The sequence below is a fragment of the Pseudomonas sp. GW823-FHT02C02 genome, from assembly GCF_058797635.1.
Window position 1 is genome coordinate 113,913 of record NZ_JBXAJV010000003.1, and the last position, 113,664, is coordinate 227,576.

102 protein-coding genes and 1 pseudogene (2 of these 103 running past the window's edge) are annotated in these 113,664 nt (G+C 60.0%); 51 read left to right on the forward strand and 52 right to left on the reverse strand.

All coding sequences use genetic code 11. The features are described 5' to 3' along the window. The 19 genes from tssF to AC1ROI_RS06025 all read left to right on the forward strand — a co-directional run. A protein-coding gene (gene tssF / locus AC1ROI_RS05935; protein ID WP_010465276.1) for a type VI secretion system baseplate subunit TssF crosses the window boundary here: on the forward strand, positions 1 to 1,618 show its 3' portion. Its footprint begins 170 nt before the window's first position; the window shows 1,618 of its 1,788 coding nt (coding positions 171-1,788); the start codon falls outside the window, past its left edge; its stop codon occupies positions 1,616 to 1,618. Next, complete coding sequence (gene tssG / locus AC1ROI_RS05940; RefSeq protein ID WP_010465275.1) at positions 1,582 to 2,589, forward strand: type VI secretion system baseplate subunit TssG; 1,008 nt, start codon at positions 1,582 to 1,584, stop codon at positions 2,587 to 2,589. Before tssF ends, tssG begins: the two co-directional genes overlap by 37 nt. Positions 2,590 to 2,602: 13 nt before the next feature. After that, on the forward strand, positions 2,603 to 5,251 hold the full coding sequence (gene tssH, locus AC1ROI_RS05945; RefSeq protein ID WP_083375450.1) for a type VI secretion system ATPase TssH: 2,649 nt from the start codon (positions 2,603 to 2,605) through the stop codon (positions 5,249 to 5,251). Positions 5,252 to 5,261: 10 nt separating this feature from the next. Further along, positions 5,262 to 6,779 (forward strand): sigma-54 interaction domain-containing protein, encoded by a 1,518-nt coding sequence (locus tag AC1ROI_RS05950; protein WP_102594558.1) that lies wholly within the window; start codon positions 5,262 to 5,264, stop codon positions 6,777 to 6,779. Positions 6,780 to 7,085: 306 nt separating this feature from the next. Next, positions 7,086 to 7,226 carry a hypothetical protein gene (locus AC1ROI_RS05955; RefSeq protein ID WP_007894589.1) on the forward strand — a complete coding sequence of 47 codons (141 nt, stop codon included), beginning with the start codon at positions 7,086 to 7,088 and terminating at the stop codon, positions 7,224 to 7,226. A 17-nt stretch (positions 7,227 to 7,243) separates the two neighbouring features. After that, the gene (tagH, locus tag AC1ROI_RS05960) at positions 7,244 to 8,440 is read left to right on the forward strand and encodes a type VI secretion system-associated FHA domain protein TagH (RefSeq protein WP_077748562.1); all 1,197 of its coding nucleotides are present in this window, start codon (positions 7,244 to 7,246) and stop codon (positions 8,438 to 8,440) included. Positions 8,441 to 8,445: 5 nt separating this feature from the next. Next, complete coding sequence (gene tssJ / locus AC1ROI_RS05965; protein ID WP_010465266.1) at positions 8,446 to 8,946, forward strand: type VI secretion system lipoprotein TssJ; 501 nt, start codon at positions 8,446 to 8,448, stop codon at positions 8,944 to 8,946. A 2-nt stretch (positions 8,947 to 8,948) separates the two neighbouring features. Beyond that, positions 8,949 to 10,280 (forward strand): type VI secretion system baseplate subunit TssK, encoded by a 1,332-nt coding sequence (gene tssK, locus AC1ROI_RS05970; protein WP_010465264.1) that lies wholly within the window; start codon positions 8,949 to 8,951, stop codon positions 10,278 to 10,280. Positions 10,281 to 10,285: 5 nt separating this feature from the next. Beyond that, positions 10,286 to 11,161 (forward strand): type IVB secretion system protein IcmH/DotU, encoded by an 876-nt coding sequence (gene icmH / locus AC1ROI_RS05975; RefSeq protein WP_010465262.1) that lies wholly within the window; start codon positions 10,286 to 10,288, stop codon positions 11,159 to 11,161. Between the two features lie 13 nt (positions 11,162 to 11,174). After that, positions 11,175 to 14,714, forward strand: coding sequence for a type VI secretion system membrane subunit TssM (gene tssM, locus AC1ROI_RS05980; RefSeq protein ID WP_083375451.1), 3,540 nt, complete (start codon positions 11,175 to 11,177; stop codon positions 14,712 to 14,714). Next, positions 14,714 to 15,442 (forward strand): PP2C family protein-serine/threonine phosphatase, encoded by a 729-nt coding sequence (locus AC1ROI_RS05985; protein ID WP_010465258.1) that lies wholly within the window; start codon positions 14,714 to 14,716, stop codon positions 15,440 to 15,442. The genes tssM and AC1ROI_RS05985 overlap by 1 nt, the downstream gene beginning before the upstream one ends. Then, complete coding sequence (locus tag AC1ROI_RS05990) at positions 15,439 to 16,440, forward strand: serine/threonine-protein kinase (RefSeq protein ID WP_077748566.1); 1,002 nt, start codon at positions 15,439 to 15,441, stop codon at positions 16,438 to 16,440. Before AC1ROI_RS05985 ends, AC1ROI_RS05990 begins: the two co-directional genes overlap by 4 nt. 28 nt (positions 16,441 to 16,468) lie before the next feature. Continuing rightward, a complete protein-coding gene (locus AC1ROI_RS05995; protein WP_102594557.1) occupies positions 16,469 to 18,505 on the forward strand; it encodes a type VI secretion system Vgr family protein in 2,037 nt (678 codons plus the stop codon). Positions 18,506 to 18,545: 40 nt separating this feature from the next. Then, the gene (locus AC1ROI_RS06000) at positions 18,546 to 20,936 is read left to right on the forward strand and encodes a M23 family metallopeptidase (RefSeq protein WP_146012940.1); all 2,391 of its coding nucleotides are present in this window, start codon (positions 18,546 to 18,548) and stop codon (positions 20,934 to 20,936) included. Next, positions 20,923 to 21,489, forward strand: a complete 567-nt coding sequence (locus AC1ROI_RS06005; protein ID WP_146012939.1) for a hypothetical protein — start codon at positions 20,923 to 20,925, stop codon at positions 21,487 to 21,489. The genes AC1ROI_RS06000 and AC1ROI_RS06005 overlap by 14 nt, the downstream gene beginning before the upstream one ends. A gap of 48 nt (positions 21,490 to 21,537) precedes the next feature. Beyond that, a complete protein-coding gene (locus AC1ROI_RS06010; protein WP_177426691.1) occupies positions 21,538 to 22,677 on the forward strand; it encodes a lysozyme inhibitor LprI family protein in 1,140 nt (379 codons plus the stop codon). A 47-nt stretch (positions 22,678 to 22,724) separates the two neighbouring features. Next, positions 22,725 to 23,585, forward strand: coding sequence for a lysozyme inhibitor LprI family protein (locus AC1ROI_RS06015; RefSeq protein WP_256580140.1), 861 nt, complete (start codon positions 22,725 to 22,727; stop codon positions 23,583 to 23,585). 84 nt (positions 23,586 to 23,669) lie between these two features. Then, positions 23,670 to 24,269, forward strand: a complete 600-nt coding sequence (locus AC1ROI_RS06020; RefSeq protein WP_256580141.1) for a hypothetical protein — start codon at positions 23,670 to 23,672, stop codon at positions 24,267 to 24,269. Next, the gene (locus AC1ROI_RS06025; RefSeq protein WP_306163353.1) at positions 24,266 to 24,766 is read left to right on the forward strand and encodes a hypothetical protein; all 501 of its coding nucleotides are present in this window, start codon (positions 24,266 to 24,268) and stop codon (positions 24,764 to 24,766) included. The genes AC1ROI_RS06020 and AC1ROI_RS06025 overlap by 4 nt, the downstream gene beginning before the upstream one ends. Positions 24,767 to 24,822: 56 nt before the next feature. Here AC1ROI_RS06025 and AC1ROI_RS06030 read toward each other — a convergent pair whose 3' ends face one another. Further along, entirely contained in the window at positions 24,823 to 25,206 is a 384-nt protein-coding gene (locus tag AC1ROI_RS06030) for a DUF6124 family protein (protein ID WP_102599722.1), read from the reverse strand. 502 nt (positions 25,207 to 25,708) lie between these two features. Between AC1ROI_RS06030 and AC1ROI_RS06035 the strand changes: the two genes are divergently transcribed. Both AC1ROI_RS06035 and AC1ROI_RS06040 read left to right on the forward strand, forming a co-directional pair. Then, a complete protein-coding gene (locus AC1ROI_RS06035; protein ID WP_102594931.1) occupies positions 25,709 to 26,095 on the forward strand; it encodes a helicase in 387 nt (128 codons plus the stop codon). Positions 26,096 to 26,246: 151 nt separating this feature from the next. Then, entirely contained in the window at positions 26,247 to 27,599 is a 1,353-nt protein-coding gene (locus tag AC1ROI_RS06040) for an NHL repeat-containing protein (protein ID WP_102594930.1), read from the forward strand. 96 nt (positions 27,600 to 27,695) lie between these two features. Here the strand turns inward: AC1ROI_RS06040 and AC1ROI_RS06045 are convergent, their stop codons facing one another. The 6 genes from AC1ROI_RS06045 to exbB form a co-directional block, all read right to left on the reverse strand. After that, positions 27,696 to 29,096 carry an aminoacyl-tRNA deacylase and HDOD domain-containing protein gene (locus tag AC1ROI_RS06045; protein ID WP_077748573.1) on the reverse strand — a complete coding sequence of 467 codons (1,401 nt, stop codon included), beginning with the start codon at positions 29,094 to 29,096 and terminating at the stop codon, positions 27,696 to 27,698. A gap of 78 nt (positions 29,097 to 29,174) precedes the next feature. Next, a complete protein-coding gene (gene recG, locus AC1ROI_RS06050; protein ID WP_010465238.1) occupies positions 29,175 to 31,250 on the reverse strand; it encodes an ATP-dependent DNA helicase RecG in 2,076 nt (691 codons plus the stop codon). Positions 31,251 to 31,259: 9 nt separating this feature from the next. Beyond that, complete coding sequence (locus AC1ROI_RS06055) at positions 31,260 to 32,189, reverse strand: hydrogen peroxide-inducible genes activator (RefSeq protein WP_010465236.1); 930 nt, start codon at positions 32,187 to 32,189, stop codon at positions 31,260 to 31,262. A 286-nt stretch (positions 32,190 to 32,475) separates the two neighbouring features. Beyond that, entirely contained in the window at positions 32,476 to 33,231 is a 756-nt protein-coding gene (locus AC1ROI_RS06060) for an energy transducer TonB family protein (protein WP_010465234.1), read from the reverse strand. Further along, positions 33,228 to 33,656 carry a TonB system transport protein ExbD gene (exbD, locus tag AC1ROI_RS06065; protein WP_010465232.1) on the reverse strand — a complete coding sequence of 143 codons (429 nt, stop codon included), beginning with the start codon at positions 33,654 to 33,656 and terminating at the stop codon, positions 33,228 to 33,230. Before exbD ends, AC1ROI_RS06060 begins: the two co-directional genes overlap by 4 nt. Before the next feature lie 6 nt (positions 33,657 to 33,662). After that, on the reverse strand, positions 33,663 to 34,631 hold the full coding sequence (gene exbB / locus AC1ROI_RS06070; protein WP_102594929.1) for a tonB-system energizer ExbB: 969 nt from the start codon (positions 34,629 to 34,631) through the stop codon (positions 33,663 to 33,665). Positions 34,632 to 34,820: 189 nt separating this feature from the next. Between exbB and AC1ROI_RS06075 the strand changes: the two genes are divergently transcribed. After that, complete coding sequence (locus AC1ROI_RS06075) at positions 34,821 to 35,678, forward strand: SDR family oxidoreductase (protein ID WP_077748576.1); 858 nt, start codon at positions 34,821 to 34,823, stop codon at positions 35,676 to 35,678. 142 nt (positions 35,679 to 35,820) lie between these two features. On the opposite strand, the gene AC1ROI_RS06080 is transcribed toward AC1ROI_RS06075, so the two are convergent. The 6 genes from AC1ROI_RS06080 to AC1ROI_RS06105 all read right to left on the reverse strand — a co-directional run bounded on the left by AC1ROI_RS06080 (position 35,821) and on the right by AC1ROI_RS06105 (position 41,115). Next, a complete protein-coding gene (locus tag AC1ROI_RS06080; RefSeq protein ID WP_102594928.1) occupies positions 35,821 to 36,561 on the reverse strand; it encodes a hypothetical protein in 741 nt (246 codons plus the stop codon). A gap of 58 nt (positions 36,562 to 36,619) precedes the next feature. Further along, positions 36,620 to 37,000, reverse strand: a complete 381-nt coding sequence (locus AC1ROI_RS06085; protein WP_003229509.1) for a RidA family protein — start codon at positions 36,998 to 37,000, stop codon at positions 36,620 to 36,622. A gap of 24 nt (positions 37,001 to 37,024) precedes the next feature. Continuing rightward, complete coding sequence (gene spoT, locus AC1ROI_RS06090; RefSeq protein ID WP_010465218.1) at positions 37,025 to 39,130, reverse strand: bifunctional GTP diphosphokinase/guanosine-3',5'-bis pyrophosphate 3'-pyrophosphohydrolase; 2,106 nt, start codon at positions 39,128 to 39,130, stop codon at positions 37,025 to 37,027. Between the two features lie 57 nt (positions 39,131 to 39,187). Beyond that, positions 39,188 to 39,451: a DNA-directed RNA polymerase subunit omega gene (gene rpoZ / locus AC1ROI_RS06095; RefSeq protein ID WP_007894670.1), complete on the reverse strand. Its 264-nt coding sequence runs from the start codon at positions 39,449 to 39,451 to the stop codon at positions 39,188 to 39,190. Positions 39,452 to 39,618: 167 nt separating this feature from the next. Then, the gene (gene gmk / locus AC1ROI_RS06100; protein ID WP_010465215.1) at positions 39,619 to 40,239 is read right to left on the reverse strand and encodes a guanylate kinase; all 621 of its coding nucleotides are present in this window, start codon (positions 40,237 to 40,239) and stop codon (positions 39,619 to 39,621) included. A gap of 12 nt (positions 40,240 to 40,251) precedes the next feature. After that, positions 40,252 to 41,115 carry a YicC/YloC family endoribonuclease gene (locus tag AC1ROI_RS06105; RefSeq protein WP_077748577.1) on the reverse strand — a complete coding sequence of 288 codons (864 nt, stop codon included), beginning with the start codon at positions 41,113 to 41,115 and terminating at the stop codon, positions 40,252 to 40,254. Positions 41,116 to 41,395: 280 nt separating this feature from the next. Between AC1ROI_RS06105 and rph the strand changes: the two genes are divergently transcribed. Both rph and AC1ROI_RS06115 read left to right on the forward strand, forming a co-directional pair. Further along, on the forward strand, positions 41,396 to 42,118 hold the full coding sequence (rph, locus tag AC1ROI_RS06110; protein WP_010465211.1) for a ribonuclease PH: 723 nt from the start codon (positions 41,396 to 41,398) through the stop codon (positions 42,116 to 42,118). Between the two features lie 27 nt (positions 42,119 to 42,145). Then, the gene (locus AC1ROI_RS06115; protein ID WP_102594927.1) at positions 42,146 to 42,514 is read left to right on the forward strand and encodes a DUF4870 domain-containing protein; all 369 of its coding nucleotides are present in this window, start codon (positions 42,146 to 42,148) and stop codon (positions 42,512 to 42,514) included. Between the two features lie 165 nt (positions 42,515 to 42,679). Here AC1ROI_RS06115 and crc read toward each other — a convergent pair whose 3' ends face one another. Beyond that, positions 42,680 to 43,459 (reverse strand): catabolite repression control protein Crc, encoded by a 780-nt coding sequence (crc, locus tag AC1ROI_RS06120; RefSeq protein WP_007934608.1) that lies wholly within the window; start codon positions 43,457 to 43,459, stop codon positions 42,680 to 42,682. Positions 43,460 to 43,541: 82 nt separating this feature from the next. Here crc and pyrE point away from each other — a divergent pair, with 82 nt between their 5' ends. Next, on the forward strand, positions 43,542 to 44,186 hold the full coding sequence (gene pyrE, locus AC1ROI_RS06125) for an orotate phosphoribosyltransferase (protein WP_010465206.1): 645 nt from the start codon (positions 43,542 to 43,544) through the stop codon (positions 44,184 to 44,186). Between the two features lie 166 nt (positions 44,187 to 44,352). On the opposite strand, the gene argB is transcribed toward pyrE, so the two are convergent. The 4 genes and pseudogenes from argB to coaBC form a co-directional block, all read right to left on the reverse strand. Then, positions 44,353 to 45,258: an acetylglutamate kinase gene (gene argB / locus AC1ROI_RS06130; RefSeq protein ID WP_010465204.1), complete on the reverse strand. Its 906-nt coding sequence runs from the start codon at positions 45,256 to 45,258 to the stop codon at positions 44,353 to 44,355. Positions 45,259 to 45,283: 25 nt separating this feature from the next. Continuing rightward, positions 45,284 to 46,687: pseudogene (locus tag AC1ROI_RS06135) on the reverse strand (phosphomannomutase/phosphoglucomutase); the annotation flags it as partial. A gap of 301 nt (positions 46,688 to 46,988) precedes the next feature. Further along, entirely contained in the window at positions 46,989 to 47,444 is a 456-nt protein-coding gene (dut, locus tag AC1ROI_RS06140; protein WP_010465200.1) for a dUTP diphosphatase, read from the reverse strand. 5 nt (positions 47,445 to 47,449) lie between these two features. Then, positions 47,450 to 48,658, reverse strand: coding sequence for a bifunctional phosphopantothenoylcysteine decarboxylase/phosphopantothenate--cysteine ligase CoaBC (coaBC, locus tag AC1ROI_RS06145; RefSeq protein WP_077748581.1), 1,209 nt, complete (start codon positions 48,656 to 48,658; stop codon positions 47,450 to 47,452). Between the two features lie 136 nt (positions 48,659 to 48,794). On the opposite strand from coaBC, the gene radC reads away from it, so the two are divergent. Continuing rightward, positions 48,795 to 49,469, forward strand: a complete 675-nt coding sequence (gene radC, locus AC1ROI_RS06150) for a RadC family protein (protein WP_102594926.1) — start codon at positions 48,795 to 48,797, stop codon at positions 49,467 to 49,469. 142 nt (positions 49,470 to 49,611) lie between these two features. Here radC and AC1ROI_RS06155 read toward each other — a convergent pair whose 3' ends face one another. Further along, positions 49,612 to 51,198, reverse strand: coding sequence for an ABC transporter substrate-binding protein (locus tag AC1ROI_RS06155; protein ID WP_102594925.1), 1,587 nt, complete (start codon positions 51,196 to 51,198; stop codon positions 49,612 to 49,614). A 445-nt stretch (positions 51,199 to 51,643) separates the two neighbouring features. Here AC1ROI_RS06155 and rpmB point away from each other — a divergent pair, with 445 nt between their 5' ends. Both rpmB and rpmG read left to right on the forward strand, forming a co-directional pair. Next, the gene (gene rpmB, locus AC1ROI_RS06160; protein WP_007894701.1) at positions 51,644 to 51,877 is read left to right on the forward strand and encodes a 50S ribosomal protein L28; all 234 of its coding nucleotides are present in this window, start codon (positions 51,644 to 51,646) and stop codon (positions 51,875 to 51,877) included. A gap of 11 nt (positions 51,878 to 51,888) precedes the next feature. Then, on the forward strand, positions 51,889 to 52,044 hold the full coding sequence (gene rpmG / locus AC1ROI_RS06165; protein WP_008150173.1) for a 50S ribosomal protein L33: 156 nt from the start codon (positions 51,889 to 51,891) through the stop codon (positions 52,042 to 52,044). 166 nt (positions 52,045 to 52,210) lie between these two features. Here the strand turns inward: rpmG and AC1ROI_RS06170 are convergent, their stop codons facing one another. After that, entirely contained in the window at positions 52,211 to 52,573 is a 363-nt protein-coding gene (locus AC1ROI_RS06170) for a cupin domain-containing protein (RefSeq protein WP_010465187.1), read from the reverse strand. A 238-nt stretch (positions 52,574 to 52,811) separates the two neighbouring features. Here AC1ROI_RS06170 and AC1ROI_RS06175 point away from each other — a divergent pair, with 238 nt between their 5' ends. Together AC1ROI_RS06175 and AC1ROI_RS06180 are read left to right on the forward strand one after the other, a co-directional pair. Beyond that, a complete protein-coding gene (locus tag AC1ROI_RS06175; RefSeq protein ID WP_077748583.1) occupies positions 52,812 to 54,305 on the forward strand; it encodes an aldehyde dehydrogenase in 1,494 nt (497 codons plus the stop codon). A 155-nt stretch (positions 54,306 to 54,460) separates the two neighbouring features. Continuing rightward, positions 54,461 to 55,606 (forward strand): MFS transporter, encoded by a 1,146-nt coding sequence (locus AC1ROI_RS06180; protein WP_010465183.1) that lies wholly within the window; start codon positions 54,461 to 54,463, stop codon positions 55,604 to 55,606. 167 nt (positions 55,607 to 55,773) lie between these two features. Here AC1ROI_RS06180 and AC1ROI_RS06185 read toward each other — a convergent pair whose 3' ends face one another. Both AC1ROI_RS06185 and AC1ROI_RS06190 read right to left on the reverse strand, forming a co-directional pair. Then, the gene (locus AC1ROI_RS06185; protein WP_042932478.1) at positions 55,774 to 57,342 is read right to left on the reverse strand and encodes a phospholipase D family protein; all 1,569 of its coding nucleotides are present in this window, start codon (positions 57,340 to 57,342) and stop codon (positions 55,774 to 55,776) included. 60 nt (positions 57,343 to 57,402) lie between these two features. Continuing rightward, on the reverse strand, positions 57,403 to 58,836 hold the full coding sequence (locus tag AC1ROI_RS06190; protein WP_010465180.1) for an aminotransferase-like domain-containing protein: 1,434 nt from the start codon (positions 58,834 to 58,836) through the stop codon (positions 57,403 to 57,405). Between the two features lie 179 nt (positions 58,837 to 59,015). Here AC1ROI_RS06190 and AC1ROI_RS06195 point away from each other — a divergent pair, with 179 nt between their 5' ends. After that, positions 59,016 to 59,261 (forward strand): DUF1127 domain-containing protein, encoded by a 246-nt coding sequence (locus AC1ROI_RS06195; protein ID WP_010465178.1) that lies wholly within the window; start codon positions 59,016 to 59,018, stop codon positions 59,259 to 59,261. A 136-nt stretch (positions 59,262 to 59,397) separates the two neighbouring features. Here the strand turns inward: AC1ROI_RS06195 and AC1ROI_RS06200 are convergent, their stop codons facing one another. After that, positions 59,398 to 60,690, reverse strand: a complete 1,293-nt coding sequence (locus tag AC1ROI_RS06200; protein ID WP_102594924.1) for an NAD(P)/FAD-dependent oxidoreductase — start codon at positions 60,688 to 60,690, stop codon at positions 59,398 to 59,400. Between the two features lie 147 nt (positions 60,691 to 60,837). Here AC1ROI_RS06200 and AC1ROI_RS06205 point away from each other — a divergent pair, with 147 nt between their 5' ends. Continuing rightward, complete coding sequence (locus AC1ROI_RS06205; RefSeq protein WP_007947437.1) at positions 60,838 to 61,191, forward strand: YkgJ family cysteine cluster protein; 354 nt, start codon at positions 60,838 to 60,840, stop codon at positions 61,189 to 61,191. Between the two features lie 139 nt (positions 61,192 to 61,330). Here AC1ROI_RS06205 and AC1ROI_RS06210 read toward each other — a convergent pair whose 3' ends face one another. Continuing rightward, complete coding sequence (locus tag AC1ROI_RS06210; RefSeq protein WP_010465173.1) at positions 61,331 to 61,819, reverse strand: Lrp/AsnC ligand binding domain-containing protein; 489 nt, start codon at positions 61,817 to 61,819, stop codon at positions 61,331 to 61,333. A gap of 157 nt (positions 61,820 to 61,976) precedes the next feature. On the opposite strand from AC1ROI_RS06210, the gene dadA reads away from it, so the two are divergent. From dadA to AC1ROI_RS06240, 6 genes are all read left to right on the forward strand, one after another. Then, complete coding sequence (gene dadA, locus AC1ROI_RS06215) at positions 61,977 to 63,281, forward strand: D-amino acid dehydrogenase (protein WP_010465171.1); 1,305 nt, start codon at positions 61,977 to 61,979, stop codon at positions 63,279 to 63,281. Next, positions 63,253 to 63,606 (forward strand): RidA family protein, encoded by a 354-nt coding sequence (locus AC1ROI_RS06220; RefSeq protein WP_102594923.1) that lies wholly within the window; start codon positions 63,253 to 63,255, stop codon positions 63,604 to 63,606. The genes dadA and AC1ROI_RS06220 overlap by 29 nt, the downstream gene beginning before the upstream one ends. A gap of 104 nt (positions 63,607 to 63,710) precedes the next feature. After that, positions 63,711 to 64,784, forward strand: a complete 1,074-nt coding sequence (gene alr / locus AC1ROI_RS06225) for an alanine racemase (protein ID WP_102594922.1) — start codon at positions 63,711 to 63,713, stop codon at positions 64,782 to 64,784. Positions 64,785 to 64,910: 126 nt separating this feature from the next. Next, positions 64,911 to 65,459 (forward strand): cupin domain-containing protein, encoded by a 549-nt coding sequence (locus AC1ROI_RS06230; RefSeq protein WP_007947433.1) that lies wholly within the window; start codon positions 64,911 to 64,913, stop codon positions 65,457 to 65,459. Between the two features lie 182 nt (positions 65,460 to 65,641). Continuing rightward, on the forward strand, positions 65,642 to 66,052 hold the full coding sequence (locus AC1ROI_RS06235) for a c-type cytochrome (protein ID WP_077748586.1): 411 nt from the start codon (positions 65,642 to 65,644) through the stop codon (positions 66,050 to 66,052). A 138-nt stretch (positions 66,053 to 66,190) separates the two neighbouring features. After that, complete coding sequence (locus AC1ROI_RS06240) at positions 66,191 to 68,113, forward strand: acetyl-CoA hydrolase/transferase C-terminal domain-containing protein (RefSeq protein WP_042932481.1); 1,923 nt, start codon at positions 66,191 to 66,193, stop codon at positions 68,111 to 68,113. 127 nt (positions 68,114 to 68,240) lie between these two features. Here the strand turns inward: AC1ROI_RS06240 and AC1ROI_RS06245 are convergent, their stop codons facing one another. Then, entirely contained in the window at positions 68,241 to 68,813 is a 573-nt protein-coding gene (locus AC1ROI_RS06245) for a xanthine phosphoribosyltransferase (protein WP_010465159.1), read from the reverse strand. An 84-nt stretch (positions 68,814 to 68,897) separates the two neighbouring features. Then, positions 68,898 to 70,907 carry a DNA helicase Rep gene (gene rep / locus AC1ROI_RS06250; RefSeq protein ID WP_010465157.1) on the reverse strand — a complete coding sequence of 670 codons (2,010 nt, stop codon included), beginning with the start codon at positions 70,905 to 70,907 and terminating at the stop codon, positions 68,898 to 68,900. Between the two features lie 262 nt (positions 70,908 to 71,169). Here rep and AC1ROI_RS06255 point away from each other — a divergent pair, with 262 nt between their 5' ends. Further along, entirely contained in the window at positions 71,170 to 72,843 is a 1,674-nt protein-coding gene (locus AC1ROI_RS06255; RefSeq protein WP_010465155.1) for a putative bifunctional diguanylate cyclase/phosphodiesterase, read from the forward strand. Positions 72,844 to 72,951: 108 nt separating this feature from the next. Here AC1ROI_RS06255 and AC1ROI_RS06260 read toward each other — a convergent pair whose 3' ends face one another. Continuing rightward, positions 72,952 to 74,346, reverse strand: coding sequence for a NorM family multidrug efflux MATE transporter (locus AC1ROI_RS06260; RefSeq protein WP_042932982.1), 1,395 nt, complete (start codon positions 74,344 to 74,346; stop codon positions 72,952 to 72,954). Positions 74,347 to 74,505: 159 nt separating this feature from the next. Between AC1ROI_RS06260 and AC1ROI_RS06265 the strand changes: the two genes are divergently transcribed. Together AC1ROI_RS06265 and AC1ROI_RS06270 are read left to right on the forward strand one after the other, a co-directional pair. Further along, the gene (locus AC1ROI_RS06265; protein WP_010465151.1) at positions 74,506 to 75,426 is read left to right on the forward strand and encodes a LysR substrate-binding domain-containing protein; all 921 of its coding nucleotides are present in this window, start codon (positions 74,506 to 74,508) and stop codon (positions 75,424 to 75,426) included. Between the two features lie 184 nt (positions 75,427 to 75,610). After that, a complete protein-coding gene (locus AC1ROI_RS06270) occupies positions 75,611 to 77,587 on the forward strand; it encodes a methyl-accepting chemotaxis protein (protein WP_102595406.1) in 1,977 nt (658 codons plus the stop codon). A 138-nt stretch (positions 77,588 to 77,725) separates the two neighbouring features. Here AC1ROI_RS06270 and AC1ROI_RS06275 read toward each other — a convergent pair whose 3' ends face one another. Genes AC1ROI_RS06275 through AC1ROI_RS06325 form a run of 11 tightly spaced genes read right to left on the reverse strand, consistent with a single transcriptional unit; the run spans position 77,726 to position 94,136 of the window. Further along, positions 77,726 to 79,153: a vWA domain-containing protein gene (locus tag AC1ROI_RS06275; RefSeq protein WP_102595405.1), complete on the reverse strand. Its 1,428-nt coding sequence runs from the start codon at positions 79,151 to 79,153 to the stop codon at positions 77,726 to 77,728. A 57-nt stretch (positions 79,154 to 79,210) separates the two neighbouring features. After that, positions 79,211 to 79,717, reverse strand: a complete 507-nt coding sequence (locus tag AC1ROI_RS06280) for a hypothetical protein (protein ID WP_010465145.1) — start codon at positions 79,715 to 79,717, stop codon at positions 79,211 to 79,213. A gap of 4 nt (positions 79,718 to 79,721) precedes the next feature. Beyond that, a complete protein-coding gene (locus AC1ROI_RS06285) occupies positions 79,722 to 80,453 on the reverse strand; it encodes a hypothetical protein (protein ID WP_083375470.1) in 732 nt (243 codons plus the stop codon). A 45-nt stretch (positions 80,454 to 80,498) separates the two neighbouring features. Beyond that, positions 80,499 to 82,043, reverse strand: a complete 1,545-nt coding sequence (locus tag AC1ROI_RS06290) for an SUMF1/EgtB/PvdO family nonheme iron enzyme (RefSeq protein ID WP_102595404.1) — start codon at positions 82,041 to 82,043, stop codon at positions 80,499 to 80,501. Next, positions 82,033 to 83,256 (reverse strand): ABC transporter permease, encoded by a 1,224-nt coding sequence (locus tag AC1ROI_RS06295; RefSeq protein WP_010465139.1) that lies wholly within the window; start codon positions 83,254 to 83,256, stop codon positions 82,033 to 82,035. Before AC1ROI_RS06295 ends, AC1ROI_RS06290 begins: the two co-directional genes overlap by 11 nt. Further along, positions 83,240 to 83,941, reverse strand: a complete 702-nt coding sequence (locus AC1ROI_RS06300) for an ABC transporter ATP-binding protein (protein WP_010465137.1) — start codon at positions 83,939 to 83,941, stop codon at positions 83,240 to 83,242. Before AC1ROI_RS06300 ends, AC1ROI_RS06295 begins: the two co-directional genes overlap by 17 nt. Positions 83,942 to 83,951: 10 nt before the next feature. Further along, complete coding sequence (locus AC1ROI_RS06305) at positions 83,952 to 85,943, reverse strand: vWA domain-containing protein (RefSeq protein WP_010465135.1); 1,992 nt, start codon at positions 85,941 to 85,943, stop codon at positions 83,952 to 83,954. Further along, a complete protein-coding gene (locus AC1ROI_RS06310) occupies positions 85,943 to 86,959 on the reverse strand; it encodes a hypothetical protein (RefSeq protein WP_083375472.1) in 1,017 nt (338 codons plus the stop codon). Before AC1ROI_RS06310 ends, AC1ROI_RS06305 begins: the two co-directional genes overlap by 1 nt. A 3-nt stretch (positions 86,960 to 86,962) precedes the next feature. Further along, entirely contained in the window at positions 86,963 to 89,674 is a 2,712-nt protein-coding gene (locus AC1ROI_RS06315) for a putative virulence factor (protein WP_102595403.1), read from the reverse strand. After that, positions 89,671 to 92,736 carry a virulence factor SrfB gene (locus tag AC1ROI_RS06320; protein ID WP_102595402.1) on the reverse strand — a complete coding sequence of 1,022 codons (3,066 nt, stop codon included), beginning with the start codon at positions 92,734 to 92,736 and terminating at the stop codon, positions 89,671 to 89,673. Before AC1ROI_RS06320 ends, AC1ROI_RS06315 begins: the two co-directional genes overlap by 4 nt. Positions 92,737 to 92,753: 17 nt before the next feature. Next, the gene (locus AC1ROI_RS06325) at positions 92,754 to 94,136 is read right to left on the reverse strand and encodes an SrfA family protein (RefSeq protein ID WP_102595401.1); all 1,383 of its coding nucleotides are present in this window, start codon (positions 94,134 to 94,136) and stop codon (positions 92,754 to 92,756) included. Between the two features lie 266 nt (positions 94,137 to 94,402). Between AC1ROI_RS06325 and AC1ROI_RS06330 the strand changes: the two genes are divergently transcribed. Next, positions 94,403 to 95,614, forward strand: a complete 1,212-nt coding sequence (locus AC1ROI_RS06330; protein WP_077748592.1) for an aldose 1-epimerase family protein — start codon at positions 94,403 to 94,405, stop codon at positions 95,612 to 95,614. 52 nt (positions 95,615 to 95,666) lie between these two features. On the opposite strand, the gene AC1ROI_RS06335 is transcribed toward AC1ROI_RS06330, so the two are convergent. From AC1ROI_RS06335 to AC1ROI_RS06345, 3 genes are read right to left on the reverse strand one after another with little or no spacing between them, the layout of a single operon-like run. Continuing rightward, complete coding sequence (locus AC1ROI_RS06335) at positions 95,667 to 95,969, reverse strand: hypothetical protein (RefSeq protein ID WP_010465122.1); 303 nt, start codon at positions 95,967 to 95,969, stop codon at positions 95,667 to 95,669. 50 nt (positions 95,970 to 96,019) lie between these two features. Next, positions 96,020 to 96,532 carry a hypothetical protein gene (locus tag AC1ROI_RS06340; RefSeq protein ID WP_102595400.1) on the reverse strand — a complete coding sequence of 171 codons (513 nt, stop codon included), beginning with the start codon at positions 96,530 to 96,532 and terminating at the stop codon, positions 96,020 to 96,022. Between the two features lie 57 nt (positions 96,533 to 96,589). Next, positions 96,590 to 98,083: a YifB family Mg chelatase-like AAA ATPase gene (locus tag AC1ROI_RS06345; RefSeq protein ID WP_102595399.1), complete on the reverse strand. Its 1,494-nt coding sequence runs from the start codon at positions 98,081 to 98,083 to the stop codon at positions 96,590 to 96,592. A gap of 294 nt (positions 98,084 to 98,377) precedes the next feature. Here AC1ROI_RS06345 and AC1ROI_RS06350 point away from each other — a divergent pair, with 294 nt between their 5' ends. Continuing rightward, a complete protein-coding gene (locus tag AC1ROI_RS06350) occupies positions 98,378 to 98,656 on the forward strand; it encodes a HigA family addiction module antitoxin (RefSeq protein WP_042932484.1) in 279 nt (92 codons plus the stop codon). Here the strand turns inward: AC1ROI_RS06350 and AC1ROI_RS06355 are convergent. Then, a complete protein-coding gene (locus tag AC1ROI_RS06355) occupies positions 98,653 to 99,180 on the reverse strand; it encodes a BRO-N domain-containing protein (RefSeq protein WP_102595398.1) in 528 nt (175 codons plus the stop codon). The genes AC1ROI_RS06350 and AC1ROI_RS06355 overlap by 4 nt on opposite strands. Before the next feature lie 420 nt (positions 99,181 to 99,600). After that, positions 99,601 to 99,861 (reverse strand): accessory factor UbiK family protein, encoded by a 261-nt coding sequence (locus AC1ROI_RS06360; RefSeq protein ID WP_010465113.1) that lies wholly within the window; start codon positions 99,859 to 99,861, stop codon positions 99,601 to 99,603. A gap of 417 nt (positions 99,862 to 100,278) precedes the next feature. On the opposite strand from AC1ROI_RS06360, the gene glnK reads away from it, so the two are divergent. From glnK to sutA, 4 genes are all read left to right on the forward strand, one after another. Next, positions 100,279 to 100,617: a P-II family nitrogen regulator gene (gene glnK, locus AC1ROI_RS06365; protein ID WP_002555808.1), complete on the forward strand. Its 339-nt coding sequence runs from the start codon at positions 100,279 to 100,281 to the stop codon at positions 100,615 to 100,617. A gap of 37 nt (positions 100,618 to 100,654) precedes the next feature. After that, positions 100,655 to 101,992, forward strand: coding sequence for an ammonium transporter (locus tag AC1ROI_RS06370; RefSeq protein ID WP_010465110.1), 1,338 nt, complete (start codon positions 100,655 to 100,657; stop codon positions 101,990 to 101,992). A 214-nt stretch (positions 101,993 to 102,206) separates the two neighbouring features. Then, positions 102,207 to 102,632: a secondary thiamine-phosphate synthase enzyme YjbQ gene (locus AC1ROI_RS06375; protein WP_008030499.1), complete on the forward strand. Its 426-nt coding sequence runs from the start codon at positions 102,207 to 102,209 to the stop codon at positions 102,630 to 102,632. A 101-nt stretch (positions 102,633 to 102,733) separates the two neighbouring features. After that, a complete protein-coding gene (sutA, locus tag AC1ROI_RS06380; protein ID WP_010465107.1) occupies positions 102,734 to 103,057 on the forward strand; it encodes a dormancy-specific transcriptional regulator SutA in 324 nt (107 codons plus the stop codon). Between the two features lie 195 nt (positions 103,058 to 103,252). On the opposite strand, the gene AC1ROI_RS06385 is transcribed toward sutA, so the two are convergent. From AC1ROI_RS06385 to lptM, 6 genes are read right to left on the reverse strand one after another with little or no spacing between them, the layout of a single operon-like run. Beyond that, positions 103,253 to 103,963, reverse strand: a complete 711-nt coding sequence (locus tag AC1ROI_RS06385) for an HAD family hydrolase (RefSeq protein ID WP_102595294.1) — start codon at positions 103,961 to 103,963, stop codon at positions 103,253 to 103,255. Next, on the reverse strand, positions 103,960 to 104,859 hold the full coding sequence (gene xerC / locus AC1ROI_RS06390) for a tyrosine recombinase XerC (protein WP_010465103.1): 900 nt from the start codon (positions 104,857 to 104,859) through the stop codon (positions 103,960 to 103,962). The genes AC1ROI_RS06385 and xerC overlap by 4 nt, the downstream gene beginning before the upstream one ends. Before the next feature lie 2 nt (positions 104,860 to 104,861). Next, complete coding sequence (locus tag AC1ROI_RS06395; protein WP_010465101.1) at positions 104,862 to 105,587, reverse strand: DUF484 family protein; 726 nt, start codon at positions 105,585 to 105,587, stop codon at positions 104,862 to 104,864. A 13-nt stretch (positions 105,588 to 105,600) separates the two neighbouring features. Further along, positions 105,601 to 106,431: a diaminopimelate epimerase gene (gene dapF / locus AC1ROI_RS06400; protein ID WP_010465099.1), complete on the reverse strand. Its 831-nt coding sequence runs from the start codon at positions 106,429 to 106,431 to the stop codon at positions 105,601 to 105,603. A 4-nt stretch (positions 106,432 to 106,435) separates the two neighbouring features. Continuing rightward, positions 106,436 to 107,683, reverse strand: coding sequence for a diaminopimelate decarboxylase (gene lysA / locus AC1ROI_RS06405; RefSeq protein WP_010465097.1), 1,248 nt, complete (start codon positions 107,681 to 107,683; stop codon positions 106,436 to 106,438). Positions 107,684 to 107,692: 9 nt separating this feature from the next. Beyond that, complete coding sequence (lptM, locus tag AC1ROI_RS06410) at positions 107,693 to 107,866, reverse strand: LPS translocon maturation chaperone LptM (protein WP_010465096.1); 174 nt, start codon at positions 107,864 to 107,866, stop codon at positions 107,693 to 107,695. A gap of 314 nt (positions 107,867 to 108,180) precedes the next feature. Between lptM and cyaY the strand changes: the two genes are divergently transcribed. The 3 genes from cyaY (at position 108,181) to rnk (ending at position 109,423) form a co-directional block, all read left to right on the forward strand. Continuing rightward, positions 108,181 to 108,513: an iron donor protein CyaY gene (cyaY, locus tag AC1ROI_RS06415; RefSeq protein ID WP_010465094.1), complete on the forward strand. Its 333-nt coding sequence runs from the start codon at positions 108,181 to 108,183 to the stop codon at positions 108,511 to 108,513. 4 nt (positions 108,514 to 108,517) lie between these two features. Then, a complete protein-coding gene (locus tag AC1ROI_RS06420) occupies positions 108,518 to 108,736 on the forward strand; it encodes a DUF1289 domain-containing protein (protein WP_010465092.1) in 219 nt (72 codons plus the stop codon). A gap of 276 nt (positions 108,737 to 109,012) precedes the next feature. Continuing rightward, positions 109,013 to 109,423, forward strand: a complete 411-nt coding sequence (gene rnk / locus AC1ROI_RS06425; RefSeq protein WP_010465090.1) for a nucleoside diphosphate kinase regulator — start codon at positions 109,013 to 109,015, stop codon at positions 109,421 to 109,423. Positions 109,424 to 109,428: 5 nt separating this feature from the next. Here the strand turns inward: rnk and AC1ROI_RS06430 are convergent, their stop codons facing one another. The 3 genes from AC1ROI_RS06430 to AC1ROI_RS06440 all read right to left on the reverse strand — a co-directional run bounded on the left by AC1ROI_RS06430 (position 109,429) and on the right by AC1ROI_RS06440 (position 113,230). After that, positions 109,429 to 112,272, reverse strand: a complete 2,844-nt coding sequence (locus AC1ROI_RS06430; RefSeq protein ID WP_102595295.1) for a class I adenylate cyclase — start codon at positions 112,270 to 112,272, stop codon at positions 109,429 to 109,431. A 192-nt stretch (positions 112,273 to 112,464) separates the two neighbouring features. Next, positions 112,465 to 112,710 (reverse strand): TIGR02647 family protein, encoded by a 246-nt coding sequence (locus AC1ROI_RS06435; RefSeq protein WP_010465085.1) that lies wholly within the window; start codon positions 112,708 to 112,710, stop codon positions 112,465 to 112,467. A 235-nt stretch (positions 112,711 to 112,945) separates the two neighbouring features. Then, the gene (locus AC1ROI_RS06440; protein ID WP_010465083.1) at positions 112,946 to 113,230 is read right to left on the reverse strand and encodes a hypothetical protein; all 285 of its coding nucleotides are present in this window, start codon (positions 113,228 to 113,230) and stop codon (positions 112,946 to 112,948) included. A 125-nt stretch (positions 113,231 to 113,355) separates the two neighbouring features. On the opposite strand from AC1ROI_RS06440, the gene AC1ROI_RS06445 reads away from it, so the two are divergent. Continuing rightward, positions 113,356 to 113,664 carry the 5' end (the start) of a glutathione S-transferase family protein gene (locus AC1ROI_RS06445; RefSeq protein WP_010465081.1) on the forward strand. The gene runs 351 nt beyond the window's last position, so only the first 309 of its 660 coding nucleotides appear in the window; it begins with the start codon at positions 113,356 to 113,358; its stop codon lies off the right edge, out of view.

Sequence of the window (113,664 nt, forward strand, 5' to 3'; positions counted from 1 at the left end):
GAAGCTCGATGACGAACTGCCAGAACTCAGCCATTCCCTGATGCACTTGCTGTGGCCGAACTACATGCGGCCGTTGCCGGCGTTCAGCATTTTGCAGTTCGATCCGTTGAAGCGTTCGGGTCCCGCGTTGATGGTCGAGCGCGACACGCCAGTCGAGAGTGTGCCAATCGACGACGTGCGTTGCCGTTTCCGCACGTGCTACCCGACCGAAGTCTTGCCGCTGGATCTGGCTGCGCTGAATTACTCGGTGAAGGGCGACGGCTCGCTGTTGAGCCTGCGTCTGGAGATGAGCGCTGACGGTCATCTCGGTGAATTGGAGCTGAGCCGCCTGCGCCTGCACTTCGCCGGCGAGCGTTACATCAGCCAGATGCTCTACCTCAGCCTGCTGCGCAATCTGGAAGGCATCGAGCTGATCCCGCTGGACGGCGCCGGCAAGCCCATCAACGGCGTCAACGGCATGCCGATGGCGTTCAAGATGCCCGGCGACCGCGTGCAGCCGGTGGGTTTCGCCGAAGAAGAAGCGTTGATCCCGTATCCGCTGAATACCTTCCGTGGCTATCGCTACTTGCAGGAATACTTCGCTTTCCAGGACAAATTCCTGTTCGTCGACGTCAACGGCCTGGACATGCTCAAGGCATTGCCGGAAGACACGCTCAAGCAAATGCGCGGCCTCGAGTTGCGCTTCGACATTCGCAAGAGCGGCATCATGCGCATGCGCCCGACGCTGGACAACGTGAAGCTCTACTGCACGCCGATCGTCAACCTGTTCAAGCACGACGCGCTGCCGATCCGCCTCGACGGCAAGCAAGACGAATACCTGCTGCTGCCCGCCGAATTCGATTTGCAGAACTGCGGCGTGTTCTCGGTGGAAACGGTCACGGGATGGAAGCCCGGCGGCCTCGGTTATCAGGAATACGTGCCGTTCGAATCGTTCGAGCACGACCCGAGCTTCGACGTGCCCAACAGCCGTCCGCATTACAGCATCCGCCAGCGTTCGTCGCTGTTGCACGACGGCCTCGACACCTACCTGAGCTTCGGCATCCGCCACACCGAAGCCCACGAAACCCTGTCGATCGAGCTGATGTGCACCAACCAGAATCTGCCCAAAAAGCTCAAGCTCGGCGACATCAGCATGGCCTGCGAAGACACGCCGGAGTTCCTGAGCTTCCGCAACATCACCCCGGCCACACCCAGTTACGCGCCGCCGCTGAACCGCGACTTTCTCTGGAAGCTGATCAGCAACATGTCGCTCAACTACCTGTCGCTGGCCGACGTCAACGCGTTGAAGGTGATTCTGGAAACCTACGACCTGCCGCGCTACTACGACCAACACGCTGAAAAAGTCAGCAAACGCCTGCTCGGCGGGCTCAAGTCGATCAAGCACAAACACGTCGACCGGTTGCACCGAGGGTTACCGGTTCGCGGGTTGCGCACCGAACTGACCATCGACCCGGAAGGGTATATCGGCGAGGGCGACCTGTTCGTTTTCGCCTCGGTTCTTAACGAGTTTTTCGCGCTTTACGCCAGTCTCAATTCGTACCACGAGCTGCGAGTAAAAAGCACACAGGGAGAGGTGTACCAATGGACACCACGTATGGGCCTTCAGCCGCTTCTTTAAGCGGGCTGACCCGAGGAATACGCGAGTACTCGCTGTTTCAGGCCGTGCTGCTGGTGGTTGACCGGCTGCGCGAGGCCCACCCGCACCTGAGCCAGGACGATCTGTACGATCAGCTCGAATTCCAGGCCAACCCGAGCCTGGGTTTCCCTGGCAGCGACGTCGATCGCGTGGAGTTTTTCCACGAGCACGGGCAGATGCGCGCGCGCCTGCGTTTCAACCTGATCGGCCTGGTCGGTTCCGGCTCGCCACTGCCGGCGTTCTACGGTGAACAGGCCCTGGGCGACAGCGAAGACGGCAACCCGACCCGCAACTTCCTCGACCTGTTCCACCATCGCCTGCAACGGCTGATGCTGCCGATTTGGCGCAAGTACCGCTACCGCGCCAGTTTCGAGAGCGGCGCGCTCGATCCGTTTTCCTCCCAGCTTTTTGCCCTGATCGGCCTTGGCGGCGAAGAGATCCGCAAGGCCCAGGAACTGAACTGGAAGCGTCTGCTGCCTTACCTCGGCCTGCTCAGTTTGCGGGCGCACTCGGCGGCGTTGATCGAAGCGGTGCTGCGTTACTACTTCAAGCACGCTGAACTGACCATCGAGCAGTGCATCGAGCGTCGCGTGGAGATTCTCGACGAGCAGCGCAATCGTTTGGGCCGCGCCAACAGCCTGCTTGGCGAAGACCTGGTGCTGGGCGAGCACGTGCGCGACCGCAGCGGAAAATTCCGCATCCACATCCGCGAGCTCGACTGGCAGCGCTTCCACGAATTCCTGCCGATCGGTTTCGGCTACCAGCCGCTGTGCGCGCTGGTGCGGTTCACCCTGCGTGACCCGCTCGATTACGACATTCGCCTGGTGCTGCGCCAGGAAGAAATCCGCGAACTGCGCATCGGTGAGCAAAACGCCTGTCGCCTGGGATGGACCAGTTGGCTGGGCCGCGAAAAAGCGGACGGCGTGGTTACCCTGGGCAGCAAAATTCATTAAGGACAGATGACCCATGATCAACGTAGACCTGCAACAACTTATCCAGGCGCTAGACGCCGAAACCCGTCGTGACCTGGAAAGTTCGGCCGAACGTTGCGTCGCCCGTGGCGGCAGCAAAATCCTCGTCGAAGACTTGCTGCTCGGCCTGCTGGAGCGCCCGCAAGGCCTGCTCGCACGCGCGCTGCAAGACGCCGAAGTGGATGCCGGCGAACTGAGCGCCGCGTTGCAATCGCGGGTCGAGCACAGCGCCTCGCGCAACCCGGTGTTCGCCCCGGAACTGGTGCAGTGGCTGCAAGATGCGTTGCTGGTGGCCAACCTTGAACTGGGCCAGAGCCAGGTCGAGCAAGCCGCGTTGATCCTCGCGCTGCTGCGCAACCCGATGCGCTACGCCGGCAGCCGCTACCAGTCGTTGCTGGCCAAGCTGAACATCGAGCGCCTGAAAGAATTCGCCCTGTCGCAGAAAGAACAACCGGCCACCGGCAAGCCTGCCGTGCCGGGCGAATCGCTGCTGGAGCGCTTCACGCACAACCTCACTCAACAAGCCCGCGACGGCAAACTCGACCCGGTGCTGTGCCGCGATGGCGCGATTCGCCAAATGGTCGACATCCTCGCCCGCCGTCGCAAAAACAACCCGATCGTGGTCGGTGAAGCCGGTGTCGGTAAAACCGCCATCGTCGAAGGCCTGGCCTCGCGCATTGCTGCCGGTGAAGTCCCGCAAGTGCTCAAAGGTGTCGAGTTGCTGTCGTTGGACATGGGCCTGTTGCAGGCCGGCGCCAGCGTCAAAGGTGAATTTGAACGTCGCCTCAAAGGCGTGATCGACGAAGTCAAAGCCTCGCCGAAACCGATCATTCTGTTCATCGACGAAGCGCACACGCTGATCGGCGCGGGCGGCAATGCCGGCGGTTCCGACGCAGCCAACCTGCTCAAGCCAGCCCTGGCCCGCGGCGAATTGCGCACCATCGCCGCCACCACCTGGGCGGAGTACAAAAAATACTTCGAAAAAGACCCGGCCCTGGCCCGTCGCTTCCAGCCGGTGCAACTGCACGAACCGACCGTCAGCGAAGCGGTGACCATCCTCCGTGGCCTGGCTCAGGTGTACGAGAAGAGCCACGGCATCTACCTGCGCGATGACGCGGTGGTGGCGGCGGCGGAATTGTCGGCACGTTACCTCGCGGGCCGTCAGCTGCCGGACAAAGCCGTCGACGTCCTCGACACCGCTTGCGCCCGTGTGCGCATCAGCCTCGCCGCCGCCCCGGAAAGCCTCGAACGCCTGCGTGGTGAACTGGCTGAAGGTGGCCGTCAGCGTCAGGCCCTGCGCCGTGATGCCGAGGCCGGTTTGCTGATCGATCACGAAGCGCTGGACGCGTTGGAAGATCGCCTGGCCACCGCCGAAGAGGAAATGGTCGCACTGGAAACCCTGTGGACCGAACAGAAAGAATTGGCCGAACGCTTGCTGGATCTGCGTCAGCAACTGGCCAAGGCCCGTGAAGCAGCAGCCGTCGAGCCAACCGTCACGGTTGAAGAAGACGCCGAAGGCACCGTGATCGAAACGCTGCCGGTGGACGAGGCGCACAGCGTTGAAACCCTGGAAGCCGCACTCAATGAAACGCACAAAGCCCTGACCGAGCTGCAGGTCAAAGAACGTCTGGTGAGCTTCGAAGTGTGCCCGCGTCTGGTCGCCGAAGTGATCAGCGCCTGGACCGGCGTGCCATTGGCTCAACTGGCCCGCGAGCACAACGCCAAAGTCGCGAGCTTCGCCACCGATTTGCGCACCCGCATTCGTGGTCAGGAACAAGCCGTTCACGCGCTGGACCGCTCGATGCGCGCCACCGCTGCCGGCCTGAACAAACCGGATGCGCCGGTTGGCGTGTTCCTGCTGGTCGGCCCGAGCGGCGTCGGCAAGACCGAAACCGCGCTGGCCCTGGCCGACTTGCTGTACGGCGGTGATCGTTTCATCACCACCATCAACATGTCCGAGTTCCAGGAGAAACACACGGTCTCGCGCCTGATCGGCGCACCGCCGGGCTACGTCGGTTATGGCGAGGGCGGCATGCTCACCGAAGCCGTGCGCCAGAAACCGTACTCGGTCGTGTTGCTCGATGAAGTCGAGAAGGCCGACCCGGACGTGCTGAACCTGTTCTACCAAATCTTCGACAAAGGCGTGGCCAACGACGGCGAAGGGCGCGAGATCGACTTCCGCAACACGTTGATCCTGATGACCTCGAACCTGGGCAGCGACCGCATCAGCGAACTCTGCGAAAACGGCGCACGGCCGAGTGCCGAAGTGCTTGAAGAAACCATCCGCCCGGTGCTCAGCAAACACTTCAAGCCGGCGCTGCTGGCGCGGATGCGCGTGGTGCCTTACTACCCGGTCGGTGGCCCGGTGCTGCGCGAGCTGATCGAGATCAAACTCGATCGTCTGGGCGAACGCCTGAACCGTCGCCAGCTGGATTTCACCTACTCGCAAGACCTCGTCGATCACCTGGCCGAACGTTGCACCCAAAGCGACAGCGGTGCGCGTTTGATCGACCACTTGCTCGACTTGCACGTTCTGCCGCTGGTGGCCGACCGTTTGCTCGATGCGATGGCCACCGGTGAAAGCCTCAAGCGTGTCCACGCGACGCTCGACGGTGGCGCCAGCGTGACGTGCGAGTTCGCCTGAGGTGGGTGTGATGTTCACTCAAGTGCCGCAACCGCTGGTGTATGCCGAAGCCTTGCTGGCGCAATTCGCCAGCCTGTCGCGCGCAGCGGACGGTGCTGCGCTGCTGGGTGACTTCGTGCGCGGGCTGGCCGAGCTCAGTGGTTGCGAATTGACGCAGCTGTACTTGCTGGACGCGACTCACACGTGCCTGGGGATGAACGCCGAGTGCCTCAACGGCATCCTGCAACCCCGGGAAGCGGCGAGCCTGCCGGCGGATTACAACGGTGAACAACTGCTGCAATTCGCCCTGTGCCAGAACCGCGTAGTGAGCCTCAGCGAGTTGAGCGGCAGCCTGCACGAAACCAGCTTTTTGCCGCCACAGGCCACGCCTTGGCAGTCGCTGTTGTGCGTGCCGCTGGTCAATCAGCAGAAAGCTGTCGAAGGCTTGCTGCTGTGCGCCAGTCGCCGGCACGTCGACCTGCAAGGCTTTGCCGATTCCCTCGCTCAACTGGGTTCGTTCGTGCTGGGCCAACTGCATCTGTTGCAGCGTTTGCGCCAGCCGGCGGGTGAGGCGAGACCGTTGAAGGCCAGCGTCCCGAGCGCCAGCGGTTATGGCCTGATCGGCAAGAGCAAGGCCATGCGCGAGACGTATTCGCTGATCAGCAAAGTCCTGCACAGCCCGTACACCGTGCTGCTGCGCGGCGAAACCGGTACCGGCAAGGAAGTGGTCGCACGCGCCATCCACGACTGTGGCCCGCGCCGTTCCCAGGCGTTCATCGTGCAGAACTGCGCGGCGTTCCCCGAGAACCTGTTGGAAAGCGAACTGTTCGGCTACCGCAAAGGCGCGTTCACCGGCGCGGACCGCGACCGTGCCGGGCTGTTCGACGCGGCCAATGGCGGCACCTTGTTGCTCGATGAAATCGGTGACATGCCGCTGTCCCTGCAAGCCAAGCTGTTGCGGGTTTTGCAGGAAGGCGAGATTCGTCCGCTGGGTTCCAACGACACCCATAAGATTGACGTGCGCATCATTGCCGCGACGCACCGGGATTTGTCGGTGCTGGTCAGCGAAGGCAAATTCCGCGAGGACTTGTACTACCGCCTCGCGCAATTCCCGATCGAGCTCCCGGCACTGCGCCAGCGCGAAGGCGACATCCTCGACCTGGCCCGGCATTTCGCCGACAAGGCGTGCTCGTTCTTGCAGCGCGATGCGGTGCGTTGGTCCGATGCGGCGCTGGATCACCTGTCCGGCTATGCGTTCCCCGGCAACGTGCGCGAACTCAAAGGCCTGGTCGAACGCGCGGTGTTGCTGTGCGAGGGCGGTGAGTTGCTGGCCGAGCATTTCTCCCTGCGCATGGAGGCCATGCCCGAAGACAACAGCCTGAACCTGCGCGAACGCCTGGAGCAGGTCGAACGCAGCCTGTTGCTCGATTGCCTGCGCAAAAACGACGGCAACCAGACCCTCGCCGCCCGCGAACTCGGCCTGCCACGCCGCACGCTGCTTTATCGCCTTGGGCGCCTGAATATCAATTTGGGTGATTTCGATGGTTAACCCCATTTTCTACCCACCAATAACTCTGGCTGGAATGCTTGCTTTGGCCAGCACATTCCCTGTGGCGAGGGAGCGTGCTCCCGCTGGGCTGGGCAGGAGCCCCAAAACCATGCGCCGCGGTGTCTCAGTCAAACCGCATTCGTTGATTTACGACTGCTGCGCAGCCGAGCGGGAGCACGCTCCCTCGCCACAGGGGATCGGCTCTAACCACCGGATTAGAGCCCCACAACCCATTTCATCTGCTTTCGATAGCGCCGCCCAACCGGGTCGGCGCTTTGTGCTTTGTCTACCCATGGAGACCCTCTGATGCCTGTTCGTCACTGGCAAGCCGTCCTGCTGACCCTCGTCGTTCTATGCGGCCTCGGCGGCTGTAGCGGCAATTACAAATACAACGACAACACCTATCGCCCATTGGGTGATCCGCAGGCGGTCAATCGCGGCAAGTGACCGCAAGGAGTATCACCATGGAACTGGTTTTCGAAATGCTGAACACCAAGCAATTCGTGCCCACGGATTTGTGCCAGAAGACCTTCAAACAGGCCGGTGGCGTGATTGGCCGGGGCGAGGACTGCGACTGGATCATCCCTGACCGCAAGCGTCACCTGTCCAACCACCACGCGTTGATCAGCTACCGCGAAGGCACGTTTTTCCTGACCGATACCAGCAGCAACGGTATCCAGGACAGCGAGAGCGGCGCGCGCCTGCGCAAGGGCGAAGCGATGCGCATCGAGCACGGCAGCGTGTACGTGCTGGGTGATTTCGAGATCCGTGCGCGACTGGTCCGCGATCCGGCGACCTTCGACGTCGAAGTCGGCCGTCCGCAAGCGGCCGGCAGCATCATTCCGGACGATGCGTTCCTCGACCTCGACCCGCTGAACGCTCTCGATCAGCAAGAGCGCGTGTATTCGGAAATCGACGAACTGATCTCCCCGAGCACGACCATTGAGGACACCCGTCAGCGCGCCGACTACGCCCGCATCGACATGGAAAGCCTGATGGTCCCGGAGCTGATCAACGCCCCGGCAGAGCCAGCCCCTGCTCCACCGCCCAAAGCGGTCGAGCGTCAGAGCGAAGGTTTCTGGGAGCACTTCGGCGCCGCGCTGGGCGTGGACCTCAAAGGCCTCGACCACGACGCCCGCGAAGCCATGGCGCTGAACGCTGCCCGCTTGCTCAAGCAGAGCGTCGGCGGGTTGCAGCAGAGCCTCCGCACCCGCAGCGAACTGAAAAACGAACTGCGCCTGGCCCAGACCACGGTGCAAGGCACTCACAAGAACCCGCTGAAATTCGCCGTCGATGCCGGCGAAGCGCTGGGCATTTTGTTGCAGCCGAACAAGCCGGGCCAGATGCCGCCCGAGCAAGCGATCTCCCGTGCGTTCCGTGATTTGCAGGCGCATCAGGTGGCATTGCTGACCGCCAGCCGCGCCGCCGTTCGCGGCACGCTGGAACACTTCTCGCCGCAGCAACTGACCCTGCGTTTCGAGCGCGACAACAAGCCGTTGCTGGCCACGTCCGGCAGCCGCTGGAGAGCCTACGGTCGTTATCACCAGGCCCTGCGCCAGGACGATGACTGGAGCGAGCGCCTGTTGGCCCGAGATTTTGCCCAGGCCTACGAAGAACAGATCCGTCTGATTTCCACCCTTCACACCGACCACCAAGGATGATGCGCATGTCTCGCTGCTCGACCGCTTTTTTCAAGACGCTGACGGCGTTCGCGGCCCTGGTGCTGCTGGCTGGCTGCTCGTCGCTGTCGCCGTATTCCCACGTCACCAAGCTCAACTTGAAGCTCACCGCCAGCGATCAGCTGAACCCGGACCTCAACGGGCGTCCGTCGCCGATCGTCGTGCGCCTGTTCGAGCTCAAGCACCCGGTGACCTTCGAGAACGCTGACTTCTTCAGCCTGTACGAGCGCGCCAAGGAATCCCTGGCCCCGGACCTGGTGGCCAGCGAAGAACTCGAACTGCGCCCGGGCGAAACCGTCGAACTCAAGCTCAGCGTGGAGGAGGGCAGCCGCTACGTCGGCATCCTCGCCGCCTACCGCGACCTGCCAGAAACCAAATGGCGCTATACGGTGCAAATCACCCCGGTGGAAGTCACCGACGCAGACCTGACCCTCGATCAGGCCGGTATTCGCAACAGCAACGAAACGCTCGCCAAGGCGGATGACTGAACATGAATTCCCATAAAGTCATTTGGCAGGAAGGCATGCTGCTGCGTCCGCAGCACTTCCAGCATAACGACCGTTATTACGAGCACCAGATGAAGACCCGCACCCAGTTGCTGGGCAGCTACACCTGGGGCTTCCTCAATCTGGAAATCGATTTGCAGTTCCTCAACATGGGCAAACTGGTGATCAGCCAGGCCTCGGGGATTCTGCCGGACGGCAGTCTGTTCGAACTCGGCGGCAACACCGAGCCGTTGGCCCTCGACGTGCCGCCGAACACTGGCAACACGCCGATCTACCTGGCACTGCCACTGGTCACCGGCAATCACATCGAGTCCCGCCGCCCGGAGCAATCCGACGTGCTGGCGCGCTATACCGCGTATGAAGCGGAAGTGGCCGACTCCAACGCCGGCGATGACTCAGCCAGCCAGGTCAGCTGTGGCCGCCCGGACTTCAAACTCTTGCTCGGTGAGCAACAGAGCGACCAGGCTTACGTGAAGCTGAAAATCTGCGAAGTGCTCGACACCACGCCCGACGGCGTGATCAGCCTCGACCCGGATTTCGTGCCGACCTACATTCAGGCGCATGCCTCCAGCTACTTGCTGTCGTGCCTGAAAGAAGTGATCAGCATGCTCGGTCACCGTGGCGACACCATCGCCGAGCGCATCCGTTCCAACGGCAAGGTCGGTGGCGCGGAAGTCGGCGACTTCATGATGCTGCAACTGATCAACCGCACCGAACTGCTGCTGCGTCACTACCTCGGCCTGGAGCAGGTTCACCCGGAAGAGTTGTACCGCACGCTGCTGACCATGCTCGGCGACTTGGCAACCTTCTCCAGCGACAGTAAACGCCCGCGTCTGGACAGCCGTTACCAGCACAGCGACCAGGGCGCGAGCTTCCGCAAACTGATGGAAGCGATTCGTCAGGTGCTGTCGATGGTGCTCGAACAGCACGCCATCGAACTGGTGCTGCAAGCGCGTCAGTACGGGATCATCGTCTCGCCGTTGCACGACCATAAACTGCTGGGCTCGGCCTCGTTCGTGCTCGCCGCCAGTGCCAACTGCGACTCCGAAGAATTGCGCCACCGCTTGCCGGCGCACCTCAAGGTCGGCCCGGTGGAGCGCATCCGCCAGCTGGTCAACCTGCACCTGCCGGGGATCAAGGTCAAACCGTTGCCGGTTGCACCACGGCAGATCGCGTTCCACTCCAACAAAACCTATTTCATTCTCGAACTCAGTTCCGAAGACCTGGCACAACTCGAGCGCTCCGGCGGCTTCGCGTTCCACGTGTCCGGCGAATTTGCCGAGCTTGAACTGAAATTCTGGGCCATCAGGAACTGACCGACATGATCAAGGACATGGAACATAACCAGGACGATAAAACCGTCCTGCTCGACCGCCAGGGCCACGGCCCTGCTTCGAGTCCGCTGACAGACTTCGCTGCACCGCCGCGCTTCGAACAGCTTGAAGAACGGATGATTTATGCCGCGCGCCTGCGCCCGGCGGAATCCTTCAACATCAGCCTCAATTCGCTGGTGGCCGCGGCGTCCGATCTGTTGTCGGAAGTGGTGCGCCTCAAGCACAGCGATACCCGCGAAGACATGTACGCGCTCAACGAGCGCCTGACTGCCGGGCTGAAACTGTTTGAAGTGCGCGCCCTGCACAACGGCGCCGAAAGCAGCCAGGTGATGGCCGCGCGTTACGTGCTCTGCACCGTGGTCGACGAAGCCGTCGTGACCACGCCGTGGGGCAACGAAAGCGAGTGGTCGCAGATGAGCCTGCTCAGCAGCTTCCACAACGAAACCTTCGGTGGCGAGAAGTTCTTCCAGCTGCTCGATCGCCTGTCGAAAAACCCGGTCAAGCACCTGCCGATGCTGGAGCTGATGTACCTGTGCCTGTCCCTCGGTTTCGAAGGCAAATACCGGGTGCAAGCCCGCGGCATGCTCGAGCTCGAAGGCATCCGCGACGCCTTGTATCGCCAGATCCGTCAGTTGCGCGGCGACGTGCCTCGTGAGTTGTCGCCGCATTGGGAAGGCTTGAACGATCAGCGCCGCAGCCTGGTGCGCATCGTGCCGGCGTGGATGGTGGTGCTGTTCACCGTGGTCTGCCTGGTGGTGATGTATTCGGGTTTCGCCTGGGTATTGGGCGAGCAACGCGAAACCGTTCTGCAACCTTTTCAGCAGCTAGATCCGGCCGCGGTCCAGCCGCAGTCGCAGCCGTAAACAGGGACGTGTGATGAAAAAGTTTTTCAAGAAAGTCGGCGCATTCTTGCGCAAGACCTGGGTCTGGACCTTGCTGGTGGTGCTGTTTGTCGCGCTGCTGGTGTGGTTTGTCGGGCCGCTGCTGGCCGTTGATGACTACAAGTTCTGGGAAGGTTCGACCTCCCGCCTGCTGACCATCAGTGTGCTGTTCCTGATCTGGGGCCTGACCATGGTCTTCGTCAGCTGGCGCGCTGGCGTACGCAAAAAGGCTATCGAAGACACCGAAGACGGCCAGGATCGTATCCGCCGTGAAGAGCTGATCGACGAAGAGCAGAAAGAACTTCGCGTGCGCTTCAAGGATGCGTTGAAAACCCTGAAGACCTCGAGCCTGTATCGCGGTCGCAGCGAACGCTGGCGCAGTGACTTGCCGTGGTACTTGCTGATCGGCCCGCAGGGCAGTGGCAAGACCAGCCTGCTGGACTTCTCGGGCCTTGAGTTTCCGATCAACAAGATCGACCGCAAGCTGACCCGCGACACCCTCGGCACCCGTCATTGCGACTGGTACTTCGCCGACCACGGTGTGCTGATCGACACCGCCGGGCGTTACCTGACCCAGCCGGATGCCGAAGTCGATGGCAGTGCCTGGAGCACCTTGCTCGACCTGCTGCGCAAGCGTCGCCGCAACCGTCCGTTGAACGGCGTGCTGGTGACCATCCCGGTTGAATTGCTGCTGGGCAACACCGAGCAGGACCTCGACACCCTGGCTCGCCAGGTGCGTGCGCGTCTGCAAGACGTGCATCAGAAACTGCATGTCGATGTGCCGGTTTATCTGGTGCTGAGCAAGGCCGACAAGCTGCTTGGTTTCGACGAGTTCTTCGATCAACTGACCCGTGAAGAAAGCGATCAGGTGCTCGGCACCAGCTTCCGCAAAGAGCAGAGCGGCACCGACGTTGCCGTTCTGCGCGCCGAGTTCGAAGAGCTGCTGCGTCGCCTGAACAGCCAGGTGATCATGCGCATGCACCAGGAGCGCGATACCCAGCGCCGTGGCCGCATCCTCGACTTCCCGCATCAACTGGGGCAGATCGGCGAGCGCCTTTGCCTGTTCGTCGACATGGCGTTCACCGGCAACCGCTACCAGCGTGTCAGCCAGTTGCGTGGTTTCTACCTGACCAGCGCCCCGCACCTGACCCAAGAGATGGACCAGACCACCGCCGGCATCGGCGCCAGTCTGGGAATGAGCGCCGGCATGCTGCCGACCTTGCGCAGTGGCCGTTCGCGGTTCATTCACCATTTGCTCAGCCGGGTGATTTTCCCCGAGGCCGACCTGGCCGGTCTGGACAAGCGCGAACGCAGCCGCATCCATTGGGGGCAACGTGCCCTTTACGTGGGCGCACTGGCGGCACTGGCGCTGTTCGGTATGCTTTGGGCCGGCGGTTTCTCCGCTAACTACGAGCGTCTGGAAAACCTGCGCAACCTGGCCACCAACTGGACTCAGCAGCGCTCGGCCCTGACCGCGCGTGATGATTCCATGGCCGTGCTCAAGACCCTCGACACCAGCTATGCGGCGACCCAGGTCTTCCCGAAAAAAGGTGACGTGTCGTACCACGAGCGTGGCGGCCTGTACCAAGGTGAAGAGGTCAACCCGGTGGTCAAGGACGCCTACGAGCGTGAGCTCGAAGCGCAGTTGCTGCCGAAGGTTGCGACGCTGCTGGAAGGGCAGATCCGCGCCAACATGAAGGACCGCGAACGCTTGCTCAACAGCCTGCGCGCGTACCTGATGCTGAACATGAAGGATCGTCGCGATGCGGCATGGCTCAAGGATTGGGTCGCCACTGACTGGTCCCAGCGTTACGCCGGCAACACTGCGGTGCAGAACGGTTTGAACACGCACTTCGAGCGTCTGCTCAAGCAGCCGTTTATCTACCCGCTGAACGATCAACTGGTGGCCCAAGCGCGTCAGGTATTGCGCAGCGAGTCGCTGGCCAACGTGGTTTACCGGATGCTGCGCGAGCAGGCCCGCAACCTGCCGGAATACCGTCTGAGCCAACACATCGGTCCGCAGGCTTCGCTGTTTGTCGGCACCGATTACGTGATCCCGGGGTTCTACACCCAGCAGGGTTATCAGCAGTATTTCTCGGTTCAGGGCAGCGCGCTGGTCACCGATATCCTGCGTGACAACTGGGTACTGGGCGAAGGCGCGGGCATCAGCGGCATGGACTTGCGTCGCCTGATGGTCGAACTGGAGCAATTGTACTTCCGCGACTACGCCAACTTCTGGAGTGAGGCGGTCGGCCAGGTTGCCCTGCCACCGATCAACGATGCGGGCGAGGGCGCCGAGCAACTGGCGGGCCTGACGTCGGCCAATTCCCCGGTGCTGCAACTGCTGGTGGAAGTGCGCGAGAACACCCGGTTCCCGGCAGAAGCCGAACCGGCTGAGCAAGCGGCTGAAGCCGCTGGAGCACTGGCCGATCAGAAAGGCAAATTGGGCAAGCTGGGCAAACTGGCGTCTGCCGCAGCGGACCAGGCTTCGGAGATGGCGGCGATCAAAAACCTGCCGGATACCGCGAAGAAATCCCTGCAACGCCGCTTCGAACCGTTGCACCGTCTGCTGGATGACAACAACGGCCCGGCCGCTGATTTGACCCCGGCACTGACGGCGCTCAACGACCTGCAACTGCAACTGGCGAGCCTGGCGCGTGCCAGTTCCCCGGATCAGGCCGCGTTCGAAATGGCCAAGACTCGCATGAGCGGCCAGCGTGATGCGCTGAGCAACTTGCGCAATGCCTCGAACCGTCTGCCGCGTCCGGTCAGCGTGTGGTTCAACGTCCTGGCCGAAGACACCTGGCGTCTGGTGCTGAACGATTCCTACCAGTACCTGAACCAGCGTTATCAGAGCGAGCTGTACAGCTTCTACGGCAAGGCGATCAACAAGCGTTACCCGTTCAGCGCCCACAGCACCAGCGACGTCGCGATCAGCGACTTCCGCGAGTTCTTCAAGGCGCAGGGCATCAACGATCGCTTCTTCGAGACCTACATGCGTCCGTTCGTCAGTGGCGATCCAGGCAATTACCGTCTGCGTTCCATCGACGGTCACAGCATGCCGATCTCCAAGGTCTACCTCGACCAGATGGCCGCGGCCCAAGTGATCCGCCAGAGCTTCTTCTCGGTCAACCCGGCCGAGCCGCAAGTGCAGTTCAAACTGGAGCCGTACACCCTCGACCCGGCTGTCAGCCGTTCCGAGTTCAAGTTTGGCGACAAGACCATCGAATACCGTCACGGCCCGATCGTGCCGGTGTCCTTCAAATGGCCGACCGACGCTGAAGACGGTCGCACCAGCCTGGTCCTCGACAAAATGGCTGGCCGCCCGATCGGCATCGAGAAGAACACCGGCCCGTGGTCGCTGTTCCGTCTGTTCGACCTGATGCAGACCGAGTACCTGAACGGTCGCGACGTGATGGTCCTGAAAGCTGACGTGGGTGGCCTGCGCGCCAATTACCTGCTCAGCAGCCAGCGCACGCCGAACCCGTTCGACATGGGCGTGCTGCGCACCTTCCGTATGCCGGTGCAGCTCTGATGCTGGTTGCCAGTCCCTGGCGCAGCGCTGCGCGTACCGATCCGGGCAAGGTTCGGGCGCGCAACGAAGATGCTTTCCTCGACTGTCCACAGCAGGGGCTGTGGGTGGTCGCGGACGGCATGGGCGGTCATCAGGGTGGCGACATCGCCAGCCAATTGATCGTCGCCAGCCTGGCGGAATTGCCGGTGCAGGACGACTTCGACGAACGACTCAAAGGTATTCGCCAGTGCCTGCACTGGTTGAATCGCCGCTTGGGTCAGGAGTTGACCGTCACCGCCGGGCGCCATGACAGCATCATGGGCAGCACCGTGGTGGCGCTGCTGGTGGAAGGCAATCGAGCGGCCTGTATCTGGGCCGGCGACAGCCGTTGCTACCTGTGGCGCGGCCAGCGTTTGTATCAGCTGTCCAAGGACCATTCGCTGCAACAGCAACTGATCGACGAGCAAAACATGAGCGTCGAGGACGCCCGTGCGCATCCATCGGCCCATGCCCTGACCCGTGCGGTCGGGGCGGCTGATGTGCTGACGCTGGACGTGCTCGAACTCGAGGTCTACCCCGGCGATACGTTTCTGTTGTGCAGCGACGGTTTGTACCAAGGACTCAGCAGCGATGCCTTGGGCAACGCCCTGAGCCTGACCGCGCCGCACGTTGCGCTGGAGCGTCTGTTCGATGGCGCCTTGCGTGGCTCGGCCCGGGACAACCTGACTGCCGTGGTGATCCGACAATGACCCAACTCATGCCGCCGCTCGACGACCTGCTGGTGACCGACGAGGAAGCCAATAACCTGACTTACTTTGCGTTCGCCAAGTCGCATAAAGCTGAGCCTGCGCTGGCGCCAACCAAGGCCAGCATCGGCGAAATGCCCGACGTGCTCGCAGGCCGTTACCGCATCGAGCGTCTGCTCGGTGCCGGCGGCATGGGCGCGGTTTACCGCGCACGGGACTTGCTGAGCGAACAGTTCGGCGATCCCGACCCTTATATCGCGCTGAAAATCCTCAGCGAAGAATTTGCCGAATCGCCGGACGCCAGCGCCTTGCTCTACAGCGAGTTCGCCCTGATCCGGCGCCTGCGCCACGACAACGTGCTGCGCTTGCACAGCTTTGAAGTGGACACCGATTGCCAGCGCGCCTTCATCACCATGGAACTCATGCGTGGGCTGACCCTGGACAAATTACTCTGCGAGCGCCCCCTGGGCCTGCCGTGGAAAGAACTGCGCGACATCGCGCTGCCGCTGCTCGACGCGTTGGCCTACGCCCACGCTCGCGGCGTGCTGCACGGTGACATGAAGCCAAGCAACGTGATGCTCAGCGAAGAAGGCGTGCGCCTGTTCGACTTCGGCCTCGGCCAGGCTGAAGAGGGCATCCTGCCTGGCTTGCCACACCTGAGCCGCGACCGCTTCAACGCCTGGACCCCGGGCTACGCCGCCCCCGAACTGCTTGAAGGCCAACCGCTGTCGGCCAGTGCAGATGTCTACGGCGTGGCCTGCGTGCTCTACGAACTGGCGGGCGGCAAACACCCGTTCCGCCGCTTGCCGTCGACCGAAGCCCGCGACGGCCACCTCGAACGCGAACTGCACGCTCCACGGAATCTACCGAAACACTGCTGGCCAGCCCTGCGAACGGCGCTGGCTTTCGATGCGGCCAAGCGCACCATCACCGCCGCCCAACTGCGTGACGCCCTGGGCGCCACTTCGTCTTTGCTGCAACGCCTGCGACTGCGGGCGTAACGGATGACTACCGAACAGGGAGCAAGCAATGTTCAACTCAGCTAACGAAACCCACTTCAGCCTCACTGTTGAAGACTACGTGGGCGACCTGCAAGTGCTGTCGTTCACCGGCACTGAAGGCATCAGCCAGCCGTATCGCTTCGACCTCGAACTGGTCAGCGAAAACCCCGATCTGGACCTGGAAAAACTCCTGCACAAACAGGCGTTCCTGGCGTTCGATCCACAGGGTTCCGGCATCCACGGCCAGATCTACCGCGTCGCCCAAGGTGACGCCGGCAAGCGCCTGACCCGCTACAAAATCTCCCTGGTGCCGCAACTGCAATACCTGCATCACCGCACCAACCAGCGCATCTACCAGCAGATGTCCGCGCCGAAAATCATCGCGCTGATCCTCGACGAACACGGCATCAAGGGCAACGCCTACCGCTTCCAGCTCAGCCAGCCGTGCCCGGATCGCGACTACTGCGTGCAGTACGACGAAACCGACCTGCACTTCGTCCAGCGCCTATGCGAAGAGGAAGGCATTCACTACCACTTCCAGCACAGCGACAAAACCCATCTGCTGGTCTTCGGCGACGACCAGACCGTATTTCCGAAGCTCGGCCAGCCAACCGCGTATGTGCAAGGCAGCGGCATGGTCGCCGACGAGCCCGTCATCAAAGGCTTCAAACTGCGCCTCGAAACCCGCACCGGCCGCGTCACGCGCCGCGACTACGATTTCGAAAAACCGCGCCTGCAACTCGAAGCCGCCTACAAACCCGACGGCGAAAGCACCGAACCGGATCTGGAAGATTACGACTACCCTGGCCGCTTCCTCGACCGCGCGCGCGGCAAATTCCTCAGCCAACGCGCCCTCGAACGCCACCGCGCCGACTACCAGCAAGCCGAAGGTCACGGCGACCAGACCAGGCTGATCAGCGGCCACTTCCTGGAAATGTCCGACCACCCGCGCACCGAGTGGAACGACCTCTGGCTGCTCACCGAAATCGTCCACGAAGGCAAACAACCGCAAGTCCTCGAAGAGTCCGTGACCAGCGACACCACCGACAACAAAGATGACTTCCACCAGGGCTACCGCAACCGCTTCCTCGCCACCCCATGGAACGTCTTCTACCGCCCCGCGCTGGAACACCCGAAACCCCGCGTCCTCGGCAGCCAGACCGCCATGGTCACAGGGCCCAAGGGCGAAGAAATCCACTGCGATCAGTACGGCCGCATCAAAGTGCAATTCCACTGGGACCGCGAAGGCCAGGCCGACGACAAAACCAGTTGCTGGATGCGCGTGTCTTCCAGTTGGGCCGGGGATCGCTACGGCGCCATCATCATTCCGCGTATTGGGATGGAAGTGCTGGTGACGTTCCTTGAAGGGGATCCCGATCAGCCGCTGGTGATCGGGTGCCTGTACCACAAGGAAAACCAGGTCCCCTACGAATTGCCGGCGAACAAAACCCGCACCGTCTTCAAAACCCTCAGCTCCCCGGGGGGCGGTGGGTTCAATGAACTGCGCATTGAAGACAAGAAGGGTGCGGAGCAGATCTTTATTCATGCCCAGCGGGATTGGGATGAAAACATTGAGCACGACCAGAAGATTCGCGTCGGCAATGAACGGCATGACACGGTGGTGAAGAACACCTACACCGAGCTGAAAGCCGAAGAACACCGCACCACCATCGCCGACCGCAAGGTTGAAGCGCGGCTGGATGATCACCTGACGATTGGGCAGAACCAGCACGTGAAGCTCGGGACTGCGCAGCTGACTAGTGTCGGGAAAGAGATTCATCTGAAGGCTGGGGCGAAGATTGTTATTGAGGCTGGCAGCGAACTCACCATTTTGGGGGGAGGGAGCTTTATCAAGCTGGATGCCGGTGGTGTGACCGTTGTTGGGCCGGTGGTGAAGATTAATGCGGGTGGTTCGGCAGGGAGCGGGACAGGGATTGGAATTAAGCCGCCGGTGTTGCCGGGGGCTGCGGATAAGGATAAGGCGGGGAGTTTGATGGATCAGGCGTTGGGGAATGCTGTGCCTGAGAAGGTTAAACCAACTGTCGATTACCCGTTCTCGTTATGAATGGACGTATAAGCATCAATATGAACAAGGATTTTTCAAAATGATCATTAGCCCTCCCTTTATTCCTGCCCCAGTTGCGGGAGAAACCGACGAGGCATTTCTGGCGCGCGCTATGGTTGGTGGTGTTCCTGGCGATGGTGGTTATCCGCTTAGCTTTGATCTTAATTGGCATGGAGGCGTCCATCTCACTGCTCCCCAAGAGGGCGGGCGAGCATTGCCCGTGAGAGCAATTTGCGATGGGACATTGGTGTATTTCCGCGATTCGATTCCTGAAAACGCAGATTCGGCCCATCCGCTAAATTTCCGAGGGGGATGGACCGATAAAGGTTGTGTGGTTCTGCGTCATGAGACCGAAATTGGCGAGGAAGCACAGTCAAAAGTAGTCTTCTATTCCATCTATATGCACCTATCGAAGATCAGTCTGAATAGCCCACAGATAGGAAAAGTGATCAGCAGAAAAGACTCCATTGGTGAAGCGGGCAGCATTTACGGAAGCAAAGGGCGGATCCATTTTGAAGTTATTGCAGATCAAGGTCAGATAGCCAATTTGACGGGAAGGGACACACTCGATCTCAAATATCAAACGCAAAACGGGCGAAAAAATAGTTGCTGGGGAGATATGTACTTTTTCGTACCACCGGAAGTTTTGCTTTACAGCGCTCCTCCTAATGACCGCCGGCAACCGTTGAACAGTGCTGCGGTAGCCTATAGACCTCCGGCCATGCCCACGACCGTACCGATCCAAGAAGGTGGCAGCACTGCATCCTCTTCAGATCCTTCCGCTACAGTGGACGGATATGAACCTGCGGTAGCATCCATGCTTCAAGAAGGTATCTACGTGCGCATGCGTTACGAAAAGGGCGAATGCAATTTGACTTCCTTTTATTTGAGTGGACAGGAAATTGGCAGTCAACCAGAGGAGGCTGCGTATGCGTACAAACTTTACGACAAGGCTAAGCAGTACTACCCGCAGTCTCCGAGTGCTGGATATGAGTTGCTACGGTTTGGGCGTGTACTAGGACCTGATACTCTGCAGCCTGTTGATGCCGCGCACTGGCGCCAAATCAAGTTTCCGGGTAAGGCAGGAGAGCAGAGTAAGGCCGGTTGGGTGAACTTGAATGCCGACAGTGTGACCAAATTCAGCGATGCCGATTTTCCTCATTGGCAGGGGTGGCGTTTAGTTAGTGATGATACGGACACAGATAGTCATTGCCAGTCAGATTACATTAAGAGTCTCCTAGGTTTGGGGACGAACACCGTTAAACATGAGGATGGTGATGCTATTAGTATTGCGTGCTCACCAGGTTACGCAGTTCTTTCAGATGAAGAAAAACAAAACTTGTCTGAGCGTTACACAAATGAGCGCCAGTTGAGTATGTCTCGATTACGCTCGGGTGACACACAGCAACTTCTAAAACGCCTTATATGCAAGTTTCCGACCGAATGGACGGCGAACGACTTTGATACCCGTTATGGCTGGTTGCTGAAAGTTGCGGATGGTGGGCCGATGCCGCAGGAGCAATATGAAAAAATAAAAAACCATCAAAAAGAGTTGGCATTCTGGGAAGAAGCTAATTTGACGGGTATCGAAAGCAAACATTGGCACTTCCCTCCGCTTGAATTTATTCGTGTATTCAGATCGTGCGGTTGGCTTAGTAGTGAAGAACTGGCAAGTGTCCTTAAACCTTCTGATGCACTTGGAAGACAACGTGCTGCTGGCTTAAGAATTCAAATGAATAGGATGCTTTCGAAATATTTGATCAGCAGTTCAAAACTTAGAATGGCTCATTTTTTCTCTCAAGTGGGAATAGAAACCGGATGGTGGAGATACCGAGAGGAAATCGGCGGTACACGTTACTTTCGAACAATGTATGAAGTTATCACTCCAGCTGAAGCAGGCGAAGATTATGATAATGCCGTTACTAGAGTACGTAATCTACCATCCGGTCGAAGGCCCGTAGAACTTCCCAACCCTGGACCAAATCCAAAGCCAACCATTAACCGAGCTGGTTATATGACTTCGCGTCCTGGCCAAGTATTAACTAAGGCTGCTGGGATGGGAAACGGAGCTGCTAACGCCGCAAATGGTGGTATGGCAGGCGATGGTGATAGATTTCATGGTCGTGGATTTTTGCAAATTACCGGAAGAAAAAACTACACGAGCTATGAAAAGTACCGTGGGAAAGATTTCACAACGGATCCCCATTCGGCACTTCTAGCCACAGATGATTACAATGCTTGCGATGCATCTGGTTTCTTTTGGGTGAGGGAAAAAATCAGTAAGCACGCGGATAGTGGTCCCACCCCATCTGTTTCTACTGTAGTCGGTTCCGTCATTAATAGAGGTAACCCCAATAGTACTCCAGAACATAATGCCGAAAGACAAAATGCACTTGTGCCTATGTGGAGCGTGCTAAGTGACAAAGTATAGAATTAACTTCTCTGTGTTAGGTTTGTTCTGTGTCGTTCTTTTTTCGATTTCAGCATGTGCTGAGGAGCGGCATTGTGAATTTGACGATTTGCGATTTAAACTTAAGCTTGTCAGTTGTACGCCGAAAGACGGCCTGAATATACTGAAGTTGGCGCCATCTGGTCAGCCTTCTTATGAAACGAATCTTGAAAACTTACCAACGTATATTGTAAGTGGAGATGATTTGGGTTTGGTGTTGAAGGCTGTGGGGGATGGAACTCAGTCGCGATACAATAATTTTATTGAATTGCCCTATCCAGAAGCAATTCTGCACTACGATGATGCTTCCGCTGCGGCGAAACTGAAGTTTGCGGAAACAGGCTGGAAGTTGTTGGATATGAAGGATGTCGTATATGAGGGACAAGGTGGAGAGGAAGGAGCAGGCGTAGTTTGCACTACTCTCGAGAAGCAGGTAGATTCAAATTATGTAGTTGTTTCGCAGTGCAATGCATTTTATGAGGCTGATATATCTGATTTAAAAATATTGCTTGGTTCGATAGAAAGACGTAAATAGGGGGGGCAGTAAATTTATTTGGTCTCAGTCATTTTTTAGTCTTGTCGAATGGAATTGATTTTTGTGATTAGGGATAAAGGTTTTCTCTTGTGGGTTGCATTGTTTGTTTGCTCATCTGCTAGCTCAGCAAGTTTTGATTGTAGTAAGGCGTCAACAGAAGTAGAAAGAAATATCTGCGGTACTCCGTCTTTGTCCACGCTAGATGAACAGCTAAGCGCTGCTTTTAAACCATTGAAAAATAAACGTACGTTTCAGGTTATTGAAAGCGAATGGCTTGAGACGCAGCGTAACACCTGCGAATCAACCGAGTGTCTGGAAGACGCTTATGATAAACAAGTTAGTTTTTTAAAACCATTGCCAGAAACTGCTCCTGTTACTGAGAAAGATATAAAACTTCTCCCGGCAGACAAAATATATGCACAGAGTTCTCGCTCATGGAAAACCGTGGAGTTAACGGGGCTTCCAAACGAGAAAGGCGTCACTGAGCGTTATCTTCTTTCCGCAGAAATGCTGTCAGGGATGTTGCACGTCATCATTTTCGAAGGGCACTACGATATACAGTTGTCTGCTTATAGGGGGAATCTGTATGAATATGTGGATAAAAACCCAATTACACCACCCATTGTTTATACCATAGCTAAAAATATCGGATTCGATGGGGCACTAAATTTAGGCGGTAATGACGAGGGTAAAAGGTTTGCCGGAATTTTAAATGGGTCTTTTTACTATCGGGAGCAGATAACTAGGAATCAGCAGAAAGGAATGGTTTACAAGCTGGGCTCGAATTCACAACCGAAGGAGACTAGTTTGCTAATTCAGCAGTGGTCAAATAGCACTGAACACGCCATAGGCGGGGTGCTATTCGGTAGCATTGAGATGTTTGGGCCTATAAAGGCATATTATTCGCACTCCTCTGGAGAGGAAACTATTGCGCCTGTCAATACGCCGGGAAATGACTGGTATATTCACAGTCCGATTTGGAGTAAGTCGCGCCCCATTTTTTATTTTAAGAACGGCAGCATAACAATCTGGCGTGCCAATATTTTAGATAAGACACTTACCAAGATAGTTAGTGGAGATGGTGAGGATTTGATTCAGAACCCTACGCCGGTAGACATTAATGGCCGCGAGGCTATTGTGTACCTTCATGGTCCTCTTCTGAAGATTGCTATCGCACCAGATGAATAGCGCCAATAAATAAATCCGTCCCCTTTTCGCACGTGCTGGAAGGTTCCATGTTAACGGTCGCTGTTAAAAGCGATGAGTGCCACCGGCAAGATACAAAAAATTCCACAGCGAGTCGTCGAGTGATCCGTAAATCAGGGACTGAAAAATTGAACATGTTTATCCGGCTTGTCGCGTTGTCCTTGGGACTTCTGTCCGCTTCATTCACGTTCGCTGACGATAATTGCAGAGTGATCTCTTCAAGTGCGCAAGTCGATCAATGCGCCGAAACCGCTCGCAAAGACGCCGACGCGAAACTCAATGCCAGCTACAAAAAACTGATGGCGCGATTTGAGGCTCAGCAAAAGCGTGATACGGAACAAGGGAAAGCGTTCATGGCTATTGCCAGAGATTCCCAGCGGGCCTGGATCAAGTTGCGAGACACCACTTGCCCGCTTGAAGCCATGGATATCGAGCCTGGTACAGCGGCGCATGCCACGACGATCAATAACTGCATTACCAGAATGAGTTTGGAGCGTGCCGTTTATCTGGACGGGATCGTGACGGATAGGTCGGGCGACTTGCTCGATCTTAACAAGGTGTTTACGGCGGGCTCACAACGCTACGGTGATGTTGTGGCTCGCTATGTGACTACCTTCGGCAGCGTTTGCCTCAACGCCCAGATCCTTGCGCCTGACGGCGGCTGGAGAGTACTGTCATCTGCGCGGTTCTGCAGCTTTGACGGCAAATCGTTTTGGGATGGTTATTCCTATGCCGGGTTCGAAAACCTTGAGTTTCATGCGGACGGGTTGCACGTGACGCTCAGCTTGTCGGAACTTCGTGGCAATGGTGAGGAGCGTCGTGCCTGTGTAATTCCGATTCAGGACTCGCAAATCAAAGAGCTGAAATGCGGCCCGCCTGAATCCATGTAAGTACAAGCAAAGATATTAATTGTTCGATTCGTGTATCACCAAGGAAGGTAGCTGAAATTGGAAAGGCTTTTAAGGTATGTCTGCGTGCTCGGACTCATGGTTGGCTTACCAACTCAACCGGCATCGGCAAGCGACCCGCAAACCATTGGTGAGCTGCATCCGCCTGTAGTGGCATCCGTGGGCGATCAAAAGATCATGGTGTACTTTTTTAAGAACAATCTGAAAGATCAGGCGACACACGTTCACGTTCCTGACGCCGAAATTTTCTACTCACCAGTAAACGCAACGAAGCCAACGCTGAACTATGTGTGGAAGCTGGAAGATGAGCAGGTTGTGTCGGTGTTTTTCTTCGAGCGAAAGACCCCGGAGCGGGCGGGGAAATCCATGTTTGTGCTGGGGAAAAGCAAAGAGTCGTACATTAGCTTCGAGGGCTTTTCCTATTCAGTATTAGAGCTGCCGCTCATTAAAAACGGCGACCAGTTGTCTTTGAAGTTTTTTCGCGGTGATCCTTCAGATCCTGAATTGCAGAACTGTCGCGACGGTAGAGATCTGGAGAAGGGGGTAGACGTGGTATGCGCTTACAAGGACGCGGCGAGTATTAAAAAGCGTTTGGCAGCACTTGATGGAAAGGCTGTTGCAGATCAAAAGCGGGAGCCCGGTCGTCGCATTGGTATTCAACAGTGACCACGGTAGTTCAGAGGCTTTCGGTCGTAACGCTGACGGACAACACCGCTAAAGGAATGATCGATTTGAAATCTTTGTCTGTGTTTTTTATTGCGTTGTTGCTCCTCTGCCCGATGGCGGCTTACAGCGAAGTCACAACTGAGGTTTCTTGTTTTCGTTCGCTAGAAGGCAAAAACATCAATTTCGAATTCAGAACCTATTACGACTCGGTCATCAAATGGGGAGGCGCCGGGGTTAGGTATAGCAAGTCGAAGAAGGCCATTCCTCTCGTCTATCGGAACACTGAGGAAGAAGTCATGACGGAGGACGGGCCGTATCAGTTCACGACGACTTGGGTGGAGGTTTCTGACGGTGTGCTGACGGGGGAGTATGAAAGGGCAACTCAGGGGGCTCGGGTAAACTCGATGTACTACACGAATTACAAATCCGGTAAGAAGTATTCGTTCGATCAAGATATCAGCATGGAGGCGTCACCAGAGGCAGGCTGTCAGTGGTGAGTCGAGATCATCAAGAAAGGGGACTCAACGTCCCCTTTTTTTATCCCGTGGCTCCGTTACACCTTCGCCCGATGCTCCGCCGGATTCGGCGAATCAATATGATCCAGTGCTCGCTCCACCAACAACCGGACCCCATCCGCCAATCTGCTTAGCGCCAAGGCTAAGGAGCGTCGTGCTCCGTCCACGTCGTCGGCCAGGTTGGCGGCGATGGCGCTGATGGATAGCAGGTCTTCCGAGGCGTTGGCCAGGAGGGCTTCGGTGTCGATATCGGGGGAGACGGCGAAGAGGTTGCCTTTGCGAGGCTTGGGTTTGTCGCCGGGTGGTGGGGCGAAATGGTGGTTGAGGGCGCGTTCGGCGGCTTCGTGGAGTTTCTTCGAATCGAGGGATTCGTAGGGGGAGGTGGCTTCGTTGGCTGGTGGATTCGGTGTTGGCTTGATCATTAGTAATTTCCGATATGTGTTTTAGATGTAGCTGTCTCCTCTTCGCTTGCATTCGAATAAGGGTGGCAGCCGTGCGCAGGTGTGCAAGACCGGGCATATCGGACCCCGGCAGACCCCAAAGGGACCTCCCACGCACAGCCGCCATGAAGTATTTACATCGAGCAGAAAGACGCTTGATGTTCGGTTTGGCGACCGTGCGGCGATATGTACCGGACTTGCACGTCCGTGTCACCGATTTTGCGGTAACGAACAAAGACTATCGGTGAAGCCAAAGGCTGCCTAGTTCACGAACAGCACCACGTGTTGAAGGAAATATCCGAGGGAGTCGAGCGTAGAAAGATCAAAATCTTCACGCTTTTAAACACCCTCGTTTCGTCAATGACTTGGTAGTCATCAGCGTCAAAAACCACGGCATCTTCTTCTATCGCTGCACAACAGTGGCGTTCTCGCTTGAAGCCGCTACACTGCGCCGGCCGTTCACTTTTCTCTTGAGGCTGTGCGCATGAAATTTCGTTTTCTTCTGTGGATGCTGGGTTTGTTGATGGGTAAGGCCAGTCGGACTAATCCTGCGTTTCAGCAGCAGTTGGGTGACAAGGAATTGGTGTTCCAGCTACAGACCCTGGACGGGAAGGTGGCGCGGCATTTCTTTGTGAAGGATCAGCGCATTACCAGCAAGTCGGGCGTGTATGCCGAGCCGGCGTTTGCGATTGCCTTTAAAGACGCAACGTATGGCTTTGCCACGATGCAGGCGAAGAACAAGCAGTTGGCGTTTATGACGGGGATTCAGGACAAGTCGATTCAGATCAAGGGCAATCCGGCGTTGGTGATCTGGTTTCAGGGGTTGACCAAGTATTTGAAGCCGAAGAAGAAGCCTGCTGCTGTTCGTTGATAAATCCAGTGCTGGCTCACGCTGTCATCATTTAGGCTCAAGAGGACAATAGAACTGTCAGTTTTTACAGGCGCGATAGGGTGACTGTGAATGCTCTACTTGGGGGAGGGAGGTCCATAGCGGATTCCACTCACCTTGATGGAGCAAGATCATGATCCAGCTGAAACCAGCCAACTCAGGAAGCCTCGATCCGACATTTAACGGTTCTGGTGTTTTGGACTTTCCGCTCTCTGAAGTGTACGGATTCCCCGATGCGGTTCTCCCATTGGATGACAACAAAACGCTTGTTGTCATGAGGCCTACAGCGTTCAACGTTCCGGTCATAGTTGCGCGGCTGAATGAAGACGGGACGCTGGATCGCTCATTTGGCACTGCGCAGCGTGGCTTTGTTGAAGTGCCTTTCGAAGATAGTGACATCTATGTATTCGGGCTCACGCCTCTGGCTAATGGTGGGTGGCTGATCGTTGGCCAATACATATCGTTCAGCGGTGGCGGTTTGCTCATCGTGCGGCAGTTTCAGGATGGCCGACTGGATACGTCCTTGAATGGCGATGGAAAACTCTTCATTCCTTATGATGATTTGGGTAGTCCCCAGCACAGTGGGGTGACGCTGGAGGTTGCTGGCCGCCATGGCGAAAAGACGTCGGCAGGACGCTCCCGGGTCTCTGGCCACAGCGGAGTCTCCGTGGTTGAGCAGTCGGATGGCAAGATCGTGCTGGTCAGTTCCGTTATCAACACTTCCGGAAAACCGAAGGGGATTGTGCTGCGGCGTAATTCAGACGGCTCGCCCGATCTGACGTTCGCCGGGACTGGCTCCGCGATTGTCGAACTCCCAGGTGTCGAGCATGAATGGAGCGGTGCCGAAGGTGTTGCGGTTCAGGCAGACGGCCAGATATTGGTGACTGGCATGTACGTGAAACAGGACGAATCCATGGGAGCCTTCGTAACTTGCTTCAACTCACTGGGACAAGTAGACCGCACGTTTAATGGCGGCCTTGCGGTGACCATTCCGAGTCCTCGCTGGATGATGTTGAGCGCCATCACGGTTAGAGAAAGTGACGGCAGGATTGTTGCGGTGGGGAATTCGCGAGAGAAGGACGTTCAAAACGGGGTGATCGTCGTTTTAAACAAAAGTGGGTCCTACAATCTTCCTTTTAACAACGGACGGGCCCTTTTTTCTGAGTTGGTGCCGCAGGGGCAGGATTGGGCGCGCTGTGCGTTGCACGCCAATGGATCAATCAGTGTCACCGGAAGCACCGGGCAAGGCTTCGTCTCTGAGGAGATGGCAGTGGTGACGGCGCGTTATCTTTCTGACGGCTCATTGGACATGACATTCAATGCCGGTAAAGGCTTTGCTGTTTTTGACGGTGAGAAAGGATTTGAGCACGCTTTGGACATGGCATTAATGGCTGATGGACGCATTGTTATTTGCGGAAGCTTGTGGGGAGACGGTGAACCTTTGCCGAGCTTTAAGGGCGGATGGATGTTGCGCTATCTGGCTTGATTCACTCAGATAGACCGAGTTGGATTCTTCGCGGGCAAGCCTCGCTCCTACAGGGATTGCGTGAATCCTATGGGAGTGGGCTTGCCCGCAATGCTTTTAGGCTTGGCTGAATTGCGAAGCCAGTTCGCGCAGCAGGACTTCGGCTTCGAGGACTTTGCTGACGACGTCGTTGGCTTTGTCGCGAGTCAGGCCTACGCGTTCCAGCAATGCGTCGGGGATGTCTTCGTCCGGACCGGAGCCGATGCCGCGGCTGCGCAGCAGGCGTACGGCCAGGCAGACGAGGTTCGGGTATTCAGCGTAGGCACCGTCGTAGCTTGGGTCGTGCTGGAAGCGCAACGCAGTGGCCAGTTCGTCGGGCATGTCCCAGTAGCGCATCAGCCACGAACCAATTTGTTCGCGGCTGATGCCGAGCAGGTGTTGCTCGACGTAGCTGTGGCACAGGTGCGGGTTAACTTCCAGGTGACGGCAGATCAGCGAGAAGTGCGGCGGGAAGACGTGGGCCAGCAGCAGGTAGCCGAAGTTGTGCAGCAGGCCGGCGAGGTAGGTCAGGCCGGCTTCCGGGCGCTGGGCGCGGGGCATGGCGCGGGTCAGGCCTTCGATGACGGCGGCGGTGTAGATCGATTGCTGCCAGTACGGCGTGGTGTGTTGCGGGTGGTCTTTGGGCAGGCTCAGGGTTTTGCCCAGGGCCAGGCCCAGGGCCAGGTTGATCACCAGGTCGAAACCCAGGACGCGCACGATCGCGTCTTCCACTGAACGAATTTTGCCCGGCGAGGCGTAGTACGGCGACGCGGCCCAGCTGACGACTTGGGCGGCCAGCGCCGGGTCGGTTTCGACCACGCCGGTGATGTCGTCGATGGTGGCGTTGGGGTCGACGCGCAGCTTGATGATTTTCTGCGCGGTCTCGGCCAGCGGCGGAATCTCGATGGTGGCTTCCAGGCGTTGCTGGATGCGTCGTGCGGTGAACGCCTGGACGGCCTGGGTGATTTCCTCGCGGTCATCGTCGGGGCGGTCGAGGTTGGGGCGGATGCTGGTCAGGTTCTCGCCGAAGTTGGCGGCGCTGGCCTTGGTCAGCATGCTTTTGAAATCTTCGCTGGTGATTTCCAGCAGCAGGCCCGGCTCGCCCGAGTTGATCAGCAACTTCGGTTCGCGCAGCAGGCTTTCTTCGTACAGGCACGGCGAACTGGTCAGCGCCGGCAGGCCAGGCAGCAGGCTCAGGTTGTGCTTGCCGAGCATTTTCACCAGGCGTTCGGTGGGCACGGCGGTGAGGCGGCGACCGGTCAATTCGGCGAGGCGATTGAGGTCAAGCAACTGGCTTTGCGGGAACAGCACCATCAAGGCGCCGACGGCGTCGTCCACCAGAACCGCCTGCACTTTGCGCGAGGCGTTGAGGCCGTGATGATCGAGGACTTCTTCGTAGGCAATGCCCAATTTGCCCAGCAGCAACCGAATAACAGACGGAGCGTGCAGGGGTTCCGGGGCGAGGGCAGCTTCAGTCATGGTCTGTATCCGTATTCAAACAATTGCAGGAGTATAACCAGCTTGTTTAAAAGCATCGTCCACAAACTGCGACGGTGCTCACACTTGGCCGTATTGCTGCCCATGGCGCAGCCAGCGGTCGAGCAACGGGCTGACGTGATCCGGCCAGCGCTCCAGCAATGCCTGGGCGGCGTCGCGCACGGCGGGCAATAGATCGGCGTCGCGCATCAGGTCGGCGACCTTGAATTGCAGCAGACCGGTCTGGCGCGTACCGAGCATTTCACCGGGGCCGCGCAGCTCGAGGTCCTTTTCGGCGATGACAAAACCGTCGTTGGTTTCACGCATGATGCCCAGGCGCTGACGGCCGATCTGCGACAGCGGCGGATGGTAGAGCAGCACGCAATGGCTGGCGGCGCTGCCTCGACCGACGCGGCCGCGCAATTGGTGCAACTGCGCGAGGCCGAGGCGCTCGGGGTTTTCAATGATCATCAGGCTGGCGTTCGGCACATCGACGCCGACTTCGATCACGGTGGTGGCGACCAGCAGTTGCAGGTTGCCCGCCTTGAATTCGGCCATGACGGCGGCTTTCTCGGCGGGCTTCATGCGGCCGTGGATCAGGCCGACCTTTAACTCACCAAGTGCGGCGGTCAAATCTTCGTAAGTGGTTTCGGCGGCCTGACAGGTCAGCTCTTCCGATTCTTCAATCAGCGTGCACACCCAATAGGCCTGACGCCCTTCGGCGCAGGCGCCGCGCACGCGCTCAATGACTTCGACACGCCGGGTATCGGTGACCAATACCGTGTTGACCGGGGTTCGGCCGGGCGGCAGTTCGTCGAGGATCGAGGTGTCGAGGTCGGCGTAGGCGCTCATGGCCAGCGTTCGTGGAATCGGCGTGGCGGTCATGATCAGCTGATGCGGACACATCCGCCCGCCGACGCCTTTCTGCCGCAATGCCAAGCGCTGCTGCACGCCAAAGCGGTGCTGTTCGTCGATGATTGCCAGTGCAAGGTTCTTGAACTGCACTTCCTCCTGGAACAGCGCGTGAGTGCCGACCACCATGGGTGCGCCATTGGCGATCTGCTCCAGCGCGGCCACGCGGTTTTTGCCCTTGAGCTTGCCGGCCAGCCACGCGACTTCAATGCCCAGCGGTTCGAGCCAGCGCTTGAAGGTGATGAAGTGCTGCTCGGCGAGAATTTCCGTGGGCGCCATCAATGCGACCTGATAACCAGCCTCCAACGCCTGAAGCGCGGCGAGGGCAGCGACCACGGTTTTGCCCGCGCCGACGTCGCCCTGAATCAGTCGCAGCATCGGTTCGTGCTGGCTCAGGTCGTAGGCGATTTCGTTGCCGACTCGTTGCTGTGCGCCGGTTGGCGTAAAACCCAGATTGGCCAGGTATTGCGCCGGCAGTTTGGTGGCTTTCGGCATCGCCGGCGCGCGCAGGGAGCGCATGCTTTCGCGCAGACGTTGCTGGGATAGCTGATGGGTCAGCAGTTCTTCAAAGGCCAGACGGTGCTGCGCCCAGTGATGGCCGAGGGCAAGTTCGTCGACATCGGCATCGGCGGGCGGGTGATGCAAGTAGCGGATCGCATCGGCCAGCGGCGCGAGTTGATAGTCCCGGGCCAATTCGGTCGGCAGCCAGTCGGGCAGGCTGGTCGGGCCGAGCATGGTCAGGGTTTGCATGCACAGTTGGCGCAAGCGCTGCTGGGTCAGGCCTTCGGTGAGCGGGTAGACCGGGGTCAGGGTTTCATCCACCGGCGGTGGCTCGTCGCCGGTGATGGCGCGGTATTCCGGGTGGTAGATTTCCAACCCCGACGCACCGGGCCGGGCTTCGCCGTAGCAGCGAATCCGCGTGCCGCGTTTGAGGCCTTCTTTCTGGGCGTTGCTGAAATGGTAGAAGCGCAGACTGAGCCCGCCGGTGCCGTCCTGCAGACGCACGACGAGGCTGCGGCGACGGCCCATGACCACGTCGGCGCCGCTGACGGTGCCTTCGATCACGGCGTCCTGGCCCGGTCGCAAATGGCCGATCGGGACTACACGGGTGCGGTCCTGATAACGCAGCGGCAGGTGGAACAGCACGTCCTGGAGATTCTCCAGGCCGACCTTGGCCAGTTTCTCGGCCATGGCCTCGCCGACACCCTTGAGTGCCGTGACCGACACTTGCGACAACTCGGTCATGGCAGCGACTTAGGCCGCAACCACCGGTGCTTGCGGCTTGGCCACCGAGCACAGGCGGATGGAGTCAGCGAGAATCTCGATGGCTTTCGGACGCGGGAAGCTCGCGCGCCACGCAATGGCCACGGTGCGGAACGGCACCGGAGGCGTCAGTGGGCGCACTTCGATCACGCCAGGGGCGTAGTGATGGCTGTCGACGGCCGACAGCGGCAGGATCGAAATGCCCAGGCCGGACGCGACCATGTGGCGGATGGTTTCCAGAGAGCTGGATTCCACCGTGGTGTGTTTGGCGCCGTCGTTGCCTTTGGCCAGGGTCGGGCAGGCTTCCAGCACTTGATCGCGGAAGCAGTGGCCTTCGCCGAGCAGCAGCAGGCTCTTGTCGTTGAGCAGGCTGGCGTCGATGGATTCTTTTTGCGTCCACGGGTGCTGGGCCGGCATCAGCACGTAGAACGGCTCGTCGTAGAGCTGCAGGGTCAGCACGTCGGCTTCGTTGAACGGCAGGGCGATGATGATCGCGTCGAGCTCGCCGTTGCGCAGTTTGTCGCGCAGTACGTGAGTGAAGTTTTCTTCGATGTACAACGGCATCTGCGGGGCAACCCGGTGCAGTTGTGGAATCAGGTGCGGAAACAGGTACGGGCCGACGGTGTAGATCGCGCCGACTTTCAGCGGAGCGGTCAGCTGGTTTTTGCCAGCCTGGGCCAGTTCGCGAATGCCTTGGGCCTGTTCCAGGACTTTCTGCGCCTGGGCAACGATGCCTTCACCGACCGGGGTCAGGCGCACGGCACTCTTGCTGCGCTCGAAAATCAGCACACCGAGTTCGTCTTCAAGCTTTTTCACGCCCACCGACAGGGTCGGCTGACTGACGTGGCAACGCTCGGCCGCGTGGCCGAAATGCTGCTCTTGGGCGAGGGTAACGATGTAGCGTAATTCTGTGAGAGTCATAGCAAGCGTCCATGAAGTTGCGCGCCAAGCATAACGGCTGCAATCGATAGACGCACGTTATCAGAGTGAGTGTGCAGAGTGACACTGGGTAATGCCGGTTTGCCGCTGGCAGATACACAAAAGGCACCTTTCGGTGCCTTCTCTGCATGATCATGGACTTTCCTGCTGGAGGAGACCCCTGTAGGAGTGAGCCTGCTCGCGATAGCGGTATTACATTCACCGAAAAGGTCGAATGTGGTGGCCTGATCGCGAGCAGGCTCACTCCTGCAATGGTTTTGTGTTGCGTTTAGCGGCGGCGTTTTTCCAGTGAGTAGAGGAATGGCGCCGTGATTTCGATGGTGCCATTGGTCAGCATGTCCGCCGGTGGCTTGGGCAGCGGTTGGGCGAGGCGGATCATTTCCAGGGTGGCGCGGTCCAGATCGGCGGTGCCTGAACGGCTCACCAGTTCGTACGACAACACATTACCTTCGCCATCAACGATGAAGCGCAGACGGTTGGTGCCTTGCTTGCCCCGATTCTGTGCACTCACCGGGTACTTTTTGTACTTGCCCAAGTGCGCGAGCAAAGTGCCTTCCCAGCTGGCCTTGGCAGCCTGTTGTGCAGGCGATGGGCCCGGTGCTGGTTGCGCGGATTTCTCCGTCGGTGCCTGGGTCGGTTGCGCGTCGCTAGGCTTCTCTTCGGACGGTTTCTCCTTCGGCGGCTCCGGCTTTTTCTCCACAGGCTTGGGTGGTTGCGGCTTCGGCTTCGGCTTGGGTTTGACCGGCTTCGGCACAACGATCTCGGCCTTCGGCACTTCAGCCAGTTTCGGGATCGGCAGTTCTTCCACCGGGGCCGGTGGCTGTGGCGGCGTTATCACCTTCGGCGGTGCCGGCGGTGGTGGGGCCGGAACCGGCGCCAACTCGACCATCATCGCCTGCGGAGGCAGCTCGATGGGTGGGCGCGACGTCCAGTTCAGCGCCAGCGCAATAGCCAGTGCATGGACGCCCAGCACCACGGCCAGGCTCGCGCTGTAACGCGTCAGCTTATGGCGCGTCGTGATCATTTCTTGACTGCCGTCTCGAGCCCGACCAGACCTACCTTCAGGTAACCGGCGGAGCGCAGGTTGTCCATCACGCTCATCAGGTCGCCGTAATCCACGCCTTTATCGGCCTGGAAGAAGATCGTCGTGTCTTTCTTGCCTTGGGTCCTGGCGTCGAGGGTGGCGCCAAGTGCTTCGGCCTTCACTTCGTCTTCACCGAGGAACAGGCGCTGGTCAGCCTTGACGCTGAGGAACACCGGCTTCTCTGGCCGCGGCGCCGGTTTGGCGCTGGAGGCGGGCAGGTCGACCTTGATGTCCACGGTGGCCAACGGAGCGGCCACCATGAAGATGATCAACAGCACCAGCATCACGTCGATGAACGGCGTGACGTTGATTTCATGGTTCTCGGCCAGATCGTCGTCTGCGCCTTCTTTCAAATGCAAGCCCATGGCTGATTACCCTACTTTGACCATGTGGGGTTGCGCGGAGCGCTCGGCGGTCGGCAGGTGATCGAGGTCGCGGCTGACCAGCAGCAGGACTTCAGCCGAGGCATCGGACACTTGCGCCTTGTAGCCAGCGATGGAGCGGGCGAAGACGTTATAGATCACAACAGCAGGAATCGCCGCAACCAGACCCAGCGCGGTGGCCAGCAGGGCTTCGGCGATGCCGGGGGCGACGACGGCGAGGTTGGTGGTCTGGGTTTTGGCGATGCCGATGAAGCTGTTCATGATGCCCCACACGGTGCCGAACAGGCCCACGAACGGCGCGGTGGAACCGATGGTGGCGAGCACGCCGGTGCCGCTGCTCATGTTGCGACCGCAGGCTGCAACCAGACGCTCGAGACGGAAGGCAACACGTTCCTTGATGCCTTCTTTCTCGCGGCTGTTGACAGACAATCGCATCTCTTCCAAGGCGTCATGCACCAGCAGGTTGGCGAGGGTGCCTTGCTTCGTGGCGGTGGCGCTGGCTTCTTTAAGGGTGGTGGCTTTTTTCAGGTGGACGATTTCAGTGCGCAGACGCCGCTTGGCGCCCATCAGCTCGAAGCCCTTGGCGATCCAGATGGTCCAGGTGATGATCGAGGCGATGGCCAGACCGATCATCACGATTTTCACGATAATGTCGGCGTTCTGGTACATGCCCCAAGGCGACAGGTCGTGGGCCATGCCCAGGGTGTTGTCGGCTTCGAGAACTTCAGGGACGTCTTCGGCATCTACTGCCTGAGCCGGGTCGGTTGCGGCGGGTGCAACGGCGGGGGCGGCATGATCAGCCGGGGCTGGAGCAGCGGCGGCGGCCGTAGTGGCCGGAGCTTGTACGTCAGCGAAAGCGGCGGTCGGTGCCAGCATCAGGCTGAGCAGCAGGGCGGCCACTGCGCTCCAGGCGCGAGGTCGTTTGGTTGGCGAAGCGGGGAATTGATTGCGTGTCATGCTGGCCGGACCTGAAATAGAAAAACGGTAAATGCTCTTCCAGGCCTCGTAAGGCCGAGAACAAAAGTGGCGTGCATTATTGCAAGTAATTCTTGTTAACAAAAGTAATAGAGTATCTTTTTTTCCTTCATTGCTAGCCGCTCGTCCATTGTCGGCGCTAGTCTTTGCCTTTCTGATGGGAGTTTTCTGATGTCTGCGCCTTCTGTGTTGATCGCCGGCTGTGGTGATGTCGGCAGTCGTTTGGCCACGCAATTGATGGCTTCCGGGTGGGAGGTTCATGGCCTGAGGCGGGACGTCTCGCGCCTGCCCGAGGGAGTCATTGGCGTTGCCGGCGACTTGTTCGATAAGGACTGTCCTGAGACGTGGCCCATCGGTGCCGTGGATTACCTCGTTTATTGTGCGGCCGCGACCAATCACGATGAAGCCGGTTATCGCGCCGCGTATGTCGAGGGGTTGGAGCATGTGCTGGAGTGGCTCGACGACTACGGGCAGGTACCGAATCGCCTGCTGTTTGTTTCCAGCAGCAGTGTGTATGGCCAGCAGGAGGGCGAGTGGGTCGACGAGACTTCGCCGACCCTTGCATCAGGCTACTCGGGTCGATTGATGCTGGAGGCCGAGAAAGTGGCGCTCCAGAGCGGCATCCCGGCAAGCATCGTGCGCTTGACTGGCATCTACGGCCCGGGCCGCGAATGGCTGCTGACTCAAGTGCGTCGTGGCTATCGCGTGGCGGTTGACCCGCCGCTGTATGGCAACCGCATCCACGCCGATGACGCGGCGGGCTTGATGGCGTTTCTGCTTGAAGCGGATCGACGCGGGGTGGCGTTGGATGACGTCTACATCGGTGTCGACGACGCGCCAGCGCCGCTGGCCGAAGTGGTGGGCTGGTTGCGTGAATATCTGGGCGTGACCGAGTGGGCTGACGACGCGAGCGTACGGCGCACGGGCAGCAAGCAATGCAGCAATGCCCGGGCGAAGGCCTTGGGCTGGGCGCCGAAGTACCCAACGTATCGCGAGGGCTACGCCGCTATTCTCGAAGGCCGTTGCTGACTTTCATGCGTCCAAAATACCTGTAGGAGCGAGGCTTACCCGCGACGGCGTCATAACTTCCAACATTTATGTTGGCTGTTACATCGCCTTCGCGGGCAAGCCTCGCTCCTACACTGGATTTGTGTTGGCCTTCAGGGCCGGGTTACTGCTTTTCCAGCAACCACTTGCGATCACCCGGCGTGAACTGAGGCATTTCATCCGCCTGAACCGTGTTCACTGCCTGCAGAATCTCCAGTTCCTTGCCCTTGCGAGCAAAGATCCAGGTATTGCCCTGGCCGTTCACTTGCAGCCACATGTTGTCATTGCCGCCGCTCATCGACGCGCAATCGCCCGCCAGGCAAAGGGCATATCGATCGGCACCCGGCAGTCCGGCAACCTGGCCATCGGCCTGGAATTGCACGGTATTGCCTTCGCCCGGACCGTTGACGATTTTCCAGCTGCCGCCCATGTAGGCGGTGTACAGCGCGCGTTCGAAGCTCGCGCCAATCGGTGCGCCATCCGGGACCGGAATCAACGCGCGGTCAAAGACCTGCTCCGGCTCGTTTTCGCTGGCGGCCTGGCTCAGTTGCTTGCCGTCACGCTTCAGTTCGCTGGCGGAGCTGCCATAAAAGTCGACTTTCCAGGCGCCGGACTCTTCGCCCAGCAGCTTGCCGTCGACGTTCTCAAAACCGTTGGTGTAGCGGGCCTGAGCGGCCTTGGTGTTGACGTCCCATTCCAGGTTCGGGCCATAAGCCTGGAGCGCTTCACGCAGGGGGCCACCTTTGGACGCAGCGTCGATCGCCACCTGATTGATCCAGGTGCCGCTGATGTCACGATCGGCAGGGTTGCTGGCACAACCGCCCAAGAGTAGGGCGACCAGCGAGAGAGCTAGCGCATGGCGCATGGTGGAATCCTTTCAGAAACGAAGTCGACGCAACCTTGAAAAGGCTGCGCCGGATGTATTACTCGATGACCAGAATGGCATCCATTTCAACCTGCGAACCCTTTGGCAGGGCGGCTACGCCGATGGCGGCGCGGGCAGGGTATGGCTGGTCAAAGTACTTGCCCATGATCTCGTTGACCTTGGCGAAGTGGCTCAGGTCGGTGAGGAAGATGTTCAGTTTGACGATGTCCTTGAACGAACCGCCAGCGGCTTCGGCCACGGCTTTGAGGTTCTCGAACACCTGGACGGTCTGGGCTTCGAAGCCTTCAACCAGTTCCATGGTTTTTGGGTCCAGAGGAATCTGGCCCGACATGTAGACGGTGTTGCCAGCCTTGATCGCCTGGGAATAAGTACCGATGGCAGCCGGGGCCTTGTCGCTGGTGATAACAGTCTTGGTCATGAATGACTCCTTGTAATAGTGGGCTTAGGCGCGCATGCGGGTGATGCGGATCACCCCGGTCAATGCACGCAGTTTCTTGATCACGCGGGCCAGGTGTACGCGGTCGTGCACGCTGACCACCAGTTGGACCACGCTGATGCGACCATCGCGTTCGTCCATGCTGATTTTCTCGATATTGCCGTCGGCTGCGTTGACGCTGCTGGCCAGCAGGGCGATCAGGCCGCGCTGATGTTCCAGTTCGACGCGCAGCTCGACGTTGAATTCGCCGGTGACATCCTTGGCCCAAGAGAGCTGGATGCATTTTTCCGGGTTGTGACGGATTTCGCTGATGTTGCGGCAGTTGTCCAGGTGCACGACCATGCCTTTGCCGGCGGACAAGTGACCAACAATCGGGTCGCCCGGGATCGGCGTGCAGCACTTGGCGTAGCTGAGCACCAGGCCTTCGGTGCCGCGAATCGCCAGCGGGCCTTCCGGACTTGGCAGCTGTTCGCCTTCGCCAAGCAGGCGGCGGGCGACTACATAGGCCATTCGATTGCCCAGGCCGATATCTTCCAGCAAGTCTTCGATCAGTTCGAGACGGTATTCGGCGAGCATCGCCTTGACGCGGTCGGCCGGTACTTTTTCCAGCGAGCTGTCGAAACCATTGAGCACTTTGTTCAGCAGGCGCTCGCCCAGGCTGATGGACTCGGAACGGCGTTGCAGTTTCAGCGCATGGCGGATGTGGGTCCGTGCCTTGCCCGTGACCACGAAGTTGAGCCACGCCGGGTTCGGCCGGGCACCGGGAGCACTGACGATCTCGACCGTGGAGCCGCTTTGCAGCGGTTCGGACAGCGGCGCAAGACGACGATTGATCCGGCAGGCAATGCAGCTGTTGCCCACGTCGGTGTGCACCGCGTAAGCGAAGTCGACCGCCGTGGAGCCTTTGGGCAGCTCCATGATCCGGCCTTTGGGCGTGAAGACGTAGACCTCGTCCGGGAACAGGTCGATCTTCACGCTTTCGATGAATTCCAGCGAGTTGCCGGCCCGTTGCTGCATTTCCAGCACGCCTTTGACCCACTGGCGAGCGCGGGCGTGAGTGCCTTTTGGCTGTTCGTCGCCGCTGGATTTGTACAGCCAATGGGCGGCGATGCCGTTGTTGGCCATCTCTTCCATTTCACGGGTGCGGATCTGGATCTCGATCGGAACACCGTGCATGCCGAACAGCGTGGTGTGCAGCGACTGGTAGCCGTTGGCCTTGGGAATCGCGATGTAATCCTTGAAGCGTCCCGGCAACGGTTTGTACAAATTATGCACAGCACCTAGCACGCGGTAGCAGGTATCGACCTTGTCGACGATGATCCGGAACGCATAGACGTCCATGATCTCGTTGAAGGCCCGACGCTTGCCGCGCATTTTCTTGTAGATGCCGTAGAGGTGTTTCTGACGACCGCTGACCTCGCCCTGGATGCCATCGATGGCCAGGCAGTGGCTGAGGGATTCTTCGATCTTGTTGACGATTTCCTTGCGGTTGCCCCGGGCGCGTTTGACGGCCTGGTTGATCCGTGCGGAACGCATCGGGTGCATGGCCTTGAAGCCGAGGTCTTCGAATTCTATGCGGATGGCGTGCATGCCCAGCCGGTTGGCGATGGGCGCATAGATTTCCAGGGTTTCCTTGGCGATCCGCCGACGCTTTTCACCGGACAGGACTTCAAGCGTGCGCATGTTGTGCAGGCGGTCGGCGAGCTTGACCAGGATCACGCGAATGTCGCGCGCCATGGCCATGGCCATTTTCTGGAAGTTTTCGGCTTGTGCTTCGGCCTTGGTCTCGAAGTTCATCTGGGTCAGTTTGCTGACCCCGTCTACCAGTTCGGCCACGGTTTCGCCGAACTGCGCTTGCAGCGCTTCCTTGGCAATACCGGTGTCTTCGATCACGTCATGCAGCATCGCCGCCATCAGGCTCTGATGGTCCATGTGCATGTCGGCAAGAATATTCGCCACCGCAAGAGGATGCGTGACGTACGCCTCACCGCTGCGGCGGCGTTGGCCGTCGTGGGCTTGTTCGGCGTAGAAGTACGCTCGGCGGACCAGGTTGACCTGGTCCTTGCCGAGGTAGGTCGATAAGCGATCGGCGAGGGCGTCTATGCTCGGCATGATGACTCCTGCCGTTCGCTGTGACCCCGCGCCGTGCTACGTCGACCAGGCATAGGCTTAGACTGCCTCGTTGGACTCGTCCTCGAACGCTGCGAACAGCGGTTCGTCTTCGACGATTTCAGCATTGGCGATGAACTCGTAGCTCATCAGGCCTTCGGCGATTTCACGCAAGGCTACAACGGTAGGCTTGTCGTTTTCCCACTGTACCAGTGGCTCTTTGCCGCCGGTGGCCAGTTGACGGGCACGCTTGGTGGACAGCATGACCAGTTCAAAACGGTTTTCCACGTGGTTCAGGCAGTCTTCAACGGTTACGCGGGCCATGGTATTCCTCGGAGCGAATGCAATATGCGCGCTGCCCGGGTGGGCGAGCGGACTGAACAGTTTAAAAAATCACCAGCGATTAGGGAAGCGCTGATTTTTTGACCAAGCCCTTCAACGCGCTGCAAGTGCCAATGTAAAGCCCTTGCAGCGGTTTTGGGAAGGGCTGTTTAGCCGAGCAATTCAGCCAAAAGTTTTCCGTTGCGCTGCTGCTGACGCTTCTGATGCAGCTGATTGGCACGGAAAATCGCCTGCAAATCCTTCAGCGCATGGGCGAAATCGTCATTGATGATCAGGTAGTCGTAGTCGACGTAATGGCTCATTTCGCTGACGGCTTCGCGCATCCGGCCTTCAATGACCTCGTCACTGTCCTGGCCGCGATTGTTCAGACGCTGATGCAAGGCTTGGAGAGAGGGCGGCAGAATGAAGATAGAGCGGGCCTGAGGCATCAATTTGCGCACTTGCTCGGCACCTTGCCAGTCGATTTCCAGAATCAGGTCGTGGCCTTCGTCCAGGGTCTGCTGCAGGTGGCTTTGCGAAGTGCCGTAGAGGTTGCCGAACACTTCGGCGCGCTCGAGGAAATCCCCGTGCTCGATCATCTTCACGAACTCGCCGCGTTCGACGAAGTGATAGTTCACGCCGTTCACTTCACCGGGGCGCATGGCGCGGGTGGTGTGGGAGACCGAGACGCGGATCTCCTGGTCAGCGTCGGTCAGGGCCTTGACCAGGCTGCTCTTACCCGCGCCCGAAGGGGCGGAAATGATGTACAGGGTGCCGGTGCTGTGGGTCATGTCGGGGTTGCCTTACTCAATATTCTGCACTTGTTCGCGCATCTGCTCGATCAACACTTTGAGGTTGACCGCCGCTTGGGTGCTGCGCGGGTCGAAGGCTTTGGAGCCCAGTGTGTTGGCTTCGCGGTTGAGCTCCTGCATCAGGAAGTCCAGGCGCCGACCGGCAGCGCCGCCGGATTTGAGTACCCGGCGAACTTCAATGATGTGAGTGCTCAAGCGATCCAGTTCTTCGGCGACGTCGCTCTTTTGCGCGAGCATGACCATTTCCTGCTCGAGTCGCTGCGGGTCCATCTCGGCTTTCATGTCGGCAAAGCGGTCGAGGACTTTCTGGCGTTGGGTGGCTAGCATCTGCGGGACCAGTTCGCGCAGGGTCACCACATCTTCTTCGATGGAGGTCAGGCGATCATTGATCAACCGGGCCAGCTCCGCGCCTTCGCGCTCGCGGCCGGCCTTGAGTTCTTTCAGACCTTCATTGAACAGCGCCAGTGCTTCGGCATTCAACGCTTGCGGGTCAGCGGCGTCGCCCACCAGAACGCCAGGCCAGGCCAGGACTTCCAGCGGATTCAATGCGGCGGGATTCTTGATCAGGCCGGCGATGGTCTCGGCGGCAGCGACCAATTGCGCGGCACGCTCGCGGTCCACTTGCAGGGGTTTGTCGGTGTTTTCTTCGGTGAAGCGCAGAGTGCATTCGAGCTTGCCCCGGGATATCCCCTGGCGCAGCGCTTCGCGGACCGCACCTTCGAGGTCGCGAAACGACTCCGGCAGGCGCAAATGGGGTTCCAGGTAGCGGCTGTTGACCGAGCGCAATTCCCAGCTCAGGGTGCCTTGGGCGCCGGCTTTTTCAACGCGGGCGAAGGCGGTCATGCTGTGCACCATGGAGGTACCTCGCAATTCAGGTTTGCGTTACCAAAGGTTTCGCGAGACCCGATATCTGTGAATTAAAGCCGACAGGCAGCAAAGGCGCAGGATTGTAGCGCAGTGGGGCGGATGCGCCCAAACACACGGTGTGACAAAGGGCTGCAGGCCGTCGGTAAAGCGCTGTTCTAAGCTCTAGTCAGCGCCTTCAATCGTCGGACGGATTTTTTAGAAGTGCCCAGTCTTGGCGCGCGGCTCTATAATGCTCGGCAGTTTTCCGTCCTCCGTACAGGTATTCCCTATGAAACGTCCAAGTGGTCGCGCTGCCGATCAGCTCCGCTCGATCCGCATTACCCGCAACTACACCAAACACGCCGAGGGATCTGTACTGGTCGAATTCGGTGATACCAAAGTCATCTGCACGGTCAGCGTCGAGAACGGCGTACCGCGTTTCCTCAAGGGCCAGGGCCAAGGCTGGTTGACCGCGGAATACGGCATGCTGCCGCGCGCCACTGGCGAGCGTAACCAGCGTGAAGCGAGCCGTGGCAAGCAAGGCGGCCGCACCCTGGAAATCCAGCGTCTGATCGGTCGCTCCCTGCGTGCTTCGCTGGACATGTCCAAGCTGGGCGACGTCACCCTGTACGTCGACTGCGACGTGATCCAGGCCGACGGTGGCACCCGCACCGCATCCATCACCGGCGCCATGGTTGCGCTGGTCGATGCCTTGAAAGTGATCAAGAAGCGCGGCGGCCTGAAAGGCGGCGACCCGCTCAAGCAAATGATCGCGGCCGTTTCGGTGGGCATGTACCAGGGCGAGCCTGTGCTCGACCTCGACTACCTGGAAGACTCGGCTGCCGAGACTGACCTGAACGTGGTGATGACCAGCACTGGCGGCTTCATCGAAGTCCAGGGCACTGCCGAAGGCGCGCCGTTCCAGCCGGAAGAGCTGAACGCTATGCTTGAACTGGCGAAGAAAGGCATGACCGAGATCTTCGAACTGCAAAAGGCCGCACTGGCCGACTGATCGGATGTTCCACGCAAGGAGGACACCATGAGTGACGAGCAGCAGCTACTTCCCATCCCGAGCAAAGAGGTTCGGCAGTGGGCGATGTTTTGTCACTTGTCCGCGTTGCTGGGAATCTGGATTCCGTTCGGTACGCTGATCGGCCCGCTGATCCTCTGGCAGATGAAGCGCGAGATGGACCCGTTTGTCGATGCACAGGGCAAGGAGGCGCTGAACTTTCAGATCACCGTCGCCATTGCCTCTGCCATCTGCTTCCTGCTGATGGTGGTGATCATCGGGTTCTTCCTGTTCGGTCTGGTGGCGATTGGTGCGTTGGTACTGACGATCATCGGTGGTGTGAAAGCCAATGAAGGGGTGCCGTATCGGTATCCGTTCACCTGGCGGTTGATCAAGTAGCCACCGCTGTCCCGTAGGAGCGAGGATTGCCCGCGAATTGAGGCGCCTCGGTCTGTCAGGAACAACGCGTTATCGTTCTTCGCGGGCAAGCCTCGCTCCTACAGGAATGAGGCGCACAAAAAAGCCGACGGCGATGTCGGCTTTTTTGCGTCTGCGAAAAGACGCTTAAATGGTCAGCGTCCAGTCGTAGTCCACGATCAGTGGTGCGTGTTGCGAGAACCGTGGCTGGCGTGGCAGGCGTGCGCTGCGAACAAAACGGCGCAGGCCAGGGGTCAGCAACTGGTAGTCGAAACGCCAACCGAGGTTGAGCATTTCCGCCTGTTCGTTGTCCGGCCACCAGCTGTACTGGTCGCCTTCACGGCTGACTTCACGCAGGGCATCAACATAGCCCATGTTGCCGACAATCTCGTCCATCCAGGCACGTTCAGGTGCCAGGAAGCCCGGGGATTGCTGGCTGTCGCGCCAGTTCTTGATATCCAGCTTCTGTTGCGCCACGTACAGCGAGCCACAATAAATGTACTCGCGACGTTTGCGTCGCTGTTTATCCAGATAACGGGCGAAATCGTCCATTAGCTTGAACTTCTGGTTCAAGTCTTCATCGCCGTTCTGCCCCGAAGGGAGCAGCAAGGTCGCGATGCTGACCTTGTCGAAATCGGCTTGCAGGTAGCGCCCGTAGCGGTCGGCTGTCTCGAAACCGAGACCGCTGATGACTGCCTTCGGTTGCAACCGCGAATACAAAGCCACGCCACCCTGGGCGGGAACTTCGGCTTCGCAGGCATAAAGGAAGTAGCCATCCAGTTGGAAGGCTGGATCGTCCAGTTCAAAGGCGGAGGCGCGGGTGTCCTGCAGGCAGATGACGTCGGCATTCTGTGCTTGCAGCCAACTGAGCAACCCTCGCTCCACTGCAGCCTGAATACCATTGACGTTCACACTGATGATCCGCATAAATGGCCCCAAAAATCGCGTGCGTGTATGATACACGGCGTCAACCTAATTAGCTAAATCCGTGGTATTTGGGGTTTTTTTCATGCAAGCGTATCAGCGCGATTTCATTCGTTTTGCCATCGATCGCGGCGTTTTGCGCTTCGGCGAGTTCACCCTGAAGTCCGGGCGCACCAGTCCTTACTTCTTCAATGCCGGTCTGTTCAATACCGGTTCGGCCCTTGCGCAGTTGGGTCGTTTCTACGCGGCAGCCATCGTCGAGAGCGGTATTTCGTTCGATGTATTGTTTGGCCCGGCGTACAAAGGCATCCCGCTGGCGGCGACCACTGCGGTGGCGCTGGCCGAACATCATGGCCGTGATTTGCCGTGGTGCTTCAACCGCAAAGAGGCCAAGGCCCACGGTGAAGGCGGCAGTCTCGTTGGCGCGCCGTTGACCGGCGATGTGCTGATCATCGACGACGTGATCACCGCCGGCACCGCGATCCGCGAAGTGATGCAAATCATCGCTTCCCAGGACGGCGCCAAGGCCAAGGGCGTGCTCATCGCCCTGAACCGTCAGGAGCGTGGCAACGGCGAGTTGTCGGCGATCCAGGAAGTGGAGCGTGATTTCGGCATTCCGGTGATCAGCATTGTGTCGCTGAACCAGGTGCTGGAATTCCTGGCGGATGATCCGCAGCTCAAGCAGCACCTGCCAGCCGTAGAAGCGTACCGCGCCCAGTACGGCGTCTAACGCTGACCTGTAGGAGCGAGGCTTGCCCGCGAAGGCGTCGTCACATTCAGCAATGATGGGACTGTCAGATCGCTTTCGCGGGCAAGCCTCGCTCCTACAAGGGAGTGCGCAGGCAAAAAAAGACCCCGCTCAGCCAAGCTGAGCGGGGTCTTTTTGTTTGTGTTGCTTAGTGACGCTTGCGATTGCTGATCAACGTACCCACACCGGTATCGGTGAAGATCTCAAGCAGAATCGCATTCGGCACCCGGCCATCAATGATCAGCGAGCTGCCCACGCCGCCCTGAACCGCTTCCAGCGCGCAACGGATCTTCGGCAGCATGCCGCCGTAGATCGTGCCGTCGGCGATGAGCTCGTCGACTTGCTGGGTGGTCAGGCCGGTGAGGACCGTGCCCGACTTGTCCATCAAGCCGGCGATGTTGGTCAGCAGCATCAGCTTTTCAGCCTTCAGTGCTTCGGCGACTTTGCCGGCCACCAAGTCAGCGTTGATGTTGTACGACTCGCCGTTGGCACCGACGCCGATTGGCGCGATGACCGGGATGAAATCACCTTTGACCAGCAGGTTCAGCAAGTCGGTGTTGATCCCGACCACTTCGCCTACCTGGCCGATGTCGATGATTTCCGGCTGGGTCATCTCCGGCGTCTGGCGGGTCACGGTGAGCTTCTTCGCACGAATCAGCTCGGCGTCTTTACCGGTCAGGCCGATGGCGCTGCCGCCATGACGGTTGATCAGGTTGACGATGTCCTTGTTGACCTGGCCGCCGAGGACCATTTCCACCACGTCCATGGTCTGCGCGTCAGTCACGCGCATGCCATCGATGAAGTGGCTCTCGATCGACAGGCGCTTGAGCAGGTCGCCGATTTGCGGGCCGCCGCCGTGAACCACCACCGGGTTGATACCGACGGCTTTCATCAGCACGATGTCGCGGGCGAAGCCGGTTTTCAGCTCCTCGCTTTCCATCGCGTTGCCGCCGTATTTGATCACCAGCGTCTTGCCGACATAGCGGCGAATGTAAGGCAACGCTTCGGACAGGACCTTGGCGGTGTTGGCGGCGGCTTCGCGTTCGAGGGTCATTCAGGGCTCCGGGTGCTTCAGAAGATCAAAACGGTAATTGGAGATCAGGTGCAACACGCTTCAGCTGGACTTTGAACACGTCCTTGATGCGCTGCAATTCAGCCTCGTCATCGGCCTCGAAGCGCAGCACCAGCACCGGTGTGGTGTTGGACGCGCGCACCAGGCCCCAGCCTTTGGCGTAGTCGACTCGCACGCCGTCAATGGTGGTCAGGTCGGCGCCTTCGCCCCACTTCGCGTCGTGCAATGCATCAATGATGCTGAATTTGCTCTCTTCGGTCACATGGATATTGATTTCCGGCGTAGAAATATCGTTCGGGAAGGTCGCAAACAGCTCTTCCGCGGTGGATTTTTCCTTGCTGAGGATCTCCAGCAGACGCGCGGCGCTGTAAATGCCGTCGTCAAAACCGAACCAGCGCTCCTTGAAGAAGATATGCCCGCTCATCTCGCCGGCCAACAGGGCGCCGGTTTGTTTCATTTTCTTTTTGATCAACGAGTGACCGGTCTTCCACATGAGCGGACGGCCGCCGTATTCTTTGATCAGCGGTGTCAGGCGGCGGGTGCATTTGACATCGAAGATGATCTCCGCGTCCGCGTTGCGCGCCAGTACGTCGCGGGCGAACAGCATCAGCAGGCGGTCCGGGTAAACGATACTGCCGGTGTTGGTCACCACACCGACGCGGTCGCCATCGCCGTCGAATGCCAGGCCGATATCGGCGTTGGTTTCCTTGACCTTGGCGATCAGGTCGACGAGGTTTTCAGGTTTGCCCGGGTCCGGGTGGTGGTTCGGGAAGTTACCGTCGACCTCGCAGAACAGCGGGATGACTTCGCAGTTCAACGCTTCGATCAATTGCGGAGCGATCACGCCGGCCGCGCCGTTGCCGCAGTCGACCACGACTTTCAGGCGACGAGCCAGTTTGATGTCCTGGACGATTTCGGTGTTGTAGCGGTCGAGGATCTCGACCTGGGTGACGCTGCCCTTGCCGCTGCTCAAGTTGTTGGTCTTGAGGCGGTCGTGCAGGGCCTGGATCTGTTCGTTGGCCAGGGTGTCGCCCGCGATCACGATCTTGAACCCGTTGTAGTTCGACGGGTTGTGGCTACCGGTGAGCATGACGCCGGATTTGCCGGCCAGTACGTTGGCGGCGTAGTACAGCGCCGGGGTTGGCACCAGGCCCACGTCGCTGACGTGGCAACCGCTGTCGGCCAGGCCTTTGATCAATTGTTCGACCAGTTCCGGGCCGGACAGGCGGCCGTCGCGGCCAACGGAAACGTTCGGTTCGTCCTGGGCCAGGCTCTGGGCACCGATGGCGCGGCCGAGCCAGTAAGCGGTCTCAGCGTTCAGGAATTCCGGGACCGTGCCGCGAATGTCGTAGGCGCGGAAGATGCTGTCCGGGAACTTGGGTGCGACTGTGGCTGGGGTGCTCATCTGTGGGAATGCTCCATCTCGAAAGTGACTGGACCTGTCCGCGAAAATCTCGTCGGCGGGCTCAAACTGAAGGGTATGACGGCGTTTTCCACTGAGAGTTCGTGGTGCGAAAAGGCCATGCCACCTGCGTTTGCGGGGTAATGATCGGTCAATGCCTTGATTTTGGGCGGTAAACCTTCCAGATGAACGTTGTGCGAATTTTGGCGAGGAGGCTTGCTTGCGCTTGGGTGCGCGGCACTCACAAAATCTTGGGGTCGCTTCGCAGCCCAGCGGGAGCAAGCTCCCTCGCCACAGGATGCTTTTCGGATCAATGGCTGCCGGAATGCCCGAAACCACCGGCACCACGCTCGGTTTCAACAAACTCTTCGACCATCTCGAAGTGCGCTTGAACCACCGGCACCAGAACCAATTGAGCCAGGCGCTCACCGACCACCATGTTGAAGTCGGTCTGGCCACGGTTCCAGCACGAAACCATCAGCGGGCCCTGGTAATCGGAGTCGATCAAACCGACCAGATTGCCCAGCACGATGCCATGTTTATGGCCCAGGCCGGAGCGCGGCAGAATCAGCGCGGCCAAACCCGGATCGCCAATGTAGACGGACAGACCGGTCGGGATCAGCAGGGTTTCGCCCGGCTTGATGACGGTGTCTTTTTCCAGCATGGCGCGCAGGTCGAGGCCGGCGGAGCCAGGCGTGGCGTACTGCGGCAGCGGGAATTCGGTACCGATGCGGGGGTCGAGGATCTTGGCTTGCAAAGCGTGCATGTAAATTAAACCTGGTTCAGACGTTCGGCGATAAAAGTGATCAGCTGGCGAGCAATTTTGCTCTTGCTGGTCTGGGCGAAAAGTGTGGCGTGCAGTTCTCGATCGATCACGCTGCAGGCGTTTTCTTCGCTGTTGAAGCCAATGCTCGGGTTGGCGACGTCGTTGGCGACGATCAGATCGAGGTTCTTGTCTTTCAACTTGCGCGCAGCGTAATCGAGCAGGTGTTCGGTTTCGGCAGCGAAGCCGACACTGAACGGACGGTCGGGGCGGGTGGCGATGGTGGCCAGGATGTCCGGGTTGCGCACCATCTGTAGCAACAAGCCGTCGCCGTTCGTAGGGTCTTTCTTGAGTTTCTGTGGGGCGACGACTTCAGGACGGTAGTCCGCGACCGCTGCCGAGGCGATAAACAGGTCGCAAGGGATCGCGGCTTCGCAGGCGGCGAGCATGTCGCGAGCGCTGACCACGTCGATGCGGGTGACACGATCCGGAGTCGGCAGGTGCACCGGGCCGGTGATCAGCGTGACGCGGGCGCCGGCTTCCACCGCGGCTTCGGCCAGGGCAAAGCCCATTTTTCCGGAGCTGTGGTTGGTGATGTAGCGCACCGGATCGATGTTTTCCTGAGTCGGGCCGGCGGTGATCAGCACGTGTTTGCCGGTCAATGCCTGACGCTTGAAGCAGTCCGCCGCGCATTGGGCGAGTTCGACGGCTTCGAGCATGCGGCCCAGGCCGACGTCGCCGCAGGCCTGGCTACCGGAGGCCGGCCCGAAGGCTTTGATGTCGCGGCTTTCGAGGGTTTGCAGGTTGGCCTGGGTTGCCGGGTCGCGCCACATGGCCTGGTTCATCGCCGGGGCGACGGCGACCACCGCATCGGTGGCCAGCACCAGCGTGGTCAGCAGATCGTCAGCAATGCCTTGGGCCAGACGGGCAATCAGGTCCGCCGTAGCAGGGGCGATCAGCACCATATCGGCCCACTTGGCCAGCTCGATGTGGCCCATGGCAGCTTCTGCCGCGGGGTCCAGCAAGTCGAGATGAACCGGGTGCCCGGACAAGGCCTGCATGGTCAGCGGAGTGATGAACTCGCTGCCGCCACGGGTCATGACCACGCGCACTTCGGCACCCTGGTCGATCAGGCGGCGAACCAGGTCGGCGCTCTTGTAGGCAGCAATACCGCCGCCGACGCCCAGAACGATGCGTTTCCGATACAGCCGCTGCATAGGTCTGCCTTTTATTTCGTTGATGACAGCATGGCGAGACCCCCTCCCCAGGGATGAAATCGCCAGCAAAAAAGATGGGCTACGATATCACAGCGACCGCTATGGAACAGCGGCGCCCACAGACAGGGAAGGTGCTATGAGTATTCGTGATTGGCCGGCGGCGGAGCGGCCGCGGGAGAAGTTACTGGAGCAGGGATCGGCGAGTCTCTCGGACGCAGAGCTGCTGGCGATTTTTTTACGGACCGGTGTGTCCGGCAAAAGCGCGGTGGATTTGGCGCGACACCTGTTGCAGCAATTTGGCAGCCTGCGCACTTTGCTCGAGGCCGACCTTCGGACCTTCAGTGGTGAGCTCGGCCTTGGGCCGGCAAAGTTTGCGCAGTTGCAGGCGGTGCTGGAAATGGCCCGCCGGCATCTGGCAGAGCGGTTACGACGTGACTCAGTGATGGAAAGCCCCCTCGCGGTGCGCGACTACCTCAAGTCGATGCTGCGCCACGAGCCGCATGAGGTCTTCGGTAGCCTGTTCCTGGATTCAAAACACCGGGTGCTGGCGTTTGAGGTGCTGTTTCGCGGCTCCATCGACAACACCAGCGTGTACCCGCGACAGGTGGTCAAGCGCGCACTGGCTCATAACGCCGCCGCATTGATCCTTTGCCACAATCATCCGTCGGGCAAATCCGATCCCAGTCAGGCTGATCGAATGCTGACCAAGCGCCTGCAAGAGGCGCTGGAGCTGATTGATGTGCGGGTGCTCGACCATTTCATCATTGGTGACGGCGAGCCGCTTTCAATGGCCGAGTATGGGTGGATGTAGGGCTTGGGGACGGGCTTCTGTGGCGAGGGAGCTTGCTCCCGCTTGAGTGCGCAGCGCTCACAGGATCTTCAGGGCCGCTGCGCAGCCCGGCGGGAGCAAGCTCCCTCGCGTCAGAGAAGCATTCGCGCAGCGTTTCCGAGCGTTACTTGAGGTTGACCTTGGAGTAATCCTGGCGACCAAACGGGCTGACCGAGTAACCCTCGACGTTCTTGCGCATCAACGCGAACGCCGTCGGGTGGGCCAACGGCAGCCAAAGCGCCTGCTGCTGGATCTGCGCCTGGGCCTGTTCGTAAAGCTTGGTACGCACACCTTGCTCGCCGGTGGTCTTGCCGGCGCTGATCAGCTTGTCCAGGTCCTGGTTGCAGTAGCGGGCGAAGTTAGTGCCGGATTTGACCGCGGCGCAGGAAAACTGCGGCGTGAGGAAGTTGTCCGGGTCACCGTTGTCGCCAGCCCAACCCATGAACAGCAGGTCGTGCTCGCCGGCTTTGGCGCGGCGAATCAGCTCGCCCCATTCGATCACGCGGATTTCGGCCTGGATGCCGATTTCCGCGAGGTCCGATTGCAGCATTTGAGCGCTCAGGCTCGGGTTCGGGTTCAGCAGACTGCCGGAAGGTCGGGTCCAGATGGTGGTCTGGAAGCCGTCCTTGAGTCCGGCCTTGGCCATCAATGCCTTGGCCTTCTCGACGTCATGCGGATAACCGGGCAGGCCTTTGGCGTAGCTCCAGGTGTTCGGCGGGTACGGGCCGTTGGCGGGCTCGGCAGTGTCTTCGAACACGGCTTTGACGTAGTTGGCCTTGTCGAAGGCGAGGTTGATCGCCTGGCGCACTTCAGGTTTGTCCAGCGGCGGATGCTGGCTGTTGATGCCGACGAACGCAGTCATGAAGGCGTCAGTCTTTTCCACTTTCAGTGTCGGTTCTTTCAGCGCGGCCTGTACGTCCAGAGGCTTGGGCGACAGGGCGATCTGGCACTCGTTGCGACGCAATTTCTGCAAACGCACATTGGCGTCCGGGGTGATGGCGAAGATCAGCGGGTCCACCGAAGGCTTGCCACGGAAGTAGTCCGGGTTGGCCTTGTAGCGAATCGAGGCATCTTTTTGGAAGCGGGTGAACACGAATGGGCCGCTGCCGATCGGCTGGCTGTTGAGCTTCTCGGGCGTGCCGGCCTTCAGCAGTTTGTCGGCGTATTCCGCGGAATAGATCGAGGCGAAGCCCATACTCAGGGTCGCGAGGAAGGTTGAGTCCGGGTGATCAAGGGTGAAGCGTACGGTCAGCGGGTCCAGTGCGTCGATCTTCTTGATCAGCGCCGGCAACTGCATCGACTGGGCGTGCGGGAAGCCGCTCTGGGCGACCTTGTGCCAAGGGTGCGCCGGGTCGAGCATACGGTCGAAGCTGAATTTGACGTCTTCGGCGGTCAGCTCGCGTGTCGGGCTGAAGTACTCGGTGCGGTGGAATTTCACCTGTGGGTGCAACTTGAACACGTAAGTCAGGCCGTCGGGGCTGACTTCCCAGCTGTCCGCGAGGCTGGCGACCACTTTACCGCTGGCGGTGTCGAAGTCCACCAGACGGTTCATCAGCACATCGGCGGACGCGTTGGTGGTGGTCAGCGAGTTGTATTGCACCACGTCGAACCCTTCCGGACTCGCCTCGGTGCAGACGCTCAGGGCGGCGGCATGGGCCAGCGGGCTCAGCAGGAGCGGGGCGAACAACAGCGGTAGGGCAGCGAGGCGCATGGTCGGATTCCTTTACAGATCGAAGGCCCATCTGCAAGTGCAGTCTGGAAAAGGCTTACCCTAGTGGGCTCTTTTGCAAATGACTATCCCCTTTTTCATTTTAAGGAGAGTATGTGCGCTTGTTTTCGGTGATGCGGGCCGAGGAAAACCCGAAATCGGTCGGTTGACCGATTCTCTGCGACGAGCGGTCTTAATCGGCCACAGCCTTTATCCAAGGCGCTCGGCGCCCGAAAAATGGGGAATTTATAAAGTCCGCGCACACGGAATGTTGTTGCTCTCCAGTCTTTCTGGTATAAAGCAGCGCTCTTTTCTAGGGGCCCGGTTCCTTCACTGTAGGTGTAGCCGGTAAGACCTCTAAAGAAACGCGGCGCCTGGCGCCAAATGACTGAGAGATTAAGCGGCCAACCCATGCCGGGTTGGGCATGTGGTTTTAGAGGGCTGAGGCATGTCGAGAGTATGTCAAGTTACCGGTAAGGGTCCGGTGACTGGGAATAACATTTCCCACGCAAACAACAAAACCCGTCGTCGTTTCCTGCCGAACCTGCAGCATCACCGCTTCTGGGTTGAAGAAGAGAAACGTTTCGTGCGTCTGCGCGTATCTGCCAAAGGCATGCGTATTATCGACAAGCGTGGCATCACTGTCGTGCTGGCCGAAATCCGCAAAGCTGGCAAGATCTAAGGGAGCTAATCATGCGTGAATTGATTCGAATGATTTCTAGCGCCGGTACTGGTCACTTCTACACTACCGACAAGAACAAGCGTACTACTCCGGACAAGCTCGAAAAGCGCATGTTCGATCCGCGCGTTCGCAAGCACGTGATGTACAAAGAAGGCAAAATCAAGTAATTGATTTTTCCCTCTTACAAAAAAGGCCCGTATCGCGAGATACGGGCCTTTTTTGTTGCCTGCAGGTTATGGGTTGCCTGTTAGTGCCCCTTCGCCTGCGGTGAGTCGCGTCCGATGTAGGAGCGAGGCTTGCCTGCGAAGAGGTCGGCCCGGCTAATACAAATCCTCAGGCCTTCTGTTCAAACGCCACATAAATCTTGCGGCACGGCTCCAGCACTTCCCAGGTGCCCCTGAACCCGGCCGGGATCACGAAGCGATCACCCGCACGCACGGTCTTGCTGTTGCCGTCGTTGTCACGCAGCACTGAAACGCCCTGAATGATTTCGCAGTACTCATGCTCGGTGAAGTTCACATGCCACTGGCCAACAGCGCCTTCCCACACGCCCGCATTCAACTGGCCGCAAGGGCTGTTGTAGTGGTTGTAGACCGCTTGCTCGGGGTCGCCCTTGAGGACTTTTGCCGGGTCCGGCCGATAGCGATCGGGTTGGGTGGTGGCCTGGCTGAAGTCGACGATGTCCTGGATGCTCATTGTTGTTATCCCCCGTGATTGCGGCGCGGTTGGTTGGAAAGCCCAAAGTCTATGTTTATTAAAATGAACATCGCAAGGCCGTTTGCCGGCCTTATGTCAAATATATTGAAACTTCACCTGTCGCTGGTTTAGGGTGGCGGTTGCCTTGGGCCGAAAAATCAGGCTGGCTGGGCAGAATTCCTGACAGCGTCCGCGACGATCGTTGGGCGCTCGTATTCAACAAGAGGAGGACACTCGTATGACCACCCTGACTCGTGCCGATTGGGAACAACGGGCTCGCGATCTGAAGATCGAAGGCCGTGCCTACATCAATGGCGAATACACCGATGCCGTCTCCAGCGAGACCTTCGAGTGCATCAGCCCGGTCGATGGCCGTCTGCTGGGCAAGATTGCCAGCTGTGACGCCGCCGACGCCCAGCGCGCCGTTGAAAATGCCCGCGCCACCTTCAATTCCGGCGTCTGGTCGCGCTTGGCACCGACCAAGCGCAAAGCCACCATGATCCGTTTCGCCGGCCTGCTCAAACAGCACGCCGAAGAGCTGGCGCTGCTTGAAACCCTGGACATGGGCAAGCCGATCAGCGATTCCCTGTACATCGACGTTCCCGGCGCGGCGCAAGCCCTGAGCTGGAGCGGTGAAGCCATCGACAAGATCTACGACGAAGTCGCCGCCACCCCGCACGATCAGCTGGGTCTGGTGACTCGCGAACCGGTCGGCGTGGTTGGCGCCATCGTGCCGTGGAACTTCCCGTTGATGATGGCCTGCTGGAAACTCGGGCCGGCGCTGTCCACCGGTAACTCGGTGATCCTCAAGCCATCGGAAAAATCCCCGCTGACCGCCATTCGCATTGCTGCGCTGGCCGTCGAAGCCGGTATTCCGAAAGGCGTGCTTAACGTTTTGCCAGGTTACGGACACACCGTCGGCAAGGCCTTGGCCCTGCACAATGACGTGGATACGCTGGTGTTCACCGGTTCGACCAAGATCGCCAAGCAATTGCTGATCTACTCCGGCGAATCGAACATGAAGCGCGTCTGGCTCGAAGCGGGCGGCAAGAGCCCGAACATCGTGTTTGCCGATGCCCCGGACCTGCAAGCCGCAGCTGAAGCGGCGGCCGGTGCCATTGCCTTCAACCAGGGCGAAGTCTGCACTGCTGGTTCGCGTCTGCTGGTCGAACGCTCGATCAAGGACACCTTCCTGCCGCTGGTGATCGAAGCACTGAAAACCTGGAAGCCGGGCAACCCATTGGACCCGGCGACCAACGTCGGCGCGCTGGTGGACACCCAGCAGATGAATACCGTGCTGTCCTACATCGAATCCGGCCACGCCGACGGCGCCAAACTGGTGGCTGGCGGCAAGCGCACGCTTCAGGAAAGCGGTGGCACTTACGTTGAACCGACGATTTTCGACGGCGTAAACAATGCGATGAAAATCGCTCAGGAAGAAATCTTTGGCCCGGTATTGTCGGTGATCGCGTTCGACACCGCCGAGGAAGCCATCGCGATTGCCAACGACACGCCTTACGGCCTGGCTGCTGCGGTATGGACCAAGGACATTTCCAAGGCGCACCTGACCGCTCGTGCGCTGCGTGCCGGTAGCGTGTGGGTCAACCAATACGACGGCGGCGACATGACCGCACCGTTTGGCGGCTTCAAGCAATCGGGCAATGGCCGCGACAAGTCGCTGCACGCGTTCGACAAATACACCGAGCTGAAGGCGACCTGGATCAAGTTGTAAGCACCACGCAACGAAGATCCCCTGTGGGGGCGAGCCTGCTCGCGATGGCGGTGTGACAGTCAACATCCAGTGTTGAATGTTGTTCCGTTATCGCGAGCAGGCTCGCTCCCACATTGTTTTGTGCGGTGCCAAAAATATCCACAGGAGCGTGGAACATGCGTTGGGCGACTTATTTCGCCGTGTTGGCGTCTGTCTTGAGTGTTGGCCTGGCCCTGGGGGTCAGCATGCCGCTGGTGTCGTTTCGCCTGGAAAGCTGGGGCTACGGCTCGTTCGCCATCGGTGTGATGGCGGCGATGCCGGCCATTGGCGTGCTGCTGGGGGCGAAGATTTCCAGCCATCTGGCCTCGCGTCTGGGCACGGCCAATCTGATGCGTCTGTGCCTGTGGGCCGGGGCGGTGTCCATCGGCTTGCTGGCGCTGTTGCCGAGCTATCCGGTCTGGCTGGTGATGCGCCTGATGATCGGGGTGATCCTGACCCTGGTCTTCATCCTCGGCGAAAGCTGGATCAACCAACTGGTGATCGAACAATGGCGCGGACGATTGGTGGCGCTGTACGGCAGCAGCTACGCGCTGAGTCAGCTGGCCGGGCCGTTGCTGCTGGGCGTTCTGGGCACCGAACACGATTACGGCTTCTGGGTCGGCGTCGGCTTGCTCATAGCGGCGCCGCTCCTGTTGCTGGGCCGCAGCGGCGCACCGTCCAGTGAGGCTGCCAGCGTGACGTTTGGCGACTTGTGGGGCTTCTGCCGTGGCTTGCCGGCGATTGCCTGGGCGGTGTCGCTGTTCGCGGCGTTTGAAGCGATGATCCTGACCTTGTTGCCGGTGTATTGCCTGCGTCAGGGTTTCACCACGGAAATCGCCTTGGCGATGGTCAGCACCGTGGTGGTGGGTGATGCCCTGCTGCAACTGCCGATCGGCGCGCTGGCGGATCGCTTGTCACGCCGCACTTTGTTCACCGGTTGCGCGGTGGTGTTGCTGCTTTCGAGTCTGGCGATCCCGTTGCTCATCGACACCTTGCTGATCTGGCCGTTGTGGGTGCTGTTTGGCGCCAGCGCCGGAGGATTGTTCACCTTGTCGCTGATCCTGATCGGCGAACGCTATCGCGACGATGCACTGGTGCGAGCCAACGCGCACATTGCGCAGCTGTGGGGCATCGGTTGCCTGATCGGGCCTTTGGCGGCCGGTGCCGGCAGCCAGTGGATCAGCGGGCATGCGTTGCCGCTGTTCATGGCCGCGGGGGCGTTCGGGTTGGTGATCTTACTGTCACGCCAAGGCGCGTTCGGTGGAGTTGCCGAACCGGCCTGAAACCCTGCACAAGCGTGTGGCGAGGGAGCTTGCTCCCGCTCGACTGCGCAGCAGTCGCCTATCGGAGCCCTCGTTCAGTCTGAATGAACGGGGGCTTCTGGTTTAGGGCCGCTTCGCGACCCAGCGGGAGCAAGCTCCCTCGCCACATTTGATTGATGGAAGCAACGCTACAACATCCGCTCAAGGCCGACCGCCGTGCTGAACCAGGAATTGAAGCGGCGCCATAGACTCCCTGGCTCCTTGGTCAGCGTGTGCATTTTGCCGTCATCCTCCGTCACCCAGACGATCCGGTCATTCTCCAGTTTCACCTGATAGCTCAAGGGCGGCGCCATACCCTCCATGGCCGCTCTACGCACATGCGCGGCGAGTTCGGGGCTGTCCACCAGCACGCCGACTTCGGTGTTCCACAGCACCGAGCGTGGATCGAAGTTGAATGAGCCGATGAAGGATTTCTGCTGGTCGAAGATCATCGCCTTGCTGTGCAGGCTGGAATCGGAACCCCGGAAGGACTTGCTGTAGAAAATATGCGGCCCGCTGCCGCCGCCTTCGCCGGGCTGGCGGCGCAGTTCGTACAGCTTCACGCCATGTTCCAGCAGCGCCCGGCGATAAGGCGCGTAACCGCCGTGCACGGCCGGCACGTCCGTGGCTTCAAGCGAGTTGGTCAACAAACTCACCGACACGCCGGCGTCGGCCCGGCCGGTGAGGTAGACCAACCCCGGCTGCCCCGGTACGAAGTAAGCCGAGATCATGATCAGTTCTTTGCTGACGCCCGTAAGCTCCGGCGCCAGTTGCGTGGTCAGCAACAAATGGGGGTCAGGCTCGCCGTCCGACAAGACCTTGCTCGGTGCATCCCACAGCGCCTGGTTCCAGGCCCAGATCAGCTCCCGGCGCCAGATGTCCATGCGTGGCTTTGTGGTGTAAGTCATCAACTGCTGATACAGCGCATGATTCTGCTTGCGGGTCTCTTCCAGGGATTCTTCCAGGCGCGTGCGGGTATTTTGCAGGTCCTTTTGCGTCGGTCTGCTCGACAGGAACTCGTCGATCGGCTTGCTCAGCGCGCTGTTCCAGTACTGGTCGAAGCTGTGGCCAAGCTGTTCCGCCACCGGTCCGACGCCGAGCATGTCGATGTCGGTGAAATTCAGGTTGGGCTCGGCATCGAAGTATTCGTCTCCCAGGTTACGGCCGCCGACGATGGCCGCACTGTTGTCCGCCAGCCACAACTTGTTGTGCATGCGCCGATGTTGCAGCGACAGGTTGAACAAGCGGCCCATGGTGCGCGTCACGCCCGTGGCGCGGCCCAGGTGCAGCGGGTTGAACAGGCGGATCTGGATCTGCGGGTGCGCAGCGAGGGTCGCGATGATCCAGTCCAGGCCGTCGCTGGTGGTGTCATCAAGCAGGATTCTCACCCGCACGCCGCGATCCGCAGCCTTGAGTAATTCGTCCGCCAGCATCCGCGTGCTGATGCCGTCATGCACGATGTAGTACTGCAAGTCGAGGCTGCTTTGGGCATTGCGGATCAGCTCGGCACGGGCCATGAAGGCTTCGCTGCTGTTGGACAGCAAGCGAAAGCCGGACCTGCCCTCGTGGGGCGCGGCCTGGGCCTGGATCGAGCGACCGAACGCCGAATCGCTGGCGGGTAAAGCCTGGCTCGGTTCGCGTTGAACGTCGAAGCTGGCGCAACCGCCCAGAAACGAGGCGAGTAGCAGAAGAGCAAGTAGGGGCTGTCTGACTCTCACGTAGGAACGTTCCGATTGGCGGCAAAGGTCGGTATATGGACGCTGGATTCCTGAGAAAGGTCAGTCGGTGATGTGGTCCGTTTCTGCCAGCAGTTTGATCGCTGCGGCGCCGACCTTGCGCACGGCTTCTTCGATCAGCGGTGTTGGCTTGGCAGCGTAGTTCATCCGCAGGCAGTTGCGGTACTTGCCCGAGGCGGAAAAGATGCTGCCGACGGCAATCTGTACGCCTTGATCATGCAGGGCGCGATTCAGTTTCAGGGTGTCAAAGCCGTCCGGCAGCTCCACCCACAACATGAAGCTGCCTTGCGGGCGACTGGCGCGGGTGCCGGCGGGGAAATAGCGCGTGACCCAGTCGATCATCAGGTCGCGACTGCGTTGGTATTGCGTGCGCATCCGCCGCAAATGCGGTTCGAAATGCCCGGCCTTGAGAAATTCGGCAATCGCAATCTGCGGTTGTGGCGCGGTAGAGCCGGTGCTGATGTATTTCATGTGCAGCACCCGTTCCAGATAGCGTCCGGGCGCGACCCAGCCAATGCGCAGCCCGGGTGCCAGGGTTTTGGAAAAGGAACTGCACAGCAACACGCGGCCGTCTTCGTCGAAGGATTTGATCGTGCGTGGACGCGGGTAGCTGTAGGAAAGTTCGCCATACACATCGTCTTCGATAATCGCTACGTCGAAACGCTGTGCGAGCGTCAACAAGGCGCGTTTGCGCGATTCCGGCATGATGTAGCCCAGCGGGTTGTTGCAGTTGGGCGTCAACTGTATGGCCTTGATCGGCCATTGCTCCAACGCCAGTTCGAGCGCATCGAGGCTGATCCCGGTGATCGGGTCGGTGGGGATTTCCAGGGCTTTCATGCCCAGGCCCTTGAGGGTCTGCATGGCGCCGTGAAAGCTGGGCGAGTCCACCGCCACAATGTCCCCCGGCTCGCAAATCGCACGAATGCTGGTGGACAGCGCTTCATGGCAGCCGGTGGTCACCACCAGGTCGTGGGCGGTCAATTGGCACCCGGAATCGAGCATCAGGCGAGCAATCTGTTCGCGCAGTTCGAGGGTGCCGTAGATGTTGTCGTAATACAGACCGGGCATGTCCTGGCGACGGCTGATGCGCGCCAGGTTGCGCAGCAACGGTTTCATGGTCGGCGTGGTGATGTCCGGCATGCCGCGGCCCAGTTGCACGACGTCCTTGCGCGGGACGGCGCGGATCAATTCCAGCACCTGATCCCACTGCGAAATATCCACCGGACGCTGGGCCGGACGGCCGATGGCCGGCAGCTCCGGCAATTCGCGGCCCACCGGTACGAAATAGCCGGACTTGGGTTTGGGTGTCGCCAGCCCGCTGTCTTCCAGCACGCGATAGGCCTGCTGCACCGTGCTCAGGCTGACCCCGTGCTCGACACTCAACGCCCGCACCGACGGCAGCCGGTCACCGGGGCGATAGAAGCCCTGTTCGATACGGGTGCCGAGCAATTCGGCGAGGTTGACGTAAAGGGTCATGGCGCAGTCTCGATGCGGGTGATTCGGTTAACCAGTACAGATGGGGCTAAATTATCGGATTCAGACGCTGAATCGAAGAATCTGTATGGGGTTAATACAGTCTCGTTGAATCTGTAATGCTTTTTGCCGTCCGCGCATCATGAAAGCTCTGGCTACCCAAGTAAACAGGAGCAATCAAAATGAACGGCTTGAGCGATGTGCGGCTGACGTTACACAGTCAGGAACTGGCGGCAGGGCAGAAAAACGGTGCGCGCGAGGCAGTCATGCGCAATGCGCCGTCCGGCCTGAGTCGCTGGGGACTGTTCTGGCATCGTCTGCACACGCGCAAGGCGTTGCTGACGCTCACGCCCGAGCAACTCAGGGATGTCGGGTTGAGTCGGGAGCAGGCGCGGGAGGAGGGGCTTAAGCCTTTCTGGCGGATCTGAGTTTTGCGGTGTTCTGGCGGGCCTCTTCGCGGGCAAGCCTCGCTCCTACAGGGTTAGTGTCGATCTTCCGACCGACGCATAACCTGTAGGAGCGAGGCTTGCCCGCGAAGGCGTCCGCAAAAACGCTACAACTTCCTCAGACCAACTCTTTAAGCCGATGCCACAACATCCCCAGCGCCAACAGCGGCGAGCGTAAATGCTTCCCGCCGGGGAAGGTGATATGCGGGACGCGAGCGAACAGATCAAACCCGCCCCCTTGCTGCCCGCTGATCGCCTCGGCCAACAACTTGCCCGCCAGGTGCGTGGCATTCACCCCATGTCCGGAATACGCCTGGGCGTAATACACATTCGGCTGATCCTTGAGCTGGCCAATCTGCGGCAGTCGGTTGGCGCCGATGCCGATCATCCCGCCCCATTGATAGTCGATCTTCACCCCGCCCAGTTGCGGGAAGACTTCCAGCATCTTCGGCCGCATGTACGCGCCAATGTCCTTCGGGTCGCGGCCCGAATAATGGCAGGCACCGCCAAACAGCAGGCGTCGATCCGCCGAAAGCCGGTAGTAATCCAGCGCCACCCGTTGATCGCAGACCGCCATGTTCTGCGGCAGGAGCGAGTGCGCCAGCTCTTCACTCAACGGCTCGGTGGCAATGATGTAGCTGCCCGCGGGCAGCACCTTACCGCTGAGCTGCGGGTTGAGTTGGTTGAGGTAGGCGTTGCAGCCCAGCACCAGCGTCTTGGCGCGAACCGAGCCTTGGGCGGTATGGACCTTTACTTCGGGGCCGTAATCGATGCGGGTCGCCGCCGAGTGTTCGAACAGCTTTGCGCCCAGCTGCTGTGCGGCGGCCGCTTCGCCCAGTGCCAGGTTAAGCGGGTGAAGATGGCCCGAACCCATGTCGATCAAGCCGCCGACGTAGCGGTCCGAACCCACCACCGAGTGCATTTCATTGGCTTGCAGCAGCCGGGTTTCATAGCGGTAGCCGAGGCTGCGCAGCTCCTCGGCATCTTCGGCGAAACCCTCGAGGTCGCGGGGTTTGTTCGCCAGGTCGCAGTAACCCCAGGTCAGGTCGCACGGAATCTGGAAACGCTCGACACGCTGGCGGACGATTTCCACCGCTTCCAGGCCCATGAGTTTCATCTGGCGCACGCCTTGCGCACCGATCACGTCGGTGAACTGATCGAGGCCATGACCGACGCCGCGAATCAATTGCCCGCCATTGCGTCCGCTGGCACCCCAGCCGATCTTGTGCGCTTCCAGCAAGATCACGCTGAGGCCGCGTTCGGCCAGCTCAAGCGCCGTGTTCAGCCCGGAAAACCCGCCGCCAACCACGCACACGTCCGCCACCAGATCGCCTTGCAGCACCGGATGATCGGGCTGCGGCAGGCTGCTGGCGGCGTAGTAAGAGGCAGTGTGCTGGGCACGGGCATTCATGTGAGCGTCCCTGATTCGTGTGTCTATAAAATTTGACGGAGCATAAGCCGGACGTTCCGGCGCGGGCAACATTGGTCGGTTCGTGCTGTCTGGATCGCGGCTTTTGCGTCAGAATCCCGGTCTATTCCGCTTTGGGTCACCGCTTCGATGAGCTGCAACAGCCAGAAAATCCGCACGCTTCGCCAGCAGATCCCCTCGTTCGAGTGCGTGCCCGGCTGCCATGACTGCTGTGGACCGGTGACCACCTCGCCGGAAGAAATGTCCCGCCTGCCGCGCAAGACCCGGGCCGAGCAGGATGCGGCGATGGATGAGCTCAACTGCGTGCACCTGGGCCCCAATGGCTGCACGGTGTATGACGAGCGGCCGCTGATCTGCCGGTTGTTTGGGACCACCAAGACCTTGCCGTGCCCGAATGGGCGGGGGCCGGTGGAGCTGATTCATCCGCGGGTGGAGAAGCAGATTCATGAGTACATGGCGTCGACCCGGCAGGTCCTCGTCTGAGGGAAGACCGAGTCGCCTGTATCGCTAGCAGGCTAGCTCCCACACTGGATCTGCGTCATGCACAGACTGTGTGCCCGCTGAAGATCAGCGGTGGGAGCGAGCCTGCGAGCGATGGGGTCTGAACAGACACCACAAAGTCTCAATCCGGAATCGGCAGGCACAAACTCTCTTTCACCTCTTCCATCACGATATAGCTCTTGGATTCGCGCACATGCGGCAGCTTGAGCAGGATGTCGCCCAGCAGCTTGCGGTAGGAAGCCATCTCGGAAATCCGCGCCTTCACCAGGTAGTCGAAATCCCCCGACACCAAATGGCATTCCAGCACATGGGGCAGTTTCAGCACCGCACGTCGGAACTCTTCGAAAGTGTCGCCGGATTTGTAGTCGAGGCTGATCTCGACGAACACCAGAAGACTACCCTTGAGGTGCTGCGGATTGAGCCGGGCGTTGTAGCCCATGATGATCCCTTCGCGCTCCAGGCGCCGGACCCGCTCGGTACACGGTGTGGTCGAGAGCCCGACCTTTTCCCCAAGCTCGGTGAAGGAGATGCGTCCGTCCGCTTGCAGGATCCGCAGGATGTTGCGGTCGATCTTGTCCAGCTCACGTTTGGTCTGAGTGTTGGTACGCATAGGGGATGCGCCTCCGTGAAAAGGGTTTTTGCCGAGAATTCTCGCCAAATATAGGCAGTTATATAGTGAAAAGCACTGCCTAATCTTTTTTACACTGCGCACATCAATGCTCTACAACTACGAACGTCAGCGGCAAGCCGCGATGAGGGATATGAAAATGCGCGTTATGGTCTTGGGTAGCGGCGTCATCGGTACCACCAGTGCTTATTATCTGGCGCGTGCCGGGTTCGAAGTGGTGGTGGTGGACCGTCAGCCGGCCGCTGCCATGGAGACCAGTTTCGCCAACGCCGGGCAGGTATCGCCGGGTTATGCCTCGCCGTGGGCCGCGCCGGGCGTGCCGCTCAAGGCCATCAAGTGGCTGTTGCAGCGCCACGCACCGCTGGCGATCAAGGCCACCGCCGACATCGACCAATACCTGTGGATGGCGCAGATGCTGCGCAACTGCACCGCCAGCCGTTATGCGGTGAACAAGGAACGCATGGTGCGTCTGTCCGAGTACAGCCGTGACTGCCTCGACGAACTGCGCGCTGAAACCGGCATTGCCTACGAAGGCCGCAGCCTCGGGACGACCCAACTGTTCCGCACCCAGGCTCAACTGGACGGCGCGGCGAAAGACATCGCTGTTCTGAAAGAGTCCGGCGTGCCGTTCGAACTGCTCGACCGCGCTGGCATTGCCCGCGTTGAGCCGGCCTTGGCCAGCGTCACTGATATCCTCGCCGGTGCCTTGCGCCTGCCGAACGACCAGACTGGCGACTGCCAGATGTTCACCACCCGTCTGGCCGAAATGGCCGTCAAATTGGGCGTGGAATTCCGTTTCGGCCAGGACATTCAGAAGCTCGACTTCGCCGGTGATCGCATCAACGGCGTATGGATCGACGGCAAGCTGGAAACCGCGGATCGCTACGTGCTGGCACTCGGTAGCTACTCGCCGCAACTGCTCAAGCCACTGGGCATCAAGGCCCCGGTGTATCCGCTCAAGGGTTACTCCCTGACCGTGCCGATCACCAACCCGGCGATGGCTCCGACCTCGACCATTCTCGACGAGACCTACAAGGTCGCGATCACCCGTTTCGACAACCGCATCCGCGTCGGCGGCATGGCTGAAATAGCCGGTTTTGATCTGTCGCTGAACCCGCGTCGGCGCGAAACCCTGGAGATGATCGTCAACGACCTTTATCCTCAGGGCGGCGATCTGGCCCAGGCGAGTTTCTGGACCGGTCTGCGTCCGACCACTCCGGACGGCACGCCCATCGTTGGTGCCACCCCGTTCAGCAACCTGTTCCTGAACACCGGTCACGGCACGCTCGGCTGGACCATGGCGTGCGGCTCCGGCCGTTTGCTGGCTGACCTGATGGCGAAGAAAACGCCGCAGATCAGCGCCGAAGGCCTCGATATTTCCCGTTACGGCACAAAACTTCAGGAGTCCGCAAAACATGTCAATCCAGCGCCAGCTCACCAATGAGCGCATGAGCCAGATCGTTGTCCACAGCGGCACCGTCTATCTGGCAGGGCAGGTCGGCGACGACATGAGTGCCGGGATTGAACAGCAGACCCGTGAAACCCTCGCCAATATCGAGCGTTTGCTCGATCTGGCAGGCACCGACAAGAGCCGTTTGCTCTCGGTCACGATTTACCTGAAAGATATCGACGCGCATTTCGAAGGCATGAACGCGGTGTGGGACAAGTGGCTGCCAAAAGGCGTCGCCCCGGCCCGTGCGACCGTTGAGTCGAAGCTGTGTGAACCGCAAATCCTGATCGAGCTGTCGGTCGTCGCCGCTCTGCCGTAAGCCTGTCAGGACGTTAGAAAGATCCCTCTTCCGGTGCTGTTGGCGGTTCACGCCGTCAGCCAGCGCCGGTTTTTATTCCCATGACCGCCTAGAAGTCTGCCGCCATGCGTCCAGCCCGTGCCCTGATCGACCTTCAAGCCCTGCGTCACAACTACCGGATCGCCCGTGAAACCACGGGGGCCAAGGCCCTCGCCGTGATCAAGGCGGATGCCTACGGCCATGGCGCGGTGCGTTGCGCCCAGGCGCTGGAAGCCGAGGCGGACGGATTTGCCGTGGCTTGTATCGAAGAAGCGTTGGAGCTGCGCGCGGCTGGCATTCGGGCGCCGGTGTTGTTGCTGGAAGGTTTTTTCGAAGCCGATGAGCTGTCGCTGATCGTCGAGCATGATTTCTGGTGCGTGGTGCATTCGTTGTGGCAGCTCGAAGCCATCGAGAATGCCGTGTTGAGCAAACCCATCACGGTCTGGCTCAAGCTCGATTCGGGTATGCACCGGGTTGGCTTGCATCCAAAGGATTATCACGCGGCGTATCAACGGCTGCTGGCCAGCGGCAAGGTGGCGAAGATTGTCTTGATGAGCCACTTCGCCCGCGCCGATGAGCTGCACGAGCAGGCCAGCGCCGAGCAGGTCGCTGTGTTTGAAGCGGCACGTAAAGGTTTGTCGGCCGAGATCAGCTTGCGCAACTCGCCGGCGGTACTCGGTTGGCCGCAGATTCCGAGCGATTGGGTTCGCCCGGGCATCATGCTCTACGGCGCCACGCCGTTTGAAGAAGCCAACGCCGTGGCCTCCCGTTTGCAGCCGGTGATGACCCTGGAATCGAAAGTGATCTGCGTGCGTGAACTGCCGGCCGGCGAGCCGATCGGTTATGGCGCCAAATTCATCACCCCCAAGCCCATGCGCGTCGGGGTGGTGGCCATGGGTTATGCCGATGGTTACCCGCGTCAGGCACCGACCGGCACGCCAGTATTGGTCGCCGGGCAGCGCAGCCAGTTGATTGGCCGGGTGTCGATGGACATGCTCTGCATCGATCTGACCGATGTACCGCAGGCCGGCCTGGGTTCGACCGTTGAGTTGTGGGGTAAAAACATCCTCGCCAGCGACGTGGCCGCCGCCGCTGACACGATTCCCTATCAGATCTTCTGCAACCTGCGCCGGGTGCCAAAGCTCTATTCCGAGGGTTAGCGGTCAGCAGTCCGTACCGGAAGTCGCTTCGCTGAACAGGATTCAGGCCAAAGTGTTGTAAATACTGAACGCTGTCGCCATGATAACGCTCAATATTTCTACAACCTGAATCTTGGAGGCGCAAGCTTGGACGTCGGTGAACGACTGCAATCCATCCGTAAGCTCAAAGGTCTTTCCCAGCGTGAGCTCGCCAAGCGCGCGGGCGTCACCAACAGCACGATTTCCATGATCGAGAAGAACAGCGTCAGCCCCTCGATCAGTTCGCTGAGGAAGGTACTGGGCGGGATTCCCATGTCCATGGTCGAGTTCTTTTCCGAAGAAATCCTGCAGGAAAAACCGACGCAGATCGTCTACAAGGCCAACGAGCTGATCGATATTTCCGATGGTGCAGTGACCATGAAACTGGTCGGTCGGGCGCATCCGAGCCGGGCTATCGCCTTCCTCAATGAAATCTACCCGCCTGGCGCCGACACCGGTGACGAGATGCTCACCCATGAGGGCGAGGAAACCGGCATTTTGGTGGAAGGCCGACTGGAACTGGTGGTAGGCCTCGAAACTTTTGTGCTCGAAGCGGGGGATAGCTACTACTTTGAAAGTACCAAGCCACACCGTTTCCGTAATCCGTTCGATGCGCCGGCGCGACTAATCAGCGCAGCCACGCCCGCGAATTTCTAAGAGAAGAGGCGTCCTGCCAGCATGGCGGAGGCACCCAAACCGTTTTTCCATTGCGCAACAAGACCCCTTCGACTTTGGGGTTGTTTCAGTGTGACGGGGTTACCGTTATACTTGCGCCCGCCTGCGAACCGTGGCCGTAGGCGTGACTAGCCACCATTGAGGGTGAACGCGTGAATCTAATTATGAAAATGCTGGCCGTACCAGCAACCGTATTGGCCCTATGGGCAGTCAGCGCACAAGCAGCGACCAACGACGATATTGCTAAACGCCTTGAGCCAGTCGGCCAGGTTTGCGTCCAGGGTCAAGAGTGCAAGGGGATGGAAGTTGCTGCTGCTACTGGCGGTGGCGGTGCCAAGACGCCTAAAGATGTGATTGCAAAACATTGCAATGCTTGCCACGGAACCGGCCTGCTGGGTGCGCCGAAAATCGGCGACAAGGCTGCCTGGAAAGAACGCGCCGATCACCAGGGCGGCCTAGACGGCATCCTGGCCAAAGCCATTACCGGTATCAATGCGATGCCGCCTAAAGGCACCTGCGCCGACTGCTCCGACGACGAGCTGAAGGGCGCCATCAAAGAAATGTCCGGCCTGTAACACGCCAGCATCTTCAGCGAAAAAGCCGCTTACGAGCGGCTTTTTTGTGCCTGCGATTTTCCTTGGGGACTATTCTTTGCAGTAAAGGCCCGGCAAGCTCGGTCCAACCCCAATTCACGGAATGTAAGGGAGGATCAGATGGTGCAGCTGTGTTCTATCGAGCAGGCGGTCGATGACGTATTGGCGCGGTTGCCAGCGCATATCCACATGGGCCTGCCTCTGGGCCTGGGCAAACCCAACCACTTCGTCAACGCGTTGTTCCAGCGCGTCGCGCAACTGCCCGACCGGCAGCTGACGATCTACACTGCCCTGTGCCTGGGCCGCCCGGCCTTGGGCGACGGTTTGCAAAAGCGCTTCCTCGAACCCTTCATCGAGCGGGTGTTTGGCGATTATCCGGAGCTGGATTTTCTCGCCGGACTTCACAAAGACAGCCTGCCGGCCAACATTCACGTCCATCAATTCTTTATGCAGCCCGGCAGCCTGCTGCATAGCGAATCGGCCCAGCAGGATTATGTCAGCAGCAACTACAGCCACGCCGCGCGGGACATCAACGCCGCCGGTTTGAACCTCGTGGCGCAACTGGTGGCCAGCCACGCCGAACACCCGGATCGTCTGAGCCTGAGCTGCAACCCAGACATCACCCTCGATCTGTTTCCGATGATCGCCAAACGCCGGGCGGCGGGAGAGACGATCCTGCTGGTGGGCCAGGTGCACAACGATTTGCCCTACATGCCCGGTGACGCCGAAATAGGTATCGACACTTTCGACCTGCTGATCGACGAGAAGGACAACACCACACTGTTCTCCACACCGAACATGCCCGTGGGTTTCCAGGATCACTTCATCGGCTTGCACGCCAGTACGCTGGTGCGCGATGGCGGCACCTTGCAGATCGGCATCGGTGCCATGGGCGATGCCCTGACCGCAGCGTTGCTGGCGCGTCAGGCCGACAATGCCGGTTACAAGGCGTTGCTGGCGGATATCAATCTCAGCCAGTGGGCGCAGTTGATCGACCGCGAAGGCGGCATCGATCCGTTCGCGAAGGGCCTTTACGGTTGCAGCGAAATGTTCGTCAACGGCTTGCTGGTGCTGGCCGATGCCGGAATCGTGCGGCGCAAGGTCTACCCGGACGTGCCGACCCAGCAACAAGCCAATGCCGGCACTCTCGACGAAGCCGCGCAAACCGATGGCATCTCGGTGCATGGCGGGTTCTTCCTCGGGCCGCGCAGTTTTTACGAGCGCCTGCGCGAGCTTCCGCAAAGCAAGCGACTCGAATTCAACATGACCCGCATCAGCTACATCAACGAGCTCTACGGTCAGGAAGAACTCAAACGCTTGCAGCGCCTGGACGCGCGCTTCATCAACACCGTGTTCACCATGACCCTGCTCGGCGCGGGTGTGGCCGATCAGCTCGAAAGCGGGCGAGTGCTGAGCGGCGTTGGCGGGCAATACAATTTTGTTGCTCAGGGCCATGCGCTGGAGGGCGCGCGGTCCGTGCTGCTGTTGCGCAGCTGGCGCGAGGCGGGCGGTGAGGTCAGTTCGAACATCGTCTGGGAATACGGCCACTGCACGATCCCACGGCATCTGCGGGACATCGTGGTCACCGAGTACGGCATCGCCGATCTGCGCGGCAAGACCGATGCGGCGGTGATCGAGGCATTGCTGAATATCAGCGACTCTCGCTTCCAGCCGGGGCTGATCGAGCAGGCGCAGAACGTTGGCAAATTGCCGAAGAATTTCCGCATCGATCCGCGTTTTGCCGACAACAGCCCGGAGCGTTTGCAGGCGATTCAGGCGTTGCATCCGAATTTGTTTCCGGAGTATCCGCTGGGGTGTGATTTCACTGCGGTGGAGAGGGATTTGTTGCGGTCGCTGAACTGGTTGAAGAGCAAGTTCAAGCTCTCGGAGATTCTGGAGTTGGGCAAGGCTGCGCTGGACGCGCCGGAGCCTGCGGCGTTTCCCGAGCATCTGGAGCGGATGCAGCTGACCAACCCGGAAGGGCTGAAAGAGGACCTGTTTCAGCGGCTACTGCTCACCGGCCTCAAGGCCACCGCGCCATAACAGCCACTCCAAAACCACTGTGGGAGCGAGCCTGCTCGCGAATGCTGAGTATCAGTCGACATCATCGTTGACTGATCCAGCGCTTTCTCGAGCAGGCTCGCTCCCACAAGGGATATGCGGTGTGGCTTTATTCGATGAAGGTCACGACGCCGCCAGCCAGCGACTGCACACGAGCCAGCGACTCAACCCGATAACCTTGGGCATCCAGTTCCGCACGCCCACCCTGGAACGACTTCTCGATCACGATCCCCAAACCGGCGACGGTGGCGCCGGCCTGTTTGATGATCGAGATCAGCGCCTGGGACGCCTTACCGTTGGCCAGGAAGTCATCGATGATCAGCACGCGGTCGCTGCTGGTCAGGTGGCGCGGGGAGATGGCCACGGTGCTTTCGGTCTGCTTGGTGAACGAGTAAACGGTCGCCGACAGAAGGTTTTCAGTCAGGGTCAGTGACTGGTGCTTGCGGGCAAAAATCACCGGCACGCCGAGGTTCAGGCCGGTCATGATCGCCGGGGCGATGCCCGAAGCTTCGATCGTGACGATCTTGGTGATGCCCGAGTCCTTGAACAGCGCAGCGAATTCATCGCCGATCAGCTTCATCAGGGCCGGGTCGATCTGGTGGTTCAAAAAGGCATCGACCTTCAAGACCTGATCGGAAAGCACGATGCCTTGTTCGCGGATTTTCTGGTGCAGTGCTTCCATGAAGCGTTCCTCTACTGGCGCCATGTGCGCCTAGCTTGTCAAAAATGCCTGGTTAAAAAGTGTTCGGTTAAAAAGTGCTCAATTCTAGCGCTTTAACATTGCCCGTATATCCGCCAATGCGGTATTGCCGCGAACGGCTTTGACTTCAACAGGTGTGTCGTCGTTGCCTTCCCACGCCAGGTCGTCCGGCGGCAGCTCATCCAGGAAGCGGCTCGGCGCGCAGTCGATGATCTCGCCGTATTGCTTGCGCTTGGCGGCGAAGGTGAAGGCCAGGGTCTGACGCGCGCGGGTAATGCCAACGTAGGCCAGGCGGCGTTCTTCTTCGATGGTGTCGGCTTCAATGCTGGAGCGGTGCGGGAGGATTTCCTCTTCCATGCCCATGATGAACACGTAAGGGAATTCCAGGCCCTTGGAAGCGTGCAAGGTCATCATCTGCACACCTTCAGCGCCGTCTTCCTCTTCCTGCTGACGTTCCAGCATGTCGCGCAGGACGAGTTTGCCGATGGCGTCTTCGACGGTCATTTCGCCTTCTTCGTCTTTTTCCAAGGTGTTTTTCAACGCCTCGATCAGGAACCAGACATTACCCATGCGGTAATCGGCGGCCTTGTCGCTGGAGCTGTTGGTGCGCAGCCAGTTCTCGTAGTCGATGTCCATGACCATGCTGCGCAGCGCCGAGATCGGGTCTTCGCCGGCGCATTGCTCGCGGACCTTGTCCATGAAGCGCTTAAAGCGTGACAGACGATCAGTGAATCGCGCATCCAGGTGCTCGCCCAGGCCGATTTCGTCGGTGGCGGCATACATCGAGATTTTGCGCTCGGTGGCGTAGTTGCCCAGCTTCTCCAGCGTGGTCGAACCGATCTCCCGGCGCGGGACGTTGATCACCCGCAGGAAGGCGTTGTCGTCGTCCGGGTTCACGATCAGGCGGAAGTAGGCCATCAGGTCTTTCACTTCCTGGCGACCGAAGAAGCTGTTGCCGCCGGACAAACGATACGGAATCTGGTGGTGCTGCAGCTTCAGTTCGATCAGCTTGGCCTGGTAGTTACCGCGATACAGGATCGCGAAATCGCTGTAAGGCCGGTCCGTGCGCAGGTGCAGGGTCAGCAGTTCCACGGCCACGCGCTCGGCTTCGGCGTCTTCGTTGCGGCAGCGGATCACGCGGATTTCGTCGCCGTGGCCCATCTCGCTCCACAGCTGCTTTTCGAATTCGTGCGGGTTGTTCGAGATCAGCACGTTGGCGCAGCGCAGGATGCGGCTGGTGGAGCGGTAGTTCTGCTCGAGCATGACGACTTTCAGGGACGGGTAGTCGTCCTTGAGCAGCATCAGGTTTTCCGGGCGGGCGCCGCGCCAGGCGTAGATCGACTGGTCATCGTCGCCGACCACGGTGAACTGGTTGCGCGTGCCGATCAGCAGTTTCACCAGCAAATACTGGCTGGCGTTGGTGTCTTGGTATTCGTCCACCAGCAGGTAGCGGACTTTGTTCTGCCATTTTTCGAGGATGTCGGCGTGTTCCTGGAACAGCTTCACCGGCAGCAGGATCAAGTCGTCGAAGTCCACCGCGTTGAACGCCTTGAGCGTACGCTGATAGTGGGTGTAGACGATGGCGGCGGTCTGTTCCTTGGGATTGCGCGCGTTTTCCAGGGCTTCGGGCGGCAGGATCAGGTCGTTTTTCCACGAGCCGATCATGTTCTTGATCTCGTCGACGCCGTCGTCGCCCGAGTATTCCTTCTGCATGATGTCGGTCATCAAGGCTTTGACGTCGGTTTCGTCAAAGATCGAGAAGCCCGGCTTGTAGCCCAGGCGAACATGTTCCTTGCGGATGATGTTCAAGCCCAGGTTGTGGAAGGTGCACACCGTCAGGCCACGGCCTTCGCCGCCCTTGAGCAGGGTGCCGACCCGTTCCTTCATCTCGCGCGCGGCCTTGTTGGTGAAGGTCATGGCGACGATGTACTGGGCGCGGATGCCGCAGTTCTGGATCAGATGCGCAATTTTGCGGGTGATCACGCTGGTCTTGCCGGAGCCGGCGCCGGCGAGCACCAAAAGAGGGCCGCCGACGTAGCTCACGGCTTCTTGCTGCCGGGGATTGAGTCGGGACATACGAAATCAGGGAGTCGTTAGTGAAATGGGCCGGCATTTTAACAGGCTCAGCGAATTGTGCTGCTCTCTCCGACTTGTGACGCACCACGCTATCTCTATTTGCCGGTTTTGATACTTTCAAGCAGGATGCGCGGTGAATTAGCGGCTAATGTTCGTATTCCAGACACAAACTCACGTTTGATAACTGATGTCATTTGGTCATTGGTTACAGGCGCGGCATAATGCCCGTCGCCTACATCTTTGCAGAGTCTAGGGAGCTAGCTTGTCTACGCCTGTCGAACCCTTGCGTTTGCTGCTACTGGCCGAAGAGCCGGTGTGGGCAGCGTTGTTGCGCGAGTGTCTGGCTCCGATGGGGAGTTCGGCCGTGCTTATCAGCGCGCCGAGCTGGGAGTCGGTCAGCAGTCTGTTCGATGACAACCGCAACGCGGTGTTGTTGACCATTCCAGCACTTCAGCCTCTGCCAGGCCGATGCAGCTTGCCGACAGTGTTGCTGCTCGAGCACGAGCCCCTGACGTCGCCCGATGGTGTGAGCGACTGGCTGGTGCGCGACCATCTCGATGCCGGCATGCTGCGTCGGTGCCTGCGGCATGTGCGCGAACGTGGCTTGCTGGAAAACACCCTGCAACGCCTGGCCGAGCAAGACCCGCTGACTGGCATCGCCAACCGTCAGGGCTTCCAGACCTTACTGGCCGCGCGTCTGGCGGAAAACGACGGCCGTGGCCTGGCCCTCGGTCACCTTGATCTCGACAACTTCCGTCACGCCAACGATGCCCTCGGCCACCAGGCCGGCGACCGGTTGATCCTGCAGGTGGTTGCGCGGCTGAAAAGCCAGCTTGAGGCCGGCGATCAACTGGCGCGGCTTGGCAGCGATGAATTCGCCTTGCTGATCGACACCCGCCGCGCGCCTCAGCGCGCCGAATGGATGGCCGAGCGCATCACCGAAGCCCTGGCCGAACCTTACTGGGTCGACGGCGAAAGCCTGTTGATCGGTTCCAGCCTGGGCATCGCCCACGCCCGGGCCCAGGCCGGCGCCGACCCGCTGATGTGGCACGCGCACATCGCCATGCAGCAAGCCAAGAGCACTCAGGGCTGCACCTTTCATATCTTCAACGAACGCATCAACCGCAATGCCCGCAGCATGGCCGACCTCGAAAGCGAGCTGCGTAGGGCGTTGCGCCGTGACGAACTGGAGTTGCATTACCAGCCGCGCCTGAACCTTGAGGACGGCCAGATCGTCGGCCTCGAAGCCCTGGTGCGCTGGCGGCATGCCGAGCGCGGTTTGCTGGCGCCCAGCGAGTTCGTGCCGCTGGCCGAGCAAAGCGGTCTGATCGTACCGCTCGGTTACTGGGTGATTTCCCGGGCCCTGCGGGACATGCAGGCATTGCGCGAGCGTGGTTTGCCGGCGCTGCACATGGCGATCAACCTGTCGTTCCGGCAGTTTCAGGACAGCCAGTTGTTGTCGACCCTGAGCCGGCTGATCGCCGAGCGCGGCGTCGAGGCGCAATGGCTGGAATTCGAACTGACCGAAACTGCGGTCATGCGCCGCAGCGACCTGGTGAAACAGACCATGGACGCCCTCGGGCGCCTGGGCGTGCGCTTCTCGCTGGATGATTTCGGCACCGGGTTCTCGTCCTTCGTGCACCTCAACAGCCTGCCGATTGCCTTGCTCAAGGTCGACAAGAGCTTTGTCGGCGGCATGGAAGAGCGGGAAGAGAATCGCAAACTGGTCCACGCGATGATCAACCTGGCGCACAACCTCAACCTTGAAGTGGTGGCCGAAGGCGTGGAGACGGCGGAGCAGCTGGAGTTGTTGCGCGGGTTTGGTTGCGATCAGGTGCAGGGGTATCTGATCAGCAAGCCGCTGCCGTTGGCGGAGTTGGTTGAGTATCTGACGTTTGGCAGCAGCCAGCAGCCTGCCCTCGAAATCGTGAGCTAACCCCGAACCTGTAGGAGCGAGGCTTGCCCGCGAAGGCGTCGTGTCAGTTAACAAAGATGTCGACTGATGTGACGCCTTCGCGGGCAAGCCTCGCTCCTACAGGGGATCTCAGTCTGTCTGAGGGACTTCGAAACGCTGTACTGACGGCTCGCGCCGAATCATCCCTTTCATCTTCCACTCAAACGCCAGCGTCAGGCTCACCGCCGCGCACGCCAGGCCCAGCGCCAATCCCCACCAGACGCCTGTCGGCCCCCAGTTCAAGTTGAACGCCATCCACCACGCCGCCGGCGCACCGATCAGCCAATAGCAACCCAGTCCGACCAAGAACGTGGTCTTGGCATCCTTGAGCCCGCGGATGCAGCCCATGGCGATGGTTTGGGTGCCGTCGAACAGCTCGAACCATGCCGCCACCGCCAGCAGGCTCACAGCCAGGTTGAAGACGTCTCGAAAGGCCGGGTCGTTGTGGTCCAGGAACAAGCCGATCAACTGATTCGGCAGGAACCAGAAAACCATGGCAAAACCCAGCATCGCCGCCGCGCCAAAGGCGATCCCCACCCGTCCGGCCAGCCGCGCGTCCAGTAACTGCCCGGCACCGTAGTGCTGGCCGATGCGCATGGTGATCGCGTAAGAAAGCCCCGCCGGAATCATGAACGCCACCGAAACAATCTGCAGGGCGATCTGGTGCGCCGCCAGTTGCGTACTGCCCATGGTGCCCATGCACAGCGCAGCGAATGCAAACAACCCGACTTCCACTGCGTAGGTGCCGCCGATGGGCAGGCCGAGACGCCACAGCTCTTTCAGGTACTGGCGGTTAGGCCGCGACAGACCCTGGCGCAGCGGATACGCGTCGTAAGCCGGATGCCGACGGATGTGCAGCGCCAGCGCCACGGCCATCAGGTTGGCGACGATCGCCGTGACCAGCCCGATGCCCACCAGGCCCATTTTCGGCAAACCGAACATCCCGGTGATCAACGCGTAGTTGAGCAGGAAGTTGGCCACGGTGCCGCCGAGGCTGATGACCATCACCGGGGTCGCCCGGCCGATGGCGCTGGTGAAACCGCGCAGGGCCATGAAGCTCAGGTAGCCGGGCAGGGCGAACGGCAGGATCAGCAGGAACTGCCCGGCAGCCTGGACGTTGGTTTCGGTCTGGCCAAACAGCAGCAGCACCGGTTTCAGATTCCACAGCAGCAGGCCGGCCACCAGCGCCATCAACCACGCCAGCCACAAGCCGGCCTGGGTCAGGCGCGCGGCACCGACGATATCGCCTGCGCCCTGACGGATCGCCACCAGGGTGCCGACCGCTGCGATCACGCCGATGCAGAAGATCGACACGAACGAATACGTTGCCGCGCCCAGGCCGCCACCGGCCAGCGCTTCGGGACTCAGGCGCGCCATCATTAAGGTGTCGGTGAGGACCATCAGCATGTGCGCCAACTGCGAGGCAATCAACGGCCCCGCCAGCCGCAGGATGGCCCGGAGTTCGGTACGTGCTGGATGCTGCATGGTCATCACGCCTCGGTTATCGGAGTAAACAGGAGAGAGCCGATTCTCGGCGCTCTGCGGGGTTTTCACAAAGGGATAAAAAGGATGGGTGGCATGAGTCAGACTCATGCAGGCAAGTTTCTGCTAACGTGGCGCAACCGCGCTATAGGAGCTTTCCCAATGTCCCGTCGTCTTCCTCCCTTGTATGCCCTGCGCGCATTCGAAGCGGCGGCGCGGCATAGCTCGTTTACCCGCGCCGCTGAAGAATTGTCGATCACCCAAAGTGCGGTCAGTCGACACATTCGTACCCTCGAAGATCATTTCGCCTGCCGGCTGTTTCACCGCAGCGGGCGCAACCTGCAACTGACCGAGTCGGCGCGGTTGATCCTGCCTGGCATCCGTGAAGGTTTCACCGCGCTCGAACGCGCCTGCAATACCTTGCGCGCCGAAGACGACATCTTGCGCATGAAAGCCCCGTCGACGTTGACCATGCGTTGGCTGCTGGCGCGCCTGAGTCGCTTCCGGCACCTGCAACCGGGCAACGAAGTGCAATTGACCAGTGCCTGGATGGACATCGACACCGTGGACTTCAACCACGAACCCTTCGACTGCGCCGTCATCCTCAGTAACGGGCGTTTCCCTCCGGACTGGGAGGCGACGTTGCTGTTCCCGGAAGAACTGATCCCGGTCGGCGCGCCGAACCTGCTGAAGGACCAGCCGTGGGACGTCGCACGCCTGGCCAGCGCAGAGCTGCTGCACCCAACGCCAGATCGTCGCGACTGGCGCAGTTGGCTGGAGCGCATGGGGCTGTCGGATCAGGTCTCGCTCAAGGGCGGGCAAGTTTTCGACACGCTGGAGTTGGGCATGATCGCGGCGGCCCGAGGCTATGGCGTGTCCATGGGGGATTTGCTGATGGTGGCGGAAGATGTCGCGCAGGGTCGTCTGAGTTTGCCGTGGCCGACGGCTGTCGCCAGCGGTGAGCATTATTACCTAGTCTGGCCGAAAACCCGTCCGGGAGGTGAACGTTTGCGCCGTCTCAGCGACTTTCTGCAAGGGGAGGTCCGGGCCATGGATTTACCGGATGTCGAGCGCTTGAGCTGAATCGATGAAGCCCCAGCAATAGAGGCCTTGAGCCATATCCCGGCTATTTACTCAAGTATTCAGGTTTGCCGCCGAAAATCTGCAGGTGGGACCTTCGTGCAGGTCCCCTGTAATTCCTCTAATTAGAATTTTGCTGAGTGTGCATCGTGATCAGGATGATCCGGTCACTTGGCCAGGAGCTGTCATGTCTCAACCTCGTGCTCGGATCGCCTCACAGCTTGGTCTTGCGCTTGCCGTGATACTGGCGATCGTCATCACTGGCAGTACCGTGTTCGCCCTGCGTTCGCTGGACTCCGCCAACCTCGCCACCCGCGAAGAGCACCTGGCCAGTGAAGCCCGGTTGCTGGCCGACCAGTTGAGTACCTTTCACGGCACGTTGCGTGAAAGCACTCAGCGTCTGGCCGGTCTGTTCGAGAAGCGCTTCAGCGCCGGCCTGAGCGTGCATCCGGACGAACCGGTGGCCGTGGCGGGTACGCAGACCCCGGGCCTGCACCTGGGCAGCGAAGTGTTGAACAACAACTTCAAGGAAGTCGACGAGTTCAAGCAGATGACCGCGGGCGTTGCGACGGTGTTTGTGCGCAGCGGTGATGAGTTCATTCGGGTCAGCACAAACGTCAGCAAACAGGACGGCACCCGCGCCATCGGCACGTTGCTCGATCATGCCAACCCGGCTTACGCGCGGTTGATGGCGGGGCAGAATTACGTGGGTCGCGCCTTGTTGTTCGAACGTTTCTACATGTCGCAGTACACCCCCGTACGCGACAGCAGCGGCAAGATCATTGCCGTGTTGTACGTAGGATTCGATTACACCGACGCACAGAACGCACAGTTTGAGAACCTCAAACGCTTCCGCATCGGCCAGACCGGCTCGCTGGCGCTGCTCGATGAGCAGAAGAAGTGGTTGGTGCCGATTGCGGGTGTGCAAGCGCTGGATCAAGCAGTCCCGGCCATCGTCGATCTGGCGAAAACCCCGGGCAAGGGTGATTTCTGGAGCGACAAGTCCGAAGACTTCTACAGCGTGGCCGTGCCGTTTGAAGGCGGCCCATGGTCGGTGGTGGCAAGCATGCCGAAAGCCGAAATCAGCGCCGTGACCTGGAGCGTCGGCATTCAACTGGCGATCGGCAGTCTGCTGGCGACGTTGATCGCCGTCGGCTCGGCGGTCTGGCTGCTGCGCAGCAAACTTGCGCCGCTGGGTGATCTGGTGCGTCAGGCAGAAGCCCTGGGCGCCGGTGATTTGAGCGTGCGCCTGAGCGTGTCGAGCAACGACGAAATCGGTCAGCTGGCCCGTGCCTTCAACCAGATGAGCCAGGCCTTGTCGACCATGGTCGAGCACATTCGCAAGGCCTCGGTCGAGGTCAACAGCCGTGCCCAGGCGTTGTCCGGTCTGTCCGGCGGTGCCTATGAAGGGATGGAGCAGCAGTCGGGCGAAATCACCAGCATGGCCGGTGCCGTGGAAGAGTTCAGCGCAACCTCGCTGAACATTGCCGACAACATGGGCAGCACCCAGCGTCTGGCGCAGGAAAACGCACAGCAAACCCAGATCGGTCGTACCTCGATGGACGAGGCGTCCTCGTCGCTGGAGCAAATCGCTGGCGCCTTGAACAGCACCGCCATCGTGATCAATACCTTGGGGCAGCGCTCCCAGGAAATCGGCGGCATCGTCGGGGTGATTACCTCGATCGCCGATCAAACCAACCTGCTGGCGCTGAACGCGGCCATCGAAGCGGCCCGCGCCGGTGAGCAAGGTCGTGGTTTTGCGGTGGTGGCCGACGAGGTGCGCAACCTGGCTTCGCGTACGCGTCAGGCCACTGACGAAATTTCCGGGATGATTCAAAGCATCCAGCAGGAAACCGGCAATGCGATCAGCACCATGGAACAGGGCAATGTGCTGATGCAGGAAGGCTTGTCACGCAATGCCAACGTGGCCTCGGCCCTGGCGCGGATCGATGAGCAAAGCCGCTCGGCGGGCCAGCAATTTGCGGCGATCACCACCGCGACCCAGGAGCAGAGCAGCACCGCGACCTTGCTCAGCAGCAACCTGCAAAGCATTGCGCTGGCAAACAGCGAGCAGCGCGAAGTGGTGTCGAACCTGGCCGTGACCGCCAAAGAGCTGGAGAAGCTGGCGGCGGACTTGCGCCAAGAGGTTGATCGGTTTCGGTGAGGCGTCGCTGAAATAGTCTTCGCGGGCAAGCCGCGCTCCTACAGGGGCATGTGGCGTTCCACTCTTGTGTGAACGGCATATCACCTGTGGGAGCGAGGCTTGCCCGCGAAGGGCTCACCTCAATGTTCAGATCAGAGATCAATCACACTTGGCATTGCTCGACACTTCCTTGCTCGCCAGTTTCAACTGCTTGCCCAGCTCCGCCGCATTGGTGCTGCTGTAAACCCGGCCGCCGGTGTTTTCAGCGATGCAACGTGACGGGCCGCCGGCACCGATTTTCACTACGTTGACCCGCAGCCGCGGTTGATCCCTGGCGATTTGGCGGGACACGGCGCACACGTCTTTCTGGCAACCGTCCTCACCGTCGACGAACATCACGATCACGGCGTCGTTATTGCGCCCGTCGACGGTGCTTGCCGCGTGGGCCAGGCTGTCGGCCAGCGGTGTGCCGTCGTTGGGCACCAGGCCTCGAATCCCGTTGATCAGCCGCTGACGGTCGCCGAACTTGAACACGCCCTGGTCCGGCGTTCTTTCGCAGCCGGCGAAGGTGATCAGGCGCGTGTCGATCTTCGGGTCCAGCCCGTTGATCATGCCGGCCAGCGAGTCCTTGGCGACGTCCATGCGGCTCGGTTTGGCGAAGATCTGCGTGGTGCGGTTCACATCCAGGTACTTGTTGAGCTCGTTGCCGAAGAACCAGTCCTCGTCGGCTTTCACAGACTTGATGTTCAAATCCATCGAACCCGAAGTGTCGAGCACCACCACAAATTGCGGGATCTCTGCGTTGGGCGCTTTTTTGCGGCAGGCGAAGTTGTCCAGCGTCGGGGCCGGTGGCGGGGCGGCCACGACCGGTTTTGGTGGCGGGACGGGCTTGGGTTCCGGCACCGGCACCGGCACCGGCACCGGCACCGGCACCGGTTCTGGCACGGGTTCCGGTTCTGGAACCGGCTCGGGTTCCACGACAGGCTCGGGAACAGGCTCAACCGGTTTCTCGACCGGCGTCACCACTGGCGCTACAGGTGGAACCACGACAACGGGTTCACGGTGCAAGAACCACCAAAGCCACAGCGCCAGAAGCAGCAACAGCAGCGCCAGCAAGGCCGCCGCGATCCACCAGCCGCGACGCGACGGCGGCACTACCGGCACCACTGGAACAACCGGCGGCACGATCGGTTTGGGCGGGCGCTGGTTCCAGCGCACCACCAGCGGCTCGCCGTTGAGGCTGTAGAGTTTATCCAGCTCGGGTGTGCCGAGCAGGCTGCGCAGGTCATCCGCTACGGTGGGCTGGCCGCGTTTTTGCAGTTCGTCCGCCAACTGTCCAAGGGACGTCTGACGCACTTCATAGGTTTCCAGCAAACGTCGTTGCGCGTCCTCGTTGAGGTCGGCATAGGGCGTGGGTTGGCCACCCAGTTCAGTCCACCATTCCAGCACGTCACCGCTGCCCATTCGCGGGATGGCGAAGAGGCTGGCGACGGTCGGCGGAAAGTGTTTCTGGATGAGGGCGACTTTGGCTTGCAGCGCACTCATCCCCTCTGGTGTGGCTTGCGCATCCCTGATGACCCGCTGCATGACGACGATTCCTGAAAAGGGTGCAGGCCGCCATCGGCAGGCCTGCGGGGTGAAAAGTTACTCTTCGTAACCGAGGCTGAATTGCAGCTGATTCACTTTCTTCTGCAAGGCCTTCAGTTGTTCCTGCTTGGCAGCCAGCGTCGCGGGTGAGGTCTTGGTCACGGGCGCTGCCTGCGAGGCCTTGAGCTGCTGTTCGAGCCCGGCAATCTGCTTCTGCACCTGGCTTTGGTTGCCATGCCGGGCCTTGAGCGAGGTCAGCAACTGGCCCAGCGACTGGTTCAGCGCTGCCTGGGACTTCTGCTGGCTGGCCAGGTCGGTCTTGGTGCTGAGCTGCTGGGCCTGAATGTTCTCGTACACCTGGCGGAACATCGCGTTTTCCTGGCGGGACGCGGTCAGGGCCAGTTCCTTCTGTTTGACCTGGTCGCTATAACCACCAGAGTAGTCGCAGTTCATCTTGGTCAGCATGCTGCTGTCGCGATTGGTCGCATCGCATTCGCCCGGCTTCGTCGCGCAACCGCTCAGGGCCAGGACGGCGGTGAGGACCGCCAGCTGTCGTAGAGTCATGTGCTTAGCCCAGGGTGATCGCGGAACGCTGGTTGTACAGACCGTCGACTTCCTTTTGCAGGGCGGCGACTTTCTGGTTCATTTTCAAAATGTTCATGTCCACCTGCTTGATCTCGGCACCGGCGCCTTGTGCACGCTCGGCATCCGCCACTTTGGTGTACTCGGTGACCTTGGTGCGCATGTTGCCGAGGTCTTTACGCAGGCGCGCGATGTTCGAATCGATCTCGGCGATTTGCACTTGGGCCTTGGCCTTGTCGACTTTCTTGTTGGCGATGTCCTTTTTGATCTGGGCGATTTGCGCCTGGTCATCATTGATGACTTGCTGAGCGGTCGCGGTACGGGCGATCACGTTCTGGGTGTCTTGCTCGACGTCGCTGTTCATCTTCGCCAGGCGGGTGGTGGTGTCGGAGTATTCGCTGCGACGTTGATCCAGGTAATAGTTCGCGCCCATGGCCACGCCACACGCGGTAATACCGGCGGCGATGGCGCAGACCGCCTTGTTGCTGCTATTGGACAGTGCGCAACCGAGGATGCCGACACCGGCGCCGACCGCACAGGCCTGGTAACCGGATTTGCTGAAAAACTCTGCGTCATTGCCTTGGGTCAGACGCGGGTCGGCCCCCTCGCTGCCACCGAGCATCGAGCTGCCGGTGTTGGCACAACCTGTCAGCAACAGGCTGCCAGTGAGGACAAAAGCGATCTGTAGCTTGAAGCGAGTCCAGAGGCTGCGCGACATGGTGAAACTCCTTGGTGACGGTGTTGGCTGTTGTTGTTGAGTAAGTTATTGAGTGACGGTTTTGCAACTGGTCAGCCAGGCATCGGTGTCGATCTTCTGCTTTTGCAGGAAGGTCTTCTGATTGGCCCAGTGGGTGCGCAAATAGGGTTTGAGTTCTTGCAGCTGCTTGTTGCGGGTGATGATTTCTTCCATCACCGGCACCTGCGCTTCCAGCAGCGGCTGGCCATACAAGGTTGCCGATTCCACCAGGCTGCTGGCGTAGTAACGGCTGAGTTTGTGCAGGCGATCCTTCTGCTCGTCGAGCTTGCCTTTGCGCATGTCGCAACTGGCGTCTTTTTCGGCGGATTCGCAGTTCAGCTTGTAGTTCTTCTGCAAGAAGTCCACGTACTGGCCGTCGTCGAGCATCTTGGTGCACAGGAACGCACCAAGGTTGAGGCTGGCGCGGATCGCCTGGTCGCGGGTTTCTTCCTGCTGCTGGTTGCTGGCGCGCAATTGGTTTTCCAGCGCCTGAAGCTTTTCCTTGAGCGCCTTGTCTTCGACGCCCGAGGCCAGGGTGTTCAGTGACTGAACGGTGCCTTTATCAGCCGACTCGGTTTCCTTGCTGCCGGTGCCGAGTTTCTTCCAGCTGCTTTCAATGCTGGCGACACGCTCGCGGGACGTCAGGGTCGGGGAGACCAGCACCAGTCGCATACCGGTGGTTTTGTTTTTCACCTGGCCTTCGGCGTTGTAGTACGGATCTTCCTTGCGCAAGCCGGTGCGCAGGTCGGCCTGGGCGGTCAGGTAGTTGCCGCCACGGACCACATAGCCACCGGCCTGGCCGTGCTGGCGGTCGAGTTTGTTCAGGCGGAACGGCTCGAACATCATCTCGTCGACGTTGCCGAGCATGTCGTGCAAGCCCAATGGATTAGGCTTTTGCAGGCCGGACAATTGCAGTTTGCCGTTAGACGATTGCGCCCCGGCGAACCACTCGTAGGCGTTGATACCGTCGGGCATCGGGTAGCGCGTATCGCGGAATTCCGCTGCGCCGACTTCCAGGCCACCGCGCGCCGCGAACTCCCACTCGACTTCCGTCGGCAGGCGCAGGAAGCCCAGTGCGCCGTCTTCTTTCGGCAATTTGCCGGCCGCGTTTTTGCGCAGCCACAGGTTGTATTTGTCGGCCGCTTCGACGGCTTGCACCCAGCTCACGGACACTTGCGGCAGGCGCATTTTGGTGGCGGCGGTGGGGCAGGTTTCTTCGGTCAGCGCGGCGTATTGGAGCTGACTCATCTCGTACTTGGCCATCAGGTAGTAGCGGGATTTGTCATTCTTGGCGCCGGTGAAACTGCCGGCGATGAAGGTCGGCCGGGTCTGTTCGACGTAGCCGTATTCCGCGCCGTCCTGACCGATGTTGATCGGGTAGTCGTCAAGCGGTCCGGCGACCGGAATGAACACCTTGCGAAACACCATCGAGCCTTCGCACGGCATCGGCAGCACGACGTCGCTGGCCTCGGGCATCGGGTTGTAATACTTCTCTTCCCAGCCCGCCGCCGAAGCGTCGAGCAGGTAGCCGAGGCTCAGGGGCAACAGCAAGCCAAAACGTTTATAGCTCACGCAGACTCTCCGCAGGTTGGATGTTGATCGCTCGCACGGCGCCGATCACGGCCACCAGTGCAGCGACCAGAAAGGTCAGGAGCAGGGCGGCGAGGCCGTGCCAGAGTGTGATGTGGCAAACAAAAGTGCCGGTGGCCTGGCTGCTGCCGAGCAGGTAGTCGAACAAATGGCTGCCGACAGCGTAGAAGCCCAATCCACCGAGGTAGCCGGCCAGGCTCAGCACCAGCGCTTGCAAGACCACGAAACCGGCGACCGCCGTGCGTTTGAAACCCAGCAGGCGCAGCACCGCGAGGCTTTTGCGCTTGCGGTCGATGTTGGCCAGGAACGCCCCGACCATCGACGCCACACAGCCGATCAGCGCGGCGAGGGCGATAACCCCGAAGATCAGCCCCAGCACATGGTTGATGGCTTTGACGTTGTCGATGTCGGCCAGTCGGCTTGAAGTTTCGATGTGTTGTTCGTTGAGCCAGCGTTCCAGCGGCGCCACTTGATCGATGTCGCGGGCATAAAGGCGGGCGCGGGCATACAGCGGTTGCAGGTCGCCCAACGGCTTGCCGGTTTCGATGCCGAATGCGCTGACCTGATAACCGTCGCGAAAGCGCTCCAGGTCCAGCAACAACGGAGGGGCAACAAACCCGGCTGCGCGGCCGAAACGAGCGCCGTCGAGTACTGCCAGCACAGTCAGCGTCATCTCGCCGCGCTCGTTGACGCCTTCAAGTCGGCGCAACACGCGCAGTTGCACGCGGTCGCCGACCTTGGCCTGCAAGCGTTGCGCGGCGCGGGCGCTGAGGATCACTTGGTCGCCGGTCGGGTTGAGTTGTGGCAGGTTCAACTGCGGGTCGCCGGGTTCGGTGGCGATGATTTCCGCGCCTTCGACAAACCGTTGCATGCCCATCAGCAAGTCTGCCTGGGTGTTGAGCGAGCGGGTCTGGCCGAGGGCAAATCCGGTCTCGGGACGCTGGCGCACACGTTCGATCCAGGCGCTGTCGTAGTTGCCGTTGCTGAGCATCTTTACTTCAAGGTTGCGCGGGTCGCGCAGCAGTTCGTCCTGCAACTGGCTGACCACCCCGTGCTTGAGGCCGAACAGCAGCAACAGCGGCGCAATCACCGCCACCAGCGAGGCGGCGATGCACAACGACACCTTGCGGTCGTGCCAGAGGTCTTGCAGGGCCAGCGTTGCGAGCAGGCGCAAGCGGTCAGTCCATCGGTTCAAACAGAGTCTCTCCCTGACGGCTGATAGCGCCGAGTCGCGGCAAGCCGAAATCCTTCAGCAGGGCCCAGTCATGGGACACAACGAGCGCACTCAGGCCCATGCTCGACACCAGGCTCATCAACAATTCGAACAAGCGCCGGGCGCTGTGCGGGTCGAGTGCCGCTGTCGGCTCGTCGGCCAACAGCAGCAGCGGCTCATGCGCAATCGCCCGCACGCAGGCCACGCGTTGGCGTTCACCGATCGACAACGCTTGAGGGTGTTTATCCAGCAAGCCTTGCAGGCGCAGCACCTCAACCGCGTGATCGATGTGCGCGCTCTTGACCGGCATGCCGAGCAAACGACGGGGCAGGCTGATGTTGTCGCGCACGCTCAAAAACGGCAGCAAACCGCCGCTCTGCAAAATGAATCCCAAGTGCCGCGAACGCACCGCCGCCAGGGCCGGCTGGTCATCGCTGGCCAGCAATTGTGCGATGTCTTGATCCTGCGTTGCGCCCAGCCGAAAACGCTCGAGCTCTATCGGCGCCAGCAACAGGCCGATGGCTTCGAGCAACGTGCTTTTGCCGCTGCCGCTCTCGCCGGTGATGGCGAGTATTTCCCCGGCACCGACGTGCAGGTGCGGCAGGCGCACATGATGAGCCAGCGCACCTTCTCCTCGGCGCACCAGCAGGTTCTTGATATCGAGCATCGGCGTCTCGTTAAGGCATCATTTCCAGTGGCACGGGGTACACGTTGTCCCGTGCATCGCTGTCCTTGGCTAAAGCCACCCAACGGTCGACGTCAGCGTTGTAACGCTGGTAGTGCCGCAGTTTGGTATTGAGCGTGCGGATGAATTTCTCCTGCGCCAGGCCATCCCAGCTCTTCCAGGTTTCTTCGTCCAGGTTCAGCACTTCGCTCTGATACGGCAGGTCTTCGAGGTACTCGCCGAGCACGCCCATGTCCGCCAGTTTGGTGTTGCCGTTCTGCTTGAGCTGATTGGGATCGGCGCCCATGGTGGCGGCCACCGAGCGCAGGCGCTCGAACATTTCCGTCGGCGAGATCAGGCCTTCGTTGGCCGCATCGAGGATCTGCTTCATCACGTCGCTCAAATCGCTGAGCTGGGATTTGGTCAGCAGCACCCGCACGTCGGTGGTCGGGACGTTCTGCTTGATCAGGTCACGGTCAGTGATCCACGCCTTGAACACTGGCGGTGCCTTGCTGTTGGTCTTCTCGCCCAGATAGGCAAGTTGCATGGCGTGGCCGATCAGCGCCGCGTCTTCGAGCATTTTCTTCTCGGCCGGGTCCTGCTTGGCGTTCACCGCGCTGCCGATGGCGTCTTCGCCCATGTAGGCGGCTTTCACTTGCGAGGTGATCGCGGTGGCCAGCGAATCCACCTTGCGCCCGAACTCCTGAATGTCGCCCGCGTTCACCGGGTAATACAGCGAGGTGTTGGTGCCCGGGTAGGTCGACAGATTCTGATACTGCGCCTCGGCCTTGGCGTGGTCCTTGATTCCGGCCGGGGTTTTCAGGTGCAGGGTGTAAATCGCCACGCCCGGGTTGGCGGCTTCGAGGCGAACCTGCGAGGCGCTCAAACCGGTTTTCGATAGCTTGTCGTCGCCTTCGATGGCGCCCGCGTCGGTGATCAACACCACGTAGCGCGCACCGAACTGGCTCCAGTCGACCTTGTCGATGCTCTCCATGACACCGGCAAAGGCGTCTTCGTCGAAACTGCTGCTCGATACTTTGGCTTGTTTGAGGTCGGCGACCTTGGCGAGGAAGTCAGAACTGTCCTTCACTTGAGTCGGGTCGGCATACATTTTGGTGGTGTATTCCAGGCCTGGCACCGCCTGGGTGTTGGAGCGGAACGCCACCAGGCCGAACTTGACCTGCTTGCCGAGGTTCTGCGATTCGATCTGCTGATAGACCTTGCGGATCGCCTCGCGAGTGCGGTCGATGTACGGGTCCATCGAGATCGTCGAGTCGATGACAAACACCACCGCTGCAGTGAATTCCTTCAGTTGGTTGGCCGCCTTGTCCTCGGCTTCCTTGCCACCGGCCGCGCTGTTGGCCGCACCACCCTTGGCGTTCTGGTCATCGGGCTTGCTGACCGATGCGACGTTCAGCAGCCGCGTGCGGAAACCGCCCTCGGTCATCACTTCTTCGCCGCTGAGGACCGGCAGCAGGTAGAACTGCTTTTGCAGGTCGACGAAATATTCAGGTTCTTCGGCGAGCACGCCCGGTGCTTGCTTGCCCTTTTTCAGCGTGGCCCGCAGCGGGGCGACTTTGCTCACCGGGTCCGGTGCATCAAGGATGCCCTCGACAGTGGCGCGGTCCTTGAAGAACAGCAGCCGGTCGCGGTTGGCCGGGTTGGTGAACGCCAGTGTCAGCTGCATTTTCCAGTCGGTGGTGCAACTCGCGGGCAACCAGCCAATGGTTTTACCGTAACTGTCGGGGCCGACTTTGAGCCACTCGGCGTTGGCCGCTTGAGCACGCTCATAAACGTAGAAGCGGCTGAAGACTGGTTGCGCATCGCCTGCCGCGCCGCCTGCCGTCGGGCTGAGTTTGCAGCCCGGGGTGGTCAGTACGCGCTGGAACAAGGTCTTTTTACCGGCCTGGATCAGCGGTTTGTCTTCGGCCTGGGACAACGGGCTGATGCACAGTGCCAACAGCGCGGCGCCGCTCAGCAGGAAACGACTCAGGGGAGAACGCATCACTTCTGCAACTCCTCGAAACGCTGCTTGGCTTCGGCGTTGTTCGGGTCCTGGGTCAGGATCGTTTCATACCAGTAGGCGGCGGTGGCGTTGTCCGCGGCCGGGAAACACTCGCTGGCTTTCAGGTATTTAGGGTCGTACTCGCGGGCATAGGCATTGGCGATCAGCGCGTCACCGGCCTGGGCACGGTTGGCGTACAGACGCTGGGCAACACCGCAGTGTTTGCCGGCCTTGGCTTCGTTGATGATCTCCAGCAACTTGGCACTGTCGGGCGCGGCCTTGATGCAGGTCTGGACGAAGGTCAGCTCGGGCAGGCTGTTCATGCTGTCGAGGGTGCAGGCTTGCGCATCGGCACCGGCCGGTACGGCGGCAGCGATGGCCGGGGCGGGGACCGGAGTACGTTTGTAGAACCAGAACCCGGCCGCTGCGGCCACCAGCAACAGCACGACGAGCGCGAGGCCGATGAGGCCTTTTTTGCTTTTCTTTACCGGGGGTGGAGGCGGTGTGTAAGCAGGTTCGTTTGGCACCGATTCCAGTTCGATTTCTGGCTCGGCGGTGTTCAGGACCAATTCCGGCAGCTCTGGAATTTCGGGTTCCGGTGCAGCAGGTGCGCTCAAGTCTGCACCACCGTAAGTCGAACGCGTCTGGCCACCGGCCGTGGACGGCAGCAACCCGACGCCTGGACGGACCACGCCTTTGTCGGTGTGCCCCTGGCTCTGTTCGCGTAGCTCGATCATGAATTGCGAGTTGGTGCCGCCTTCGAGCAGCGGGTCGACTACTTCCGGGCCGACCTGGGCTTCAAGGGCTTCACCACTGGTCGCAACGCTGAAGCGCGAGACCTTGAACCAGAACGGATTGCTGCTCCAGGCTTTCTGATCCTGGAGGTAGAACCCGTCCTGGTTACGCTGAATGGAGAACTCCAGCTGTTCTTCGCCACCCTGCCATTTCTTCACAGTGAGGCACGCCTGGCCAGGCACGTTGGGTTCTAAGGCGAGCAGGTCGACACGAATTGGCATTGCTTATCTCGCTGTGAAGGCTGTGAGCACATGGCCCAGCCGTTCATTCTGTTCAGGGGTGATTTCGCGACCGGCACCATGGCCGGCATTGTCCTGCGTGATGTAGGCCAGGCCCGAGAGCCAGTCACCCAGATACCGCTGCGCCTGGTTGGCCGGTTGCGGCGGCAACACCGGCACTTGTCCCGGACCGATGTCGGTATAGAACGAGAACAAGGGCGCCTTGGCACCGGCACGGCTGTTCGGGCGCTCGTTGACCGGTTTTTGCAGGTAGCCGAACCAGGACACGAAATCGCGCAGCACGCGTTGCACTTCCAGCACTTGGCGTTCGACCAGCTGATCGCGCCGTGCGCCGCTTTGTGCACGCTTGAGCACCGCACGGCTCAGTTGGCCGGGCAAGTCCTGGCGGTAACCGGCGGTGATCAATTCGTCGACCACGGCTTCGATCAACGCCTTTTCCAGCCCTAGCAGGGTGAGCAGGCTTTGCCGGGTGGTCAGTTCGCGCAGGTGTGCAATCCAGGCCTTGAACGCGGCTTTGGCGAAGCGGTGTTCGTTGCTTTGCAGTTCCGGCGTCGGGGTGTTGGATTTACTGGCGGCCGGTGTGTCGTGACTCAGGTCGTCGCCGAAATCAAAATCGAACCCGGCGTCGTTGCCGTACAGGCTCTGGCTCGGTGTCGGCGTGGCCGGCTCATCGCTGGCGGCGGGCGCGTCATCGGTTTCGTACACACCGCTGAGGTACAGGTCGCGCACCGACTCGCTGGGCATGTCGAGTTCATCGATGAACTCGCCGAGCACGGCCGGACGACGGCCCAGGCCTGTCAGTATCATCTGCGCCTGGGCTTTTTTGGCGGCGGCGGCGCCGTCACCGTCGGCGTGATACCAGGTGCTCAGGCCGTGAGTGGTCAGGCCTTCGAGGCATTCGCTGAGCTGCTCGCGGATGCGCTGCAGTTTGAATTCAATGTTGGCCACGCCCTTGAAACTGCCGCTGAAATGGCTGATGCCACCGTCATCGTTGCGCAGCATTTCTTTCCAGGCGTTGGCGGGATTGTTGATGTGTTTGCACACCAGTTCGTTGCCGGCAAAGCTTGTGCCCAGGGCGTCGACGCGCTCCAGGTAGCTGGGGTTGAGGCCGGTTTCGGCGCCGCTGGCGTCTTGCACGATGAATGCGGCATCCATGCGCGGTTTACGCACCAGGAAGGTGTTCTGGAAAGGCGTGCCGGCCCAGTCGTTCATCCAACTCAGGCTGCCGAAGCGTTCGAGCATGGTCAGCTTGACCATGCCGTTCCAACTCTCGTCGTACTGATCAGGCGTCAGGCTCAGGGAGTTGGTGATGCGCAGGTCGAGCATGGTCAGCGCCCAGATCAGACCGGTGTCGCGTTTACTGCGGGCGGCCGCGTCGGCGCCTTGAGTCTTTTCGATCCAGCGCGTCAGCACCGGGCCGACGTCGTTGACGTCGCTCTGTTTGGTCGAGCCGGTGCAGACCACCAGCGCGTTCATTTCCTGGTTGTCGGTGTAGCGTTCGAACAGGTAAGCGACCTTGCCGCGCAGAATCAGCTGCGAGACGGAGTTGTCCTTGGTGGCGGATTCCGGGTCGTTGGAGTCGGCGATCTCGTGCAGCTTCTTGCGCCCGCGATAACCGGGGAAATCCAGCAAGTCGACCTGGTTGACGATGTCGTCCGCCGGGGCTTCGATCAACCCGAAAGTCATCTCGGCGGTCAGTGCCGCCAGTTGCGCGACCGGGATGCCCTGGCTGTTTTGCAGGCGTCCGTCGACCCGGGGCCGCACGTCGATCGGCAAGTCCCGCGGGCTGCCGAAGCGCTCGAGGATGTCGACGTTCATGATGCTGTCGCGCTGGCTGTAGGTGTCGTTTTCGAAACTTACCAAAGCCTTCAAAGGCGCGAAGACGGTCTCGGGCAGGCCCAGCTTGTGCAGCGCGCCGGCCAATTGCTGGTAAACGCGCGTCAGCTCGCTTTGCTCACCCCAAAGGATGGAAAACAGCTCGGCACGCTCCTGGAAGTTCAGGCGTGGCGCCAGTTGCAGCGCCGTCGGCCAATACAGGTGCTCAAGCTTCTTCACCGAGTTGCGGAAGTTGTCGCGCAGGTAATCCCACAGCGACACCAGATCGTCAGCGCTGACGCCCGGTTGCAGCGGCCCGGTCTCGCGCCCTTCGAATGGTTTCAACACGCGCTGGATGCGCGCTTCGTCGATCTCGTAGGAGATCCGCTCAAGGTCGAAGTCCTTGAACCACGAGTTGGCGAGAATCTTCGCCAGCTCGATTTCCTTGAACAGCGTCAGTTCGACCGGGAACTGCGGATCCTGGCTCGGCGTGGCGCGGCGGCTGAAGCGCGTCACCAGGCCGGTGGCTTCCTTGCCGCCACCCACCGGGTTGATGTGCTTGATGAAGTCCAGGCGCTGGCCACCGAAATCGGTTTCCAGTTTGCCGTTCTGACCGGCCGCGAGGGCCGAAATCAAGTAGGACTTGCCGGCTTGGGACAAGCCGAAAAAGCCAATGGTCATCGGCGTGCAGGCCACGCGACCGAGGCTGTGGGCCAGGTTGCGGGCGCGGTGCAGGCGGATGTTCAGGTTGTCGGCTTCGCTGTCCAGCCGTGGTGCGTTGCCGCGTGTCTGGCCAATCCATTCCAGCGCCTGACCGGCACCTTCATAAACAGCGGCCCAGCGGGCTGAAAGCTGAGTTTGTTCGGGGGTCAGGTCATTCATTTGCGTTTCACACTTCCACTGTCGAGCCAGTACTTGGTCTCGCTCAGGCCGGCGTCGAGCATGGTGTTGAGTTCCAGCTCGAGGTCGCTGCGCGGGTTGAAGTTGACGTTGTTACTGTTGGATTCGATGTCGCGAACCGAAAGGCGGTCGCTGACCAGATCCTGCTTGCGCGTGTACTTGTCGGCCGCCTTGACCTCGAAGCGCACCTTGAGCAGCGGCGTGCTGCCGTTTTCTCCAATAGCCCGGGAGAACTTTTCCCGGCCGGCCTTGGTGAACCGCAGGGTGTACAGCGGCGAAGCCGCCCAGCGATCAGCGGCCAACTGGCGGAAACCGAGACGCAGGTCGCCGCGCATTTCCAGCTGCGGCGTGTCGGCGTCATCGCCCGTGCCGATTTCCGGCAACTTGATTTTGTAGTCTTCGGACTGGATGTCGCGGTACAGCACGTCGGCATCCTTGATCACGTTGTTCAGGTCTATGACGCCGATGTGCTTGACCGTCGAATACGGTTTGAGCGCCGAAGAGCGGAAGTAGAAGTTCGGCACGCTGTGGTTGGCGCACAACAGGCACAACATCGCGCCCACCGAAGCGGTGCTTTTCGGGTCGTCAATGCGGCCGTTCTTGTGGAACGGGTACCAGCCGCCGGTGCGATAGTTTTGCAGCGCCAGAATGCGCCCGGGTGGCAGCGGCAGAACCTTGCGAATGAACGCCTGGATGCCCGGTAGACGCGAAGGGCGGCCAGTCAGCAGCAGAACATCGCACGGATAGTGCGCGACCACTTCACAGAGTGCGCCGAGGATCTTGGTGATGTTGATCTGATCGTTGAGGAACGCAGCGTGGAGCTTTTGCAGGTCGAAGCCGATCAGCGATTCGTACAGGTCGAAACCGCTCTGGCCCCCGACATCGCGGCGCACGGCGGCGTTGACGTAGTCAAGGACGGTCTGGCTGATCGCGTTGTCGCCCAGCAACTGGCGGTAGCTTTGCGGGCTGACTTCCTGCGGGACTTGCGGGTCGTAATGCTCGTAGGCCTTGAGCAACGCAAGGCCCAGCGGTGCGAACACCTGCAGGTTCAGTTGCTGGCGCAGAATCATGTCCTGCGCGCTGACCGATTCGTCGCCGCACAGCCGCGACATCAGCGAATCCGGGGCTTTTACACCGGCGTTCTGCAAGGCTTTCTCGAAGCTCGGCAGGATGAAGTCCTGAATCACGTCCAGCAGGATGTCGTCGCCGGCCACTTTGAAGCCATCGCGAAAACGCTGCTCGGGCACGATGTGCACGTTGCTGCCGCTGCCGGTGTTGCCGGCGCGGTCGAGGCGATAGTCAGTGATGACCAGGTCGGTGGTGCCACCGCCGATGTCGATGGTCGCCAGGGTGATGCGTTCGCGGTCGGTCTTGTCTGGCCGGGCGATGGTGTCGAAAAACTCTTCCGGGTGACCGGCGAAGTTCTCGTTGACCTCGGTGTACAGGTACACCAACTGGCCGCAGGAGGCTTCGTCCCATTCCACGCGGATGCTCGGGATCGGCGTGCGCGGGCTGACGGCCTGATCCTGATGCGGATCTTCCTCGCCGGCGTGCCAGCCGAGGCTTTTCCACACCAGGCCGATGGCCTGCTGCATGCGTTCGTTGAGGATGCTGCGCTCGGCCTGGGGCATGCCCGGCGGCACGGTCAGGGTGATGCTGTTGAGCTGGCGCGGCACGCGGGTGTGACCCTGGCGCGAGCGTTGGGCCGGGCTGTTGATCTGCGACAACGCCTGGGCCAGCACTTCGGCGAGCATGAAGGTCATCAGCGAGCTGCGCGAGTAACGCGGCATGAACACCGGCAGACGATCGTCTTCTTCGAGGCTGTAAAGCGCCTCGCCGGTTTCGTTGATCAGGTGCGAGAACGGCGCGGCGGTGGCGTAGGGCTCGTTGTCGGTCTTGATGTACGAGCAGTTGAAACGCCAGCCGTGGCCGTAGGCGTTTTCATCCCACAGGTAACGTTTCGGGCTGGACAGGCCCGTCGAGCCTTCGGTGCCGCGACGGCGGCTGGCCAGACGGCTGGCCTCGTTGCCGACCCGGGCGATCGTCGCCCACTGGAACGCATCGTGACGGCCGCTCTTGACCGAGCAGTGGTCCTTGCCGAAATACGCCTGGGCAAACTCCACACGGCTTTCGAACGGCAGGTTGTAGGTGTGTTCGGGGGTGATCAGGTCGCGCAGTTCCAGCACGTAATTCTGCTTCAGCCCGGAGCCGGCCTGACCGTGGTTCTCGATCAGGATGCCGCAGGTGCGTGAGTTGCCGACGTCCAGCACCAGGTCCACCGGAATCGGTTTGACCAGGCCATTGCTGTCGTTGGCCACCACTTTCAGCTCAGGGATTTCCACCTTCGGCCTGGCGGTCGACTGCGCTGCCGCAGACGGCGTGCTCAACAGGCTCAGCAGGTTGAGGTAGTGCGCCAGGTGATGGTTGGCGCGGATGTCGATGTCCAGCTCTTCGCGGGAACGATGGGCATTGCCTTCGTTGAACACTTCGAGCAGCCATTCGTTGACCCATGGCTGGGCCAGGAACCAACGGGTTTCGCTGGCCTTGGTCGCCAGTTTGAAGGACACGCCGGAGCTGATGTCTTCTTCGTTCGGCGCCAGGTAGGCGGTGCCGTCACGCTTGGGCATGACGCGGCTGTCGAACGCCATCGTCAGGCGATGGGTGTTGCCGTCGATGTCTGGCGTGGCCAGTTTCACCAGGCGCATCCGCGACCAGTTGGTCGGGCCTTCGTCAAAGCGGTGCGGCGGCATGAAACGGAAAAACGGCGTCGGCAGCCAGACACCGTCCAGCAGCTCGAGGCTGCTTTTCATGTCGACGCTGAACGCCGGCTTGGCCTTCTCGACCTTTTCCGGTTCGGGCTCGTAGAAGTAGAAGTCTTTCTCTTCGTTGTACATCAGCCGGCAGATCAGCCCGCTGATCATCGGCGCGAACTCGCCCGCCGGTTCCTTGCGAGGATCCAGGCGCAGGGCGAAATCCATGAACTGGATACCGGTGTCACTGACGAGCGTGACGGTGTCTTCGAATTGGGTGACTTCAGGCAACATGTCGGGTTATTCCAGTCTTATTCGCCCATTTGCCGCATGGACATGGGGAATTGATCTTTTCCGTAACCGCCGGTGCAGTCCGCGACCGTGGTCGCCCCTTTGCGGCAGTTGACCTTGGGCATGTCGTAAGTGCTGCCATCGCCGCACACGGCCTGGCCCTGGCTGTCGATGGCGAGGCTGCCGCCTTTCATGGTAGCGCTCACCGGCCCGCTGCATTTCGTGCCGTCGGCCTGGTGTACGGTGACTTCGCCCTTACCGTCCTTGAGCTGGTATTCCAGGCGCAGCGGCTTGCCGGTCCGGCGATCCTGAATGCCGGCACCGGCGCGGTACTGACCGTCGAGGAACTTGGCGGCACCGTCGGCTGCGTCAGGCGGAATGCTCAAGGCCGGGCCCGGTTTTGTGGTTGCGGCTGCGGCGGCGGATTTTTGTGCGTCGGGCGGTGTGGTGACAGGTGCCTCGGTTTTGGCTTCGGCTTCGGCTTCCGGTGGCGCGGGTGGCGCGGTTGGGGATTCGGCGGCCGGGTCTTGCGTGATGCCGGCAGTCGCGGCGTCAGCTTCGTTGCCAGCGAGCGCCGGGGCTTCCGCGCCTTGGGTGCCGGTCACGGCGGTGCCTGTGGTGGAACCAGCGACCGTGCCGGTCACGGGAACGCCATTCAGCGTTGTGACATTGCCGGTCAGTTGTGGCTCTTCCAGCTGATTTTCCACCGGCACGATGCCCTCGGGCAGCAAGTCCACCGCCACCAATGGAATCGGTACGCAACCGCGCAGGCCGAGCAACAGCCACAACAGCAACAACAGGAGCGGCAGCAGCAACAGCCACCACCAGCGACGCCACCACGGACGAGCTACCACGGGCACGACGGGCGCCACCACCGGTTCTTCAACCACGGGTGGCAGCGTGAAGACGGGCGGAACCTGATAAAGGCAGTGCAGGGGATCGCGATTACCGGTACCGGCGTGCTCGAAACCCCAGAAGGTCAGCACCGGCTTGCCTTGCACCAGGTAGACGAAATTTTCGTCAGGGAAATGAATGACGCGCTTGAGCAGCTTGCCGAACACGGCTTTGTCGCCTTGCTGCTGTTCGGCCGGGTCCGTGCCCAGGAAACGCTGGCTCAACTCATCGAGCGCAGTCTTCAGGGCTTCAAGTTGGCGACGGGCCGGAGCGCGTTCTTCTTCGGTCGCACTGCTCCACGGGATCACATCGCCTTCGATACCGCTGTACCAATCGATCTGGTTGCCGAGTTCATCGCTTTGAGGAATGGCCAGGTGGTCGACCATGTCGGGGTTCTTGCGGCGAATGGCTTCGCGCAATTGCAGGGCAGCCCGATAGACCGGTTGACCTGTTTCGCCCAGGGCTGTGAATGACCCGCTCTTACCGCTGCGTAATAATGCCCCGCGCATTCAAACTCCATATGTTCCGTTGCGCAAAAATGACAGACAAAGGTGTCTGTTCCTGCTCCTGCATTTAGCTGGCGACCTTAATGTCATAATGATGTCGCCGTCAATCAGCAGAGGTCCAAAACCGTATGAGACTAGCGTAAGCGTGCGGAGGTTGCATGGGGGCAATGTGAATTGATTTGGGAAGACTCGGACGTCCGCTTTTTTAAGCTTGCTGAATCGTTTCATCAGCGCTATAAAAAATGCACAACTCCAAGAAAGGCTTCCCCATGACCCCTCTCAAATTAGTCGTTGCCCTTGGCGCGCTGTCCGCCTCCCACGCCATGGCCTGGGACTACGTCCTGCTCGACAGCGACAAGGCTGCCCAGAACTGGCAGATCACCAGCCAGCAACTCGGTGTCAAAACCGACAAACCCTTCTCCGTGACCCTGCGCACCTTGCACGGCGGCCGGCAAGAGGGCGTCAGCATCGTCGACATCGATAACGGCACAATGAAACTCTCGGTGGTGCCCACTCGCGGCATGAACGTGTTGCAAGCATCGGTCGGCGATGTGCGCATGGGCTGGGACTCTCCGGTCAAGGACGTGGTCAATCCGTCCTTCATCGAACTCAACGGCCGCGGCGGACTGGGCTGGCTCGAAGGCTTCAACGAACTGGTGGCTCGCTGCGGCTACGAATGGGTCGGCCATCCCGGCATCGACAACGGCGAACTGCTGACCCTGCATGGCCGCGCCGCCAACATCCCGGCCAGCAAAGTCACCCTGCACATCGACGAAAAACCGCCTTACGCCATCAGCCTGCGCGGCGAGCTGAAAGAGCAGGCGTTCAAAAAAGTCGATTTCTCGGTGGTAACTGAGTTGGTCACTGAACCCGGCAGCGTAGCGTTCGCCCTGAACGACACGTTGACCAACAACGGCGACTACCCGAAGGAATACCAGGCGCTGTACCACAGCAACTTCAGCACGCCATTCCTGGAGCAGGGCGCGCGTTTTGCTGCGCCGGTTAAACAGGTGTCGCCGTTCAACGACAAGGCCAAAGGGGATTTGCCGGATTGGCAGACTTACCGTGCACCGACCAAGGACTACGACGAGACGGTTTACAACGTCGTGCCTTATGGCGATGCCAAGGGCGACACGCTGACCGTGTTGCATAACAAAGCCGGGAGCCTTGGGGTGTCGGTTGGGTTCAATACGCAGCAGTTGCCGGTGTTTTCGTTGTGGAAGAACACGGATACGCAAGGGCAGGGGTATGTGACCGGGTTGGAACCGGGGACGAGTTTTTCTTACAACCGTCGGTATCAGCGGCCGATTGGTTTGGTGCCGATGATTGGGGTTAAAGAGCAGAGGCAGTTTCAAATCCATTACAGCTTGTTGGCAGATAAGGGGGCTGTGGATAAGGCGTTGAAGCGTGTGAGTGAGATTCAAGGTGGGCGGGAGACTGAGGTAAGGCAGGCGCCGCTGGTGGATTTGACCAAAGAGTAAGCGGCCTTTCGAGATGAGCAGTGGAAGTCTGTGTTCACCGCTCATCAAAAGGCTAAAAAGGAAGTCTCATTTCTGACGCTTGTGCCGCATCAAACAGGCGCCGGATGAAATCGAAGTCGTTCCAGGTTTGGTTGGTATAAAACCGATGCTCCTTATTTCCGATCTCATCGATGTAATAGATAACGTACTCCGCATATTTCTCGTCGGCGTTGAAGCTGTAACGCAATGAAAGAGAAAAGTCCTTTTCCTTGAGTTTCACAAACGAGTTGTTGTCGTCATAACTCCAGGAGAATTCGCCTCTCTCCGTTCTCGCGGTGAGTGCTTTGATGAAATCGAGAAATCTAGGCGGTAGCATATTGACGCCCTCTGGCCGGGTTAACCTTTTCGAGGTTTTCTTTGATGTTTTCAAGATTGTGGTGAAGAAGGATTCTGATCGGCTTTTCGAGCGGAGCGTTTGCCGTCGCGAAAACCCCTTTTCTGATGGTTTTCAGTTTCTCCAAGGATATTGTCAATCCTTTCGAACTCCTGACCTGTACCGGGTATTTTGGCAAACAGAATCCTGAAATGCTGATAGCACTTCAGCGCCAATGGATAGTTTTCGGTGTCCACATAACCTGCTGCTTCATTGAGCGTCGCAATGCATTCACTGACGGCCGAGGCGCCCTCTACAGCTTTTGCGTCCTTGAGTATTCTGTTGGCTTCTGCACTGATGCTGCGTGAGTAACGAACACTGTGCAGAACTTCGGATATTGAAATGATTAGCGCGACGATCGTAATGACTGTGCCAATGTAGGAAAAGTTGTTCAGGGTTGTCGGAGAGCCAACAACAATTTCCTGCTGCGATAGCGCCGCCCATACGATAGCAATGCTTATCAGGCAATAGACGAATCTGATCCAATGACTTCTTAGTAACTTCATGTATTACTGACGCTCTCTCTGAATATTATCTGAATGATTTGCTGTGATAGTCATCGATTACGCTGAGGCCGGTCGGTATTGCAGCGCTTCTGCCAAATGCTCGCGGGTGATCCCATCGACCTGCTCAAGATCCGCCAAGGTGCGGGCGACCTTGAGCAATCGGTGAGCAGCTCTGAGCGACAAGGTCAGTCGTTCACACGCGGATTCCAGCCAGTTTTCATCGGCTGTGGATAACTTGCAGTGTTTGCGCAGGCCAGGCAGATCGAGGAATGCATTGGCGCAGCCTTGGCGCTTGTTTTGACGCTCTCTTGCGTCGGCGACCAGTGCCGCAGCGGTGGCTGTATCGTCACCGGGTTTCTGTGATGGGTTTAATGCGGTGGCTTCTCGGGCGACGGTCAGGTGCAGGTCAATGCGATCCAGCAGCGGCCCCGACAGTTTGTTTCGGTAGCGCTGGACCATGTCCGGCGTACAGGAGCAGCGACCACTCGGTTCACCAAGATATCCACAGGGACATGGATTCATTGCTGCCACCAATTGGAATCGCGCCGGGAAGCGCACGCGGTCCTTGGCGCGGGATATCACGATGTGGCCGGATTCCAGAGGCTCTCTCAAAACCTCCAATACCTTGCGATCAAATTCAGGAAGTTCGTCCAGGAACAGCACGCCATGATGGGCGAGGGTAATTTCGCCGGGTTGTGGTCGTGAGCCGCCGCCGACCAGTGCCGGGCCTGATGCGGAATGGTGAGGTTGGCGAAACGGTCGTTGCGGCCAATGGCTCAGCGGCACGCAACTGGAAACCGATTGAATTGCTGCGACCTCAAGCGCTTCATTCTCAGCCAATGGCGGTAGCAGCCCCGGTAAACGACTGGCCAGCAGGGTTTTCCCTGTTCCCGGCGGACCGCTGAACAACAAGTTATGCGCACCTGCCGCCGCTATCAGCAGCGCGCGCTTGGCTGACATTTGACCTTGCACCTCATTCAAATCGGGGTACGGCATGCTGGCGTACAGCAAGCCATCGGATACGAAGGGCTCGATTGGAGTGTGTCCATTAAGGTGCGCCACCGCCTGAAGCAAATGATCCACCGCGATCACCTTCAACCCCGACGCCAGACACGCCTCTTCTGCATTTGCCCGCGGCACTACCAGCGTCCGCCCGGCCTTGCGTGCTGCTAATGCTGCCGGCAGCACACCGCGAACTGCCCTCACCGCGCCCGATAGCGCCAACTCTCCCAGACACTCAATGTCATCCAGCGTCAACGTCGGCACCTGCACGCTGGCTGACAGAATCCCCAGCGCAATGGCCAGATCAAATCGTCCACCGTCCTTCGGTAGGTCCGCGGGAGCGAGATTCAACGTGATACGCCGTGCCGGGAATTGCAGCCCTGAATTGATAATCGCACTGCGTACCCGGTCCTTGCTTTCCTTCACTGCCGCTTCGGGCAATCCGACCATCGTCAGGGACGGCAAACCGTTGGCCAAGTGGACTTCTACGGTAACGGCGGGCGCATCCACGCCAATCTGGGCGCGGCTGTGGACGATGGAGAGGGACATGGTCGTTCCTTGAGCTTTACGGGAACCGCTTCCTGCGGTTTTTTGAAGGGTAGTCGGGGTGTTGTTCTTCGGCGTTACGAATGAGGCGACAAACTTTCACTGGATGTTGCGAGTGTCTTTCTGGTGATGAAGCGTAAGCGAGTGTGGATTGCCGACGTAATGGGTCTCGGGATGATGTTTTTGTAGGACCTTGCCTAGAACAATGACGGACGCCGGTGAAAGTGGGTGAGCGCTCTTGTCTGTCTGGCAGGGCTGCTTATGATCATTAATTGATCGCTGACTTCGGAGAGGATAATGAACAGTAATGGAATGCGGCCCGTTCATCCTGGCGAAATTCTTCAGGAGGAGTTTCTTGAACCGTTGGGCATTTCAGAGTCAGCTTTCGCCCATTCGTTGAACGAACCGTTAAATGTGGTCAACGACATCGTGATGCAACAGCGTTGTGTCAGTGCTGATCTAGCGGGGAAGCTATCTGGCCACCTGAACACCACGCCCGAGTTCTGGCTGAACCTGCAAGCGACTTACGATTTGCGGGAAGCTGGAATCGAACGTGGTAGGGCTTTAAATACTTAAAGCGATTGCAAGATCCGCGAAGCACGCTTCCACCAAGGCGCATTGACCGTCCGTTGCGCCCGTTCACCCTCCGCAAGCATGTGCGGAACATCCTGCAACCGAATCCACGGCTGGTTATTCCAGTGCAGCAAACTCAGCGACATCTCCGGCCAGTTCAACAGACTCAGAATCGGGCGTTCGCTTGTTGCCGGATGTTGGGCGTCTCTGAGGGCTGGCACTACGTCGTGGGTCAGCCATTCACGCAGGCCTCGGTATTCGGGGCAGTAGTGGTAGACGAGCAGGGCGTAGACGCCGGATTCGCTGATTAGCAGGGTGTTTTCGAGGGTGCCGTGGATGACGACTCGCGCGGATTGATGTTGATCGGGATCGAGTTTTCGGACGGCGCGTTCGTCGAGGAAAAGGCGAAGCAGACGGCCCAGGTCTCGGGCGCTGAACCAAGGCTGGTTTTCGATCAAAAGCGCGTGGAGGTGGAGTTTGTGGCGGGTGAAGACGTGAGGGACTAGATAAGCGTTATCGCAACTCATTAATACAGCTCCTTTTGCTAAAGAGGCTGCCGTCAATCGTCGCCAAACAATTGGGTGGCAGCTGTACGCGGGTTGGCGAACCGGAGCAAAAGGAACCCGGCAGACCCGAAGGTCTCCCACGCACAGCCGCCATGACTCGAGAGATGGTCGTCGTACGCCTTAAGCTTCCAGGTCGCCAAACCCAGTGCTGAATATTCAGCTGAGAATGAGCTTAGGAGCCTGGGCTTCACGGCGCTATCGGACGGCGGTGGTGATCTTTGTAGGACGTTGCCGAGATGGTGGCGGGGCGGCAGATCAGAAGATTGCAGCCTTTGGCAGGTCCTACAGGGTTGGTCTGGCCAGTGTGGGAAGGCTGGTAGACCGAGGTGACTCTATTCGCGAGCAGGCTCGCTCCCACAGGGGGTTGCGTTGTCAGCAGGGTTACTCGGCAGGCGGATTCAGCTTCGCTTCCAGCTCCGCAACCTTCGCTTCGAGGCTTTCCAGCCGTGCCCGGGTCCGCGCCAGCACAACCATCTGGCTATCAAACTCTTCCCGGCTCACCAGGTCCAGCTTGCTGAAGCCGCTCTGCAACAACGCCTTGAACTGGCTTTCGATTTCGCTTTTCGGCAATGGGGTTTCGCCGCTGAAGAGGCGGGAGGCGGTGCCGCTCAGGGCGTCGAGGAAATCTTTGGGTGCGAGCATGGGAAATGTCCTGTCAACAATGGCGGGCAGTGTATCACGCAGTGTCTATAGTCAATTCCGTCAGCAGGGATGCACGCTTTTCGCGCATGTGGACAGACGGCTGCGCACTGTTGTTGTGCGTATCCGTGGGGCCGATTGAGGAAAGGGGCTGTTGGCGGCGGTCAAGGGGTTGAATTCAGTGGGTTTTGGCGAGATGGCAAGCTTTCTGCTTAGTCAGTCGTAACCCATGCACTGATGCAGTCGCTGTGACGAATGCAGTGCGCCAAGCGAAACGGGGAGTTGTTTCGTGAGGAGCGGTTAGCTGGCGTCGGACGGGCAGGTAAGGTCGACGATGCGTTACAAAGCCAGGCACTGCGCTTAGACTTGAGTCGGGTTTGTTTTCCTGGGGCAAGTCCACCAATTCGGGAGAGAGTTTTCATGAAGCTAGTCACTGCCATCATCAAGCCGTTCAAACTGGACGACGTGCGCGAGTCGCTGTCCGAGATCGGCGTGCAGGGCATTACCGTTACTGAAGTCAAAGGCTTCGGTCGGCAGAAGGGTCACACCGAGCTGTATCGCGGCGCGGAATACGTGGTCGATTTCCTGCCTAAGGTAAAGATCGATGTCGCCATTGACGACAAGGATCTGGACCGGGTTATCGAGGCGATAACCAAGGCCGCCAACACCGGCAAGATCGGTGACGGCAAGATCTTCGTGGTCAATCTGGAACAGGCGATTCGCATCCGTACCGGCGAAACCGATACCGACGCGATTTAAACGCCGCCACAAACCCAACGCCCCAGGAGAAAACAATATGACTCTGCGTAAATTCGCAGGGCTAGGAGCCCTGTTGTCCCTCGTAATGCCCAGCCTGGCTATGGCGGCAGACGAAGTGGCGGCCCCAGTCCTCAACTCCGGCGATACCGCCTGGATGATGACCTCGACAGCCCTCGTGCTGTTCATGACCATTCCCGGCCTCGCCCTGTTCTACGGCGGCATGGTTCGCTCCAAAAACATTCTTTCCGTGATGATGCAGTGCTTCGCCATTACCGGTCTGATCAGCATTCTGTGGGTCATTTATGGCTACAGCATCGCGTTCGACACCACCGGCATGGAGCAGGGCGTCGTCAATTTCAACTCGTTCTTCGGTGGCATGGGCAAGGCATTCCTCGCCGGTGTCACGCCGTCGAGCCTGACCGGTCCTGCGGCGCTGTTCCCTGAGGCGGTGTTCATCACCTTCCAGATGACCTTCGCCATCATCACCCCTGCGCTGATCGTCGGTGCCTTCGCCGAGCGGATGAAGTTCTCCGCCATGCTGATCTTCATGGGCGTGTGGTTCACCCTGGTTTATGCACCGATTGCGCACATGGTCTGGTCCGGCAACGGCGGCCTGATGTGGGATTGGGGTGTGCTCGACTTCGCGGGCGGCACCGTGGTGCACATCAACGCCGGTGTGGCCGGTCTGGTTGCGTGCATCGTGCTCGGCAAGCGCAAAGGCTTCCCGACCACCCCGATGGCACCGCACAACCTCGGTTACACCCTGATGGGCGCCGCGATGCTGTGGGTCGGCTGGTTCGGTTTCAACGCCGGTTCCGCCGCTGCGGCCAACGGCACGGCCGGTATGGCAATGCTGGTGACCCAGATCGCAACCGCCGCCGCTGCACTGGGCTGGATGTTCGCCGAGTGGATCACTCACGGCAAACCAAGTGCACTGGGTATCGCTTCGGGTGTTGTGGCCGGTCTGGTCGCCATCACCCCGGCCGCTGGCACCGTGGGCCCGATGGGCGCGCTGGTCATCGGCCTGGCAGCGGGCGTGGTGTGCTTCTTCTGCGCCACCACGCTGAAACGCAAACTCGGTTATGACGATTCCCTGGACGCCTTCGGTGTGCACGGCATCGGCGGTATCCTCGGCGCGATCCTGACCGGTGTGTTCGCCGCACCGTCCCTGGGTGGCTTCGGCACCGTCACCGACATCGCCGCTCAAGTCTGGATTCAGTGCAAAGGCGTGGGCTTCACGGTGATCTACACCGCGATCGTCACCTACATCATTCTCAAGGTACTGGACGCTGTCATGGGTCTGCGTATCACGGAAGAAGAAGAGGCCGTCGGCATCGACCTGGCACTCCACAACGAACGCGGCTACAACTTGTAAGCACGCGCATAAAAAACTTGCCCGGCTTGCCGGGCATTTTTTTGTCTGGCGTTTGTCAGTGAAGAGACTGCTGAAAGGTTTTTTCGTACACGTTTGGTGGCGTTTACGACGGGCGTTTTTCTGCGGCCAATGGCTTACATGATTGAAGGAATATTAGGGCCTTTGTTTTTTCCCAGAGCGCGCTAGAATGCGCCCCGAACGTGCGGAGAACTGTATGTGGCAACAGACTCTGATTACCCTGCGGGCACGGCCCCGGGGCTTTCATCTGGTAACGGACGAGTTACTCGCCGGCCTGCCTGAACTCAAGGCGTGCCGGGTCGGTCTGTTGCATTTGTGGCTGCAGCATACCTCGGCGTCGTTGACCATCAACGAGAACGCCGATCCGGCGGTACGTCGCGACTTCGAACGATTTTTCAATCGTCTGATCCCACAAGGAACAGACGGCTATGAGCATAACGACGAAGGCCTGGACGACCTCCCGGCGCACTTCAAGGCCAGCGTGCTTGGCTGTCAGCTCAGTTTGCCGATTTCGGCAGGCCGACTGGCGCTGGGGACCTGGCAAGGTGTTTATCTGGGCGAGCACCGTGATTTTGGCGGTGCCCGTAAAGTCCTCGCCACCGTGCACGGTGAAGAGGCATGAACCGCTGGTCACCAGCGGTTATTGAATTTTTCCGGCGGCTGTCGACAGACGGTGAAGCTGGGCTATAACTAATCTGCTTTTCGCAAGTCATGAGGTAGAACATGAGCGACGATGATCTGGAAAACGACGACCTCGAAGTAGGCGACGACGACGAAACCGAAGAAGGTCTGGAAGCAGCGGCCGAAGACGTCGCTGAAGACGACGGCGGTGAAACGCCCGTTCCGACCGCCAAAGGCAAAGCCAAGGCTGCGGTGTCGGTTGACGAGCTGCCGAGCGTCGAAGCCAAGAACAAGGAACGCGACGCCCTGGCCAAGGCCATGGAAGAGTTTCTGGCACGGGGCGGCAAGGTGCAGGAAGTGGAGGCCAATGTGGTCGCCGATCCGCCCAAGAAGCCTGACAACAAGTACGGCAGCCGGCCTATCTAAGCGTCTGCTATTGGCTTGCTGAAAAGGCCCGCCGTCGCTGCGGGCTTTTTCATGGGCGGTAAAAAGCTCTGGGCCTGCGGCGATCCCCTGTAGGAGTGAGCCTGCTCGCGATTGCGGTGTGTCAGGCAACATAAATGCTGAATGTCACACCGCAATCGCGAGCAGGCTCACTCCTACAAGGGAATATCGGTGATCTCAGGATTGGTGCTGGGAATTCCACCGAGCCAGCAACGCCGGTAATTCGGTCAAACTGCGAATCTCGGCATCCGGTGCCTTCTCGGCTTCCCAGTCCTTGCGCGCCGGGTTAAACCAGATCGCCCGCAACCCCGCCTGCTGCGCCCCGGCAATGTCATCCCCCGGATGATCGCCGATATGCACCGCCGTCTCCGCCGTCGCACCACCCCGTTGCAATGCCTCATGAAACAGGCGCGCATCGGGCTTGGCGATGCCGATGTCTTCGGCGCACAACGCAAACTTGAAGTAATCGGCCAGTCCCAGCCGGCGCACATCGGCGTTGCCATTGGTGACCACACCCAGGGCGTAATGCTTGGCCAGGGTTTCCAGCGTCGGCTCGACGTCGGGAAACACCTCGATCTGGTGCCGGGCATGCAGAAACACTTCAAAACTCTTGTCGGCCAGGTCCGACGCCTCGCCGTGGTCGTATCCGGCCTCCTCCAACGCATGGAACAACACCCGGCGCCGCAGCGCGCTGATACGGTGTTTGAGGCTCGGTTCGAGGGTCAGGATCCGTTCCCGAATAGCCCACAAATGCTCCACCGGCAACGCGCCCAGGTTCGGTGCGTGCTCGGTCAGCCATTCACGCAGTATGGCTTCGGCGCTGACGATCACCGGGGCGGTGTCCCACAGGGTGTCGTCGAGGTCGAAGGTGATCAATTGGATGGTCATGAATCATCGCCTTTAATGCGTTTGGCCCGTGGATGGGCACTGTCGTAGACCGTGGCCAGGTGCTGGAAGTCCAGGTGGGTGTAGATCTGGGTGGTCTTGATGTCCGAGTGGCCGAGCAATTCCTGTACGGCGCGCAGGTCCTGCGAGGATTCCAGCAAATGGCTGGCAAAGGAATGCCGCAACATGTGCGGGTGCAGGTTCTGCCCCAGCTCGCGCTCACCAGCAGCTTTGACCCGCAACTGAATCGCCCGGGGGCCAAGGCGCCGACCTTGCTGGCTGACGAACACCGCATCGTCTGCCGGGTTAGTCATGGCCCGCAACGGCAGCCACAGTTCCAGGGCTTCACGCGCTTTTTTGCCGACCGGCAGCAGGCGAGTCTTGCTGCCCTTGCCGAGCACCTGAACCATGCCGTCGGCCAGATCCAGCTGATCCATATTAAGCCCGGTCAGCTCCGAAAGGCGCAAACCCGAGGAATAGAACAGCTCCAGAATCGCCTGATCCCGACGTGCCAGGAAGTCATCCTCCACCGCGCCTTCAAGCAGTTGCAGCGCGCGGTCGGTATCGAGGGTTTTCGGCAGCCGTCTTTCGCCCTTGGGCGGTGCCAGGCCGTTGGCCGGGTCGTGATCGCAAAGACCTTCGCGGTTCAAATAATGATAGAGCCCACGGACGGCCGACAGCAGTCGCGCCAGGCTGCGCGAAGATTGACCCTGGGAATGCAGGCGCGCGATCAGGCTGCGCAGACGCTGAATGTCCAGCGCGGCCCAGCTGCTGATGTTCTGTTTGACGCACCAGCCCAGCACTTTGTCGAGGTCGCGGCGGTAGGCGTGCAGCGTGTGGGGCGACACCTGCCGCTCACTGCGCAGGTGTTCGCAGTAAGCGTCCAGTTGCCGTTCCATGGTCAGCGTACCGAGCGCAGGGAACTGTTGACCCGAGGCAGCACGCGACCCATGACTTCGGCGATGTAGCTCAGGAACAGCGTGCCGACCGAGCTTTTGTAGTGTTGCGGGTCGCGACTGGCGATGGCCAGGACGCCGTGGATGCCTTGATGGCTGATGGCGACAACGGCGGTGGAGCCGATCTGTTTGCGCTGTTCTTCGCCGAACAGGAAGTCCAGTTCGTGATCGCGCAGGCTGCCGCTGACGCTTTTGTCTTCCGAGAGCAAGCCGCCAATGGCCGTTTGCGCGTCGGCATGGGTGACCCAGCGGCCCACCGGCATCGGGTTGTCACCCAGCAGGATCAGGCTGACAAAAGGCACCTGGAAGTCCTGGCGCAGACTGTCTTCGACGCTGATCACCACGTCTTCCAGGCTGCTGGCATCCATCAGCGCCAGAATCAGGCGGCGGGTCTTGTCGAAGAGGCGGTCGTTGTCGCGGGCCACGTCCATCAAATGCGAGAGGCGATGACGCAACTCAATGTTGCGGTCGCGCAGGATCTTCATCTGGCGTTCGACCAGCGAGACGGTATCGCCGCGCTGGTGCGGAATGCGCAAGGCCGGGAGCAGTTCTTCGTGCTCGACGAAGAAATCCGGATGAGCCTCCAGGTACGCGGCAATCGCCGCCGCCTCAAGGCTTTCGGAAGGGGATTCGTCGGGCTGTGGGGCGGGAACCTGGGGCTTATCTTTCATGGATTCGACTCTCTCAAAGACGCACTTGTCCTTCATAAACGCGGACTGCCGGGCCGGTCATCATGACCGGATGGCCAGGGCCTGCCCATTCAATGGACAGACGCCCGCCGGGCAGGTCGATCAATAGCGGCGAATCCATCCACCCCTGGCTGATCGCGGCCACTGCGGCAGCGCAGGCGCCGGTGCCGCAGGCCTGGGTTTCCCCGGCGCCACGTTCCCAGACGCGCAACTGCGCACGGTTCCGGTCAATGACCTGGAGAAAACCGACGTTGACCCGCGCCGGGAAGCGCGGGTGGTGTTCGATTTTCGGTCCCAGTTCATGCACCGGTGCGTTGTTGATGTCGCTGACCCGCAACACGGCATGGGGGTTTCCCATGGACACGGCGGCCAGTTCGACGGTCGTACCCTCGACATCGAGCTTATAACTCAAGGCCTGTTCTGGCGCGTCGAATGGAATCTCGGTCGGCACCAGGCGCGGTGCGCCCATGTTGACACCAATCTGGCCGTCGCTGCGGATATCCAGTTCGATGATGCCGCTTTTGGTCTCGACGCGAATCTGCCGCTTGGCGGTCAGGCGTTTGTCGAGCACGAAGCGGGCGAAACAGCGCGCACCGTTGCCGCACTGTTCCACTTCGGAACCATCGGAGTTGAAGATCCGGTAGCGGAAGTCCACGTCCGGGTTGCTCGGCGCTTCGACGATCAGCAACTGGTCGAAACCGATGCCGGTGTGCCGATCGCCCCATTGCTTGGCGTGCTTGGGCAGGATGTGCGCGTGCTGGCTGACCAGGTCGAGGACCATGAAGTCGTTGCCCAGGCCGTGCATCTTGGTAAAACGCAGCAGCATGGGATTACTCCGGCAGCAGGCTTTCGCCAGCAAACAACTCGGCTACCGTCTCACGGCGACGCACTTCAAATGCCTGATCACCGTCCACCAACACTTCGGCGGCGCGGCCGCGGGTGTTGTAGTTGGAACTCATGACAAACCCATAGGCGCCGGCCGAATGCACGGCCAACAGATCGCCTTCTTCCAGGGCCAGTTCACGATCCTTGGCCAGGAAGTCGCCGGTCTCGCAGATCGGGCCGACGATGTCGTAGGCGCGCGCCGCTGCAGTGCGCGGGCGCACGGCGGTGACATCCATCCAGGCCTGGTACAGCGCCGGACGGATCAGGTCGTTCATGGCCGCGTCGACGATGGCGAAGTCTTTGTGTTCGGTGTGCTTGAGGTACTCGACCTGGGTCAGCAGCACGCCGGCGTTGGCGACGATGAAACGGCCCGGCTCGAACACCAGCGCCAGGTCGCGACCGTCGAGACGCTCGCGCACGGCTTTGATGTAGTCGGCAGCCAATGGCGGCTCTTCATCGCGATAACGCACGCCCAAACCGCCACCGAGATCGATGTGGCGCAGGTAGATGCCGCAATCGCCGAGGCGGTCGACCAGGCCCAGCAGGCGGTCGAGGGCGTCGATGAACGGCGGCAGGGTGGTCAGTTGCGAACCGATGTGGCAATCGACGCCGACCACTTCCAGGTTGGGCAACTGGGCGGCGCGGATGTACACGTCTTCGGCGTCGGCGATGGCGATGCCGAACTTGTTCTCTTTGAGACCGGTGGAAATGTACGGGTGCGTGCCGGCATCGACGTCCGGGTTCACACGTAGCGAGATCGGTGCGCGAACACCCAGCTCGGCGGCGACCACTTGCAGACGCTCCAGCTCATCGGTGGATTCGACGTTGAAGCAATGGACGCCAACTTCCAGGGCGCGACGCATGTCGTCACGGGTCTTGCCGACACCGGAGAAAACGATCTTGTCGGCGCTGCCGCCGGCGGCCAGTACGCGTTCCAGCTCGCCACGGGAGACGATGTCAAAACCGGCGCCAAGACGGGCCAGGACATTCAGTACACCCAGGTTGGAGTTGGCCTTGACCGCAAAGCAGACCAGGTGCGGCATGCCGACCAGCGCATCGGCGTATGCCAGGTACTGGGCTTCGATGTGCGCGCGGGAGTAGACGTAGGTCGGTGTGCCGAAACGTTCGGCGATGGCCGACAGGGCCACACCTTCGGCAAACAGCTCCCCGCCACGGTAATTAAAAGCGTCCATGGCGTTCCCTTATTGGTAGACGTCGTGCTTGTGTGCTTTGGACGGCTGCTTTTGCGAGGACTGAGCCTGCTCGGCGGGATCCTGGGAATCGTCGGGCAGATACAGCGGGCCTTTTTGACCACAGGCCGACACAAGGCAGGCAACCGCGACGAGCGCAGCAAGGGAAGAGATCAGGCGCTTCATGGCGAAATCCTTGAAAATGCATTAATTGCGCCGGAGTATACCGGCCACCCGTCAGCTTGCCTATGCGACGGGGCTCCCGTCCGGCGGGGCTTGGCACGATGCTGGTCAGCCGGGCGCAATCCCTGTGGGAGCGAGCCTGCTCGCGAAGGCGTAGTGTCAGTCAACATTGATGTTGAATATGATGGGCCCTTCTCGAGCAGGCTCGCTCCCACAGGTTTCGTGATCACCGTGGGTCGTTATCCTTTGCAATCACCGGGGCTCGCCCGTATCTTGCGGCGCTTGAGCGTGAACAGACACTTTTTGAGGTTGCCGTAATGAGTTTGACCGAAGCCCGTTTCCATGACCTGGTCGATGCCACCCAGCAGACGCTGGAGGATATTTTTGACGATAGTGGCCTGGATATCGATCTGGAGAGCTCGGCCGGTGTGCTCACCGTCAAGTTCGAAAACGGCAGCCAGTTGATCTTCAGCCGCCAGGAACCCCTGCGTCAGCTATGGCTTGCGGCCGTGTCCGGTGGTTTCCACTTCGATTACGACGAAGAGAGCGAGCGCTGGATGTGCGACAAGAGTGAAGAACAATTGGGCGAGATGCTTGAGCGCATCGTCAAGCAGCAAGCTGACGTCGAGCTCGATTTCGAAGGCCTGTGAGACCGTGACCCAGCCTGCGCCCGTTCGTCCGCCCAAACCGCTCTACAGCAATGTCAGCCCGGCCGTGCCTTCGCCGTGCAGCGGTGTGTGTCGGCTGGACGAACAGAAGGTCTGCCTCGGCTGTTTTCGCCATGTCGAAGACATCCGCGAATGGCGCTCGGCGGATGATGATCGTCGGCGTGTGATCTGCGCCCAGGCAGTCCAGCGCAAAGCCTTGGCATAAGAGCTTTTGTGGCGAGGGAGCTTGCTCCCGCTGGGCTGCGAAGCGGCCCCAAAAAGCTTACGACTGCTGCGCAGCCGAACGGGAGCAAGCTCCCTCGCCACAGGCAAGCCTCTCTCAAAAATGTCAGCGCAGGTGCGTGGTCGCCGCTCACTTGTATATTTATTGAGCTGTGATAGTGTCCAGAAACGCCTCAACCCATCGAGGCTCGTGAAAACCCCGCCTTTTTCTGGCGGGGTTTTGCTTTTTTTGTGCAGAAGAAAGGAGTCTGCCTCAATCATGACCACACCTTCCATCACCCTTACTCGTCTGGACGTGCAACGTCTGGAGCGCCTGATCGACAGCCTGGATGACACGCTGCCGGGCGTCATTGCGCTGCAAACCGAACTGGATCGCGCCGATACCGTGGTCGGTCACGAAGAAGTGCCCGCCGATGTCGTCACCATGAATTCCCGTGTGCATTGCCGCGAAGAAGGCAGTGGCAAGGACTATCACCTGACCCTGGTTTATCCCAAGGACGCCAACGCCGACGAAGGCAAGATTTCCATTCTGGCGCCGGTCGGCAGCGCGCTGCTCGGCCTTAAAGTTGGGCAGCACATCGACTGGCCAGCACCAGGCGGCAAAACCCTCAAACTGACCCTGCTGGAAGTTGAATCCCAGCCGGCCGGGGGCGGTCATTTTCCGGAGTAAACCGCTTAGACCTGCTCGAGCGCCTCATTCAACGCGCGCTCCAGGTCGGCCTTGTAGCGCAAGTACAAATTGCTTGAACCCTGACCATCACCGAGCAGGCCCGACAAGTCCAGGTCGGTGATGTAGCAGCGATAGCGCTCGGTTTCCCGGCGCTGCTCGACGATTTCCTGGGCGACCACGCTGAACAATAGGTCGCCATACTCCAGCTCTGAAAACTCCCGCTGATTGCAATACAACGTGACCTGCACCTGTCCCGGCGCGGCTTTGCCGATGATCGCCTGCACGTCGTAGAACGGTTTATTGATCGGGGTTTGCGGCGCCGGCCGGGTTTCGACGCGACGCGCCCGGCCAGGACCTGACGGCAATAGCTGGTAATACAACGTGTCGAGGTTCAGGGGCTGGGCGGCGTTCATCGGCAGCAATGCGTCGCGTCGGTACTGGATTGATTGCAGGAACCGTTGCAGTGGCACCAGCAGGCTTTGTTCGTCGTGATAGGGCAAGCGCTGCTGCCACAGGGCATTGAATTCATCCAGTACGTACAGCTCCGCCTGCTGTTCGGTGATTCGGTAGAACACTTGAATGCATTCGGGCTGGCCCATGGGCAGGATCAGTGCCAGGTCGTGGTCTTCCAGTGCCATCGGGTCCAAGTGCAGCGGGCTGTAGCTCGCCAGTTCTTCGCCCAGGTAATCGAACAGCGCCGGCAGCGTGGCGAGGGCGACGTGATTGACCTGGCCGGGCACCAACTCCAGCACGTGGTAATGCTGCTGGACCTGTAGCAGGTAGCGATGATTGAGCTGGCTCAGCAGCAGGTTCTGCGCCGTATCGAGGACCTCTTCGACCCGCCGAGCAATGAATTGCGCCCGGTTGTGGCAGAAACAACGCACCCTCAAACGGGGTTGTTGTGGACCGTTCGGCAAGTTGTTGAGGTAATCGCGCAGGCAGTCGAGCAGGGCGTGGGGGCCGTCGTAGCGGTTGACCAGCACTTCGTTCCAGCTGTTGAGCGTGACCTGGTCCAGGGTCAGCACCAGGTTTTCCCGGACACCGGCGTAGCTCAGGGAGTCGGTGCGCTCGGTGGTCATCAGGATATTCAGGTCGCGGTGATGCTTGAGCGGGTCAACGCCGACGTTTACCAGGATCAGCACTTCACTCGGCACACTGGCGCGCAGCAAGGGCTCTTCGGCAACCGTCGCCAACGGCAGGGCGATGCTTTGTTGCAGGCTGCCGAGCAGGTTGAACAGTTCGAACTCGCTCAAATCGCTGGTGCCTGGGTGCAAGGCGAGGCGGGTGCTGCTGTCGATCACGCCGTTGCGGTGGCACCAGGTCAGCAGCTCCAGCAATTGGCGGCTGCGCTTGATTGGCGCGAAATGTTCCCACTCGTGGGCTGCCAGGCTGCCGTTGTACAAGCCCCACTGGGTTTGCCCGGGTTCTTTCTTGTTGGGCGCCTGCACCAGGGTCAGGGTGTCTTCGGCCAGGTCCGGAGCGATGCCGGGGTTGATGAACTCGACTTTGTCCGCTTTGCGCTCAAAGGCTGCATACAGCCGCCGACCCAGCACGTTGAGGTCGCGTTTGTTGATCAGGCTGGCGGTTTGCTCGTTGCGGGCGAACTGGGTCAGGAAGCGGTAGCTGTAGTTCAGTTCATTGACCAGGGCTCGGCGTTCGGTGCTGACCTGGCGGACTTTCCATTGGCTGCGGCTGTCGAGCAGCGCCAGCTGCCGCTGATCCCAGTGCCATTCGTGAGCCAGGCGCTCAAGCAGCGAACGTTGCCAGCTCTGGGTGCGACTGCTGCCGGTGAGCTTGCGGTTGACCTTCAGGTACAACGCGCGGCGTACCAGCTCCAGGCGCTCCGGCTCGCCCCGCGCGGTGAGGTATTCCTCGATGCGTCGGTAGACCACGATGTAGGGGTCGAGCTCGTCGAGGTCCAGTTGATTGGCGAATACCGCCTGCTTGAAGCGCAGGCTCAAGCAATGGACCTTGGGATGTTCGCTGGCATACACCTCGATCAGCAGAAGTTTGAGCACGGATTTGTAGGGCGACTCGATGCCCTTGAACAACTGCCAGAGCCCGGCGCCGATGAATTCCCCCGGCGGGATATAGGCCAGATGCCCCAAATCCAGCGACTCGTCCGCACGGATGAAGCGCTTGGACAGCAGCGTGTGGGTGTAACGGTCGTAGGCGGCTTCTTCGTAGACTGGCACCAGCCACCAGATTGGCGTGCGGCCGGCCAGCCAGATTGCGGTGCGGTAGAACTCATCCAGCAGCAGGTAGTGCTGGGTCGTGCCGCAGTCTTCCGAACTCAATTGCGTATCGCGCTCGCCGAGCACGAAGCGGGCCGGGTCGATCAGGAAGAAATGCGCCTCGGCGCCCTGGCTGGCGGCCCAGGCCTCGAGCAACTGGCACTTTTTGCGCAGCTCGGCGAGTTCGTTCTCGTTCAAGTCCGGGCTGTGACAGACCCACACGTCCATGTCGCTTTGATCGGCCTGGGCCAGGGTGCCCAGACTGCCCATCAGGAATAGTCCGTGGATCGGACGCGGTGGATTGCTGCCGTGGCGTGGCTTATAGGAAAACGATCGGGTCAGGCGCTGGGCTTCGGCGAGGGCGTTGGCGTCAGGCTCGAAATTCGACAGCCCGGCTGGCGTGCTGCCCGACACATAACCTGGCAACAGCGGGTGATTGACGTGGAAAAACAGCGGCAGCAGCGTCAGCACCGTTTGTTGGCGGGGCGACAGCCCTTCCATGGCACGGGCCATGCGGCCTTCGTTGAGCTTCAGAAAGCGAGCGCGCAGCTGGCTGAGAACCTTGCGGTCGATTCCCTCGTCCAGATCGGGGCGGATTTCATGGGTGCGGGTCATGTCAGCTCAAACCGGCTCGCGAAGCTCGGACGTGGGGTCTGCGGATGGGGGCAGTTTAGCGCCTCGGACGCGGGACTTTTAAGCTGAATTTGTATTTTTGACGCCAGATTTCTACCGCGAGGCGACGTCAAGTCACAAAGTGTGCCCGCGGAAAACCCGTAGCAGGGGTTTCCGTGGGCGCTACGGTAATGCTCAGGCTGTTTCCTGGACGTTGAGAATGGTCAGAACGGTTTGCACATTTTGCGCGGCATCACGACCCAGACTGGTCAGATAACCACCATCTGGCTGGGTGATCAGTTCTTTGTCGAACAGTCTTTGGGCGGCAGCAATGGCTTTCGGGGCAGCGGTCTGATGAATTTTCAAACCTTCCTGGGAACTGTCCAGGTTGAAGAGTGCGAGGATTTCCAGTTCGGCAACCAACTCAGGGGTAAGCGACATAAGGACTCCAGACTTTCTAGGAATTGGACGACAGCGCCCCTAAGGTGAGCCCACTCGTGCGGCATGTCCAGTGCTCGCGACAGGGTTTTTTCGCCTCGGGATGCATTCCCCGCAGGGTGGTGCGCCAGCGGGGTGCGTAGGAGCGAGGCTTGCCCGCCAAGAGCGATGACACGGTTTGTCTGGAAAAACTTCAGCGCACCCTTCGCGGGCGAGCCTCGCTCCTACGGAATCGGGGTTACTTCTTTTCCGGCGGCAACTCTGGCAATGCCCGCAGGGCGGTTTCATACCATTCGGTGTTGAACGCGCGGTCTTCTTCGAGGATTGCGTCGATTTCTACTGCCAGCACATGGGCCATCAGGTTGAGGATTTCCTCGCGCTCGTAACCGACCAGGGTCAGCTTGTTGAACGTGGCCTTGGCCGCAGGCGGGTTGTCGCTTTCGATCTGGTTTTCGATGGCTTCGATCAGGGTGGTTTCGGTGAATTCTTCTTCGTCGCTATCGATATCAGTTGGCTCGCTCATGGCAGGCTCCTCAAGTTTAAGGCGGCCAGTTTACCTGCATTCAGCGCTGTGATGCTGCTGGCAGGAATCGCTTCGGCGTTCTATAAACAGGCACTGCCAACCCCGCACGGCCTGGAGGCTTTGTGATGCTCAAGCTTTATGGATTTTCCGTCAGTAACTACTACAACATGGTCAAGCTGGCGCTGCTGGAGAAGGGCGTGCCGTTTGAAGAAGTACCGTTTTATGCCGGCACCAGCCCGGACTCGCTGGCCATCAGTCCGCGCGGCAAGGTGCCGGTTTTGCGCACCGAGCAGGGTTTCATCAATGAAACCGCGGTAATCCTCGAGTTCATCGAGCAAAGTCAGAACGGTATACCGCTCCTGCCGAGCGACCCGTTCGAGCGGGCGCAAGTGCTGGCAGTGGCCAAGGAAATCGAGTTGTACATCGAGTTGCCG

Bases quoted from the DNA above. Each gene is read 5' to 3' on its own strand.
- AC1ROI_RS06035 (WP_102594931.1), top strand. From the start codon at position 25,709: ATGAAATTTCGTTTTCTTCTGTGGATGCTGGGTTTGTTGATGGGTAAG.
- dut (WP_010465200.1), bottom strand. From the start codon at position 47,444: ATGCACGCTTTGCAAGCCAAGATCCTCGACCCCCGCATCGGTACCGAA.
- tssK (WP_010465264.1), top strand. From the start codon at position 8,949: ATGAATTCCCATAAAGTCATTTGGCAGGAAGGCATGCTGCTGCGTCCG.
- glnK (WP_002555808.1), top strand. From the start codon at position 100,279: ATGAAGCTAGTCACTGCCATCATCAAGCCGTTCAAACTGGACGACGTG.
- AC1ROI_RS06335 (WP_010465122.1), bottom strand. From the start codon at position 95,969: ATGCTACCGCCTAGATTTCTCGATTTCATCAAAGCACTCACCGCGAGA.
- AC1ROI_RS06300 (WP_010465137.1), bottom strand. From the start codon at position 83,941: ATGCTCGATATCAAGAACCTGCTGGTGCGCCGAGGAGAAGGTGCGCTG.
- AC1ROI_RS06040 (WP_102594930.1), top strand. From the start codon at position 26,247: ATGATCCAGCTGAAACCAGCCAACTCAGGAAGCCTCGATCCGACATTT.
- exbD (WP_010465232.1), bottom strand. From the start codon at position 33,656: ATGGGCTTGCATTTGAAAGAAGGCGCAGACGACGATCTGGCCGAGAAC.
- AC1ROI_RS05950 (WP_102594558.1), top strand. From the start codon at position 5,262: ATGTTCACTCAAGTGCCGCAACCGCTGGTGTATGCCGAAGCCTTGCTG.
- AC1ROI_RS06305 (WP_010465135.1), bottom strand. From the start codon at position 85,943: ATGCGTTCTCCCCTGAGTCGTTTCCTGCTGAGCGGCGCCGCGCTGTTG.
- AC1ROI_RS06210 (WP_010465173.1), bottom strand. From the start codon at position 61,819: ATGCGTACCAACACTCAGACCAAACGTGAGCTGGACAAGATCGACCGC.
- AC1ROI_RS06170 (WP_010465187.1), bottom strand. From the start codon at position 52,573: ATGAGCATCCAGGACATCGTCGACTTCAGCCAGGCCACCACCCAACCC.
- AC1ROI_RS06105 (WP_077748577.1), bottom strand. From the start codon at position 41,115: ATGGTGCACAGCATGACCGCCTTCGCCCGCGTTGAAAAAGCCGGCGCC.
- tssM (WP_083375451.1), top strand. From the start codon at position 11,175: ATGAAAAAGTTTTTCAAGAAAGTCGGCGCATTCTTGCGCAAGACCTGG.
- AC1ROI_RS06285 (WP_083375470.1), bottom strand. From the start codon at position 80,453: ATGTCGCGCAGCCTCTGGACTCGCTTCAAGCTACAGATCGCTTTTGTC.
- AC1ROI_RS06245 (WP_010465159.1), bottom strand. From the start codon at position 68,813: ATGGAAGCACTGCACCAGAAAATCCGCGAACAAGGCATCGTGCTTTCC.
- pyrE (WP_010465206.1), top strand. From the start codon at position 43,542: ATGCAAGCGTATCAGCGCGATTTCATTCGTTTTGCCATCGATCGCGGC.
- AC1ROI_RS06315 (WP_102595403.1), bottom strand. From the start codon at position 89,674: ATGAATGACCTGACCCCCGAACAAACTCAGCTTTCAGCCCGCTGGGCC.
- AC1ROI_RS06220 (WP_102594923.1), top strand. From the start codon at position 63,253: ATGTCAATCCAGCGCCAGCTCACCAATGAGCGCATGAGCCAGATCGTT.
- AC1ROI_RS06275 (WP_102595405.1), bottom strand. From the start codon at position 79,153: ATGCAGCGGGTCATCAGGGATGCGCAAGCCACACCAGAGGGGATGAGT.
- AC1ROI_RS06180 (WP_010465183.1), top strand. From the start codon at position 54,461: ATGCGTTGGGCGACTTATTTCGCCGTGTTGGCGTCTGTCTTGAGTGTT.
- rep (WP_010465157.1), bottom strand. From the start codon at position 70,907: ATGTCCCGACTCAATCCCCGGCAGCAAGAAGCCGTGAGCTACGTCGGC.
- AC1ROI_RS06010 (WP_177426691.1), top strand. From the start codon at position 21,538: ATGGAATTGATTTTTGTGATTAGGGATAAAGGTTTTCTCTTGTGGGTT.
- AC1ROI_RS06055 (WP_010465236.1), bottom strand. From the start codon at position 32,189: ATGACTCTCACAGAATTACGCTACATCGTTACCCTCGCCCAAGAGCAG.
- AC1ROI_RS06015 (WP_256580140.1), top strand. From the start codon at position 22,725: ATGTTAACGGTCGCTGTTAAAAGCGATGAGTGCCACCGGCAAGATACA.
- AC1ROI_RS06395 (WP_010465101.1), bottom strand. From the start codon at position 105,587: ATGAAAGATAAGCCCCAGGTTCCCGCCCCACAGCCCGACGAATCCCCT.
- AC1ROI_RS06310 (WP_083375472.1), bottom strand. From the start codon at position 86,959: ATGCCAATTCGTGTCGACCTGCTCGCCTTAGAACCCAACGTGCCTGGC.
- tagH (WP_077748562.1), top strand. From the start codon at position 7,244: ATGGAACTGGTTTTCGAAATGCTGAACACCAAGCAATTCGTGCCCACG.
- exbB (WP_102594929.1), bottom strand. From the start codon at position 34,631: ATGACACGCAATCAATTCCCCGCTTCGCCAACCAAACGACCTCGCGCC.
- AC1ROI_RS06355 (WP_102595398.1), bottom strand. From the start codon at position 99,180: ATGAGTTGCGATAACGCTTATCTAGTCCCTCACGTCTTCACCCGCCAC.
- sutA (WP_010465107.1), top strand. From the start codon at position 102,734: ATGAGCGACGATGATCTGGAAAACGACGACCTCGAAGTAGGCGACGAC.
- radC (WP_102594926.1), top strand. From the start codon at position 48,795: ATGAGTATTCGTGATTGGCCGGCGGCGGAGCGGCCGCGGGAGAAGTTA.
- AC1ROI_RS06175 (WP_077748583.1), top strand. From the start codon at position 52,812: ATGACCACCCTGACTCGTGCCGATTGGGAACAACGGGCTCGCGATCTG.
- AC1ROI_RS06260 (WP_042932982.1), bottom strand. From the start codon at position 74,346: ATGCAGCATCCAGCACGTACCGAACTCCGGGCCATCCTGCGGCTGGCG.
- AC1ROI_RS06435 (WP_010465085.1), bottom strand. From the start codon at position 112,710: ATGTCGCTTACCCCTGAGTTGGTTGCCGAACTGGAAATCCTCGCACTC.
- AC1ROI_RS06320 (WP_102595402.1), bottom strand. From the start codon at position 92,736: ATGTTGCCTGAAGTCACCCAATTCGAAGACACCGTCACGCTCGTCAGT.
- AC1ROI_RS06195 (WP_010465178.1), top strand. From the start codon at position 59,016: ATGAACGGCTTGAGCGATGTGCGGCTGACGTTACACAGTCAGGAACTG.
- AC1ROI_RS06265 (WP_010465151.1), top strand. From the start codon at position 74,506: ATGTCCCGTCGTCTTCCTCCCTTGTATGCCCTGCGCGCATTCGAAGCG.
- rph (WP_010465211.1), top strand. From the start codon at position 41,396: ATGAAACGTCCAAGTGGTCGCGCTGCCGATCAGCTCCGCTCGATCCGC.
- AC1ROI_RS06430 (WP_102595295.1), bottom strand. From the start codon at position 112,272: ATGACCCGCACCCATGAAATCCGCCCCGATCTGGACGAGGGAATCGAC.
- AC1ROI_RS06375 (WP_008030499.1), top strand. From the start codon at position 102,207: ATGTGGCAACAGACTCTGATTACCCTGCGGGCACGGCCCCGGGGCTTT.
- AC1ROI_RS05955 (WP_007894589.1), top strand. From the start codon at position 7,086: ATGCCTGTTCGTCACTGGCAAGCCGTCCTGCTGACCCTCGTCGTTCTA.
- xerC (WP_010465103.1), bottom strand. From the start codon at position 104,859: ATGGAACGGCAACTGGACGCTTACTGCGAACACCTGCGCAGTGAGCGG.
- argB (WP_010465204.1), bottom strand. From the start codon at position 45,258: ATGACCCTCGAACGCGAAGCCGCCGCCAACACCGCCAAGGTCCTGTCC.
- AC1ROI_RS06270 (WP_102595406.1), top strand. From the start codon at position 75,611: ATGTCTCAACCTCGTGCTCGGATCGCCTCACAGCTTGGTCTTGCGCTT.
- recG (WP_010465238.1), bottom strand. From the start codon at position 31,250: ATGACCGAGTTGTCGCAAGTGTCGGTCACGGCACTCAAGGGTGTCGGC.
- AC1ROI_RS06235 (WP_077748586.1), top strand. From the start codon at position 65,642: ATGAAAATGCTGGCCGTACCAGCAACCGTATTGGCCCTATGGGCAGTC.
- tssH (WP_083375450.1), top strand. From the start codon at position 2,603: ATGATCAACGTAGACCTGCAACAACTTATCCAGGCGCTAGACGCCGAA.
- AC1ROI_RS06345 (WP_102595399.1), bottom strand. From the start codon at position 98,083: ATGTCCCTCTCCATCGTCCACAGCCGCGCCCAGATTGGCGTGGATGCG.
- AC1ROI_RS06075 (WP_077748576.1), top strand. From the start codon at position 34,821: ATGTCTGCGCCTTCTGTGTTGATCGCCGGCTGTGGTGATGTCGGCAGT.
- rpmG (WP_008150173.1), top strand. From the start codon at position 51,889: ATGCGTGAATTGATTCGAATGATTTCTAGCGCCGGTACTGGTCACTTC.
- AC1ROI_RS06115 (WP_102594927.1), top strand. From the start codon at position 42,146: ATGAGTGACGAGCAGCAGCTACTTCCCATCCCGAGCAAAGAGGTTCGG.
- AC1ROI_RS06440 (WP_010465083.1), bottom strand. From the start codon at position 113,230: ATGAGCGAGCCAACTGATATCGATAGCGACGAAGAAGAATTCACCGAA.
- alr (WP_102594922.1), top strand. From the start codon at position 63,711: ATGCGTCCAGCCCGTGCCCTGATCGACCTTCAAGCCCTGCGTCACAAC.
- tssG (WP_010465275.1), top strand. From the start codon at position 1,582: ATGGACACCACGTATGGGCCTTCAGCCGCTTCTTTAAGCGGGCTGACC.
- AC1ROI_RS06080 (WP_102594928.1), bottom strand. From the start codon at position 36,561: ATGCGCCATGCGCTAGCTCTCTCGCTGGTCGCCCTACTCTTGGGCGGT.
- AC1ROI_RS06205 (WP_007947437.1), top strand. From the start codon at position 60,838: ATGAGCTGCAACAGCCAGAAAATCCGCACGCTTCGCCAGCAGATCCCC.
- AC1ROI_RS06200 (WP_102594924.1), bottom strand. From the start codon at position 60,690: ATGAATGCCCGTGCCCAGCACACTGCCTCTTACTACGCCGCCAGCAGC.
- AC1ROI_RS06085 (WP_003229509.1), bottom strand. From the start codon at position 37,000: ATGACCAAGACTGTTATCACCAGCGACAAGGCCCCGGCTGCCATCGGT.
- AC1ROI_RS06190 (WP_010465180.1), bottom strand. From the start codon at position 58,836: ATGACCCTTTACGTCAACCTCGCCGAATTGCTCGGCACCCGTATCGAA.
- rpmB (WP_007894701.1), top strand. From the start codon at position 51,644: ATGTCGAGAGTATGTCAAGTTACCGGTAAGGGTCCGGTGACTGGGAAT.
- AC1ROI_RS06325 (WP_102595401.1), bottom strand. From the start codon at position 94,136: ATGCGCGGGGCATTATTACGCAGCGGTAAGAGCGGGTCATTCACAGCC.
- AC1ROI_RS06330 (WP_077748592.1), top strand. From the start codon at position 94,403: ATGACCCCTCTCAAATTAGTCGTTGCCCTTGGCGCGCTGTCCGCCTCC.
- AC1ROI_RS06155 (WP_102594925.1), bottom strand. From the start codon at position 51,198: ATGCGCCTCGCTGCCCTACCGCTGTTGTTCGCCCCGCTCCTGCTGAGC.
- AC1ROI_RS05985 (WP_010465258.1), top strand. From the start codon at position 14,714: ATGCTGGTTGCCAGTCCCTGGCGCAGCGCTGCGCGTACCGATCCGGGC.
- coaBC (WP_077748581.1), bottom strand. From the start codon at position 48,658: ATGCAGCGGCTGTATCGGAAACGCATCGTTCTGGGCGTCGGCGGCGGT.
- spoT (WP_010465218.1), bottom strand. From the start codon at position 39,130: ATGCCGAGCATAGACGCCCTCGCCGATCGCTTATCGACCTACCTCGGC.
- dadA (WP_010465171.1), top strand. From the start codon at position 61,977: ATGCGCGTTATGGTCTTGGGTAGCGGCGTCATCGGTACCACCAGTGCT.
- AC1ROI_RS06370 (WP_010465110.1), top strand. From the start codon at position 100,655: ATGACTCTGCGTAAATTCGCAGGGCTAGGAGCCCTGTTGTCCCTCGTA.
- AC1ROI_RS06360 (WP_010465113.1), bottom strand. From the start codon at position 99,861: ATGCTCGCACCCAAAGATTTCCTCGACGCCCTGAGCGGCACCGCCTCC.
- AC1ROI_RS05995 (WP_102594557.1), top strand. From the start codon at position 16,469: ATGTTCAACTCAGCTAACGAAACCCACTTCAGCCTCACTGTTGAAGAC.
- lysA (WP_010465097.1), bottom strand. From the start codon at position 107,683: ATGGACGCTTTTAATTACCGTGGCGGGGAGCTGTTTGCCGAAGGTGTG.
- AC1ROI_RS06280 (WP_010465145.1), bottom strand. From the start codon at position 79,717: ATGACTCTACGACAGCTGGCGGTCCTCACCGCCGTCCTGGCCCTGAGC.
- tssJ (WP_010465266.1), top strand. From the start codon at position 8,446: ATGTCTCGCTGCTCGACCGCTTTTTTCAAGACGCTGACGGCGTTCGCG.
- rnk (WP_010465090.1), top strand. From the start codon at position 109,013: ATGACCACACCTTCCATCACCCTTACTCGTCTGGACGTGCAACGTCTG.
- crc (WP_007934608.1), bottom strand. From the start codon at position 43,459: ATGCGGATCATCAGTGTGAACGTCAATGGTATTCAGGCTGCAGTGGAG.
- icmH (WP_010465262.1), top strand. From the start codon at position 10,286: ATGATCAAGGACATGGAACATAACCAGGACGATAAAACCGTCCTGCTC.
- dapF (WP_010465099.1), bottom strand. From the start codon at position 106,431: ATGCTGCTGCGTTTTACCAAGATGCACGGCCTGGGCAACGACTTCATG.
- gmk (WP_010465215.1), bottom strand. From the start codon at position 40,239: ATGACCCACAGCACCGGCACCCTGTACATCATTTCCGCCCCTTCGGGC.
- AC1ROI_RS05990 (WP_077748566.1), top strand. From the start codon at position 15,439: ATGACCCAACTCATGCCGCCGCTCGACGACCTGCTGGTGACCGACGAG.
- AC1ROI_RS06045 (WP_077748573.1), bottom strand. From the start codon at position 29,096: ATGACTGAAGCTGCCCTCGCCCCGGAACCCCTGCACGCTCCGTCTGTT.
- AC1ROI_RS06385 (WP_102595294.1), bottom strand. From the start codon at position 103,963: ATGACCATCCAATTGATCACCTTCGACCTCGACGACACCCTGTGGGAC.
- cyaY (WP_010465094.1), top strand. From the start codon at position 108,181: ATGAGTTTGACCGAAGCCCGTTTCCATGACCTGGTCGATGCCACCCAG.
- lptM (WP_010465096.1), bottom strand. From the start codon at position 107,866: ATGAAGCGCCTGATCTCTTCCCTTGCTGCGCTCGTCGCGGTTGCCTGC.
- AC1ROI_RS06350 (WP_042932484.1), top strand. From the start codon at position 98,378: ATGAACAGTAATGGAATGCGGCCCGTTCATCCTGGCGAAATTCTTCAG.
- AC1ROI_RS06340 (WP_102595400.1), bottom strand. From the start codon at position 96,532: ATGAAGTTACTAAGAAGTCATTGGATCAGATTCGTCTATTGCCTGATA.
- AC1ROI_RS06240 (WP_042932481.1), top strand. From the start codon at position 66,191: ATGGTGCAGCTGTGTTCTATCGAGCAGGCGGTCGATGACGTATTGGCG.
- rpoZ (WP_007894670.1), bottom strand. From the start codon at position 39,451: ATGGCCCGCGTAACCGTTGAAGACTGCCTGAACCACGTGGAAAACCGT.
- AC1ROI_RS06000 (WP_146012940.1), top strand. From the start codon at position 18,546: ATGATCATTAGCCCTCCCTTTATTCCTGCCCCAGTTGCGGGAGAAACC.
- AC1ROI_RS06060 (WP_010465234.1), bottom strand. From the start codon at position 33,231: ATGATCACGACGCGCCATAAGCTGACGCGTTACAGCGCGAGCCTGGCC.
- AC1ROI_RS06030 (WP_102599722.1), bottom strand. From the start codon at position 25,206: ATGATCAAGCCAACACCGAATCCACCAGCCAACGAAGCCACCTCCCCC.